We start from the raw sequence: 115,343 nt of genomic DNA on the forward strand, positions 1-115,343 counted from the left end.
ACGCAAGACTTAATCGATTCGTGGAAGGAGAGTGGGCAGCAATGACTTTGATGGCCGCAGTGGACGCTTCTGTAAAAGTAGCTGGACTCCAAGATTTGACCATTCATCGATCGGTCTCCTCGATTCCGTTCGCAGGGAGATACCGCCTGATCGATTTCGCTTTATCGAATTTGGTGAACGCAGATATCAACTCCGTCGGCATTTTCGCTTCGCAGCCCTTTGGATCGCTGATTGACCACATCGGAGTTGGGAAAAGCTGGGATTTGGATAGACGCAAAGAAGGCTTGTTCTTCCTGCCGACGACCCATCAAAATGGGGGCATCGCTACAGTCGGGTCATTCCGTGACTTCGAGGAGCATCTCCAGTTTTTTGAAAAAAGCCGCCAAACGCATGTGGTGGTCACGAGCAGCTTTGTCGCGGGACAATTGGATTATAAAGAAATGCTGGCCCATCACTTGGCATCCGGAAAAGACATCACCGAAGCGGTCGGGGCAAGCGGCTCTTTGAAATCATATATCCTGTCGCGCAGATTGATGCTCGAATTGATTCGTTCTTACCGGGAAAAGCGCATTCTCAGCATCGAAGATTTAGTGAATTTGAAAAAAGCGCCTTACTCATATGGCGTTTATGAATATAAAGGGTATTTCGCCATCATCGATTCGATCCAGCAATACTTTAAAGAGTCGTTCGGGCTATTGGACGAGAACAACCGCCGATTGCTGTTTTTGCCTCAAGCACCGATCTATACAAAAGTGAAAGACGAGCCGCCAACGCGTTACCTTGATGGATCAAACGTATCGAACTCAATGATGGCAAACGGCAGCACGATCTTGGGCAACGTCAAAAACAGCATCATCAGCCGTGCGGTCACGATCGGCATCAATGCGAGTTTGGATAGTTGCATCATCATGCAGAAATGTACAATTGAAGAAAATTGTGAACTCGCTTATATCATTGCGGACAAAGACGTCTATATCGAAAAAGGCGTGAAGTTGATCGGCACACCGGAACGGCCGATCGTCCTCAGGAAGGGCGAACGGGTCACGAAGGAGGATTCCCAATGAAGATTGTGATGGCTGCTGCGGAATGCGCCCCTTTTGCTAAAGCGGGGGGCCTCGCTGATGTAATCGGGGCATTGCCGCAGGAATTGGCCCGCCTCGGACATGAGGTGCAGGTCATCATCCCGAAATACAGTTTGATCCACGAACGCTACCAGCAGGAATTCCAGAAAACGGAAGAACATTCCTTTGAATTTAAAGGCGAAGAGAAAAACTATGCGATACATGAACTCAATATACATGGCGTCGAGTTCCTGTTTCTAGAAAATGATTCTTATTTTGAACGGGACAGCATTTACGGGCCGGATGATGCCGAGCGTTACGCCTTTTTCAGCCGGGCGGTCCTAGATTTCCTGACGCGTTCTGATACAGCTCCGGATGTTCTGCATGTTCATGATTGGCATACGGCTGTTCTGCCATTTTTATTGAAGGAAGATCCGCAATACGAGCAGTTGGCCGGTCGCGTGAAAACCGTACTGACGATCCACAATATCCAGTTCCAAGGCAATTTTTCGAAAGACGTGTTTTTGGAGCAGTACCGGATGGATGAAAAATTTTATGAAAATGGCCAAGTTGCATGGCTCGAAAACTTCAATTCTTTGAAAACCGGTATGCTGTATGCCGATAAATTGACGACGGTCAGCCCGAACTACCGCGATGAAATCTTGACGGAAGCTTACGGGGAACATTTGGAAAACCTGCTTATTGAACGGCAAGCGGATTTGCATGGCATATTGAATGGCATCGATACGGAAGCCTATAACCCGAAAACCGATGAACACATCGCGCAGACTTTTAGCGCAGAGGATTTGCAGGGAAAACAGACGAACAAGCGCGCCATCCAAAAACGCTGCGGCTTGCCAGAACAGCCGGATATTCCATTATTGACAATGGTATCGCGGCTTTCGGGGCAGAAAGGGATCGATATACTCGAACAAAGCTTGCCTGAATTTTTGGAAGGCGATGTCCAGTTTGTGCTGCTCGGTTCAGGAGAAACGCATTTCGAAGAGTTTTTCCAACGCCTTGAAGTGGATTATGCAGGGAAAGTTTCCGTCCATCTCGGCTTTGATGAAGCGTTTGCCCATCAATTATACGCAGGCGCAGATATTTTCCTGATGCCTTCGCATTTTGAACCGTGCGGCTTGAGCCAATTGATTTCCATGCGCTATGGCACGGTTCCGGTTGCGAACCGTACGGGCGGCTTGCGCGATACGGTAGATGAATACGATGAAGATGATAAGACAGGAACGGGCTTCTTAAGCGATTTCAAAGCCGGTATTCATTTCGATGAAGCCTTATCGCGCGCCCTCTCCTTCTATTACAAACCAGACCATTGGAATGCGTTGGTCTACAACGGCATGGCGAGAGATTCGTCATGGTCGCGTTCGGCGAAAGAATACGAGAAATTATATACGAGCTTAAACTGAAGGGTGTGTTGAGAATGTTTTACTCCAAGGAGCAATTCAAGGAAGAATTCAACCGACGATTAACAGTGGAAAATGGGGATAAAACAGAAGGCACAGCTTATAGCGTATTAGGAAAAATGGTTTGTGAACAAGTTTTGCAGGAATGGGACAAGCAGCAAGCAGCCAACCGGGACAGCGGTGAAAAGCAATTGTATTATCTGTCCATTGAATTCCTGCTAGGCCGCTTGCTCGGGCAAAACCTGCACAATTTGGGTGCTTACAATATGGTAGAAGAAGCACTTGGGGAACTCGGCTATAAACTATCAGAAATCGAAGAACTCGAACAGGAACCGGGGCTTGGAAACGGAGGGCTTGGACGCTTGGCGGCGTGTTTCCTGGATTCACTCGCTTCGCTCGGCTTGCCCGGCCATGGCTGTGGAATCCGCTACCGCGGCGGTTTGTTCACGCAACATTTCATCAAAGGCTTTCAAGTGGAGTTGCCGACCGATTGGATTAAAGAAGGGCAAGGCATCGAAGTCCGCAGGGAAGACCTTGCGCTCGACATCCCATTTTATGGGGAAACCAGCATGACTGTCGAAGAGCAAGGCGTCCGGACGGAGCTGGAAAATGCGGTGTGGGTCAAAGCAGTGCCATATGATATGCCGATTGTCGGGGCAGAGGGCGGTACGATCAACACGCTCAGGCTCTGGCAGGCGGAATCGTCTGATCGGCCGTTGCCTTATGGGCTCGGGTATTTGGTCAATGAACTTGAGACGGCTAAAATATCCGATCGTCTTTATCCGGATGATGCACTTGATAGCGGAAAGCTGCTGCGACTAAAACAGCAATACTTCTTGTGCAGCGCCTCTATCCGCACCATCCTTGCGACGCGCAATTTCGCTATCGAAGAATTGCCTGAAAAAGTGGCGATTCAAATCAACGATACTCACCCCGCCTTATCTGTACCGGAATTGATGCGGATATTGATGGATGACTATGAGCTGGATTGGGATACAGCGTGGTCGCTGACGACGCAGACCATTTCCTATACGAATCACACGATTTTGGAAGAAGCGATGGAAAAATGGGAGAGCCGGTTATTGCGTCAGTTATTGCCGCGCGTTTACCAAATTATCGAGGAAATCGACCGTCGCTTCAGGACCGAATGGGAATCGAAGGAATTGGATGAACAGGCCGTCCACAAGCTGTCGATCATCGACGGAGGCGTCGTGAAAATGGCCGTCTTGGCCGTCGTCGGCAGCTATAAAGTAAACGGGGTGGCAAAGCTCCATACCGAAATCCTTAAGAAACGCGAAATGAAGGAACTGAATGAATACTTCCCGCATAAATTCCACAACAAGACCAACGGCATCACCCATCGCCGCTGGCTGCTTGCGGCAAATCCGGAATTATCCTCACTCATTACCGAACACATCGGGCCGGAATGGATCCAACGTCCTGAGCAATTAAGTGAACTCGCGTATCTGGCGGATAGCCGGCCGTTCCTGGAGGCATTCCAAGCCATCAAAAAGCTGAAAAAAGAGCATTTGATCCACCACCTCGAACGAGAGCACAATACCATTGTTGACCCCGATTCGATTTTTGATATCCACATCAAACGAATCCACGGTTACAAGCGACAACTGATGAATATTCTGCATGTCCAGCAATTATACAAGCGCATTAAAAGCGATCCGAATTACCGGCCGTATCCACGGACCTTCTTGTTCGGCGGAAAATCTGCTCCGAGCTACCATTTCGCTAAACAAGTCATCAAACTGATCAATACGGTCGCCGAGCGTGTCAATAATGATCCGGTTGTAAGACGCCATCTGCATGTCGTGTTCGTTGAGGACTACAACGTCAGCCACGCGGAGTTCATGATTCCAGCAGCAGACATTAGCGAACAGATTTCCACTGCCTCGAAAGAAGCATCGGGCACCGGCAATATGAAATTCATGATGAACGGCGCATTGACCCTTGGAACGTATGATGGGGCAAACGTGGAAATCTTCGATGCAGTCGGCGAAGAAAATGCTTTCGTCTTCGGCATGAGTTCAGAAGAAGTCATGCGTTTTGAGCATGACAGAAGCTATAATCCGAAAGACATCATTGAACAAGACCCGTCTATCCGCGAGGCTATTGAAGAATTGGCACGCGGAGAATGGTCAGAGGGCCCGAATAATTCCGATTTTATCGTGCGCCAATTGACAGAGAACGGAGATCCGTTTTTCGTTCTGAAGGACTTGGCGGACTATGCAAAGACGCATGATCGGGTGCTTGATGCATATGGCCATCCCGTCGAATGGGCGAGCATGTGCGTAAGGAATATCGCGGCTTCCGGGATTTTCTCAAGCGACCGGACAATCCAGCAGTATTCCGAAGAAGTATGGGGATTGTCGAAAGTTCCGACTAACTGAAACCGGCAGGAGGATGAGCAATGGCACAAGCAAGTTTCGATAATACCGATCTGGCGGATTACAAAGCGAGCGGCGCGTTGGAAGGGAAAGTGGCGATTGTCACCGGTGCCAGCAGCGGCATCGGACAAGCGGTCGCAATCGCTTATGCAAAAGAAGGGGCGCGTGTGGTCATTGGCTATCTCGATGACGAAGAAGGCGCCGAAAAAACCTTGGGCATCATCCAATCTTACGGCGGCGAAGCGCGCGCTTTGGCTGGAGACCTTGGAAAATCTGAAAATTGCGATGCACTAGTAAACTTTGCGCTCGATGAATTTGGTGCTGTGGATATCGTCGTCAACAATGCCGGGTTCCAATACCCGCAAACTTCGCCGCTTGATATCAGCGATGAGCAAATATTGAAAACATTCGAGATCAAGGCATTTGCGATGTTTTATTTAGTACGCGCGGCTTTGCCTCATTTGAAAAAAGGGTCGCGCATCATCAATACTGCTTCCATCAATGCCTACCGTGGCCATTCGGATCTCATCGATTATTCGGGAGCAAACGGGGCGATGGTCGCGATGACTCGTTCCTTGGCAAGACGGCTCGTCCGTGAGGAAATTGCGGTCAACGGCATTGCGCCGGGCCCGATATGGACGCCGCTCATCACGAAAACCTTTGGGGATTTGAATCCGGACGTCGGCTCTGATTTCGGTGAAGACGTGCCGGCAGGGCGCCCGGGGCAGCCATATGAACTTGTAAAAGCCTATGTGTTCTTGGCGGATCCACAAAATTCCTATATGACCGGGCAATTTTTGCATATGAACGGCGGCGACTACATGTCGACATGAAAGCACAGGGGCTCCCGTGCTTTTTTATATGGAATTTCCACGTTTTTCGTAAGCTGTGGTAAAATTCGGCTAAGAGGTGGAAAACATGAAAAAGACACTGTGGTTCGCTGTTTTGTTGCTGGGTTTAGCGGGCTGCGTTCCGCTCGGTGAACCGGCTAACCCGAAACCGGCGGAACCGGAACAGGGCACAGCCCAAGAACAACCAGGCGGACTTGCTATTCATTACATCGATGTCGGGCAAGGGTCCGCTGCGTATCTGGAATGGGATGGCTATTCGATGCTGATCGATGCCGGCGATTGGAATGCCAGTGATGTGCTGATGTATTTGGACAAACTGGAAGTCGAAAAAATTGATATCGCGGTCGGGACCCATCCGGACGCCGACCACATCGGCCAATTGGCACGTGTCATCGAAACTTACGAAGTCGGCGAAGTGTGGATGTCAGGGAACCCGAGTTCCTCTAATACATTTATCCAGACGCTGGAAGCGGTCGATGAAGCCGGAATTCCATATGAAGAACCGCGGCGTGGGGACGAATACGAAATCGGGTTGCTGGAAATCGAAGTACTCCATCCCGAAGAATTGAGCGGCGATACAAATGGCGATTCGCTGTCGTTCCGCATCAGTTACGGGGAGACAGCATTCATCTTTACAGGCGATGCCGATATCCAGGCGGAGCAGGAAATGGCCGCGGGCAACTTGCCGCTGGGAGCGGATATTTTGTTGATGGGCCATCATGGCTCCAATACGTCCACGGGCTTGGAATTTTTACAGGCAGTTGAACCCGATGTGGCGATTTACAGTGCGGGCATTGATAATCCATATGGCCATCCTTACGCTGAAGTGCTGGCATCAGTGGAAAATGAAGGGGCGGAAGTGTATGGCACTGACGTCAATGGCACAATCGTCGTCGAGACGGATGGACAGGAATATAACGTCGAAACGGAACGGGAAGGCGTCGCCAAAGAAGGCAGCAACCGATGTGTGGACATCAACGGAGCCTCTACTGCGGAGCTGTCGGAGCTGACCGGAATCGGAGAAGCATTGGCGGAAGCAATCATCGACGAGCGCCCTTTTGAAACGCTCGATGACTTGACGCGTGTCAGCGGCATCGGCGAAGGAAAGCTTGCCGGATTGAAAGAACAGGGATTAGCTTGTGTAGGGGAGTGAGCGGATGAGAGGGGTATTGGATCGTTTTGAAGGCAGTGTGGCCGTCATCATCGCAGAACAAGCCGGTCGTGAATTCCATGTGCCGCTACGCTATTTGCCGGAAGGCAGCAGGCAGGGGATGTGGTTCACGCTGAGCATCGAATCGGGGCATGTCGTGGACATCGAAGCCGATCTCACGCAGACGAATGAACGCGCTGCAAAAGCCGAAGAATTGATGGCAAAGCTGCGCAACAAAAGTACAGGCAGCCGTTTTAAGCGGAAATAGAAAAGCGTATGGAGATTTTTCTCCATACGCTTTTCTTGCGTTTGTTTTCAATTTGATGCCAATTCGGTCAGTTCCAGATGATAATCCGCTACTTCATTGCCTTTATAAAGGTTGGTCGTATCGGTGAAATAATTGGAAATGGCAGCGTCGAATTCCTGGTCTTTAGCTGGCAAAGCGACGCGGAAATTCATCTCATATAATAGTACGGCAATGTCATGGTAGGCATCGCTTGTCACTTTGAAATCGCAAGAGATTTTTCTGCGGCCATCCGCTAGACTGTGAAGTTCAAGCTGGTTTGTTTCGATTCTGCGGCCGTTCAATTGAATGATTTCGCTCATCGTCTATTCCTCCGTTCCCTGTGCTGAAAAGCCTTATAGTAACGGTACCATGAAAAAAACACCAAAGCACAATCATGTGCTTTGGTGTCTGATTTTTTCTGCGCGTGTGACTTCTTTTTTTGATTTGCGAAGGTCGTTGTAAATTAATGCGCCGACCAAAAACAATCCGAGGTACCCGACGATCGGGTAAAACCAGTTGACGAGTTTCGTGAACCCGACAAAGCTCAAGATGTATGCAGCGACTCCGACGATGATGACGAATATGCGGAATTTCGCTGTCCCCATTTCGACAAAGCGTGCAGAGAACGAGAACAGCATGCTAACGCCGGTGTTGTAGATCATGCCGAACAAAATGACCGACATGAAGACGCCGAGTGCAGGCGATAAATCATCCGCAATTTGCAGCATTGGCATTTCTGCCGTGCCGACGACGTCGACTTTCGAGAAGATCGCCAAATGGCTCAAGATGATCAGGATGCCGAGCCCGAGCCCGCCGATCAATCCGCCGCGTGCCGCGATTTTTTCATCTTTTTCCGTCCCGCCCATGACGATGGACATCGAAGCGCCGACTGCGATATTGAAGGAGACGTAGTTGATGGCAGACAGCCACCAGTTGGCAACCGCCGATTCCTGTTCTTTGGCGATGGATTCAAGCCCTGAAAACGAACCATCCATCGTCATTAAACTGTAAGTGGCGAGTGCAATCACAGCAAGAATTAGAAACGGCGTGATGCTTCCGATGATGTTGATGACTTTTTGAACGTTCAGCATGATCGTCAAGATGATCAATGCGGCCATGACGGTGCTGCCGAGAACGGCCGACCAGCCGAACTGCTGGGAGAAAATCGAACCGGCTCCGGCAATCATGACGACCCCTACACCGAATAGCGTTAAAATGATGATGTAATCAACAATGGTGCCGATCAAACGGCCACTGATGCCGAAAATGGCTTCTTTATGGGAAGTGGTGCGCATGCGGCTGCCGAGGCGCGTCAAGCTCATCCCCAGATAAGCAAATAATGCAGTGGCGATTACGGCTGCCACAGTCCCCATAATTCCGAAACTGGTGAAATACTGCAGGATTTCCTGCCCGGAAGCGAAACCGGCACCAACGATAATTCCAATGAAGGCGCTCCCCATTTTAATACTTTTAAACATCTTGCTCCCCCTCGTTAAGCGTGCGAATTTACTTATTTGAAAATTAACCTTTTTCAAATATAGCAAAATTAAAACGTTTTCACAAACTCAATAGGGAAAACAAGAGTATTTTACTAGTTTTTCAAGGAAGTTTCAGTAGTATAATAATATTTGTGATATAACTTTTTTGGTAAGGAATAAACTTGAGTCATAATAAAACCCCTCACGGCAAGTTGCCGTGAGGGGTTTAGTTGATCATGAGTTGTCTTTGTTAGCTACGATGACCAATTTGCCTGTGTCTAGAACTTCTTCATACTCATCTGCTTCTTGCTTAGTAAGGCCAGCTGCTTCGAGTTTCGCGCGCAGTTCATCGCCGCGGGAAGAAGTCATGTTTTTCATGCTGTCGAGAAAGCCTTGTTCTTTCATGCCGACTGACTCTGTATCAAGTGCTTTGGTGATGTCTTTCGTGCGTTTCGGGTCATGCGCGAAAATATAGATGTCATCATGCGTGAATCCTTGTGACTCAAGCTTTTCAATTTCTGCTTTTGCTTGCACTGCGTTTTCGACTGATAGTTTAATTACCAAAATGAATCCCTCCAATATTTTCTTCTTACTCTCTATATACCACGTGCCAAAACTCTTAAACTACGTGGCATATGTTGAAATGATATACTGGGGAAAAACGGGAGGAGTGGTGACCATGAAGATTACGCCAATAGGGATTTGGGGCGGCTATCCAAATAAAAATGAAGCGACCTGCGCGTATTTGATTGAACAGAACGGCTACCGTTGCTTGCTCGACTGCGGCAGCGGGGTGGTAGCGGCAGTGCAGAATTATACGGAACTAAAAGACATCGATTCGGTGGTTATCAGCCATTACCACGCCGACCATGTGGCAGATATAGGCGTGTTGCAGCATGCTGCGATGGTCGGGATGCAATTGAAAGAATGGGATGTGCCTTTGCCGATCTATGCGCATGACAAAGACCAAGAAGGCTTCGCTGCATTGTCTTATAAAGGTGTGACGGAAGGCCGAGCAATCGAGGTGGGCGGCACGCTTGAACTCGGGCCGTTCCAAGTGACCTTCTGTGAGACGGACCATCCGGTCTACTGCCTGGCGATGCGCTTCACGAATGGCGAGCGGACAGCGGTCTTCACAGCCGACACGGCATGGAAAGACGAACTCGTGCCGTTTGCTGAATCAGCTGACCTGCTCGTCGCAGAATCGAATTTATACGAGGAATACCTTGGCATCATCCAAGGCCATATGAGCGGCAGCCAGGCGGGGAAACTCGCTTCAGAAGCTTCGGCCAAACAGCTGCTGCTGACCCATCTGCCGCAGTACGGGGAATTATCCGAAATCCTTGCGGAAGCAAAGAAAACCTATAGCGGCGATGTAGCGTTCGCTGAAATCGGCAAAAGCTATCAATTATAGGGGGAGCAGATAGTTTGAATTTGAAGGAATTTCCTCCTATCCTTATATCATCCGAATTGGATGAAAGGAAGTTGACATATGACACAACAAACAAAAGAGCTTGCGCTTTCCATTCTGGACTTGGTTCCAGTGCGCCAAGGCTATCCGATGCAGCAAGCATTCGAAGATATGACAAACCTCGCACGCCATGCCGAGCAGTTCGGCTATAAACGGTTCTGGCTGTCCGAGCATCACAATACACCGACACTCGCGAGCTCCGCGACGTCGATTCTCATTTCCAAAGTGCTCGAAGCGACCGAGACGATCGAAGTCGGCTCCGGCGGCATCATGCTGCCAAACCATACGCCGCTCGTCGTCGCTGAACAATTCGGCACGCTTGAGACGATGCACCCCGGACGCGTGAATCTCGGTCTCGGGCGCGCGCCGGGAACGGATATGCAAACCGCCCGCGCACTTCGCCGGACGACACAGGAAACCGCGTTCCAATTTCCTGAAGATGTCGAAGAATTGCAGCGCTATTTGGGGCCGCTTGAGGCGCAGGAATCGGTGAAAGCCTATCCGGGCGTAGAGACGGAAGTGCCGTTATTCATTCTCGGCTCGAGTACATCGAGTGCCGTGCTCGCGGCGAAGCTTGGCTTGCCGTATGCTTTTGCAGCACATTTCGCGCCTCAACAACTTGAGTCGGCAGTCGCCATCTACCGCAGCCGCTTCGAGCCTTCCGATACATTGGCAGAGCCATACGTCATCGCTTGCGTTAATGTGGTTGGAGCCGATAGCGCGCAAGAAGCGGAACAGCTTTCAACATCGAGCGACCAGTTTTACTTGAACGTCGTCCGCGGCACGAAGAATCCATTGATGCCGCCTGTCGATACAATGGAGGGCCGCTGGAGCTATGCTGAAGAAGCGATGGTCAAATCGATGGCTCGCTATACATTCAAAGGGAATGTAGAGCAATTGGGAGAACAAATTGGCCGTTTTGCAGCTTCGCTGCCTATCGATGAATTGATGGCTGTTTCTTATATTTATGACCAGGACAAGCGGGTGCGCTCTTACGAAATCCTGAAAGAAGCGGTATCGAATGCTGTTCGATTGCCATGAAATGTTCACCTGACCGGCGGCAACAGCCGCTCGACTTCATGTATAATACTAGGGAAACTTGAAGTTTAAAGGTGGTAGTAATTTATGGACTTTCTCTATTTTCCTGAAGATAAATCAGAATATATTCCGGGAATCATCTCGGTCGTCATTATTTTCATCCTATCGATCCTGATCGTGCGTCTTTTGACGAAAGCGTCGCGGAAGCAAGTCAAAAAATTGAACGAGCAAGGATACCCGGTTATTTACGACCGTGGTGAGACACGGGAAGATTCTGATGAGCAAGCACCAGCAGAACGGCAAGCAAATCCGAATACACCGGAAGAGCCGAAAGACACAAACGGCCCGCCGACCAAAAAGCCCTGACGTTTCAGGGCTTTTTCTAGTTAGTGGAACGTGTATACTGGAACAATACTTTAAATGAAAAGAGTTGCCTCATGACAAAAAATTTAGCGGGCGGCTTTCAATGGGCGATTTTCCTTATCGCTTCATCCATTGCAGCCCCCATCGCCATCGCAAACATCTTCGGCATGGACACTGCCGATACCGCGCTGTTCTTGCAGCGCACCATTTTCGTCCTCGGTATCGCTTGCCTGATCCAAGCCTTTATCGGCCACCGTTTACCGATCAATGAAGGGCCGGCTGGCTTATGGTGGGGCGTGTTTATCGTCTACGCCGGACTTGTCGGCGTTTTGTATTCAACTGCCGAGGAATCATTGCAAGTGCTGCAAAGCGGCTTGTTTTATAGCGGTATATTATTCATTGTTTTCGCAGTGACGGGAGTGGTCGATAAGCTGAAACGGTTCTTCACTCCGACGATCACCTTTGTCTATTTGCTGCTGCTCGTGCTGCAGATCAGCGAATCGATCATGAAAGGCCTGTTCGGCATTGCGTCAGAAGGGGATTTATTGGATGTATGGGTGCTGCTGGCAGCGGTCGCTGTCATTTTAATCACTTTCTATTTCATGTTCCACCGTTCAGCGTTCATCAGCCGCTATTCAGTACTTCTATCCATCGCTTTTGGCTGGCTGTTGTTTTGGGCTATCGGCAAAGCGCCAAGTATTCCAAAGACTGATGGGGCATGGGTAACATTCCCTGATATGCTGGTCTTTGGCCCGCTCGTCTTTGACGGGGGGATGCTGGTAACGACCTTGTTCCTGACCGTCTTGCTGATCGCCAACATGATGGCTTCGGTCCACGTGATGGAAAGCTTGCTGAAAAATGCCTTTTCTATCCAGTCAGAAGACCGCATGAAACAAGCTTCTTTTGCATCCGGCTTGAACCATCTGCTTGCAGGGCTGTTTTCTTCTGTCGGCCCTGTGCCGATTTCCGGTGCAGCTGGGTTCGTCAGCGCGACAAGGACTCCGGGACTGCGTCCGTTTATCGTCGGCGGGGTCATCGTCGCGGGAATCAGTTTGTTTCCGCAATTGATGGCCGTGCTCGCTGCCTTGCCGGCCCCGGTCGCCTATGCCGTCATCTTTGCGATTTTCTCCAAAATGGTGGAAATGGCTTTCAACGCGCTTGAAGCGGAAGAAAATAGCAAAAGAGCCTACAAAGTAGCGGCTTTCGGCCTCATGACAGGTGTTGGTTTGATGTTCATCCCGACGGAAAGCATGGCAGCATTGCCGTCAGCTGTCGCTGCTATTTTATCAAATGGCTTGATAACAGGGACCATCATTGCCATCATTATTGAACAAGTGATGATGCGATTCGTACGTGTAAAATAAAAACAGGCGGCATAAAGGATCTCCCTTTATGCCGCCTGTTTTGTATTAATTTTGCTGTTCGATTTCTTCGGTCAAGCGTTCGAGTTCGTCGATCAATTCGCCGATATAGGCAATCGTGTCACGAAGCGGCTGCTCGGTCGTAATGTCGACGCCGGCCATCTTGGACAATTCGACAGGGGTTTTCGTTCCGCCTGCGTTCAATACGTCGATCCATTCATCGACGGCTGGCTGGCCTTCCGACAAGATGCGCTTCGACACTTGCGTGGAGATGGTCAGCCCGGCGCTGTAAGTGTATGGGTAAAGGCCCATATAATAATGCGGCTGGCGCATCCACGTCAATTCCGCACCTTCTGTGACTTCGACATCGTCTCCCCAGAATTCTTCGAGTACGCCGCGTTTCAGTGCATTAAGTACACCCGCGTTGACGTTTTCTCCGGCATCTATCTTTTTATACACTTCGCGCTGGTAGGCCGCTTCGAGCAAATGGGTGACGAAGTTATGGTAATAGGTTCTGGCCACAATCGATGAAATGACCCAACGCTTGAATTTCGGGTCTTCGGAATTCTTCAGCAAATGATTCGCCATCAGCATTTCATTCATCGTCGATGGCGCTTCGATAAAGTACAGTGAAGGGCGCGCGTTGAATAGGTTTTGTTCGCGGTTCGCGTGATAGAAATGACCTGCGTGACCGAGTTCATGCGCTAGTACGAATACTTCGTTCATGCGGCCGGTCCAGGAGATCAGGATATACGGATGGTCGCCGTAAGGGCTCGCACAGAATGCGCCTGTCGACTTGCCTTTGTTCTGCGCAAAATCGATCCAGCGTTCATCGTACGACCGTTCCACCATATGCAAATAATCCGTTCCCATAATGCCGAGCGCATCATTGATATACTGTTTCGATTCCTCGACCGTAATTTCCGGGTCGTATTCCGGATCTAGGGAAATCTTCAAATCGGCAAAGGTCATTTTGTCCAACCCGTGCGCTTTTTGCAGCAGGCGTGCGTATTTGCGCATATGCGGCGCCAATTCCGTTTGGATCAAATCGATTTGTCTGTCATAAAGCGTGCGGTCGACTTCCTGGTTGAATAGCAGGTACTCGAAAATATCCTCATAACCGCGCAAATCGGCAGTCGTTTTTTCGGTCTGTAATTGCATATCATAAGTTTTGGCCGTCGTGTGCTGGTAATCGCGCAGCTTATCGGAAAACGCCTTGAATGCGGCGCGGCGCAGCTCGGTATCGGTTTCCGCTTCCCAGTCACCTTCGAACGACACATAGCTGAGCGGATGGGATTTGCCGCCTGCTTCAAAATCCGGGAAATCCATATCAACCATTTTCGTCGTATTGTACAGCTCATAAGGCGCTTGGAAAACGGAAGCGTAAGAAGCTAAAGCTTTCTCGGCGGCTGGATGCAATTGATGCATTTTTTTGCGCAGCAATTTCTTCAAATAGCCTTCAAACTCCTTGGATTCTGACATCGCCTGTTTTAGCGTGTCTTCCGACAATTCCAATAGCTCACTTGTTACAAAAGCGAGTCGGCTGCCAATCTTTGCGGAGAATGCGCTGTATTTCCCGGCGCGCATCTGGGCTTTCGTATCGGTTTGGTCTGTACTGTAGGACAGGCTCGCATAAGTGCCCGGGGCGACCAGTTTTTCGGCAATCGCGAGATAGTCTTTAAGTGCTTCTAAAGCCGATTCGGCATCGGTGATCTGGCCTTGGAACTTCTCGGCATAGGCTGCTGTCTCCTGGTCAATCTCCTCCAAAGCGGCATCGAATGCTTCGGGACTTGCCATCAAGCTCTCTAAATTCCATGTTTCTTCTATAGATATTTCTGAACGTGGCGGTAAACTTTTAACCAATGATTTTCTCTCCCTTGTATTCCGGATGTCGAACTAATTCTAAGTATAATGTCCAAATCACTAAAAGTAAAAAAGTTTTAAAATTAATAAGAAAATTACGAAAAATAGGTTTAAACCATAAATGACGCGGGTATTCAGTTAGTACAAGGCGGAATGACCGTCAGAAGACACGAGCGGTTTTTACCGGAATCGCCTTCTGATGAGAATATGCACAGCCTTGGCGGAAAATTTGCTTTACTGGCGATATAGCTCTTGTCGGGAACCAGATGAAAATGGTTCAGCCTAAGAAGTTTCAACAGTAACAGGTAGGTTTTTTGTGTAAGTGCAACTGAACGCCTGGCTGCAAAGTCTATTGATCACTGAGAGGTATATGTGAGAAATCCAAAGACGGCCAGCGCCATTAAACTGCATAGGCGGGAGTTTTTCATCGCCAACATGTACGTTTGTAGAAGAATTGAATAGAATTTTCCGCGTGCGAAAATCCTCCACGGACGAATCGGAGGATAAGGTAAGGAAGAGCATGATCCGAGTTTATCGGGTCATGCTTTTTCTATGCCTTCTGGCAGGCATCTTTCGGGATGATGTGGAATAGAGCATAGGATAACTTTTGCCAAAGGAGTGGACGAGATTGAGTGAAATGGTAGAACATGCAATCCAAGACGAGTATGGACAAGATTTTGCCTGGTGCTACGGATGCGGCCGCCTGAATGAAAACGGGCTTCAACTCCGGACAGGATGGGACGGCGAAGAAACCGTGACTTTCTATGAACCGCGGAAAGAACATACGGCGATACCGGGCTTTGTCTACGGGGGATTATTGGCATCGCTTGTGGATTGCCATGGAACGGGTTCGGCGTCGCTCGCCCTTCACCGCAAAAACGGCTATGAGCCTGGCAGCGGGGAAGAACCGCCGCGCTTTGTGACAGCGTCTTTGCACGTCGATTACCTGAAGCCGACGCCGCAAGGCAAGACTTTGAAAGCAGTAGGGACAGTTGAAGAGATCCACCCAAAAAAATTCAAAATAAACGTAGAAGTGTTTGCGGAAGGAGTAAAAGTCGCAAACGGAGAAGTGGTTGCTGTGTTAATGCCATCGACTTTCACTTCTTGAAACGAGCGCCGGAGGCATCCGGCGTTTTTTTGCGTTTTATTCTTTAAAGTCTATAAGACTTGTAGGGATTAAAAGGATGCTGTATGCTCAAGGTATTCAAAGCTCTATTTCTGAGGAGGAACCCGAATGACGGAGAAAGTATATGTAATTCATGAAAACGAGGAATGGACGGTCCATTTATTCCGGCGCTTGGATGAACTCGGGGTGCCCTATGAAGATTGGTTTACCGACGCAGGGTCGGTCGATTTAACGACTGACCCGCCGCAAGGGGTTTTCTATAACCGCATGAGCGCTTCTTCGCATACGAGAGGGCATCGCTTTGCGCCTGAAATGGCTGAAGCGAAAATTGCCTGGCTTGAGCGCCACAACCGCCGCGTCGTCAATGGCAGCCGTGCACTCAGGCTTGAAGTGAGCAAAGTGAACCAATACATGGCGCTTGACGCAGCCGGCATCCAGACGCCGAAAACGGTGGCGGTGAGCGGCAAGGAACAGCTTCTCGAAGCGGCATCTGCTTTTGAGGGAGAATCGTTTATCACTAAGCACAACCGTGCCGGAAAAGGGCTCGGCGTCCGGTTGTTCCATTCATTAGAAGCGCTGGAGGAATATGTGGGCGGTGATGAATTCGACGAATCCGTCGATGGCATCACCTTATTGCAGCAATACATCCAATCACCTGAGCCGTTTATCACGCGTTGTGAATTCGTCGGCGGCAAATTCCTCTACGCAGTGCGCGTGGATACATCGGAAGGCTTCGAATTATGCCCAGCCGATGCCTGCCGTCTTGAAGACATCTCTTGCCCAGCAGACGGCGCATTGGAAACACGCCCGAAATTCCAGGTCATCGAAGGCTTTGATGATCCAATTATCGCCAAGTACGAACGTTTCCTTAAAGAAAACGGCATTGAAGTGGCGGGCATCGAATTTATCCAGAATGCTGGGGGCGAGCTATTTACTTACGATGTCAACACCAACACAAATTACAATGCCGATGCAGAAGCCGAAAGCGGCACCTATGGCATGCTGGAACTGGCGAAGTATCTAGAGAGTCAGCGGCAAACCGTCCCGGCTTTCGCAAAGTAAAGAAAGAACATAAGAAAGAACGGCCCGAGCAGTGCAGACCGGGCCGTTCTTTTTTTCGTGCCGTTGGCTGGACGTTTACCTCTCGCCATTCAAGGGAACGGTTGAAAAAAGGGATTTGTTTGTGGAAGGGAGTGAAATCGCGATGGATAAGGAAACTAAGGAAGTGGAAGAACGGACGCCTTCGGAACCTGAAGATGTGGCCGATGTGGACAGCAAAGAATTGAAAACGGCGTCAAAATTCGATGGCATTTATAGCCGCGTCTCCTCGAACCGTATCGAAAATCTGCGCACGACCCATATCGAAAACAAGGCGAAGGAATTAGCGCGCAAAGGACGCCGCTAAGCTACTCTTCACGCGGTAATTTTTCCATGGCATTTGCGACTTCAAACGCCAAATCATCATTACCGAATGATTGGAGAACTTCGAGCAAGACATCGCCGCCGATGTCGTATTCGAAAGCTTCGGTTTCTTCCATTGCGGTTTTCAGCAGCTGGTTCTCAGCTTGTGCCGGATATGCCGCTGTATAAAGTGCAAGCGGGTCGACTTTATGGTTGACGCACCATTGCACAAATACACGGACCATCGTTTCTTCGTCTTGCTGGTATTTCTTGATGATAAAATCTTCACGGCTTTCGTATTCCATGCAGATCACTCCTTTTACAGAATCTTGGGATGTTTTCACAATAGCAGATAAATCATTCGGTTGCATGGACTTCCTGCATTGTTTGCTCTAAAATGGTCCATAGCACTGATAGTATCGGAGGGGAAAGAATGAAATTACTTCAAGTACGAAAAGGACAATTCGTTTATTACAAAAACGAATTGCACAAAGTCTATTCCGTCAAGCCGCTCGCTAAAAAATCGGTTTTGATGTTCCGTGTCAAAGACATGGAGCAAGTGGCGAGCCGCGCTGACGAAGTATCGCTCTATAAGCCGAAACATATGGATTCATTCATGTTCTTCGGCGAGCGCTACACATTGCGCGAAGACGTACCGGCAGAAGAAGGCGGCTACATTTTGATCGCCAAGCCGGACCCGGATTATATGGACCATTATTCCTTGAACGAGTTCGAGAAAATCGAATCGGTTGAAGGCAAGAATGTCATTACGACAAGACAAAACACGGTCAAGTCGAGAGAATTCTTCGTGATGGTTCCGGGAGAAGAGCAAGGCAGCAACGATATTGCGTACTTCGACAAAGCAAAAGTGTCGGCAGAACAGCAGCAGCATGATGCCCAGCTTGCAGACGATCTGCGCGACAGAAGCTCGATCCGCCCGTCAATCGGCGATGTCTATTTGAACCTTGATAACACAGGGACGGCTATGGTTGTCGCTATCATGGGCGAAGAAGTGACGCTTGGCACAGGCGATAAGCTGACGTTCCACGACTTGCACAAAGCGGACAACTGGAGCTACCTCTACAACGTAGCGGACGGCGATTTCCGTTAATTTCCTGTATTGAAAAAAAGGCAAGGCGGACTCATTCGAGTCGCCTTGCCTTTTGGCTACAATCTGAAAGGCAGCAAATAGCTGCCTTTTTTTGTTGTCGAGAAAAATTTAAAACCGGTGCTTTCCAAAGCTTCGCCTCGTTCATTCATTGACCGCTTTTGTTGATTCTTCGATTCACTACTTCACTAATTCTTTATTTCACCAGGACATCCTGGAATTCCTTAGTGTCGTCAATTACTTTTTTAGCGTATGGGCATTGCGGGTCTATTGACTTGCCTTCGTTTCTTGCGTGCTCGACCATCTTACCGACCAGTTCCTTGCCCATGCCTTGCCCGCTAAGCTGTGGTGCCACTTCGGTATGGTCAACTGTTAGCACATCGCCGTTTTCGACGTAGCTGACAAAGCCCACTTCCTCAGAACCGTCGAACATGGCGATGCGGTTGTCTTGATGTTGAAAATCCATTTAATTTTCCTCCTTTTTAAAAAAGCATTCTACTTAAATGGTATTCCCGTTCTTTTCAATAATATGCATAGCGGGTATGGAAGAAAAAAGGAGGGATGGCATGGAGGCCAACCAGAAAGAACACCAGGCAGTCGAACAGATCGAAGAAATCTTCGGTGAGCATAAAAGCTATCGGCGTGCGCATGCCAGAGGCGCAGGATACAAAGGGCTATTCCAAGGCAGCGGAGATGCCACCGACTTGACCGATGCTGCGCATTTTCAAAACGCAAAGGTGCCGGTACTTGTGCGCTTTTCCCATTTCTCGCCAGATCCCACTTGGGCGGATGCCATGTCGCCGGTCAAAGGCATGGCAGTCCAATTCAAGATCGGGCCGGAAGAGGTGACGAATATCGTATCAGTGACTTCACCGGTATTTTTTACCCGTTCGCCTGAACGTTTCGTGGAGATGCTTGAAGTATCACGGTCTTTTCAAAAGGGCCGCCCGAAATTGGGGGAGCTGGCAGAATTGCTGACGGATTTTCCTGAGGTGAGGGCGATGTTCTCGAGCATGAAAAAAATGACGGTGCCGGAAAGTTTCGCAACGGGCATCTATCATTCCATCCACGCTTTCTATTTTGAGAAGCAAGGCAAGAGACAGGCAGTCAAATACGTATTCGAGCCAGATGCTGGGGAAGACAAGCGTTCCTTAAAGGATATGAAAGATTTGCCTTTCGGCTATTACGAACGGGAATTGGCTGAGCGAACCGCACGCAGCCCCGTGTCTTTCAAGCTGTATGCCATCATCGGTGAAACAGGCGACCCGACGGACGATCCGACGCGCGATTGGCCGAAAGATCGTGAACGAATCTTTCTTGGAAACTTGGTAATCGAAGCGCCAGAAGAAGAAGCCGAACAAGCGCTGTACGATCCGACTGTAATGACCGCAGGCCTCAGTTGTTCGGATGATCCGATTCTCCAGTTCCGCCGGGGTGCATACCGGTATTCCTATGACAAACGCATAGCTGAAAATGAATGAGCGAAGCGCCAGCCATGCGAAAAGCTCCTGGAAATTCGCTTTCCTAAATGAAAAGACAGCCCGCTAAATTACAGTGGGCTGTCTTTTTCAATAGAGATTGCCTTGTTTATGCAATACAGTCGATAGGCGCTGCACGGCATGGATAAAGCAATTTTCACGAAGTGGATATGGGTCTCCAAAGTATTGGGGAAGGATGGTATCCATTGTTTCCTGCATTTTTTCCAGTAACAGGCGAAATACTTCCGATTCTTCGTGATATTGTGTTTCGCGGCCTTGCAGCCATTCAAGGTAAGAGACAATGACGCCGCCAGCATTGGCTAAGATATCCGGGATGATGATAACCCCTTGATTGTCCAAATACTCATCAGCAACGCGCGTCGTCGGTGCGTTTGCGCCTTCTACGATGATCTTGGCTTGGATGCTTTCCATATTATCTTGGTGGATTTGGTCTTCAAGTGCCGCCAAAAAGAGTACATCGACGGGCAGAGTCAATAATTCATCGCGTCCCCGGATTTCTGCTTTGATGCCGGATTTGCCAAGTTCTGCGGCATCTTTCGGCAAATCTCCCCGATTGCCGGAAGTGAAAGCGATCAAACTTGGGATATCGAGGCCGTCTTCATTATAAAGGGTGACATTGCGGTCGCTGACGGCGGTTATTTGGTTATTCAGGGCCCGGCATTGATAGGCTTCGAGTGCAGCGACAGATCCGACGTTCCCGAATCCTTGGACCGCCATCTTCAAAGGGCGTTCCGCATGCTCCAAAGCTGTCTGTGCGAAAATATTACCTGAATTTTCCAGGTGTTCTTTGTGTGCCAGCACGTAATCATGGATTAAATAGCGGAAAGTGAAATAAACGCCTTTTCCGGTCGCTTCCCGGCGCCCGAGAGAACCGCCGTTAACGACGCTTTTGCCAGTAAAACTCCCGAGATAAGGCTTGCCGTGGTGGATTTTTTTATACTCTGCCATCATCCAGTCCATTTCACGTTCGCCAGACCCCATATCGGGTGCTGGGATATCTTTGTCCGGCCCGATGACATCAGCGAAATAGCGCACATATTTGCGCGACACGATATTCAATTCCTTTTCGCTGTAATTTCGTGGATTGATGACAATGCCGCCTTTGCCGCCGCCAAATGGAACTTGGTGAAGGGCATTTTTCAAGGTCATCAAAAAGGCCAGATTGACGACTTCTTCTTCATTGACCCCCTCGTAAAAACGGATGCCTCCTTTATAGGGACCTAAGCTATCGTTATGCTGCACCCGGTAAGCGGGGATTCGTTCGATCGTACCGTCTTCCCGAGGAACGCGCAAAAATGATTTGTGGATATTATTCGGTGTGGAGATAATGGCGCTTAAAGAGTTGAACGCTTGTTTACGGACGCCGTCAGTTAAATCAGGAAGGAATTCCTTTTTTTCATATAAGGCATCGAGTGAATCCTGAATGATTTTCTTCGTTTCTTCTTCCACTGCAAGCACCTCCAAAAGTCATTACCTTCCTATACCCTTTCGCTGCGTCCATAAGCTATAGAAAACCCGCCGTTCGGTAACGGCGGGCGGGAAATTATTTCTTGCGCTGCATCAATTGAAGTTCTGCATTTAAGGCTTTAAACAACGCAATAACCATTAAAATCATGATGAATGAAAATGGCAAAGCCGCGATAATAATGGTGTTTTGCACAGCAGTCAATCCACCGACCGAAAGCAGGATTGCGGCGACGAGCGACTGGGCGATGCCCCAAAGAATCTTGATTTGGTTGCTCGGGAGCAAGGAGCCGTTTGTTGACTGCATGCCGAGCACGAAAGTCGCAGAATCTGCAGACGTGATGAAGAATGTGCTGACGAGCAAAATGGCAAGAATCGACATGATCATGCCAAGCGGTAAATGGCTGAATGCCGCAAACAAAGTTTGCTCTGTGGAAAAGGCCGTCAAATCAATGCCGCTTTTTTGCATATCGATAGCAGTCGTTCCGAAAGTCCCGAACCAAAATGACCCAAAGATTGTTGGTGCTAAAACAACACCGATCAAAAACTCACGGATCGTCCGGCCTTTTGAAACACGGGCGATGAACATGCTGACAAACGGCGCCCAAGCAATCCACCATGCCCAATAGAAGATGGTCCAGCTATCCAACCAGCTGCGATTTTCAGTATTAAGAGGAGCGGATTGGAAGCTTAATCCAATGAGATTTTGAATATAAGCCCCGAAAGTTTCGGTATAGATATTCAAAATTAAGATGGTCGGCCCGAGAACAAGAACGAGTGCAAGGAGCGTGATCGCCAGCACCATGTTCGTATTGGAAAGGTACTTGATGCCTTTATTAAGGCCGGACCAAGCCGACATGATAAACAGCAATGTCACTACGGCGATGATGACGATCTGCACCCATTCTTCTTGAGGGGCGCCGAAAAGATAGGCAATCCCGCCATTGATTTGAGCAGCGCCAAATCCGAGCGAAGTAGCTACGCCAAATACGGTAGCGAATACAGCCAAAACGTCGACCAATGTGCCGAGCGGGCCGTTCATTCGATCACCGAATAAAGGTTTTAGTGTAGATGAGATGAGGGCAGGTTCTCCTTTGCGGAATTGGAAGAAAGCCAAGGACAAGGCGACCATTCCATACATTGTCCAAATGTGGATGCCCCAATGATAATAAGTACGTTGCAGGGCTTCTTTAAACGCTTCGTCCGACCCTATTTCAGCAGTGGCCGGTTGAATTGCAAAATGCGATAGTGGCTCAGCTGCCCCATAGAAGACCAGGCCGATTCCCATGCCTGCTGAAAATAGCATAGAGACCCAAGTGAAAGTAGAAAACTCCGGACGGTCCGAATCGCGGCCGAGCCTGATTTTGCCGTAAGGGCTGAAAATAATCACAATGACGAGAATCAGGAGGATTGCCATGATTGTAAGGTAATACCAGCCGAAAGCAGTATTAATATAGTTGCGAATGGTTACAGTGCCTTGCTCAAATAATTCCGGAGCGATGACCCCGAAACCGACAGTCAAAATGACGAGTGCGAATGCGATATAAAAAACTTTAGTTGCTTTGTTCATGTTTCCTCCTATGATGTTTTTTTAACATAACTATTAAAGGTATAGGATTGTGGAGGAATAGTCAAATGCTTAGGTGATATTAAAAAAAGCCGTATCTTTATATAGCAATTGGGCAAATTTGGTTATTAGGCAGCCGATTTTTCGGCGTGTAAATTTCATTTCGTGTAAGTTTCATTTATAGAGAGAAATAAAAAAAGCCCCGCACATTCCACGCGGGGCATTGACTTACCAGCCATTCCATTCGTTTTGCTGTTCCTCTTCCGCGACGATGCGCAGATCGTCGGCGGTAATGATAAGGATGTCGTATTCATTCTTGTCGGCATAACGTTCGGCTTCTTGTTTGATGAACTTTGGTGAGCCTTCCGTTTCCTCGTCGTAAATCAGCAGGATGCCGTCGGAATTTCGGAGGAAGAACTTGTTTTTCTCGACAAACTGCCACGGCGCTTCGTAAGGCTTATTCGTCAAGCTGCGGTGAAAATCGGCTTGAGATAGAAGGAATTCATATTTTTCCTGTTTGGCTTCGTTCCAATTTTTCTCCTGGTCCTCGAAAGGCGTGAGAATGGCGAAATGCAGCTGCGGAAATTCCTCCTGCAACTCGATCACCACTTCAGCAGCCCAAGTTTCGACACCGAGCTGGCCGCTCAGGATCACCCATTCGAGCCCTTCGTCGATTAATGTGCGCAGGCGGTTTTCGAGCGCTTTCTTGATAAAGCGAACGCCTTCGTGCTTGTCGTCGAATATGCCGAGCTCATGTGGTTTATAGCCGGTGATGACTAAGCGTTTAAGCATATCGTCTCCTCCTTTATGCAATTCAGTGTTATCAGTTTAACGCATTTTCTTTCATTATGGAGAATGCACGGCTTGTTTGCATCAACAGTCTTTCGGTAACTGAATATTCACTCTTATGTTAAGCTAGACGAAAAAAGGAGTGAGGCCAGTGGTCAATATTGAAGACGTGGAGCAAGCAAGAAGCCGCATTCAAGACATCATCCATAAAACGCCGATTGTGCATTCGCAGTCGCTCCAGGAAAAATGGGGGCGCCGAGTGTTCTTCAAGGCGGAGCATTTGCAGAAGACGGGATCGTTCAAGATTCGTGGAGCTGCGAACGCTGTGACCAATGCTGTGTCGGATGGGGCGACACTCGTAACGGCCGCTTCTTCGGGAAATCACGGCCAAGCAGTCGCTTATGTGGCCAATGAGCTCGGCATCTCCTCTGTCATCGTCGTGCCGACGGATGCAAGCCCGGCAAAAGTCGCAGCAATCAAAGCGTATGGCGGGCAGGTGGAATATTGCGGCACGACTTCAGCGGAGCGGATTCCGCATGCCAAGTTGCTCGCGCACCAAATGAACGGCGTCTACATTCCTCCGTATGACCATCGCGACATTATCGCCGGACAAGGAACAACTGGCTTGGAGATGGTCGAGCAAATGCCGGATGCTGACGTCATCGTTGTGCCTGTCGGGGGCGGCGGATTGATTTCAGGGATCTTAACGGCTGTGAAAGCACGGCGTCCGGATGTATTGGTGATTGGCGCAGAGCCGGCGCTTGCGAATGACACGGCCTTATCTTTGGAGCGGGGGGAGATTACAGCGATCGGCCCGACCGAAACGATTGCCGACGGCTTGCGGACGTCGCAGCCGGGAGACCTGACGTTCCCGATTGTGAGCGAGCTGCTCGACGGGCTGGTGTTGGTAAAGGAACAGGAAATCATCGAAGCGATGCGCGATATCGCTGTACGCACCAAGCAATTGGTGGAGCCTTCAGGTGCAGTTGCGGCAGCTGCTGTCATGTCGGGCAAAGCAGGCACATCCGATCAAACCATCATCGCGGTGATTTCGGGAGGCAATGTCGACCTGCCGCGTTTCGCCGGCTTGCTGAACGCTGCTGAAACCGAATGAATCAAATTGCCTTGAGCCGAGTCCTGATCGTGATGGGGCTCGGCTTTTTGGCGTGGGAAGGCGATTGCATATTAGCGATGAAAACGGTAACATAAAGTTTAAGTATTCTGAACATACCGACTAGTCGGTATTTACAATGAAGGGGGAAACAATATGCCAGTAATGGATTTATTCGATCTAACAGGTAAGACAGCAATCGTGACGGGAGGCGGCCGAGGCCTTGGCGCACAAATTGCCGAAGGTTTCGCGGAAGCCGGCGCCAATGTGGTGCTATGTTCGCGCAAAGTGGAAGCATGCGAGGAGGTCGCCAAGCAACTCGAAGCGAAGGGTGTGAAAACTTTGGCGCTCGCTTGCGACGTCACCAATCCACAAGATGTCAAAAATGTCGTCGAGAAGACCGTCGAGGCGTTCGGAACGATTGATATTCTCGTAAACAATTCAGGGGCTTCCTGGGGAGCGCCGGTATCTGAGATGCCGCTTGAAGCATGGAATAAAGTGATGGCAGTCAATGTCACTGGGACGTTTCTCATGAGCCAGGCAGTTGGGGAAGTGATGATTCCGCAAAACAGCGGCAAAATTATCAACATCGCTTCAGTCGCCGGGCTCGGAGGGATTGACCCGCAGCTGATGGATGCGATCGGCTACAATACGAGCAAGGGCGCAGTGATCACGTTCACAAAAGACCTGGCCGCGAAATGGGGGCGCCATAATATCAAGGTCAACGCCATCGCGCCTGGTTTCTTCCCAACGAAAATGTCGAAAGACGTGATGAAGCATGGCGAGGAAGGCTTGTTGGCTAGAACACCGTTAAACCGTTTCGGGACAGATGAAGACTTGAAAGGCGCGGCTTTATTCCTGGCGGCGAAAGCATCGGATTATGTTACAGGCGATGTCGTGATGGTCGACGGTGGCATGCACGCCATGTAAGGAAACAAGCCGCTAAATGCAGTACATATTTGAACAAAAAAGGGGACGGAGAAGATGAAAGCTGAGGCAAATGTATACCGGGGCGCTGATTTCCTGATGAAAGCCGCGGGTCCGATCTTTACACCTGAACAGTTTACCGATGAACATAAAATGATTGCGAAAACAGCGAAGCAGTTTCTGGAGAAAGAAGTGCAGCCGCACAACGAGCGGCTGGAAGGGCAGGATTTCGAACTCGTCCAGGAGCTCTTTCACAAAGCGGGAGAACTAGGCCTTCTCGCGCACAGCATTCCGGAAGCTTACGGCGGGCTTGGCCTCGATAAAATCAGCAAAGGGCTGGTTGGCGAATCGCTCGGCCCGGCAGGCGGATATGGCGTGGCGCATTCCAACCATACGTGTATCGCGACGCTGCCGATCACGTATTTTGGAACGCCTGAACAGAAACAATATTATTTGCCGAAACTTGCAAGCGGCGAGTTTATCGGGGCGTATTGCCTGACAGAACCAGGAGCGGGTTCGGATGCCTTAGCTGCCCAAACGACCGCAGTGCTCAATGAACAAGGGTCGCATTATGTATTGAACGGCACCAAAATGTACATCACCAACGCCGCGTTTGCCGATACCTTCATTACCTATGCAAAAGTCGATGGCAAAGCGTTTACGGCATTTATCGTCGAAAAGAAACATCCTGGCTTATCGCTTGGGCCTGAAGAGAAGAAAATGGGCATCAAAGGGTCGTCGACGTGTCCAGTCATTTTTGAAGATTGTGAAGTGCCGGTGGAAAACGTGCTTGGCGAAGTCGGAAAAGGCCATCTTGTGGCATTGAACGTTCTGAATCTCGGGCGCTTTAATTTAGGATCGGCTTGTATGGGCGCTGCCAAATTCAGTTTATCGCTGGCGCTGGGCTACACGCAGGAGCGCAAGCAGTTTAATCGTGCCATTTCCGAGTTTTCGGCGACACAAGAAAAAGTGGCGGCGATGGCGATGCGCATATTCGCTTTGGAGTCGCTGCAATACCGGACCGCCGGCTATCTCGAAGAAGCGCTCGGCGAATTGTACGAATCGCAGGACCATGGATTGATCGCAAAGCGGATGATGGAATATGCCGCCGAATGCGCCATCTGCAAAGTATACGGCTCTGAGACCTTGGATTTTGTCGCGGATGAGAGCCTGCAGTTGTTCGGCGGCTACGGCTATATCCAGGAATACAAAATCGAGCAAGTGTACAGAGATTCACGCATCAACCGCATTTTCGAAGGCACGAATGAAGTGAACCGATTGCTCATTCCGGGCAATATGTTAAAAGCGGCCGCAAAAGGCGCATTTGACCTGGAAGCAGCAGCGACGCAAGCTGTTGAGGAAATGCAGACGCCGGAAGTTCCATATATCGGGACGCTTGCCCGTGAAACGGAAGCCGTACGGGCGATGCGGCGCGTCTTCCTCAGTATGCTCGGGCTTGCCGTAAAATCCTATGGGACTGGAATCGGCGAGCAGCAGGAGGTGCTGTTAAAACTTGCAGACATCGCAATTGCCTTGTATGCCGCTGAATCGGCGGTCGCGCGGGCGCAACAAGCGTTCGAGCAGGATGAGAAAAAAGCCCGGCATAAAGTGGAAATGACGCAAGTGTTCATCGATGATGCCTTGCTCGAAACCGAGATGACAGCGCGCCAAATAATCCAAGGCATGACAGAAGGAGAAGAGCTGGCGCGTTATACGGCGATGGCGACAGCAGAACTCAGTCGCCTGCAGCGCGGCGGGACGGTTATAGCTAAACGCCAATTGGCTCAAACGATTTATCAAGCAGGGCAGTATATCAGTTAAGGGGGAAAAGAGATGAAAGTGGTGAAATTCGAGGAATACGGCGGGCCGGAAGTGCTTCAGTATATTGATTCTGAGCAGCCGGAGCCGAAAGATCATGAAGTGCTCATTGAAGTGAAAGCAGCAGGCGTCAATTATGCCGATACGGCAAGACGTGAAGGGAAATATGTCGTGCCGACCGAATTGCCTTATATACCAGGCTCTGAAGTAGCGGGAGTGGTTGTCGAAACTGGAGCAGGTGTCACGCGCTTCAAATCGGGCGACCGCGTCGTCGCCTTGATCGAATCATCGGGCTACGCTGAATATGCGGCGATTCCGGAACAGGTCTTGACGCCGGTTCCGGAAGGCGTCAGTTTTGAAGAAGCAGTGGCATTGCCGCTTCAAGGCTTGAGCGCTTACCATATTTTGAAAACGATGGGCCGTTTGGAGCCTGGAGAAACGGTATTGATCCACGCTGCCGCAGGAGGCGTCGGGACGATTGCCGTGCAGCTTGCGAAACTTTTCGGTGCTGAAAAGATCATCGCTACGGCGAGCACGGAAGAAAAACTGTTCCATGCCGAGAAGATGGGCGCCACTCATTTGGTGAATTATAGCGAAGATGGCTGGGTAGGGCGTATCAAAGAAATCACTGAAGGAAAGGGCGTCGATTTGGCCCTTGAAATGGTTGGGGGCAGCGTCTTCAACGATACGCTGAAGACTTTGGCACCGTTCGGGCGATTGGTCATTTTCGGTGCGGCAAGCGGAGAGCAGGCGACATTTGCGCCGGGCCAATTGATGAAGCGCAATCAATCGGTCATCGGCTTTTTCCTGCCGCAGATTATGCGCAAGCCGGAATTATTCCAGAAAAGCTTTCAGGAACTGCTTGGATATATGGATAGCGGGCAATTGAAATTGACGATCGGCGGCACGTATCCGCTTGAACAAGCGGCTGATGTGCACGAATTGCTGCAAAGCCGCAAAACGATCGGCAAGCTGGTACTGAAACCATGAACGACGTCCGACAAGCCGAAACCCAAAAGCTCTTTAACGCACTTGGGTTGAAACTCGTGAAGCACCCCTTGCCGTTTAGGCTAAACCACGTCAATTGCTTCATGGCAAAAGGGGAGAAAGCCTGGACGATTATCGATACCGGATTGAACAATGACGTATCAAGAGAGTTGTGGAAGCAGGAAATCGGGAATGATAAGGTGGAGCAGATTCTGCTGACCCATTATCATCCGGATCATTTTGGCTATTCAGGCGGCTTGCAGCAAAAGACCGGCGCACGGCTGTCGATGAGCAAAATCGATGCGGATGCAGGTATGAAATCCTGGGATGATGCATTTTTGAATGCCTTGCCAGGCTATTACAAGGCAGCGGGCATCCCACAGGAAGCGGCTCAGGAAATGGCGGACAACACGAGAGCTTTCCAACCGCTTATTTCCCCGCTGCCGAAAGTAAATCATTATTTCGAAGAAAGAGAGAAAATCTGCATCGGCCGCTTTGAATACGAAGTGCTGTTCGTGCCAGGACATTCGGATGGCATGGTGTGTTTTTATCAACGCGAGCACAATGCGCTATTGGCGGCGGACCATATTTTGCCGCGTATCACGCCGAATATTTCCTATTGGTTTCACGGCGACCCGAATCCGCTTCTGACGTATATGCATTCTTTGGAGAAAATCCGTGAACTGGATGTGGAGTGGGTCATCCCATCCCATGGCGAAGCGTTCCAAGGGGCTAGCAAACGAATTGATGAATTGCTTGCCCATCACGAAGAACGCTTGGATGCGACTTGGCGGATGCTTGAACAGCCGCTAACGATTTTCGAAGTGCGCGAGCGTTTATTCGACCGGCCGTTGACGGTCCACGAAATGCGCTTTGCGGTCGGCGAAACTTTGGCCCATCTTGAGTATTTGCGCGCTGAGGGCGGATGCGAACGGGTGATGGAAGCGGAGCGCTGGATTTATAAACAAACTTAAAAAGGATGTGTCAGGATGAGAATGTTGATGGTAGGAGCAGGCGGCATCGGAGGTTATTTCGGTGCGCGTTTGTTGGAAAAAGGAGAAGACGTAACATTTCTGGTTAGGGAAGGACGCAAGAAAAAGATTGAAGAGGGTGGCTTGCGTGTCAACAGCCGGCACGGAGATCTGCATCTACAGCCGGCTCTTTTAACAAAAACGATGCAAGCCGAGCCGTTCGATATCATTCTTCTATCGACAAAAGCTTATCAGCTTGAACAAGCTATCGAAGACATCCGTCCGTTTGTTGGTGAAGAGACAATGATTTTGCCACTATTGAATGGCATCGCCCATGTTGAACAGCTCGTCTCTGCATTCGGGGAAGAGGCGGTGATCGGCGGCTTATGCTTTATCGAAACCACTATCGGTGAAGACGGATCGATTGTCCAGACGAGCCCGATCCATCAATTGGTTTACGGGGAACGGGGCGGTGAGCGGACAGCCCGCATCGACAAATTAAAATCGCATTTCGATGGAACAAAAGCGGAATTTGTTTTGAGTGATGACATCGATCAGGACATGTGGCATAAATATATGTTCATCACGGCGATGTCCGGCATTACCTCGCTTATGGAATCGCCCATCGGCCCGATTCGCAAGCTGCCGTCTGGCCAATCCGCCATTCAGTCGCTCCTCGAAGAACTTGAGGCGGTGATGATGGCAATCGACGCGCCGATCAAAAAAGGGATCGCCGCCATCCAGCTCGACAAAGTGAACAGCATGGACGACAGCATGAAATCATCGATGCAGCGTGATATGGAGAAAGGCCAAGGCATCGAAGTCGATCACCTGCAAGGGCATCTCATCGAAAAAGCACAGCAAGCCGATGTTCCGGTTCCGGTGCTTGAAACAGTTTATACGAAATTAAAATTATACGACGACAATAATAAACAGGAATAAAAAACAGAACATTTACAATATTTAATTAATACTCTATGATTGAAGGAGGTATGCAGAAATTTCAAAAAAATAAGAGGGAGTTGGGGAATGTGAATGCAATCGTTTTGGCTGCTGTGGGATTATTTATATTTGTTCTCGGATACCGTTTTTATTCCAAGTACATAGCAGAAAAGATTTTCAAGCTGGACCCGAATTACGTAACGCCGGCCCACCGTTATAAAGACGGGGTCGACTTTGTCCCGACCAATAAGTTCGTCTTATGGGGGCATCATTTTACATCTGTTGCAGGAGCTGCGCCGATTCTTGGACCAGCCATCGCTGTCTATTGGGGCTGGCTGCCAGCGGTCCTATGGGTCGTCTTCGGTACGGTATTCGCAGCCGGCGTCCATGACTTCGGAACACTGGCGCTTTCGGTGCGCAATAAAGGGCAATCTGTCGGGACGCTAGCCCACCGTTTGATCGGGCAGCGTGGAAAGATTTTGTTCTTGTTCATCATTTTGATCCTGGTTCTTATGGTCAACGCGGTATTCGCCTGGGTCATCGCGAACTTGTTCATCTCATATCCGGCTAGCGTCATTCCGGTATTTATCCAGATTCCACTCGCGGTTTGGATCGGTTATGCGGCTTATAAGAAAAACATGAAAATGCTCATCCCTTCTTTGATAGCGCTTGCAATCATGTACGGGACAGCTGTCATTTCCAGCCAAGTGGACTTTTTGCAAATCGACCTTGTCCGCTATATGGGCGGGGAAGAAGGTGCCGGCTTGTTCGGTCTTGGGGCCATTTCCAGTGCGTTCTTCATCTGGATTGTCGTGTTGATGATTTACGTCTACATTGCATCGACACTGCCGGTGTGGAAACTTCTCCAGCCGCGTGATTTCATCAACTCCCACCAATTGATCGTCGGCCTGGCAATTTTGTATCTGGGCCTATTGTTCACGAACCCTGAAATCACGGCTCCGGCAACCAATCCGGGAGCCGATGTTTCCTGGTTCCCATTGCTCTTCATCACCATTGCTTGTGGTGCGATTTCCGGTTTCCACGGACTCGTTTCTTCGGGTACTTCATCGAAGCAGCTGGATAAAGAAACCGATGCCCGCTTTGTCGGATACTTGGGAGCAGTCGGTGAAGGCGTGCTTGCCTTGATTTCGATTATCGCCGTCATCACGCTATTTCCAGACCGCGCGGCATTCAGTGCGTCTTATAGCAGCTTTGCAGATGCAAGCGGCGCCGGACTTGGAAACTTCATCGAAGGAGCGACAGTCCTTGCTTCCGGGTTGATGATTCCGGGATCGGTCGCTTCGACGATCGTATCGATCATCGTTGTTTCCTTCGCTGCCACAACGCTCGATACATCGGTGCGCCTCATGCGCTATATCATTTCTGAGCTCGGTGTTGAATACAAAGTGCCCCAGCTTGAGAAAAAGCATGTTGCGACGTCGATTGCGGTGCTTTCGAGTATGGCGTTGGTCATCTTGCCGGAAGGGCCGAACGGATTCGGTTCAGGCGGCTACTTGTTATGGCCATTGTTTGGGACATCCAACCAGCTATTGGCTGGAATCAGCTTGCTATTGATTTCGATTTGGCTGCGCAAGCTCGGCAGAAATTACATGATCACCATTATTCCGATGGTATTCTTGATGTTCATGACGCTATGGGCGATGTTCCAGCAAGTGTTCCTGCAATGGGCTTGGTACAACGAAGGATCGAATACATTGCTGTTCGTCTTCGGGGCCATCATTTTCGTCTTTACCTTATGGATTATCTTGACTGCTGCACAGGCGCTCATGAGTAAATCAAATCCTGGATTTTCAGACGAAGATTTGAAATAATGGCTTTACAGAAAGTTACAGTAAGCCTGCTGCCAATCAAACGTCCATTATTATAGTAGGAAATGCCAAGGGATCATATTCATGTGATCCCTTGTACTTTTTTCAGGAAGAGGTGCTGTGATGCCGATCGGCGATAAGCTGAAACAACTGATTAACTGGTATGAAGCTGTCCTGGAACACCCTCACCGAACGGAAATTGCCCGGGAACTCCGCAGCGAAGATGATTTATTCCTGTTGATGCTGTATTCGGAAATGCTCGGCATCCCGAATCCGGTCTATTACTACACGCTCGAGCTGTATCCGTACATGATCGAGGAATTTCACGACTGGCATTTGCGCATGGGCATGGAAAAATCCCCATTGTCTGGAATCCGCTGCTGCTGACTTTTAATGAAACGAGGGAACCCAATGGACGTGCTATCGAAGAGCATCATTTTTGTCGGAGGCAAAGGCGGTGTCGGTAAATCGACATCCGCTGCAGCCATCGCATGGCAATCCGCAAAAGCTGGACATAAGACTTTGCTGGTCTCCACAGACCCCGCACATAATGTCGGGGACATCTTCAACGAACAAATCGGCGGCCGTACAAAAGAAATCGCCGACAATTTATACGCGCTTGAAATAGATCCTGAAATCGAGACGGAAAATTACATCAAAGGCGTCAAAAACAATATTCGCGGAACGGTCCACACGAGCATGATGGAAGAAGTGAATCGCCAGCTCGATACGGCAAAAGCCTCTCCTGGTGCGGACGAAGCGGCGCTCTTTGATAAACTGATCCATATCATCCTCGAGGAGCGTCAGCATTTCGATAAGTTGGTATTTGATACGGCGCCGACAGGGCACACGATCCGGCTGCTATCGCTGCCGGAACTGATGGGCGTCTGGATTGAAGGCTTGCTCGACAAGCGCCGCAAGACCAACGAGAATTATACGGCGCTGTTGAATGATGGCGAGCCGAGAGAAGATCCGATCTATGACGTCTTGCGCGAGCGCCAGGAACGCTTTTCAAAAGCCCGGGATATCTTACTCGACGCCAAGCAAACCGGTTTTGTTTTCGTCTTGAACCCCGAGCGCCTGCCGATTTTGGAGACAAAAAAAGCATTGGAGCTCTTGGATAAATACCATCTACACGTGAAAACCCTAATCATCAATAAAGTGCTCCCGGAACAAGTGGAAGGCGCATTTTTCCAGGAACGTAAAAAGCACGAAACCAAGTATATGGATATGATCAAAGAAACATTTCCGAAACAGCAGCTATTGTATATTCCGCTGTTTTCGCAAGACATCATCAGCAAGCAACAGCTTGAACAATTCAGCCAACACTTTCAGGAGGGTGACGTAATTTGAAAGCATTCGTGATGGAAGCAGGACAATATAAACTAAAAGATATGCCGGAACCAACAGCGCAGCCAGGAGAAGTGGTCGTGAAAATCCGCGACGCAGGCGTTAACCGCCGAGATCTCGGCCTGTTGAAACGTTACGGGGATAACCCGGAAGCGTTGATCATCGGGTCAGACGGAGTGGGTATTGTCGAATCGCTCGGCGAAGGTGTGACGGCTGTTGAAGTGGGCGATGAAGTGGTCATCAATCCGGGTCTTCGCTGGGCACAAAACAGCGATGCGCCACCGGAAGGCTTCGATATTCTCGGTATGCCGGACCATGGGACATTCGCAGAGAAAATCGCCATTTCCGCAGAACAGCTGGAGAAAAAGCCAGCGCATTTGTCATGGGAAGAAGCAGGCGGGCTCGCCTTGCCTGCTTTGACTGGCTACCGCGCGTTGTTCACGAAAGGGCAATTGAAAAAAGGCGATACCTTGTTCATTCCAGGCGCTGGCAGCGGTGTCGCGACCTTTTTGATTCAATTTGCGAAAAACGCCGGTGCGACGGTAATCGTCACATCCAGAAGTGAAGACAAACTTGCCCAGGCGAAAGAAATCGGCGCGGATATCGCCATTCCGACCGATAGCGATTGGGTCAAGGAGCTCGAAGGCCAGACGATTGACCTTGTCATCGACAGCGTCGGCGGAGCTACCTTCAACCGTTCACTTGAGGTATTGAAAAAGGGCGGGCGCATCGTCATTTTCGGGGCGACCACCGCGGATAATGTCGATTTCAATTTGCGCAGCTTTTTCTATGGTCAATATCAATTATTCGGTTCAACGATGGGCAGCCGCGAAGAATTGCGCAACATGATCCAGCATATCGAAAAGCACGATACCCATCCTGTCGTCGACCGCGTCTTCGCATTAGAAAAAGCGCAAGAAGCATTTGATTATTTGGCGGAAGGCAAGCAGTTCGGTAAAGTAGTTTTGCGTGCTTCCGAATAAAAAATGAAACTTTTTTGATCATCAGCCGTATATAAGGATAAGAAAGCAAATTGACTGGAGGTCATTTTAATGGAGAAAACCGGGTTAAAAATACTCGTCCACGCCAGTGCGTTTTTCGCTCCGTTCCTTGTCCCGGTGATCGTCTTTTTCGTCGCTATGCTTGTGACGGACGACCAAGAACTGAAGAAATTATCGATTCAAGCCTTGCTGTTCCAATTGGTCATGGGAGCATTGCTCTTCGCCTCGACCTTGTTGACGGCCGTATTGATCGGATTCCCGCTCTTGCTATTGTTCGGCGCTATCGGAATCATCGTGCCGATTATGGCGATCATCAAAGCTTTGAAAAACGAGCCATACGATTACCCAATTGTCGGTGCATGGTACCAATAATGGAATAGAAGCAGCACCACAAAACCCGCCGAGAATTTTATCCGGCGGGTTTTTGTGTGGAATCAAGTATGTGAAGTGGTAGAGAGTATAATAAATTCCAATTGAGGCAGTTCTGGATGTCTAAATATTTTATTTGTAAGACTACGCTGCAGGGGCACGCTTGCCGGGGGGCGGGCGTCGAACCCTTGCGGCAAGCCGCATAGGTTTCGCCAGTCCCGCGCGGTCCCCCAGGCGTCGGCCCCTTCCGCTTCGTCTCTCGAATTAAAGTGGGAGAACGTTCTTCGCTCTATTTAACGTGAAGTGTGGAAATGCATCATATTCTGTGGCTTGCTTCAATCAGGTCAAAGAATGAAGTGTCGTGAGTTTCCATCTACTAAACAAAATAACAAGCTGTCTGATTGGAGCATTACATGACCAGACGCTGCGTCTCGGGAAGCGATTCCTCCACTAGTCGCTACCTAATATAGAAGCAGATACGATTAAACAATCTACAGACAATGAAATTTCTCAGCTGCCGGCGCCCGGGGTGAGCCGATGCAGTAAGAGAAAAGCTGCACCCAATAGTCGTATGAAACGGCTTGCTCAATTTACTTTCGCCAATTCATTACTGCCAAAGGCCAACCCAAAGCAAGGCAGCGAAAATTACCAAGAAGAAAAATAGAACAGGGGAACAACGCCGCTCGCAAACTCCAACTATCCTGCACACGCCCGATCCTGAAAGTGATTTCCCCACTAGCCGGCAACTGAATATAAAAGTAGATTCCTTTTAAACACCCTCATCTCAACGAAATCTCTAAGCCGCCGAGTGACACGGGTGAGCCGACGCAATGAGACAGGCGTTCTTCCTGGCTTATTGCGGGAGGCCAACCCAAAGCAAGGCGGCGAATACCAAAATGAAGTTCAATTCAATATTCAGCAATGTAGCTACAAGAAAACTTTCGCTATCAAGTCCAGCTGAGCGTGACCGCCAAGCATCTTTAACTTTCCATCATTCAAATTCACCAACAAAAAAAGTGCAACGGCCTGAGCCGCTGCACTTTTTGTTATTCGAAAATATAAGACAAAGCTTTGATCGCCTGGTCGCAGGTTTCGACGGTGGCGTTTGCTTTGAACTGACCCGGTAATTTGAGACATTAGAAAAAGCACTAGGCTGCCATTGTCCGATACTCAATCGGGGAATGGCAGTTTAATTTTTGGAACGGTCGGATGTAGTTGTAATAATACATGTAATCTTCTGTTTTTTGTTGTACAATGGCATTGGTTAGGTGCACCCTTTCTAGGGTGTAGAATTCTTCCGACTTTAGCGAGGAGTGGAAGGATTCGATGACGGCGTTATCAAAGCAGTTTCCTTTGCGGGACATGCTGGTGATAATGCCGTTTTCTTTTGTCGCCAGTTGGAATGCACGCGATGTGTACTGAGCCCCTTGGTCACTGTGCAGAATGATTCCGGCGGTGTTCCGTTTCCGGCAAGCAATCTCCAGGGTATCCAACACGAGCTGGGCATTCTGAGTGTCACTGACTTTGTAAGCAATCACTTCGTTGTTATACAAGTCCAGAATGGTCGACAAATAAAGCATGCTTTCCCCGAAGGGAAGATACGTAATATCCGTCACCCATTTTTGATTGGGGGCGTCCGCTTTGAAATTCTGTTCCAACAGGTTTGGCACCACCAAGTGCGTCTCACCGGTCATCTTCTTCGCTCGCTTGGGTTTCACCCGGCACTGGCTGTTGTATTTCTGCATGATGCGCTGCACCGTCTTCCGATTGACAAGGATGCCGGCATTTTTTAACAACCCTTTCACCGTCCGGTGACCTGCCCGAAATTTCAGCTGTTCACAGATTGCGATAATCTCTTTCTCCAATTCCGTTTTGCCGAATTTTTTCTGGCGCCACCGGTAATAAGTAGGGCGAGGGACGCCCATGCATTTACAGATCATCGTGATGGAATATTTCTCTTTGAACAATTCCACCAGTTTTAGGAAGAGGGGCGGTTCCACCCCCTTTCCAGTTCCCGGTACTTTCCCATCAGTTCTTCTTTGATTTCGTAATACAGCACCTTTTTCCTTAGCTCTTCCACCTCACTCAACTTCTTCTCATAAGCGTATTGTTTCCCCACACCTTGTGCGAGCCGATGGAGCTCGTCTTTCTGGTACCACTGCATCCACCTCTTAATTTGCGTCACACTTTTAATTTGGTGAATCTCCATGATCTCGGCGTTGGTGTAGTCCCCACTCAATTTCATCTCGATGACCTCTAGTTTGATTTCCTCCGGATAGAATCGCTTTTTTGAACCCATACAGAAAAACACCTCCAGTTTGTCGTTGTTACTACATACGACTTTGGGGGTGCTTTTTCCTTGTCTCATTTTATTGGGTCACTCTACTTTTTGGGACAGCTCTTTTAGCGGATGGTGCAGTTTTTCAGGGCGGATGACGATGAGCGGCTTGTGGTATGCCAAAGCGGCGCTTGCGTCCATCGCGGTGTTCCACTGCTTGTACTGCTCGCCAAACAAGGCGATGACGAGGTCCGATTTTTCCATCAACACGCTCGTACGCAAATTATTGAAACTGGACGCTGCGGCATCCTTGAAGATAGCGCTTGGCTGTTCTCCCAGAATCTCTTCGCCGATATTGTCGGAGCGGTCGTGGTTTTCCATCGGCCCGACGAAATCGACCGGCAGATTGAGCGCCAAGGATTTCTTTTTGATTTCTTCGCGCCAGGAACTGTGAATTTCACCTGCAAGATAAACGGTTAATCTCATGAGTCTCATCCTCCATTTTCCATTTCCTCTTAGTGTAGCATAAAGGAGCATGAGCCGGAAAAGGATTCAGACAATTTGACGTTCTCTCGTTTGGACGGGCATACATGAAAGCACATGGTCGATTTTAAAGTGGCGCTTCTCGCGGCGCAAAAAACAGTACGCCTGGAACGAATCACCGCTGACTTTCAAGATTTTGACGCGGCGTTTGCTGATGGTGCCGTCGTTTGCAATGTACATCATGTCGATCGATTGCTGGTATTTGAATGCTTTCAGAAGTTGCGCTTTCATGATAACCCTCCTCAGATAAGAACGTTTGTTCTCATTATATACCGGCCGGGGGAATGAAACAAGTGAAATGAATCGTGTATAATGGAACGAACGTATATTCTTTTATATAGAAGAAAGGGGATCTTTTTATGAAATTCATCCATACCGCTGACTGGCATCTCGGAAAATTGGTGCAGGGCGTACATATGACAGAAGACCAGCGATTTGTGTTGAATCAATTGATCAAAGCAATCGAACAGGAGCGCCCCGATGCACTCGTCATCGCAGGAGATCTATATGACCGTGCCGTGCCGCCGACAGAAGCGGTGCGTTTGCTGGATGATCTGCTCGCGAAAATCGTGCTGGATATGAAAGTGCCGGTTATTGCCGTGGCAGGGAACCACGATAGCCCAGGAAGGCTTGATTTCGGGAGCCGCGCATTGAAAAGCAACGGCCTTCATATCGCGGGCCCGATCCGGCCTGAATTCGACCCGGTTGTTTTGAATGATGAAGCGGGCGAAGTTCATTTTCATCTAGTGCCGTACACGGATCCATCGATGGTGCGTCATGTATTTGAAGATCCGGACATCAAAACCCATGACGATGCGATGAAAGCGATGACTGGACGCATTTCCGCTGAAATGAATCCGTCGGCGCGTCACGTGTTCGTCGGCCATGCGTTCGTGACGCCTCGCGGAGAACAGGAAGACAATACGAGCGATGCCGAACGGCCGCTTGCGATCGGCGGGGCGGAACACGTCAGCGCGCAGCATTTCCAGCCGTTCCATTACACAGCGCTCGGCCATTTGCATAAAGCGCATTATGTATTGAATGAGACGATCCGCTATTCAGGGTCGCCATTGAAATATTCGATATCGGAAGAGCACCATCAAAAAGGGTTCCATGTGGTTGAGTTAGCTGCAGATGGATCTGTCACAGTCGACAAGCGCTTATTCACAGCGAAGCGCGATATGCGTTCAGTGGAAGGGACAATCGCGGAAATTATGGAGCATGAAAGAAGCGACGATTATGTCTTCGTTACCTTGCTCGATGAGACGCCCGTTTTGTATCCGATGGAAAAAGTGCGTTCGGTGTATCCGAACGCGATGCATGTGCAGCGCAAAACGTTCGCGAAAGAAGCCGGCGATTCGACCATCGGCAACCGCCGGAAGATGGACCCGATGCAATTATTCAACGCATTTTACGAGGAAGTAAAAGGCGATGTGCCGACAGCGGAAACGGCTGAACTGTTCGGCGAAGTGTTGCAGGAATTCCTGCAGGCAGATTCTGAACGTGAAGAGGTGAAGTCATGAAACCGGTCAAATTAAAACTGACGGCATTCGGCCCATACCGTGACAGTGAAGAAATTAATTTTGAAGACTTGGAAGGCAATCGCCTATTTGTCATCTCAGGCAGCACCGGTTCCGGCAAGACCAGCATTTTCGACGGCATTTGTTTCGCGCTCTACGGCTCGGCAAGCGGCTCGGACCGCAGTGAACCGAAAAACCTGCGCAGCGATTTCGCCAAGGATTCGGTCCATACTTCGGCAGAATTGACCTTTGAAGTGCACGGCACCACTTACCGCATCCTGCGCCAGATGAGCCATGTGAAAAAAGGCAATAAAAGCGCGACCGGTGAACGCTATGAATTTTTCGAATTGACCGATGCGGGCGAAAAGCCATGTGTCGAGCGGCAAATCGTCTCGGAGCTCAATCGGCGCATCGAGGAGATTCTCGGGCTTACTTTCTCTCAGTTCAACCAGATCGTCATGCTGCCGCAAGGGGAATTCCGCAAGCTGTTGACGTCTGAAACAGATAATAAGGAAGCGATTTTGCGGAAGATTTTCCGCACCGAACCGTACCGCTTGGTTGCCGAGCGGCTCAAGCACAAAAAAGACGAAGCGCAAGAGCGGTTTAAAGCGCAGCAGATGCTTTACAAAGAGCAAGTGCAGGCGATTGCGGGTTCTTTGCCGCAGCGTGAATCAGCTCTTTTTGAAGTGTTCGCACAAGGTGATTTCCAGCGCAGCCAATTACTCGCAGGGCTTGAAGGGGAGATCCGCCATTACGAATCGGAAAGCATCAGCCTGCAGGAGCGCTATCAGCAATCCTATGATTTCCACAATAAAAAAATGGCCGAGTTCCACGAAGCGAAAGGCTGGAATGGGCGCTTCGACGAATTAGAAGCGAAAAAGCGCCATTTGCAGGAACTCGAAGAACAACTGCCGGCGGTCAAAGAATGGGAACAGCAAGTCACAGCAGCCGATCAAGCGGGCATGATCACTGGCTTGGAAGAGCAGGTGCTGGATCTTGTAGCCAATGAACGCCAAAAACGCGAAGAATTGCGTCGTGCCGAGACGGCTGAACAGAAAGCCCAGGAAATGAAGCGGCAGGCGCAGCAAGTGAAAGATGAAGAAGAAAACCGCCATGAACAGCGTCAAGCTGCACAACAAGCGCTGATCCGCCTGATCGATATGGAAGCAGGCGTAAAGGAGCTGGAACAACAGCGTGCAGCTGTCCAGCAATTGGAGAAAGCTGCCATTCACGCCAGAACGGCATTGCAAAGAACGGATGAACAAGCAGCAAGCGCCGAGCAACAACTGGCGCAAACGAAATCATTCATTCAACAACTGGAAGAAAGACTGGAGCAGTTCGACGAAAAGCGGGACCGCCAGAACCGATTGGCGGAACAACGGCGCGTCTTGGCGGAATATCTTCGCTTGGAGCAAAAGCTCGAAGGTTTGGCCGAGCAATCAGCGGGAGATCAGGCGAAGTTTGAACAAGCGCAAAAAGCCCATCAAACGATGGAACATGATTGGTTCGCCAACCAGGCGGCGCTGCTCGCATCGAAACTGCACGACGGGGAAGCGTGCCCTGTTTGCGGAAGCCTCGACCATCCGACAAAACAGCTAGGCAGTTCTGCAGCAGTAAACCAGCAAGCGATGGAACAGGCCAAGCAAGTGTTGGCACAAAGCGAGCAAAAATTCCGCAAAACGGAAGCGGAACAAGCCGCGGTCCGTGAACAGGCGACAGTGAAGCGTGAGGAACTGGACGGCATGTCGATTGCGGCTGAGCAAGCGTCAGCGCAATTGGAGACGATACGTTCTGAGCAGCATTCGTTAACTGGAGAGCTCGAGCAATTGCAATCCGATAAAGAGCAGTTGCGCAAGCGCAAGTTGGCATTCGCGGAGATGGAAGACCAGTTATCGAGCTTAAAGAAACAGCAGGCGGAAGCCCAGCACAGCACGCAAGAAAAACGCTCAGCGCATGAATCGGCACAGGCGGTATTGGAAAGCAAGCTGACCTCGATTCCGCAAGCGCTACGTGATCTTGGATCGCTTCGAACAGAAACCGCAAAAGCGCAGGAAACGAAAGACCGCTTAGAAGCGGCTTGGCAACAAGCACAGGATGCCCTGCAAAAAGCCGAGCGCCAAGTGTCGGAGGCGGCGGTGTCGCTTCGGCATAGCAAGGAGTCCGTGGAAGAACTGAAAGAAAAGCGCGGCCATGCCGAAAGCCGTTTCGAGGAAGCGCTTGTGAAATCCGCTTTCGCTACGAAGGAAGCTTATCAAGAGGCCAAATTGGAAACATCTCGCTACGAAGAATTGAAAACGCAAATTGAGCAGTACAAGCAAGACCGCCATACGACAGAGCGACAAACGGCGGAGCTCGAAAGTGCGCTCGACGGCCGTAGCCGTGTTGACGTGTCGAATGCGGAACAAGCACTTGCCGAATTGAAGGCCGATTACGAGCGGGCGCTTTCTGAATTGAATACGTCTAAAGAATATAAGAAAAAAGCCCAAACGTTCTTTGATGAAATCTCCGATGCGTCTGCAAAAGAGGCTGCGGCTGAAGCCGAATTCGCGCGCATCGTCGATCTCTACGATACGATCCGCGGGCAGAACGATATGAAGCTATCCTTTGAACGCTATTTGCAAATCGAGTATTTGGAACAGATTTTGGAAGCGGCCAATGAGCGGCTCAAGCATTTATCGAACGGGCAATTCCATTTGACGAGAAGCGACCGGCAGGAAGCGCGCGGGAAGCAAAGCGGCCTCGGCCTGGATGTGTATGACGCCTATACCGGCCAGACGCGCGACGTCAAGACGATGTCCGGCGGAGAGAAATTCAATGCTTCATTGTGCCTGGCGCTCGGAATGGCTGATGTCATTCAAAGCTTTGAAGGCAATGTATCGATTGAAACGATGTTTATCGATGAAGGCTTCGGCTCATTGGATGAAGAATCCTTGAATAAAGCAATTGAGACTTTGGTGGACTTGCAGAAATCAGGAAGGATGATCGGGGTCATTTCCCATGTGCAGGAATTAAAAGCAGCGATTCCGGCCATTTTGGAAGTCGAGAAAACGAAAGAAGGCATCAGCCGAACACGTTTCCAATTGAAATGACGAGCAACGTTTACAATGAGAGAAGAACGTGAATGATAAGAGCAAAGCTTGCTTTCGGAAACTGTCTGTTGTAAATGGGCAAGCGGAGCAGATCGGCAAAGGGGTTTTGACGATGAAGAATTTCAGTTTCAATGCCAGATTGATTTATTTCGGGGCGATTGCATTGTTCAGTCTTGGCTTCTTTTTTCTGCAGTTGTCATCAGTCATGGACGGCGGCACCGGCATCGGCTCAATCATCTTGCTTATTCTATGGGGTGTGATGGCCGCTTTCGGCATTGGCGGCATCATCGCGAGCTTCGCGGTGAAAAAGCGCAGCAATAAATAGCGAAAGAGCCACCGCAGAACCGATAATGGTTCTGCGGTGGCTCTTTTGACTGAAAAAGCAGAATAGCGGTGAAAGTTTGGCAACTCAATCAAGCGCAAATTCTATGATAAAGTGGAAACAATATGAGAAATCAGGAGTGAATGCAGATGTCCAAACAACTTAGCCCGAAGCAAGTGGTCGATTTGATCGAAGCGCAAGCGGATATCATCGTGCCGATCGCGAACGGGGAGCCGATCCGGCTGCTCGATATTCTGGAACAACACGCAGAGGAACTGGACGGGGTCAAGATTCACCAAATGCTCGCCTTGCGTGACCGTGCCTATATCCGCGGGGAACTCGAGCAGCTTCGCCATGTATCGTATTTCCTGAGCGGCGCGACCCGCAAAGTGTACCAGCAAGCGAAGATGGATCTGGTGCCGAATAATTTTCACGAGATGCCGCGCCTGTTGCAAAAAGCGACGAAGATGTCGATGATCATGACGGTCGCTTCGCCGATGGACGAACACGGTTATTTCACCTTCGGCACACAAGCCGATTACGTCGCTGAATTCGTCGGCAAAGTGCCGTTCATTTTGGAAGTGAATGAACAGATGCCGCGCACTTTCGGCCGTAACCAAATCCACATTAGCCAAATCGCAGGCTATGTGGAGCATCACGCGCCTCTTGCGGAAGAACAAGTCGGTGAAATCAGCGAGATGGACATCCAGATCGCCTCGTCGATCATTGGCGATATCGAAAACGGCGATACGCTTCAGATTGGCATCGGTTCTGTGCCGAACGCGGTCATCAGCATGTTGAAAGACCATCGCCATTTAGGCATCCACACAGAAATGCTGCCGGATGGCGTGGCAGACCTGGTCAACTCGGGAGCAATCGACGGCACGCGCAAATTTACAAACCCCGGAAAAATCGTCGCGACTTTCGCTTACGGATCAAAAAAATTGTATGATTTCCTTGATGGCAACCCTGCAGTGGAGATGCTTCCGGTAAGCATCGTCAACGATCCGCGGGAAATTGCTAAAGAGAAGAATATCGTGTCGATCAATGCAACAACAGAAGTCGATTTGTATGGCCAATGCGCTTCTGAAACGGTCGGCGGAAAATATTATTCATCCAGTGGAGGCCAAGTCGATTTCGCACGGGGCGTACGTTTCGCTGAGAACGGCAAAGGCTATATCTGCATGCCATCGACTGCCAAAAGCGAGAGCTTATCGCGCATCAAGCTGAACCTGGCGCCGCAATCGGTCGTCACGACAGGCAAAAATGACGTCGATAATATCGTCACGGAATACGGCATCGCGCGCCTCCACGGCGTATCTCTTGCGGAGCGGGCAAAGCGCCTCATCAGCATCGCCCATCCGAAATTCCGCGAAGAGCTGATGTTCGACGCGAAAAAGAATGGTTTCTTGCTGTAAGTACAAAATTTACTGGTTAAACGCATAAATCCCCAGCCGCAAAAGCAGCCGGGGATTTTTTTTAATGAACCGTCAGTTCGATAATACCGCTTCCTTTAAATTTTACTTTGCAGCACCCTTTCCTTAGTTTTGCCGTTTTTCTTCAATCCAGATGCCTGTATCAGAAGAAAGGAAATTTGCTTTTCGATTGGCTTATCTTATAAGATGATAAGGACAAGCTAGAAAAAGGAGCGGCATACATTATGGGAGAAATTAGCAGGGAGCTATATAATTTCATTCTGAAAAATAAAAACTCCATGGTCGAAGAGTGGCTTGAAACACGCGGCAGTCATGCAAATACCGTCTATTCAGCCAATGCATCCGACGACACAGTAGAGAAGTTGAGAAAGGAATCGATTGGTTTTATCGAGGCCGTCACTGCGATTTTTATCCACGATAAAGAAGAATCGCTTGCCTACGTTGAAGATTGGTCGTCGACGATCGCCAAAGAACGTGCCCAGCAATCCGTCCCGCTTTATGAAGTGATGGAGCATCTGGGGCAATTGCGTAGAATCTATTGGACTTGTGTCCGCCATTTCTTTGAGGAAGTGGATAGAGCGAATAGCCAGGATGCGTTGCGCTGGAGTGAAATGTTAAATGACATGTTCGACTTTATCATCGAAAGCTTTGCGCGCCATCATCACGAAGCTCACCAACGATTGCTGGCGAGCCAGCAGGAAGTGATCGACGAATTGAGCAGCCCGGTCATCCCAATTCGTAAAGGGGTCGGCATTTTGCCGTTGGTCGGCGGGATCGATACATACCGCGCCAAAGTGATTTTGGAGACGGCTCTTGAAGAAAGTGCCAAACAGCAATTGACGACGCTTTATATCGATTTGTCAGCGGTGCCGATCGTCGATACGATGGTTGCCCATCAATTGTTCCAGTTGATGGACTCGCTGAGAATCATCGGCGTGGAATCGGTCTTATCCGGCATCCGCCCTGAAATAGCCCAGACCGCCGTGACACTCGGCATCGATTTCAAAAACATCCAAGTCTACGCCAACCTGATGCAGGCGCTGGATGCACTCGACCATTAAGAAAGAGCCGTTCTCTTTGAGAGCGGCTCTTTTTGCGTTATAGCACGTATAAGTAGACGGCCAGGAAGTGGCATGTGCTTCCGAGCAAGATGAAAATATGGAAAATCTCATGGAATCCTAAATAACGTGAAGATAGGAAGTCGGGCTTAAGCCAATAGACGACACCGCCGATCGTGTATAGAAGACCGCCGGCAACGAGCAGCCATAACCCGGCAGCAGGCAGGCTGGAGGCGAGCGGGCCTACTGCGAAGATGATGATCCAGCCCATCAAGATATAAATGGCGGTCGACAGCCAGCGTGGTGAATGAAACCAGATCATCTTGAAGAGAATGCCGCTAATGCCAAGTATGGCGACTATAGCGAAAATCACCCAGCCAAGCGTGCCTTCCAGCGCAATCAAACAAAACGGCGCATAGGAACCGGCAATCAGCAAGAAAATCATGGAATGGTCCAATTTGCGGAAAAAGGCGATGACTCCCGGACGCGCTTTTACGGAATGGTAAACCGTTGAAGCCGTATACAGCAGAATCAAACTGATGCCGAAAATAACGACCGCTGTAACATGAGCTGCAGGAGCTTGCATGTAGGCAGCTTTGATGGCCATGGCAAGCAATGCAGTAAAGGACAAAAGGGCTCCGGCCAAATGGGACAGAGCATTAAAAGGCTCTCGGATAAATGCAGTCATGGATCTATACCTCCTGATACGTAGTTATCGAAACTACTTATAATAATATACGCATCGATTTCGTGGGTCAAGTTTGTCGCCTTTTCCATCATAGGGTAAAATGGAGAAACAGAAGTTGAGGTGAAGCGAATGGAAAGCATCGATCGGCTCATTGGCCAATTGGCTCTCGACAGCCAAATCCGCACAAGCGATATTCCGAAAATCGATTTATATGTAGATCAAGTCATTCAATTATTCGAGACAGCCTTCCACGACACGAAAAGGTATCCGGACGATAAAATATTGACGAAAACGATGATCAATAATTACGCCAAAGGAAAATTGTTCTATCCGGTGCAGCAAAAAAAATACACGCCTGACCACATTATGCTGATCAACTTGATTTACCAGATGAAAAGCACGCTATCGATTAATGACGTAAAAAAAGTGCTGGAGAAAGTGAATGACCAAGCACAGGCGCTGGAACTGGATCTATCCGAGTTCTACGAAACGTATTTGACGCTTCAAGAGGATAATCACGCTGCGTTTAAAGAAGAACTGGAGCGGCAAGCAGAAGCTGTCGCTAACACGCAAAGCGATGAAAATGGAGAACTTTCCAAAGTGCTGTTCATTGCATCGCTGGTCCATAAAAGCAATTTGTACAGAAGGGCCGCTGAAAAACTGGCCGATGAATTGGTAAGGGAGGAAGCCGATGGCAAAAATTCTTATTGACGCAGACGGCTGCCCCGTGGTCGATTTGACGATTGGGTTGGCCAAGCGCTTCGATTGGCCGGTACTGCTCATTTGCGACACTTCCCATGAAATGTACCGAGAAGGAGCGGAGACGCTGACGGTATCGAAGGGAGCGGATGCGGTCGATTTTGTGTTGGTGAACCGTGTGCAGCCTGGCGATATCGTTGTTACGCAAGATTATGGGCTCGCTGCGATGGTGCTCGCGAAACGCGGTGTGCCGATCGACCAGAACGGGCGAGTTTACAATGAAGGCAATATTGAACAATTGCTCCATGGCCGCCACGTTGCCAAAAAAATCCGCCAAAGCGGCGGGCGCATGAAAGGCCCGAAAAAGCGCCAGCAAGCCGATAACGATAAGTTCCGTGACAGCTTGATTGACCTATTGGAAAGTTGAAAGATCCGCACTCATGCGGGTCTTTTTTTATGGACAAGTGAATCTTGGCTTCTTTGCTGCGAGTAATTTTCAGGCGATAGGGAATAGAAAGGGATATGAATCGATGGGGAGGGATACGCCATGAAGAAAATAGCGGTTATCGTGACGAATCATAAAGACCTAGGAAATCGAGGTAAAAAAACCGGATTGTGGCTGAGGGAATTGACGGATTTCTACCATGAGGTGAAAGATGATTTTGAAGTTGACATCATCAGCCCGAAAGCAGAAAAAGTGCCAATCGACCCGAGAAGCCTTCCAGCCGCAGTGGTAAATGGCCGGACACGCCATTACTATTTGAACAAAAACATCCAGCGCCAATTGGACCGGCCGTTGACACCAGGTGAAGTGAAGGCCAACGAATATGCGGGCATTTACTTTACTGGAGGACATGGGACGATGTGGGATTTCCCAGATAATAAGGAATTGCAGCGGATGACGGCGAACATTTACGAAAAAGGCGGCATCGTTGCAGCTGTCTGCCATGGGCCGAGCGGTTTATTGAATGTCCGTTTGTCTGATGGCAGCCCGTTATTATCGGGCCATCTCGCTACCGGCTTTTCAGATCTAGAAGAAAAACTGCTAGGCCTCTATAAAGACATCCCGTTTTCCTTGCAGCATGAAATGAAAGAGCGGGGCGCACTTGTCCAAATCGCCCAGCTGCCGCTTGAAGCATGCGTTATTGAGTCAGGACGCCTAATTACGGGGCAAAACCCAGCTTCTGCGTCAGGGGTCGGGGAAAAATTGCGCGAACAATTGAAAGATATGGACCGCTACACGTAACAGGTGAGGATAAATCAGCCGGGAGAATTTTGAGTAAAAAGATTTCCTATTGGCTTAAAAATCGGCATTTAGGGTATACAAAATAGAAATGACAGAAACACGCATTATTTTGGAGGGATTCAGATGAAGAGATCAACGATGAATACAGTATTAGGCAGCGCGCTGGCAGCCACTGCAGGAATTTTCGTCTACAAAGCTTATCAAGAAAAAAATACAGTCCGTGTACAGGAAGACATCGACATGCACAACAGCAAAGAAATCGATGAGCGCGAAAGTGTCTACGCCATCGAAGATTCAAGCGAACAGGGTCTTTCACAATTGGATTCCGCTTACCGCGAAGAATGGCAAGCGAATGCTTTCCCGCAAACCCAGAAAGAATTGCGTGAATTGGAAGAAGACAAATAAATCATACGAGCGAGCGAAGGCAGAAAATCATCTGCTTTCGCTTTTTCTTCGTTTATGATTTGAGTATGCAACTAAATTTGAAAGGAGTGTCAGCAAGTGTGGATCCGGAAGCCGTTTTTTGAATACACAGTGGGAATATTATTACTCGCCCTTACATTATACGTACTCAGCAAGTTGGACTATATTTGGGAACCGATTCGCATCATCATCACGACGCTATTTGCGCCGATCCTCATCGCCGGAATTTTATACTATCTGCTCCGGCCATTGGTGCGGGTTCTCGCCCGGCACATGCCAAAGATTGCAGGCATTGGGATTGTGTTTGCGGTGATTGCTCTGGCCTTGGCAAGTCTTGTCTATTTTTTCGGGCCAACTTTGATGGAACAAGGGAAAAGCCTAGTCGACTTGGCGCCTGAAAAAGTGCAGGAAGTAAGTTCAGAGTCAACCAATTTATTGGAAGGGTTTGAATTCGGAGGAATTTCCGGTCAGGAAATCAGCGACCGTATTTACGGCTATGCCCAAAGCCTATCGAGCAATCTCTTTGAAAACGTGATCGATATTCTCAGCATGCTCGTCAATGCGGCGATTGTCTTGATCGTCGTACCGTTCATCTTATTTTTCCTGTTAAAAGATGATGATAAATTTATTCCGTATTCGGTGAAACGTCTTCCAGAAGACCATAAGCCCGAAGGGAAGAAACTGATGAAGGACTTGGATGAAACCTTGTCGACATTTGTGGTCGGCCAGGCGATTGTCGCGGGGGTGATCGGTGTATTGATGTATATCGGCTATTTGATCATCGGTCTTGAATACGCTTTGACACTTGCCGCGTTCGCGATGTTCTTGGTCGTCGTGCCGTTTCTCGGTCCGCTTATCGGGATCATCCCGGCGATTTTTGTTGCACTCCTCAACGATGGGTTGTTCATGGCAGTCAAAGTCGTTCTTGTCCTGCTAGTCGTCCAGCAGTTAGAAGGCAATCTCGTTACGCCGAACGTCATGGGCAACCGGCTTCATGTCCATCCCTTGACGATTATCTTGTTGTTGATGGTGGCAGGTTCCTTGTATGGATTTATTGGAATTTTAATTGCGATCCCGACCTACGCCGTACTGAAGACACTCGTCCATAATTTCCGTTTGTTTTACCGGCTTCATAAAAAACGCGCAACCAGCCATTAAGGCTAGTCATTTAGACGCAAGTATCCATCCTACTTCCTATTAAATTTCATTCGAAAGGTTCTGGATTTGTGAATATTGTGATATATTAGTCAATAGAATGACCAATCCAGAACAGAGGGGATGTTTATTAATGAAGAAATGGACCTTATTAGCATTATTGCTAGCAGTTCTTACAGTGCTTGCCGCGTGCGGCAGTTCGGAAGAAGAATCCGGCGGCGGTGAATCTGGCGGAGGCGAAGGGGAAGCATACCGTGTCGGCATCGATACCACTTATCCACCGTTTGAGTTTGAAGAAGACGGCGAATACACAGGAATCGATATCGATTTGATCAACGCGATTGCTGAAAACCAAGGGTTTGAAATCGAGTTCAACCCGATGGATTTCGGGGGCATCATCCCGGCCCTTCAGGCTGGACAATTGGATGTAGCGATTGCGGGCATGAGTATTACAGATGAGCGTAAAGAAGTTGTCGATTTCTCGGATCCGTATTTTGATGCTGGACTTTCATTGGTCGTAGCAGAAGATAATAGCGACATCACTTCACTCGAAGACTTGGAAGGCAAAACCGTCGCAGTGAAGAGCGGGACAACTGGTGCTCAATTCGCACGCGACAACCAAGATGAGTATGGCTATGAAATTTCCCAGTTCGAAGACAGCCCTTCGATGTTCCAGGAAGTATCAAACGGCAATGCCGATGTGCTTCTTGAAGATTATCCTGTCATCGCCTATGCCATCGCAGAAAGCGAATTGGCTTTGAAAACTGTCGGCGAACGCTTGACGGGCGACCAATACGGCATCGCTGTGTTGAAAGGCGAGAATGCAGAATTGCTTGAACAAATCAATGCAGGACTGCAAGAATTGCGCGACAGCGGCGAATATGACGAAATCTTAAACAAATACATCGCAGAATAAAATCATGTAGCGCGCATTCGCGCGCTGCATTTTTTTATGCAAGGGGGAACTAAGGGTGCAGACAATCATTAATGCTTTTCCGTATTTAATGGAAGGCTTGCAAGTTACGCTATACATCTTCAGTATTGCAATCGTTCTAGGCTTCTTGATCGGGCTGGTTGTCGCTTTGCTGCGATTGGCTCCGTTCAAAATCTTGAACTGGATCGCCAAAATCTTCGTCGATGCAATCCGGGGAACGCCATTCATTGTCCAGTTATTCTTCATTTACTTTGGCTTGAACTCACTTGGGTTCTTTTCACTTGATAACACGACAGCCGGAATCGTGACAGTCGCGATTAACGCCGGAGCTTATTTCTCGGAAATCATCCGGGCGGGGATTCAGTCGATCGATAAAGGGCAAACAGAAGCGGCGCGTTCGCTTGGGCTCAATTCGACGCAGACCATGCGCCACATCATTTTGCCTCAGGCATTCCGCCGCATGCTCCCGACCATTACCAACCAGGCGATCATTTCCTTAAAGGATACTTCGCTCCTATCGGTTATCGGTGTAGCGGATTTAACACAGGAAGGCCGCATCCAGGCAAGTGCCACGTTCGATGCGTTTAATGTGTACTTGATCCTCGGCATCATTTACTTTATCGTCATTTACCTGCTCTCGATGCTCGCGAGCTTTGTGGAAAGGAAGTTTGTATTGCGATGAGTATGATCAGAGTGGAAAACCTCAAAAAATCATTCGGAGATTTGGAAGTTATCAAGGATATGAGCACGGTTGTCGAAGAGAAGGAAGTCATTTGTGTCATCGGCCCGTCCGGTTCCGGCAAAAGCACCTTTCTTCGTTGTTTGAACCGGCTCGAAGAAATCAGCGGGGGCCATGTGTATATTGAAGGAACGGATATCACCGATCCGAAAGTCGACATCAACAAAGTGCGTCAAAATGTCGGAATGGTGTTCCAGCAATTCAACTTATTCCCGCATAAAACGGTGCTCCAAAATGTGACGCTGGCGCCGATCAAATTGAAAAAAGGCGACCAGAAAGCAGCCGAGAAGAAAGCTTATGAATTGCTGGATAAGGTCGGTTTGCGCGAAAAGGCTAAAGCCTACCCGGGCGAATTGTCCGGTGGGCAGAAGCAGCGTGTCGCGATTGCGCGTGCGCTCGCGATGGACCCGAAAATCATGCTGTTCGATGAGCCGACTTCAGCGCTCGACCCGGAAATGGTCGGGGACGTGCTCGATGTTATGAAGCAACTGGCAAGAGAAGGCATGACCATGGTCGTCGTGACCCACGAGATGGGCTTTGCGGCGGAAATGGGGGACCGTGTGCTATTTATCGACGGCGGCTATATCGTCGAAGAAAACGTGCCGAAGGAATTGTTCGGCAACCCGCAGCACGAACGGACGAAAGCGTTCTTGAGTAAAGTGTTGTAAAGATGAGTGGAAAAGCGTGCCTATTGGGCGCGCTTTTTTAATTTGGTTGGAATTAGATAACGAGGGCTTTTGAGCGGAACTATTCTTGAGGGTTGAGTTGAGCATCGTTTTGGCAATCGCCGCCGTGCTTTGGGTTGGTCTCTTGCAATAAGCCAGAAAGAGCATCTGTCTTATTGCGTCGGCTCACCCTTGGCGCTCGGCGGCTTAGAGATTTCATTGTTTGCTGCTTGGTGAAATCGATCTGCTTCTATATATAGTTGCCGGCTAGTGGGGAAATCGCTTCCCGGATCGAGTGTAGATCAAGAAAGCGAGGGTTTGCTTGCGGAAGTGTTTCTGCGTTCTAGCTGAGCTTCATCTTGGCAGTCGCCGGCCGGCTTTGGGTTGGCCTCTTGCAATAAGCCAGAAAGAGCATCTGTCTTATTGCGTCGGCTCACCCTTGGCGCTCGGCGGCTTAGAGATTTCATTGTTTACTGCTTGGTGAAATCGATCTGCTTCTATATATAGTTGCCGGCTAGTGGGGAAATCGCTTCCCGGATCGAGTGTAGATCAAGAAAGCGAGGGTTTGCTTGCGGAAGTGTTTCTGCGTTCTAGCTGAGCTTCATCTTGGCAGTCGCCGGCCGGCTTTGGGTTGGCCTCTTGCAATAAGCCAGAAAGAGCATCTGTCTTATTGCGTCGGCTCACCCTTGGCGCTCGGCGGCTTAGAGATTTCATTGTTTACTGCTTGGTGAAATCGATCTGCTTCTATATATAGTTGCCGGCTAGTGGGGAAATCGCTTTCCAGGTGATAGTTAAAATAAGATAGCGAGGGTTTGCTTGTGGAAACGTTTCGTTTTTCTGGTTGAGCATCATCTTGGCAGTCGCCGGCCGGCTTTGGGTTGGCCTCTTGCAATAAGCCAGAAAGAGCATCTGTCTTATTGCGTCGGCTCACCCTTGGCACTCGGCGGCTTAGAGATTTCATTGTTTGCTGCTTAGTGAAATCGATCTGCTTCTATATATAGTTGCCGGCTAGTGGGGAAATCGCTTCCCGGATCGAGTGTAGATCAAGAAAGCGAGGGTTTGCTTGCGGAAGTGTTTCTGCGTTCTAGTTGAGCTTCATATTGGCAATCGCCGCCGAGCTTTGGGTTGGCCTTTTGCAATAAGCCAAGAAGAACACTTGTCTTATTGCATCGGCTCACTCCTTTACGCCGGGCGGCTTGGAGATTTCGTTGTTTCCTGCTGGGTTAAATCGATCTGCTTCTATATAAAGTTGCCAGCTAGTGGGGGAATCGCTTCCTGAGAAGGGACATCAGACAGGTCGCTGGTGGAACAGGAAAGCTTTTTGTTTTGCAAATAGAGACTCGGAACACTTCAGTCTTTGGTCAGTTTGAAGCAAGCTATAGAACATGATGCGTTTTAATCTTTTATATCAAGAGGATTGAAGAAACGATTTTCTACTCTAAAACTAGGAGACGGAGTGGAAGGGGGCTGACGCCTGTGGGACCGCGCGGGCTGGCGAGACAAACGTGGCGCGTCCTTTGCGGCACGTTGGCTCAACACCCGCCCCACGGCAAGCAGCCCCCTGAAACGCAGTCTAAAAGCGGAAGCTTTTCAAATCTCTTAATCTTTTACAGCCAACTCCCTAAATTCCACCAAAACAAAAAAACGTGCCGCAGGGGCACGTTTTTTATAATGGATTATTCAGCGTCAAAGACGTGGACTTTCTCCATTTTGTCGCCGTTTTTCATGGCTTTTGCAGTTTCAAGGCCTTTTGTTACTTGGCCGAACACTGTGTGGACGCCGTCAAGATGTGGCTGTGAATCATGGACGATAAAGAACTGGCTAGATCCAGTGTCTTTGCCTGCATGTGCCATAGAAAGGCTGCCTGGTTGGTGTTTATGCGGGTTGCCTTCTGTTTCGCATTTGATCGTTTTGCCGCTGCCGCCCATACCAGTTCCTGTTGGGTCGCCGCCTTGAGAAACGAAACCTGGGATAACACGGTGGAAAACAACGCCGTTATAGAATCCAGAGTTTGCAAGCTCCTCGAAGTTTGCTACTGTGTTCGGTGCTTCGTTCGGGAAAAGGTCGAATTCGATTACTTCGCCGTTTTCCATGTGCATGTGGCCTTTTTTCGCCATATATAACATCTCCTTTTCATTTGGTTCATCCCATAGTATATCGGCTTTTGGCGCTACTGCCTACTGATAAGGGGCTTATAGCGCTTTCAGGAATCCGCCGTCTACAACGATTGACTGGCCCGTAACATACGAATTAGCTGCGGAAGCCAAAAAGACGACTGTACGGGCAAATTCTGCAGGTTCGCCTAAGCGGCCTCGAGGGATTTGAGCTTCCGTATGTTGCATCACTTCTTCAGTGGAGAGCCCCTGTCTGTCGGCGGCTGCTTGAGTCAATTCGGCGACACGGTCGGTTGAGATTTTGCCGGGGCCAACGGTGTTGACTAAAATATTGTCACCCGCTACTTCCCGTGCCAGTGTTTTCGCGAAGCCGACCATGCCGGCGCGCATCGTATTGGACAAAATCAGTCCGTCGATTACTTCTTTTGTCGAAGACGATGAAATATTAATGATGCGGCCGAATTGCTGTTCTTTCATATAAGGAAGCACTTCACGGCATGTACGGATATAGCTGAGTAAGTTTTGGTCAAACGCTGTATACCAGTCGTCATCGCTCATGTCTTCGAATCCGCCTGCTTTTGGCCCACCGGTGTTATTGACGAGCACATCGATGCGCCCGAATTGTTCGATGACTTTGTGGAATAATTGCTTGATGTCTTCAGCTTGTAACATATCGCAAGTAAATGGATGGACGCGCTCGTTTCCGCTTTTTGCACGCAGTTCTTCGGCGGCTGTGTCGATCGATTCCTGGCTGCGGCTCGAGATGATGACAATCGCTCCTTCTTTGGCAAACTCTAAGGCAGATGCTTTGCCGAGCCCTTTACTGGAAGCCATGACGACAACTACTTTTTCTTTTAATCCAAGATCCACATTTATCATCCTTTCCATTTGGTTCCTTGTTTCAGTTTACGATAGAATAGAGGGGATGGAAATGCTTGTTTCGGATTTCCGCCATAAGTCCAATGGCGGAGACCCTATATAGATGTGGTAGGATGGATATATTGATCAGATTAGGAGTGTTGGAAATGGAAGAACGTGAAATCTTCGATATTACAATCATCGGCGGCGGCCCAACCGGCTTGTTCGCTTCGTTTTACGGCGGCATGCGCAAAATGAAAGTGAAAGTGCTGGACAGCCTTCCGCAACTCGGCGGGCAATTGATGGAATTGTATCCGGATAAATTCATTTATGATATCGGCGGCTTCCCGAAAGTACTGGCTAAAGACTTGGTGGATAATTTGGTCGAGCAGGCCAAGTACGGCGATCCTGAAATCTGTCTTGAAGAGACAGTGGCATCTGTCGAACGTGAAGAGGAGCATTTTGTCATCACGACGGACAAAGGCGCGCATTATTCAAAAGCGATTTTGTTGACGGCTGGCGTCGGGGCTTTCCACCCGCGTAAATTGGCAGTCGATAGCGCTGAACAATTCGAAGGTAAGACTTTGCATTACGGCGTAAAAGATTTGACTTTGTTCAGCGATAAAAAAGTTGTAGTCCTCGGTGGAGGCGACTCTGCAGTTGACTGGGCCATGATGCTTGAGAATGTGGCTTCGCAAGTGACATTGAGCCATCGCCGCGAGAAAATGACGGCGCACGAAGCGAATATTGATACGATGATGCAGTCGACAGTGGAAGTGAAGAAGCCTTTCAACGTCAAGGAACTGGTCGGCGAGAATGGCGAAATCCGTGAGCTTGTGCTGGAAGACAAAGAAGGCAACGAAGAACGTCTGGAAGTCGATCATGTCGTCGTCAATTACGGCAATATCACTTCGCTCGGCCCAATCAAGGAATGGGGCCTGGAGATGGAGAAGAACTCGGTCATCGTCAATTCCAAAATGGAAACGAACGTACCGGGAATCTACGCGGCAGGCGACATCGCCACTTACGAAGGAAAAGTGAAATTGATCGCCGTCGGCTTCGGTGAAGCACCGACCGCCATCAATAATGCGAAATCTTACTTGGATCCGAAATCCAGAGTACAGCCTTTGCATAGCACGAGCGTGTTTAAATAAAGAACGAAAAATGCCCGGCAAGCTGAATCAGCTTGCCGGGCATTTTTACGTTCAATCGATTACAAAGATTGTTTTTTCTTTTTCACTGCGACGGGATCTTGGCTGGCTGCTTTCAAAAACGCGGCCCCCATCAGCAGGACGACGACCGAGAACGGCAAGGCCGCAATGATCAAGGAATTCTGCAAGCCTTGTGTTCCGCCGCTGTAGACGACGATAGCTGCAACAGCTGACTGGATCAAGCCCCAAGTGATTTTCACCAAGTTCGGGGGATTCAATAAGCCGCCTGTGGTCTGCATGCCAAGCACGAATGTCGCGGAGTCAGCAGAAGTGATGAAGAAGATAGCGACTACGAACAAAGTGAGGATCGACATGACAGTGCCGAGTGGATAATGCTGGAGTACGCCGAATGTGGCAGTTTCCAAACTGTATTCGGAAATCTTGTCGATGCCTTTTTGCTCCAAGTCCAAAGCAGAAACACCGAACACCGAGAAGAAAATAAAGCAGACGAGTGATGGGACGACGAGGACGCCAAGCATAAATTCTCGAACGGTGCGTCCCCGTGAAATACGGGCGATGAAAATCCCGACGAATGGCGCCCAAGATACCCACCATGCCCAGTAAAAGACTGTCCAGCCATCTACCCAGGCGCGTCGTTCCGTGTTCAGCGGCTCCAAATTAAAGCTCATCGACAGGAAATTGGAGAAATAGCCGCCAAGAGAATCTGCAAACATATTCATGATATAAAGCGTCGGGCCGACAATCAGCAGCATGCCGAGCAAAATGAAGGCCAATACCATATTGATATTACTTAAATATTTGATGCCCCGGCCGATGCCGGACCATGCGGAAATGATGAATAATAAGGTAGCAACGGCAAGGATCAATAATTGAAAAGCGAACGTATTCGGTGTCCCGAACAGGAACGACAGCCCTTCGTTGATTTGCGCAGAGCCAAATCCAAGTGTAGAGGCGACGCCGATGACCGTCGCGAACACGGCGAGCGTATCGATCAGTTTGCCGAGCCAACCGCTCATCCGTTTCTTGCCGAATAGCGGAATAAGTGTTGCGCTGATCAAGCCAGGCGACCCGTTATGGAATTTCGCGTAAGCGAGCGATAAAGCGACAAGCCCGTAAATCGCCCAGGCGTGGATTCCCCAGTGGAAAAATGAGAATTGCATCGCTTCTTTGACGGCTTCATTAGAGCCGACTTCAGAACGCGGTGCGCTGATAAATGCGTGGGAAATCGGTTCGGCTGTTGTCCAGAAAACGAGTCCCATACCCATTCCAGCGGAAAACAACATTGCGAACCACGACACTAAACCGAATTCCGGATCGTCGCCGGCTTTCCCGAGTTTGATATTGGAAAATCTGGAAAAAATCAAATAAATGCAAAAGATAAGGATAATGAAAACAGAAGCGAGGTAATACCAGCCGAATGTGGATGAAATCCACGAAGTGAGCGCACCGGTCTGCGCTTGGAAGTTTTCGGGCTCTAGAAATCCCCAGGCAACCATGGCCAGGCAGATGGCGATCGAAATCCAAAAAACGATCGTGACATTTTTCAAATGAGTTCCTCCTAAAGTGAAAGCTATACTGTTCCAGATGAATAAAGCTGTAATTAATTATTCCCCAACAAAGGGAGCCTAATCCATCCTATCGTTATTAATAGAAGAAAAAAAGGGAAGGTAAGCAAAAAAGCTATATTTTTGATCTAGAAGAAAGAATGTTCTGATTTATTACAGCCTGTCATATTTAAAAGAATGCCGTAATGTAATTGTTAAATATCATCTGTCGTCCTGTCATGTTCTTGCAATGCGCACATGTTAAGCTGTGTCTTGTGTTAGTGAAAAGGAGGAATTTCAATTATGAAAAAGCAAATCGTTACACTAACGGCAATCGCGGCATTAAGTGTAGGCGCAGCAACAACAGCAAGCGCTAATTCATCGTATACAGTTCAGTCAGGTGACACTCTGTGGGGAATCTCACAAGAAAAGAACGTTTCCGTTCAAAATCTTAAAAACTGGAACGACCTATCATCAGACTTGATTTTCCCGAACGAGACGCTCTCTGTTGAAGGAAAAGAACAGGCATCCAAGAAATCATCGAACTCATCATCTACCTATACAGTTAAAAGCGGCGATACTTTGTTCAAGATCGCTTCCGCTCACGGAATCTCATTGGATCAATTGATGAGCTGGAACAACATCTCCGGCCACATGATCTACCCTGGACAAGAATTCGCAGTTAAAGGCGCAGCAGCAAAAGCAGCAGCACCTGCACCGGCAGCACCAGCAGTAAAAGCACCAGCTAAAGAAGCACCAAAATCAACTCAAGCAGCACCAACACCTGCAAGTGCACCAGCAGCGGCTAAACCAGCAGCAGCTTCTACACAATCAGGTAAAGAAATGACAGTATCCGCAACAGCTTACACAGCTTACTGCGCAGGCTGCTCAGGCATCACGCGTACAGGCATCGACTTGCGTTCGAACCCGAACCAAAAAGTCATCGCAGTAGACCCATCCGTTATCCCGCTCGGTTCAAAAGTATGGGTTGAAGGATACGGAACAGCTATCGCTGGCGATACTGGCGGAGCTATCAAAGGAAATAAGATCGACGTCTTCATCCCAACTCAAGGCGAAGCTTTGAACTGGGGACGCAAAAACATCACAATCAAAATTCTAGACTAATATTTTTATAGCTACAAAGCCGAGGTGTCCATTCCCTCGGCCTTTTTTATGTCGACCCTTGCACCTATGCAAGGGTCTTTTTTATATTAAATTCGCATTTTTTTAGTGAATAATCGGAAAAGTATTGAAATCAAAGTTAAGAAGCATATAATGTGGGGTATAGTTATTGAGTATTTATAATTTTTATACCTATTAAAGGAGGCGCATGAGATGGCAGAGAAGAAAAATGTTTCCAGACGCGATTTCTTGAAAACGTCAGGGATCGCGGCAGGCGCTCTCGTCGGTGGAGGAATTATTGGTGGAGTGATTGGCGCAAATACACGTCAGGATACGGCAGCTCCAAGTGGCGGTGAAGCAGGCCAAAACGGAGGGGCAGAAACGACCGAATCGGTACGCGGCTTGCAATTCTTCAAGAACCAACAGGAGTTTGCGGTATTACAGCAAGCGACCGAACGTATTTTCCCGGAAGATGATTTAGGGCCAGGCGCTATTGGCCTTGGCGTTCCGTTCTTTATCGATCACCAGCTGGCAGGGAGCTACGGCGAGAATTCACGTGAGTACATGCAGCCCCCATTTCAATTAGGCGAAGCGACTCAAGGGTATCAAAGCCGCTTGAAGCGCAATGAACTATTCAGACAAGGCTTGCAAAAAATGCAGCAGGAAGCCCAAAGCCGCTTCGAAGCGAACTTTGTCGATCTTGAACCCGAGCAGATGGATGAAATCCTGACAGCTTTCCAAGATGATGAAGTGGATATGCAAGCGGCAAATGCCCAATTCTTTTTCCGCCTTCTGCGGCAGGCAACGTTGAACGGAGTCTATGCAGATCCGATTTATGCGGGCAACCAGAACATGGATGCTTGGCGCATGAAAGGATTCCCAGGACACCGTCCATCGTATATCAATGAAATAGAAAGCGAAGATTTTGTGGAATTGGATCCGCATTCAGTAGGAGACATGCTGAGCTAAATAAGAAGGGGGAGTACGTATGGCGACAACGCTAGATAAAGTAGATGTAGTAACGGTAGGAGTCGGCTGGACCGGCGGAATCATTGCTGCTGAATGTGCAAAAGAAGGATTGAAAGTTGTCGGCTTAGAGCGCGGGCAAGAGCGCTCGACAGAAGATTACTCCATGGTCCATGACGAATACCGCTATGCGATCCGTTATGAGTTGATGCAGGATTTGTCGAAAGAAACGATTACATTCCGTAACTCTAGAGACCAGACGGCATTGCCGATGCGTCAATTGGGTTCATTCCTGCTAGGGGAAGGCCTTGGAGGCGCTGGGACGCACTGGAACGGCCAAAACTGGAGATTTTTGCCATACGATTTTGAAATTAAATCTATGACTGATGCCAAATATGGCGAGAATAAATTGCCTGCAGAATATACATTGCAGGATTGGGGCATCACTTATGATGAACTGGAGCCTTATTTCGATAAATTCGAAAAAACGGCAGGGATTTCTGGCGAAGACAAGAACCCATTCTGGGGCAAACGGTCTTCAGAGTATCCAACCCCGCCGATGAAAAAAACACCATTGCTGTCGAAATTTGAAACGGCAACCAGCAACCTTGGCTATACGCCATTTATGATGCCTTCTGCTAACCTATCGGAAGCATATGAAAACCCGGATGGACAACAGATTGCTGCTTGCCAGTATTGCGGGTTCTGTGAACGCTTCGGCTGTGAGTACGGGGCAAAGACATCACCGGAAATCACTGTTGTTCCAGCGGCTCGTGCTACTGGCAACTACGATATCCGCTTTAATGCCAATGTAGTAGAGGTAATGAAAGAAGGCGAGCGCGTAACAGGCGTGCGTTTCATCGATACAGTAACGTTTGAAGAGTTCATTCAGCCGGCGGAAGTCGTCGTGTTGACGAGCTATGTAATGAACAACGCGAAACTATTGATGGTATCAGAAATTGGCCAAATGTATGACCCAGAAACCGGAGAAGGTTCACTTGGGAAAAACTATGCATACCAAATTCTTCCTGGCGCATCCGGCTTTTTCGATGACCAGATGAATGTCTTTATGGGAGCGGGCGCACTTGGTATGACGATTGATGATTTCAACGGCGATTCTTTTGACCATAATGATCTTGACTTTGTCCACGGGGGAAGCATTTCCATGACACAGACTGGATCGCGTCCGATCGCATCCAATCCACTGCCTCCGGATACACCGTCTTGGGGAGCTGATTTCAAGAAAGCTTCCATTGAAAATTATACGCGTACATTGTCAGTCGGTGCACAAGGCGCGTCCATGCCACACCGTGATAACTACTTATCGCTTGACGAGACGTATAAGGATATCTATGGTGTGCCACTTCTGCAACTGACTTATAACTTTACCGACCAGGATCGTGCGCTGCATAAATATCTTACGGAAAGAGCAGTTGAAATCATGCAGGAAATGGGTGCGAAAACGGTTGTCGGCAGAGCGCCGATTTCAGACTACGACATCGTCCCTTATCAAACCACACACAATACAGGCGGCACGATCATGGGCGGAGATCCTGCAACCAGCGTCGTGAACAACTATCTGCAACATTGGGATATGGAAAACCTGTTTGTTGTAGGTGCAGGAAACTTCGCGCACAACGGTGGATATAACCCAACCGGCACAGTGGGTGCACTTGCATATCGCTGTGCAGAAGGCATCATCAAATACAGCCAAGATGGCGGTTCTTTAGTTTAATTTGTGAGGAGGAAAAGATATGGGTGGATTGGCTTCAATTGGTGTACCAGGCTTAATCATCATTTTGGTTATCGTGTTAATTATTTTCGGACCGAAAAAACTTCCGGAAATCGGCGGAGCCGTCGGCAAGACTTTCTCGGAATTCAAACGTTCGACAAAAGGCTTGATGGACGACGATGATGAAGAAGATAAAGATAAAAAGGATAAAAAAGAAATAGCAGAAACGAATAAAACCGAAAGTTTATGAAGGTGGTTAAATGGATCCGTACGGAGAAAACAATCTGATCAGTCCCTTGCATAAGAAAAAGGCGAGCGAAGATCCGGCGGGACAGGAAAAGCAGAAGGCGGACTCCGGAACGGAACATGAAACCGGAGACGTGCCAAAAGAGCCGACTCCGGGAGGGGGCCAAAAACCCCCTGAAGAGCCGGAAGACAGAGTGGAGACACTAGTCGATCATCTAGGGGATCTGCGAAAACAATTGATCAAAAGCTCCATTGTTTTCCTTTTCTTCCTAGCACTCGTCTTTTCTACGCTGAATTTCTGGTTTCCTTATGTGGTAAAGGGCAATGATTTGGTGATTCTCGGCCCGCTTGAAGTCGTGAAATTCTATACATCGATTTCTGCCACTATGGCACTCGGCTTGTCACTGCCGTTTTTGATCCATTTCATCTGGCAGTTCGTCAAACCAGGGCTTGAAGAAACCGAGGCCAGATTTCTCGGCTTGTATTCGCCGGTCATGCTGCTCTTGTTTATATTTGGCGTCGCATTCGGCTATTTCATCGTCAACCCGTTAAGCTATCAATTCTTGATTGGCCTTGGGGCAGCGAATTTCGATGTAATGATTTCGGCGAACGAATATGTCCATTTCTTGATTATGACCACGATTCCGCTTGGTTTATTGTTCGAAATGCCTGTCTTGGCATTGTTCTTATCATCAATCGGCGTCTTGACGTCCGTTTCGATGAAAAAAGTCCGGAAATGGTCGTACCTAAGTTTAGCGATTGTTTCCGCTCTTATCACGCCGCCGGATTTTCTCAGCCAGCTATTGGTTTTGATTCCGATGGCGGGGCTTTATGAAGCCAGCATTTATGCGGTGAAGAAAATGGAAGCGCGAAACGAACGGATGGAAGATACGACTGTATAATAGAAAGCAAAAGGGCTGCCCAAAACATCATGTTATGATTTGGGTCAGCCCTTTTCCTGTACTGCTTACTCGAAAAGGAGGACGTGAAGATGCCGATGGAAATTAGAGAAATCGAAGACTTGCGCGAAGTGGATGCAATGGACCTTGTGGAAGAAAGTGAAGCTGAGGGATATCGTTTTCTGAGGCGGCTCATCGATCAATACGAAGACGGAAGCAATCGCTTCGACCAACAAGGAGAAGTGCTATACGGCGTGTTCGACCCTCAAGGCAAATTGATCGCGATCGGTGGATTGAACCGGGACCCTTATTCCACGAAAGAAGGAATCGGTAGGCTGCGGCGCATTTATATTGCGGATGCTGTAAGAAGAGAAGGAATCGGAACGAAATTACTGCAAACAATCATCGATTCTGCCAAAGGCCAATTTAGTGAACTTGTGGTGCGTACGGATTCCGCTTCAGCGGATGCCTTTTATCGCGGGAACGGCTTCTCTGGTGACGTCGGTTTACCGGATGTCACGCACCGGCTCGTTCTGGAGCAGCACGCCGCAAAACAATAAAGTAAATTTGAAACATTCTACATTAAACGATGGATTAAAATCCGTTTGCTGAATCACCTTTTCTTGTACAATGGAAGTCAGAGGACTGCCATTTCAGAAAAGGTGATTTTTTTATTTGCATCGGGGGTGGAAGGGCATGCGTAAAGTGATAGTCACAGCGTATGATGAGAGATGGCCCATTGAATTTGAACATGCTGCAGAAGCAATCCGTGGGATGCTCGGGTCCAAGTGTCTAAAAGTAGAGCATATCGGCAGTACTGCGGTGCCGGGACTTGCTGCCAAGCCGGTGATTGATTTGCTTGTGGTCGTTTCCGATATCGAAGCCATAGACCGCTATGAGGAAGATTTCCGAAAACTTGGCTATCAAGCAAAAGGTGAAAATGGGTTGCCGGGCAGGCGCTATTTCGAGCGTGGCGGCAATGAACGCACGCATCATGTCCATTGTTATGAACAAGGAAGCCTTGAGATTTCTCGCCATCTCGCGTTTCGGGATTTCTTGCAGGCGAATCCGCAAGTTGCCTCAGCCTACGGAGAGTTGAAAATGAAGTTAGCGAAGCAATATCCCCTGGACATCGAACACTACATAAATGGGAAACATGACATGGTCCAGGAAATTGAGAAAAAGGCGATGGGAGAGATTTGATGGAAATGGCGAATTGGAAAGGCGCTGCTGGCGTTTGTGTAAATGAGCGGAATGAAATTTTATTGGTGCTCATGAAAGCACCTGAAGAAGACAGCAAATGGTCGGTCCCCGCAAGCGGCCTGGAAGCGGGCGAGACGCTTGAACAATGCTGTGAGCGTGAGTTTGAGGAAGTGACGGGGCTAACGGTCAAGGCAGGGGAAATCTTGAAGACACGAGATGGCAATTATGAAGATGCTGCCGTATCATTTGATCTGCATTATTTTCGGGTTGAAGTAACAGGCGGCGAATTGATCATCCCGAAAGATGATTTCTTGATCGAAGACATCGCCTGGAAATCCATTGAAGAAATCGAAAAATTGGAGCTTGCCTATCCGGATGATTTGGAGCTTTTCAAGTCTCTTATTGCAGCTTGAGTGCAGCAGGATTTAAAAAAATGAGGCTGGGGTAAAGAAGAATAAACAAAGTTTTCGGGAGGGCGATCGCATGGACAAGGAACGGAAGGACAAAGAAGGCGAGAAACTGCTGCCGGATATAGAACCGGGCCGGCATCAGCCGCCGGACAAGGAAGTGGATCCGATGCCGGATAGAGAAATGGAATACGAAGAAAACTCCAATGAAAAATATCGGGATCAGACACCAGATGACAACAAGAATGACTAGATCAATCGGCCGCTTGTAATAGAGCGGCATTTTTCGTGTGCTTAGATAAGGAAGAGTTCGAAGTCCGTTCATCAGGAAGAAAAGGGGGAGGCTTATGCCGCGGCATCAATTTGCGAATGCAGTATGGCAAGAAGAGAACGCGATGGAGGCGGCGGATTTCCGCCAATTGCTCACAGATAATCCGAAGCTGCAGCAATGGATTGACCAATCGAAAAACTTAACCGTCAATATTCTTCATGCCGACACGTCCCAGCTCGGCAAGGAAGTTTTATGGGGCTCATTGATTTATAAGCAAAGCCGCCATGCCCGGGATGCCCAGGACGTCTTTCACTTTTATGTATCGCCTGAGCTATTGGTGACCAGTACGCTTGATTTCGAGGAAGACTTGGATATGCCAAGGCATTTGATGATCCAGCAGATGGAAACGGCAGAATCCCCGATTGAAGTGATGATGATTTTGCTCGGGGGAATGGTCGGTTCGGTTTTGCATAAAATCGACGGCTTCGAAGAGCGGCTTCACCAATTGCTATGGAACATCAAAGAACACAATAACCGCAAAACTTTGGAAAGCATCGAGGAAGTGCGGCATGAAATCTTGTTATGGAAACATTTAATCATGGGATTCCGTGAAATCAGCATGGCGGTTGAAGAGATCTTTGGTGAAGACGTTCATGACGGCAGAGAATACAAGCGGACAGCCAAACGGATCGATCGTTGTGTCATGCTCGTCGAATCCTATGAAGATGAAATTAACAATATGGTCGATATGGAAAACGTCGTCGCCAATTACCGCGGCAATGAAATCGTCAAAACCTTGACGGTGCTGACGACTTTGTTCACGCCGGTCATGGCATGGGGCGCTTTATGGGGAATGAACTTCGAAGTCATGCCCGAACTCGATTGGAGTTTGGGTTATGTGGCAGCCATATTGGTCATCGGCGTCTCCACATTCTTATTGTATTTGTATTTCAAGCAAAAAGGTTGGACTGGGGATATTCTCCGCTCAATCGACAACAAAGGCAAAGAAAAACAAAGGCAGGACTGAACCCAGTCCTGCCTTTGTTATTTCGGCTTATCTTTTTTCAGTTCTTCGAGCAGTTCGGTATAGCGATGCAAGTCGCGGTCATCGTATTTGCCGATATAATTGATGAGCATCTCTTCGACGTCCCGCCGTTGCCGCTCCGCTGCGATGAGTTTTTCTTTCATCGACTTCTGCTTCCAAAGGATCGTATCTTCCACGTCTTCCATTTTGTTGAGCATATCGATTTCTGCGAGCAGTACCAATGCGGCGTTCTTTTTCTCTTCGTACTTCTTCAATGCCTTGTCAATTTTCCGCGTGTCGTTCTCATAGGCCATATTGGAATACATCGACATACGCATACGCCTCCTCCGCCATTTATACTTTTACATTAACAGATATTAGAATATTCTGTCTATAAAAATAGGCGAAAAGATGGCGGAAACACTCTTTCGTCATGAAGTGCTTTCCGCCGTCTTCGCAGGCTCTATCCAATTTTGTGACCAACGTTCGATTTCCTTCATGACCGGCTGGAGTGAAGCGCCTTTTTCAGTCAACGAATATTCAATCCGCACGGGGGTCTCGGGATGGACCGTACGTTCGACCAACCCGTCCCCTTCAAGAGTTTTCAGCCGTTCAGACAGGAGGCGGCCGCTGATTCCAATTTCTTCCGTTAATTGGCCAAAGCGCTTTGGCTCGGCCATCAATTGATGGATGATCAGGCCTGTCCAGCGCTGTCCCAATAAGGAAATAGCTGCTTCAAAACGTGGACAAATTTCCTGGTTTTTCATGCTTACCGCTCCTTTTTCTTCATAATAGCATATCCATATAAGAATTAAAAAACAGATGACTTGACGTAACTAAGTTATTAAAATAAAATTAGTTACAAATAGTAAGTGGGTGGAGGGACTATAATGAATTTTCATCAAAAGCCAGTGCATTATGTTGAAAGCTTAATATTGAAAGTGTTGGATTTGAAGGGAATGAGCCGTTTCTACACGGAAATATTAGGTTTTGATATCATCGAAGAAAAGGAAAGCGAGACCGTTCTCGGTGTAGGCGGGGAAGTGATCCTCACACTAAAATCAGCACCCGAGTTCACGGCGAAAGCAGGCCGCTTTGCGGGATTGTATCATTTCGCGGTGCTATTGCCGGACCGGAAAGAACTCGGCAAAGTGTTGCTTCATCTTTATGAGCAGCGGATTCCGATCGGCTCTTCCGATCATCAAGTGAGCGAAGCCTTATATCTTTCGGATCCTGAAGGGAATGGCATTGAAATTTACCGCGACCGCGAACCCGGTGAATGGAAATGGCGCGGTGACCAAGTGCATATGACGGTCGATCCGCTCGATGTGCAGGAAGTCGCACAAGCGTCAAATGGCGAAAAATGGGACGGCATGCCGGCAGGAACGGTGCTTGGGCATATTCATCTCCATGTCTCGGATCTTCAGGCAGCCCACGATTTCTATACCGGCGCAATCGGCTTCGGCTTGGTCGCGAACCTCGGCAATCAAGCGCTATTCGTCTCCGACGGAAACTATCATCATCATATCGGATTGAATATCTGGAACGGCACAGGCATTCCGGCCTTGCCGGATCACACGGCAGGTCTCGCGCATTACGTGATCCGTGTCGCAGACAAACAAGCACAACAGGCCATTCACGACCGCTTGCAAGCACAAGGCGCTGAGGTTCGGATGGAAGGGGCGGCGCTCGAAACTGCGGACCCATCCGGCAACCGCATCCGTATTTTAACCGCATAAGAAAATCCCCGACACGCCAAAGCGTTTCGGGGAATTTTTTCATTAAGGTGCCGGGCACGAAGCGGATGCATCCGCATATAATAAGAGTTGTGTGGAACGCCCAGGCGCAACGGCTTGCTGGATGCTGCCCGTTTGGTCGGGCAGCAGGTTGTCTCTTGTTTCCGTATAAGCCTGAAGCCGCTCCTGGTTTTGCCAGTCTTCAAAAGGTTCATTGTAAAAGCCCAAAAGGATCAATCCGCAAAATGCGGCAATCAATGTGATGCCAAGTAACGAAAGGAAACCTTTCATGATTCAATCCCGCCTTCTCATAGATGCTGGTATTAAGAACGCAAACCGTTCGGAAAAGGTTCCCGGTTGAAGAAATCGCAAAGACTGGGATACTGATAAGTAAGCATATAAACGGGAGGGGAAACCATGATTTCATTGAACACAGATATTTGCCGCTTGCTCGGTATCGACTATCCGATTATTCAGGCAGGAATGGCAGGCGGCCCGACTACCGCCGAACTGGTGGCCGAAGTTTCGGAAGCCGGAGCCTTGGGAACACTCGGCGCTGCCTATTTGACACCTGAAAAGCTGCGGGAGGATATTGTGGAGATACGCAACCGGACGAACAAGCCATTTGCCGTCAATTTGTTCGCACCTGTGCCAAAAGATGATTTCTCACGCGTTGCTGAAGTAAAACAAGCGCTGCAGCCGATCTACGAGGAACTTGCGATTGAAGGGCAAAGCGCTGAATACCGCTCTCCAGATCACGGGGAAGAGCTGTTTCGCATTTGCCTGGAACTGAATGTGCCAATCATCAGTACAGCATTCGGTTCGTTGTCGCCTGAGCACATGGCTTCTGCCAAAGCACAAGGTGTTGCCATCATTACCATGGCGACGACTGTCGGAGAAGCGTTAGATGCGCAGGCGGCCGGAGCCGATGCCGTCGTGGCACAAGGCAGCGAAGCGGGAGGGCACCGCGGCAGCTTTTCATTTGACCGCCATCCAATGGGGGCGCAGGTCGGTTTGATGGCGCTGCTTCCACAAATTGCAGACGCTGTGGATGTGCCGGTCATCGCGGCTGGTGGAATCACAGATGGGCGAGGGCTAGTGGCATCGCTCACACTCGGCGCACAAGCTGTCCAGGTCGGGACGCGTTTTGTCGCAGCGAAGGAGTCCGGTGCGCATAAGGCCTACAAGCAAGCGATTTTTGACAGCGATGAAGAAAGCACCATCGTGACCAAAAGTTTTTCGGGGCGGCCGGCGCGCGGCATTAAAAATTATTTCATCGAACAATTCGAATCATCGGGAACCAAACCGCTGCCATTTCCGTCCCAAATACAGTAACAAAAGAAATACGCGGAGCGGCGGCGAAAGCCGGCAATCCGGAGTTCATGTCGTTATGGGCAGGGCAGGCAACAAGGGCAATGACGCAGGAAGAAGGCGCGGCGGAAATCGTCTCTTCCATGATGGATCAAGCACGTGCACTCTTGCGGTAATACGGCTCGAATTTCCTGTTTCTGCGTGCTATACTGTTGAAAGTGATTTTGAAATGAGGAGATTGAACGAATGGAATGGAAAAATATATACCGCGGTATTTTGATGGGCATCAGTGATTTGATTCCGGGAGTCAGCGGCGGAACGATTGCCTTTATCCTGGGAATTTATGATCGCCTGCTTGAATCGATCAGTGGCTTTTTCAGTCGCGAATGGAAAAAACAACTGGGATTTCTTGTCCCTCTCGGCATAGGGATTGTCATTACCTTATTATTGTTCAGCCGATTTATCGAATTTTTGCTGGAAAACCATTACGAAGCGACGCAATTTTTCTTCATGGGGCTAATCCTTGGAGTCTTGCCTTATATCATGAAGCAAGCGGAAGTGAAAAAGAATTTCACGGCGCGCCATTTGGTCATCTTGCTGGTCATCGGGGCAGCGCTGGCTTCCATGGCATTTATCCAGACCGATGAAAATGTCGCACCGATTACGGAATTGAGCTTGCCAACGTTCTTCCTGCTATTTTTCTCTGGCTGGATTGCCAGCATGGCGATGCTATTGCCTGGCATCAGCGGCTCGTTCATCCTATTGTTGATCGGTGTTTATTCGACGGCCATCAACGCCTTGTCGACATTGAACTTGCCGATCGTCCTGGCAATCGGTGCCGGCGTCATGGTCGGGTTTGTCGTTTCGAGTAAAGCGATCAGCTATTTGCTGGAGCATTTTACGTACGTGACCTATGCGGCCATCATCGGCTTGATCCTTGGCTCGCTGTTCGTTGTCTTCCCCGGTTTTGCGGCCGATCCGATGACCTTAGTGACCAGTTTGATTACATTCATGGCCGGCTTAGTGTTCACGCTTTGGTTCAGTTCGCCGAAGAAAACCGATATTACGAGCGAACACAATGTGGAAGCTTAATAAATGAAAATAGCAAAGCGGACAGTGAAAAGCACTCCTTTTCCTGTCCGCTTTTGGTATTTATTTAAGGAAAAAAGTAAAAAAGGCTTTTTGCTTTCCGGATTCCGCTTTTGCGATTAAACTAAAATGAAGAGAAAGGGGTGATGCGTGTGCGGAAATTGTTTGGCATCTTGTTGCTCATAGTCTTATTGTTTTTCACCCGCCCAGTATGGGAGGCGTCTGTCGAAGAATACGTCGACCTGAGCTTTTTGGATTCGGTAGATGAGGTGATCGGAAATGTAACAGCTGACACGGATGTTTCCAAAGCGCTTGATGAAGCCAAATATTTCACGACGCGCATGAGCCATCAACTGCAGGCAATGGTGACGGAAAGCTCAGCTGCATTGCCCGAGGCGGTCGCAAAACCAGAGCTCTCCGATACGGATTCCATGGTGGCGGTCCATAATATTACGCTTGGCATGAGCAAGGAACAAGCCCAGCAAAAAGTCGGCTTGCCGTTGCGTTTAATGGAAAATGAATACGGAACCGATTGGCATAGCTATCATCAGGATTACCAAAATTACGTATTGCTGTCCTACGATGAGAACGGAGAGGTCAACGGCATGTTCACCAATCAGGATCTCATCTCTTCGACGGAAGGCTTCTCGATGGATTCGACCAAAGCACAAGTACGCGAGTTGTTCGGGACACCGCTGACGAGCCTGCAAAAAGGGCGTGTGCAATATATTCTGGATTCTCGCGATGAGTATGATTTGTTTGAAACAGCGGATTCCTATACAACGGTTTTTTATGACGTTCACGAAGGGGATACAGTTACAGCGGTCCAGGTCATCGATAAGGATTTGGAAGAGCAGCGCAGTGAAATTTACGCGGAGCCATCCCCGGAATTGAAGTCAGGCTATGAATTTTTATTGTTCGAACTGACTAACTCAGCAAGAATCCAGCGCGAGCTGCCACTCTTGAAATGGGACGACAAAACGATGGAAACGGCGCGCGACCACAGCCAGGAGATGGCTGAAGAACGTTATTTCAGCCACACCAACCCGGCTGGACAATCGCCTTTTGACCGCATGAAAGAAGATGGCATTACGTTCTTTATCGCCGGTGAGAACTTGGCGTACGGGCAGTATAGCGCTGTATTCGCCCATGAAGGGCTCATGAACTCGATGGGCCACCGGGAAAATATCGTCAAACCCGACTTCGGCTATCTTGGCGTCGGCGTCGCGTTCAACTCAGACAAGCAGCCGTATTTCACGGCAAACTTCTTTAATCGCTAACCAAAAATCCCTCTATTGCACTTGCGCAATAGAGGGGTTTTTTTATTAGTTCAACAAGAACCAAGCGAGCACGACGAGCGGGCCGACGATAAAGCAGTAGATCGCAAAATACTTGAGCTGGCCTTTCGCCATAATGTTCATGAACCATTTCAGCGAGAAGTACGAAGCGACGAGCGAGCCGACAAACGCCATGATATATGGCACGGCCATTGTCGCTAGATTATCGTCATTGACGATGTCGGTGATGCTCAGCACAGCTCCGCCAAAACTGACCGGAATGAACAGCAGAAACGAAAAGCGCAATGCTGTCTCTTGGTTAATGCCGCGAGCCATAGCGGCCACAATCGTGGCGCCGCTGCGGCTGATGCCGGGGATCAAAGCGACGGCTTGGGCGCCGCCGATGATCCAGGCGTCTTTCATCGTCATATTGCCGTCTTTCCGTTGGCCGCGCATATTGCGGATCAGCCAAAGGGCGAGACCGGTGATAACCAAAGTGACGCCGACCGTGACGATCGTCGACAAGTAGGAATCAATCGTGTCTTGGAATAACACGCCGATGATGCCCGCCGGGATGGTCGCAACGACCAAGTAAACGACAAACATGAAATCGCGCCGCGTTTCCGGCGTTTTTTCTTTGAAGAATTTCAAGCCATTGATCACCAGCCGTTTGATGTCGTCACGGTAAATGATCAAGACAGCGATTAAAGATGCGCTATTGACGAGCAACGCAAATGTCGAATTGCTTCCTTCGATTTCAACATCGAGAAAATACTGCGCAATCAGCAAGTGGCCGCTTGAAGAGATCGGGATCGGTTCCGTGAGCCCTTGGAATAGCCCAAGTAGCAAAAATTTAATTGTAAGCCATAATTGTTCCATTTGTATGTATCCCCCAAATTCTATTCATTCTTGCAACTACAGTCATAAGACGTTCAGTGTTTGAAAAAGTTCACGTTACATAAAAACATATAATACCATATAATCATGATAAACTGGGTATACACATGAAAGAAAGGAAGTGTAATAGGTGACAAATAAATTATGGTTTCAAGCGGGCGTCGGAATCATCCTGACACTGGTCATCATTCGTTTATTCATCGAAGTCCAGGGGATTTTCGACCCGCTGTTCATCATTGCGGGAACGATTTTCGTACCGCTGCTTCTCGGGGGCGTGTTGTTTTATTTGACGCGTCCGCTGCTGTATTTTTTGGAGAAACGCAAATTTCCTAAATGGTCCGGCATCCTGATCATTGTACTTTTGATCGTTTTGGTCTTTTATCTATTGTATGCAATGGTCGGACCGATGGTGACGGAACAGGTCAACTCTCTTGTTGACAATGCACCTGAAATTATTGAGGATGTCGAAGACTATGCGCAGTATCTGCTCGCCCAGCGCGACCGTTTGCCCGATTCACTCGAAGAGCAAATCAATGATATGAGCGGCCAGATCGGCGACCGCATCGGCGATATCGGCGGCTGGATCGTGTCGTTCCTGACGAGCTTTATTTCGGGGCTGTTTACACTGATCCTCGTGCCGTTTTTCCTGATCTATCTATTGATCGATCATCGGAAATTCATCCCGTTCATTTCCGGCTTCTTCAGCGGACAGCGCAAGCTATGGGTCATCAAGACGCTCAAGGACATCGACCACACGTTGCAGGCCTATATCCAAGGCCAGTTGTTCGTCAGCTTTTTGGTTGGGATTATGCTATACATCGGCTATTTGATCATCGGCCTTGAATACTCGTTGTTATTGGCAATCATCGGCATGGCAACGAACGTCATCCCGTTTCTCGGGCCATATATCGCTGTTGTGCCGGCCATCATCATCGCGCTCGTACAAGAGCCGATCATGGCAGTTTATGTCGCCATCATCATGTTGATCGCACAACAGATTGAGAGTAATTTCATTACCCCGAACGTTATGGGGAATGCGCTCGATGTCCACCCGCTGACAGTCATCACATTGATTCTTGCAGCCGGTAACATCGCGGGCATTTGGGGGATAATCTTGGCGATCCCGTTTTATGCGGTCGTGAAAACGATCATCAAAAACATTTACGCAAGGCGCCAGGAAATCCGCTCGACCGCAACAAGAGAAGTATAAGGGAAAACCCGCAACGCTGGTTGCGGGTTTTTAATATGGGCAATTACTTGACGATAAATGGTTTACCCCCTAAACTATTGATAGTTGAGGGGGTAAACCATTTATGGATATGCGCATTAAAGAAGCGGTCGAATTGTTTCAAGAAGTATTATTTTACGGAACGGAACGGGTTATCCGTTCGGTGGACAATCCGTTGTGGGAACAGTTTTCCCCCGAGCAGATGCAGTCGCTGAAGCTAATCGGCAAAGAAGGTCGAATCACATCGGCGAGACTTGCAGTGCTGCAGGGTGTACATAAAAGCGCCGTCTCAAACCGCACGAAAAAGCTATTGCAAAAAGAATTGATTCAAGTCGTCCAGACGGCAGATCGGCGGGAAAAGCTGCTTGAATTGACCGATGCCGGAAAATCGGTCCTCGAAGAATCGGATAAAATATTGGCGGAGTATTTGGAAAAACTGATGTCGGAACAAGTCGACGACCAGGAAATCGATCAATTCTTGGTGATTTTCAGAAAGCTCAGCGCAATCATGAAAACGGATGGAGTGTAAGGGATGCAAACGATACTGAAATTAAAATGGCCGATCATGATCGGGCTCATCGTATTGACGGCGGCATTGTTTTTAGTGGCGCCAAACTTAACGGAACAAGCGGAAGAAGCAGGTTCGTTCCAATTGTCCGAACAAGCGGACTCGCAGCGTGCGGCTACCATTTTGGAATCGGCTGATGTGTCAGGGCAGACGATTTCATTGGTGATCGAACTGGATTCAGCGCTCGATGAAACAAGCGAGCAGCAGATTGCGGATATGAGAGCGGAAATCGAAGCGCTCGGCGATCCGGTGACGACAGTATTGGATCCATTTGAAAATGAAGAACTCGAAGCTCAATTGGTGGCAGAAGATCGACAGACGGTCTTGCTTCCGGTATCGATTGAAGGAACAGACGAAGAAGCGGCGGCACTCGCCGATGAAATCCGTGAAACGATTGTGCCAGAAGATTTAACGGTCTACTTGACAGGTGAGGCGATCATCAACCAAGACGTCAATACCAGTGCGCAGGAAGGGCTGAAGAAAACCGAAATCATCACGGTAGTTTTGATTTTCGGCTTGCTGCTGGCGGTATTCCGTTCGTTTATCACGCCAATCATCCCGCTTGTGGCGGTAGGGCTCAGCTATTTGCTCAGCCAATCGCTCGTGGCGTTTTTCATCGATTGGTTCGGCTTCCCGGTATCGAATTACACGCAGATTTTCCTGGTGGCGATTCTGTTCGGTCTCGGGACTGATTATTGTATCTTGTTGCTCAGCCGTTATAAAGAAGAGCTGACAGAAGGAAAAGATGTGCAAGAAGCGATTCTGAATACGTACCGGACGGCAGGGAAGACTTTGTTCATCAGCGGATTCTCGGGCTTTATCGCATTTGCAGCTATCGGTTTTGCGGAATTCCCGATTTTCAAATCGGCCGTTGCCGTCGCAGTCGGCATCGCCGTACTCCTTGTCGTGCTGTTTACCGTCATGCCGTTTTTCATGGCGGTGCTAAAAGACAAGCTGTTCTGGCCAAGCAAGGGCTCGGCTTCCCATAAGGACAGCAAATTGTGGATCTGGATCGGCAAATTGTCCGTCAACCGGCCGCTTTGGTCGATGCTGCTGGTGGCGGCCATTACGGTTCCTTTGTTGTTCTCCTATAATAATGACCTTTCATTTAATACAGTAGACGAAATCAGTTCGGATTATGAATCGGTGAAAGGCCTCGATGCCATTGAATCGGCATTCGGCGCAGGCAATACGATGCCGGTGCAAGTTGTCATCAAAGGCGAAGAAAACCTAACGGCAGAAGAAACAATTCCGTATCTGGATGCCTTGGCGCAGGACATGGAAAAAGTCGAAGGTGTCGACATGGTTCGTGCCATTACGCGCCCTACCGGTTCGGTCATCGATGAATTTTTCGTCGATCATCAGTTGGGCCTTATCGCAGAAGGACTTGAAGAAGCGAATGCCGGGATTGGCGAAGTCCAGTCCGGCCTCGGGGAAATCGAAACCAATCTGGAAACGATCAGCGGACAGGCTGGAGGCGCTGGTCTTCGCGAAGCAGCTGCAGGTTTGTCGCAAGTGAACGGGCAGCTCGAACAGATTTCAGGCGGCCTCCAGCAGACCGGCAATATTGAACAGACAGTCGGTGCGCTCGCGCAAGTGAATGCCGGGCTTTCAGAGATCGAACAAGGCTTGAACGGCGGCGCTGGCCAGTATGATGAATTGGCTGGCGGCATCGGGGAGCTTGCGCAAGGCGTCGGCGCTTCATCCGACGGCCTTGTGGAAATCAGTGAAGGCTTGACTGAAATCGCCGACACGCTGACAGGCATCAGCGACAGCGAAGCGGTGCGCGGCACAGGGATCTATCTTCCTGAAGGCATCTTGGAACAAGAAGAATTCGAACCGCTGCTTGATCAGTATGCATTTGGCGAAGGGGAAGGCATGCTGATGGAAGTGGTGCTCGAAGAAGATCCATATTCGCCGGAAGCGATCGACATCGTCACGAATTTGAAAGAAGCGGCCGAGAGAAGCATTAACGGCACGCCTCTTGAAGAAGTGGACATCGCATATGGCGGGGTTCCAAGCATCAATAGCGACTTGAAGGATATCTCAGAGAGCGACTTTACGCGAACGGTCAGCATTATGCTCATCAGTTTGTTCGTGGTTTTGGCAGTGCTTCTGCGTTCCTTCATCATGCCGCTGTTCATGATTGGCTCTCTTTTATTGACTTATTATAGTTCGATTGCGATCACCGAGTTGATCTTCGTCGGATGGCTTGGCTATGATGGCATCACGTGGGCCGTTCCGTTCTTTGGCTTCGTCATGCTCGTCTCGCTCGGCATTGATTATTCGATCTTCCTGCTCGACCGCTACCGGGAAGAAGCCTTGACGGCTGAAGACTTCTCGAAAGCGATGCACCGGTCGATGGCGAAAATGGGGACAGTCATCATCACGGCTGCCATTTTGCTCGCTGGAACCTTCGGCGCGATGCTGCCATCTGGAGTCTTAAGCCTGATGCAGATCGCAGCCATCGTCATCACAGGCTTGCTGCTTTACGGCTTGATCGTTTTGCCGCTGCTCGTGCCGGCGATTACCGTTTCATTTGCGGGCGGCGCTTGGTGGCCATTCGGATTGAAAAAGAAAAAATAAGTTTTAAGGGCTGTCCCAAAAGGTCACGAAAAGAGACTTTTAGGGGCAGTCCCTTTTCGTCTCTTAAAGAAAGTGCCGATGTCCGTTTCGACGGACGCTTTCCGCGGGCACGGCCTTAGCCGCTTCCCTCGCTTCGCTCAGTCCAGGGTCTTCGGCTCGCGTCGCTCCTTCGCTTAGCTCAGTCACTGCTCCCGCTGGAGTCGCCGTCTCCATTCCTACCAGCCGGCTACTTTCAGGGGCATCACCGATAAATGAAAAACAGACGGAGAAAAAGAATTTCTTTTTCTCCGTCTGTTTTATTTTAGGGACTTATGGGCAGTCCTTTTTCTATTATTTCGCAAACGGCGAAGCGTACCCTATGCGTGTTATAATAAAGTCAGAAATCCAAAGAAGAAATGGGGATGTCCAGTGCTGACATTTGAACAAAAACTAGAAGTGATCGAAGCGTTTCCGGAACTGACACGAAAAGAAGTGTCAATGAAACGAGTCAACTTCCAATTTGAAGAAAGCCTCTACGATAAGAAAAACGTGGTCTACCATCTGCACCCGAACGGCAACGGCTTTGTCTTCGTCGGCGATTTGCCGCATTACGAAGCGGACAGCCGCGGCTTGGTCAATATTCGCGATTTTTCAGCGAGCCAGTTGCGCAGCATCATTGCCGACTCGATTGATTATTTGGGCCAAGAACCTGAACCGCCTTATGATAAGCGGTGGACCAATAGAGAAGGCGAAAAACTCGACCTTGTCTACGAAGAGCCTTTCTGGAATATCTACACAGGCAAAAACCTCGAAGAAAGCTTTGGCACATTTGATGATGCTGAAGATTATCTGCTCGACCAAGGATTCAGCGAGCGGAAATAATGAACATCCGAAGATTGGGAATGCACGAGGAATTGCCGCTCGGCCTGTTGCTGGAAGCGGATCCTTCTGAGCAATTGGTTCGCGACTATTGTTCTGGCGGCCATTGCTTTATCGCCGAACAACAGGAAACCGTCATGGGCGTGTTCGTCTTGGTTGCGCTGGATTCGAATACCGCTGAAATTAAAAACATTGCACTCGCTGAGTCTGAGCGCGGCAAAGGGCTTGGCAAGCGTTTGGTGTTTTCAGCGCTCGAAGAAGCGAAAAAGCTCGGCTTTTCAACTGTTGAGATCGGCACCGGAAATTCGAGTTTGGCGCAATTGGCGCTCTACCAAAAATGCGGGTTCCGCATGAAATCGATCGACCGGGATTTTTTCACCCGCCATTACGAAGAACCGATTTTTGAAAATGGCCTCCAATGCCGGGATATGGTGCGGCTCGATTATCGGTTATAACAAGCGAATGCAGCAGATGCATTCGCTTTTTTCTTTTATTATCAACAAGACAGCTGCGCATGCGGCGAAAAAGAGGAAAATTCTGACCATTTTCGGTATGCTGAGAGAAGAGGTGAGGACATGTTCAAGAAAGTGATACTGTACACAAACCGTTTGGATGAAATGAAAGGCTTCTATGAGTACCAGTTGGGCTTCCGGATTGTCGAGGAAGACGAAGCAAGCTTTGCGCTTTCGATCGGCACGTCCGTTTTGGAATTTCGCCAGTCGGACCGAGCGTCTTTTTACCATTATGCGATCAATATTCCAGGCAACCAATTCAGTTTGGCTAAATTCTGGGCGCGTGCACGCGTCGAACTGAACCGCCAGGAAGGCATGGATGAAATCTATTATTCGAATTTTAATTCCGATGCATTTTACTTCCAGGACCCTGCCGGCAATATCGTTGAGTTTATCGGACGCCGCCACGTCGACATCATGGATGACTTCACAATCGATTCACTGCTCGATATCAGTGAAGTCGGCATCGTTTCGCCACATGTAAAGGAAGTGGGCGAGTCATTGGAACAGATGGAGATTCCCGTTCGCGGCAATAAAGGGATCGATGCGACAACGCTGAATTTCCTCGGCAAAGACCCCCATTTTCTGGTGCTGGTACCGCCGAAACGAACGTGGTTCTTCTCCAAGCTGAAAAGCGAAACCCATCCGCTTGCAATCGAACTTGCAGACGGGCGGATGATCGAAATTGACGTGGAAGGGCATATGGTTCAAAAGCAAGCGGATAATCCGGTTTCCGACTTGATGGAATCCGCTGCCTTTTCAGGGACTGCCCATATGGCGGGCAATGAAAATTGGTCGCTTGCCAAAGGATTCGCGAACCGTGCGGACGAACGGCCGATTGCCGTCGACAGCCGCTTCGGCATCGCGTCCGGCAGCAAAATCTTTACAGCCGTGGCCGTGTTGCAATTGGTGGAACAAGGCAAGCTTGAGCTATCCGCCAAGCTGTCAGAGCTATTGCCGAAGACCTTCCCGAATTTCAACGCCACGGTTCATCAATTGTTGTGCCATACATCGGGTCTTCCTGATTACTTCGATGAAGAAGTTATGGATGATTTTGAACAATTATGGCAAGAGATTCCGATGTACCGGATGGAGACGCCGGCTGATTTTGTACCATTATTCCGCGACTTGCCGCCTGTCGAAGAACCGGGAGCGCGTTTTCGCTCTAACAACGCCGGCTATATTGCGCTTGGGCTGATTATCGAGCAAGTGACTGGCGAAGAGTTTGCCGATTATGTCGAGCGGGAAGTTTTGGAGAAAGCAGATATGTCGGACTCGGGTTATTTCCGCCTGGACCGGTTGCCGAAAAATACGGCGTATGGATATATTGAGGAAGACGGCTCTTGGCGCACGAACCAATACGCGATTCCAGTTCGCGGTGGAGCGGACGGAGGCGCCTTCGTCACGGCAGGGGACATGGCGAAATTCTGGAACCGGTTGATGGACGGGACTTTATTGTCTGAAGAGATGAAAAACCGCCTGCTGACGGTCCAGACACAAGAAGGCGAACAGGCTTACGGCTACGGTGTGTGGATCGATAAGCAAGAAGCGGAGATGGTGAAGTATCATGTAATGGGGTACGACCCAGGCGTGAATTTCCGCTCGGGCTATTATCCACAGCAAAAATCCATCGTTACTGTATTGTCAAATGCAGGGGAAGGCGCGTATGATATAGTGAAAGCCATTGAACGCGAGAAAAAACTGAGAGGGTGAGTCGATGGACGGAAAAAAACTGGCCATGAGCGTAGTGGTCGGAACGCTCCTGTTGGTCGCGATCATTTTCCTGGTCTTCCAATTGTATTTCATCATGAATTAAAAAAAGCTGCCATTGGGCAGCTTTTTTCTTTGTGAAATACGGGAGGGAAGTGAGTGGAGAAAGTTTGTACTATTCGACTGCGTTGCAGGGGGCTGCTTGGTGCTCGCAGGATGCGAGTCATGCAGTTGATGCGACAGGACGTCGCGTTTTCAACTGCCCGGGAGCGGGTGTTGAGCCAACGTGCCGAATTTCTCTGTGTTCGAGCATCGCTTGATACGCGTTGCTCCCACATCTGCTACGCAGATGCGTCGCAAATGAATGGACTCGGCTTCCCCTCGCCATCCATTCACCCCTTCCACTCCGTCTCTAGTTTTAGAAGGAAGAGAATTTCTTTTATCCGCTCGACTGAAAATGTGGAAATGCTTCATGCTTTGTAGCTCATATCATTTGGAACAAGAGAAGGCGATAGTGAGTACTAGTTTCACCACAAGCTTCTTGACTCAAATGCTATAGGACTAGATGCTTCATCGCAGGAAGCGATTTCCCCGCTAGCCGGCAACTAGTTAAAGAAGCAGAACTGACTAAACGCACCCGGATTAATGGAATTTCTCAGCCGCCGAGCGTAAGGGGGTGAGCCGACGCAATAAGACAGGTGCTCTTACTGGCTTGTTGCCAAAGGCCAACCCAAAGCAGGGCGGCGAATACTAAAGCGACGCTTATATCAATATGCTGGAACATTTCCGCACACAAACATTGGCTATCTTCACCTAGAGAACTCGCTCCATTGCATGCATATATTTTTAGACAATAAAAAATGGACTCTTCCGAAGAAGAGTCCATTGAAAGTTTAAGGGTTAATTAAGCTTTTGATACGTTAGTAGCTTGAAGACCGCGTTGGCCTTGCTCGATGTCAAAAGTAACTTCTTGACCTTCGTCAAGAGTTTTGAATCCTTCGCTTTGGATAGCTGAGAAGTGTACGAATACGTCGTCTCCGCCTTCGCGCTCGATGAAGCCGAATCCTTTTTCTGAGTTAAACCATTTTACTTTACCTTGTTCCATGTGTGTTTCCTCCTCGTATGCTAATGCATACATTGTATTACTATCCTTGCTCAAATCCTTCAGATAAAATCTGATACTTAATGAAAAGCCATCGAACAAAAATAATTCTTCCTTAGAATAGCACGGCACTCTGTGGAATGCAAGGGTTAAGTTCGGTTGGTTCTTTTTCCCGCCATTCGTTATAGTTAAATGAAGAGGGATAGGAGGGGAATCGATGCAGCGGATTATGGTGATCGGTGTATCAGCGGGAGCCGGCAAATCAACGTTTGCGAGACGTTTGGGGGAAGTAATGGAGTTGCCGGTGCATCATTTGGACGCGTATTATTGGAAGCCGGGATGGGTCGAAGCAGAAGAAAAAGAATTTCGGCACAAGCAACAGGAACTGGCGAATGAGTCACGCTGGATCATCGAAGGGAACTATAACAGCACGGTCGATATCCGCTTGTCGGCTTGCGATGCACTTATCCAATTGCAGCTGCCGCTGTGGCGCTGTTTATGGCGTGTATTGAAAAGGCGCGTCCAATACCGCAAACAGGCGAGGCCGGATATGGCGCCAGGATGTCCTGAAAAGCTGGATTACGAATTCTTGAAGTTCATCGTGACAACTTATCGCAGCCGGCAAAAATCGCAGCATCATTTAATAGAAGAATTTATTAGGGAGTATCCTGAAAAACAGGCGTATATTCTCCGTACTCAGGCGGAAATCGACGCTTTTTTATTGCAAGCCGGTAAATAGTTTCAATTTTACAGTCAATTGAAAAAACTTGAAGACGATGGATAGCGAACATGGTATTCTGATAGTACGAAAGAAATGAGGGGGAATGGGCTTTGAATGACCGTCTATATGAAGGTACACTGACCAATGTGCGTTTGCACAAACAGGTGCCAATGTATATGAAGCGCCTGTACCTGGAGGATTTGGCTGAAATCGAACGGGTTCAGCAAACGGTTATCGACTCGCTGCCAGAGAAAAATACGTTGCAGCCTTTATCAACCGAGGAATTTTTATTTATTTTGAATCACAATGGCTTGATCGTTGGGGCATATGTAGAAGGAGAACTCGTGGCTTTTCGGGCATTGCTCGTTCCGGAAATTGATGCGGAACATCTCGGACGGGATATCGGGCTTTCAGAAGAAGAACTTGGCGACATGATCTACCAGGAAATTTCGGCGGTCGCTCCTGATTATCGGGGAAACCGCCTTCAGCAGAAATTGGCAGAAGTGGTAATGAAGGAACTGAAGAAGCTGGAAAAGAAATTCCGATACGTTGCTTGTACAGTGGCCCCAATGAATATCCCGAGCTTGAAAGATAAATTCACGCAGCAGATGCACATCGCTGCGTTGAAAAAGAAGTACGACGGCCTGGAACGTTATATTCTGGTAAAGGATCTCGATCAGCCTAATGCAGATTACGGCAATCAAATCACGGCACCGATTGACGACCTGAAAAAACATCAAGAATTACTAAATGAAGGATATGTTGGAATCGGCTTCCAGATGGTCAAAGGCTTTCATGCGCTACAATTTGCCAAACCTCTTAGTTGATCGGTAATTTTTTTAAAAAAGCGTCTCGAATTGTGGAACACTACTGCGCTTTCCTGTAAAATTATCAGAAATTCACATAAATTTATCTTCAAGAGGAGTTACGATATGAAGTTGCAATTTGCACAAATCCCCGGGGTACGTATAGTAAAATCATTCGGGCCAGAGTCAGCGGACATCCAGGCGATTGTCTATAACTCTTCGGCGGCACGGAATGGTTCTGCATTTTTTTGCGTCATCGGAGAGAACACGGACGGACATTTATACATAGAGCCTGCCATCGAAAATGGTGCACAGGCAATCATCGGCTCCAACGAGGAAATTCTGTCCCAACAAGCGAAGCGCCATCCGGCTGTCAGCTTTGTGCTGGTGGCGGATGTACGCTATGCACTTGCGCACACTGCAGATTTCTTTTTCAGCTCACCACAGCATGATTTGTTTAAAATCGGCGTGACAGGCACGAACGGCAAGACCACAACGGCTACCTATGTCCGTAATTTATTCAATTTGCTGGGAACACCTTGTGGATTTATTGGCACGACAGGCATCGAAACGGCTGAAGGCAAAGTGCCGTTCAAAAAAAGCACGCCGACTACGCCAATCGCTTCGGATATCCACCAGATTTTCTCCATGCTGGTTGATGCTGACACACAGGCAGTTGCCATGGAAGTGTCGTCTACTGCACTGGATCAGCAGCGCGTGGAAGGCATCGTTTTCGATGTCGCGATCCATACGAATTTATCCGAGGAACATCTCGAATACCATAAAACTTTTGAACATTACCGGGAGTCTAAACTGAAATTGTTCGAGCGCGCGAAAGCGGCAGTCGTCAATCTCGATGACCCTGGTTTGAGCGGCGGCATTCTAGCGGTGGCGGATTATCCGGTACTGAGCTATAGCCAAAATCCGTCGAGCGGCGCCGATCTCATTTGGGGAGATTACAGCGCATCTGCACAAGGCATGCGTTTTGAATTGAATTATAGAGGCGACGTCCGGATGATCGAAGCCCCGCTATTCGGCGATTACAATGCCGCGAATTTGACGGCGGCGATTGCGACTGCCTTGCACGCAGGACATTCACTCGACCAAATCATTGCGGTCTTGCCGGATATGCCTCAAGTGGAAGGGCGTTTTCAAGTGATCAGGGGACCTGAAGAGCGGACCATCATTTTGGATTACGCCCATACCCCAGTCGCGATCGATGCGGTCTTAAAAGAAGCCCGTAAATTGCCGCATCGCCGTTTAATCGCGCTTATTGCCGGAATCGGCATCCGTGATTTCGCCAAGATGCCGAAAATGGCGAAAGCGTCTGAAGGAAAAGCAGATGTTTTAGTCGTTACAGTCGACCATCCGGGTTATAACGACCCGGATGAGGTTGTATCGGAAGTGATCAAAGGCTTCAGTGTGCCGTACATGCAAAAAGTGCTGAAGGCGCCAACACGCAAACAGGCAGTGGAAAAAGCGCTTGAGGAAAGCGGCCCAGAAGACATCATCTTGTTGTCGAGCGGCTGTATCAACGGCGCGCAAATCATCAAAGGGGAACATATCCCGCATTCAGATGAAGCGATAATCGAAGCGTTTTTCTCGAGCAAAACCGGGGAATTTTAGCGGCGAGGGTCGCTTTTTTCGGGTGGAATGTGTTTAATAGAAGAGAAGCTAGTTAAAGACTAAGAATTGGAGTGAATGGAATGCAGTATCGTACAGAAAAAGACACGATCGGTGAAATTCAAGTTGAAGCTGACAAAATGTGGGGCGCGCAAACTCAGCGCAGCGTCCAAAACTTTGCCATCGGAACAGAACGTATGCCCCATGAAGTGGTCATGGCATTTGCTCAATTGAAAAAAGCGACAGCTAAAGCGAACCACAAGCTCGGCAAGATGTCCGACGTTAAAATGCGCGCAATCGAAGCGGCTGCCAACGAAGTAATCGAAGGCAAATGGAACGACCATTTCCCGCTCGTCGTTTGGCAGACAGGAAGCGGCACGCAGTCCAATATGAACATGAACGAAGTATTGGCGCGCCGCGGAAACGAAATTTTGGCAGAACAGGGGTCGGATGAAAAACTTCACCCGAACGATGACGTCAATATGTCCCAAAGCTCGAACGATACATATCCGACAGCAATGCACGTTGCCGGCGTTCTAGCGGTAACGGAGCAATTGATTCCAGCGGTCCAGAAGTTGAAAGCGACTTTGGATGAAAAAGCGAAGAAATTCGACGACGTCATCAAAATCGGCCGCACGCACTTGCAGGATGCCACACCGCTTACATTAGGCCAGGAAATCAGCGGCTGGCGCCACATGTTGGAGAAAAGCGAGCGCATGATCAAAGAAAGCGTCGAGCATATGCGTGAACTTGCGATCGGCGGAACAGCAGTTGGAACAGGCATTAACGCAGACCCGAAATTCGGCGGCTATGTTGCGGAATTCATCGCAGAAGCAGTCGGCACGGAATTCACTTCAGCGGAAAACAAATTCCATGCACTGACAAGCCACGATGAAATGGTCTATGTGCACGGTGCAGTGAAAGCTCTTGCGGCAGATGCGATGAAGATTGCCAACGATGTACGCTGGCTCGCAAGCGGCCCACGCAGCGGCATCGGCGAAATCACGATTCCGGCAAATGAGCCGGGCAGCTCGATCATGCCAGGGAAAGTTAACCCGACGCAAAGCGAAGCCTTGACGATGGTATCAGCCCAGGTCATGGGCAACGACGCAGCGATCGGATTTGCGGCGAGCCAAGGAAACTTTGAACTCAATGTCTTCAAACCGGTCATTGCATACAACTTCCTGCAATCGGTCCGCTTGTTGACGGATTCGCTCGTTTCCTTTAACGATAACTGTGCGATCGGTATCGAAGCGAACTTGGACGTCATCGAAAACCACGTGAAAAATTCCTTGATGCTCGTCACTTCGCTCAACCCGCATATCGGTTACGAAAAAGCGGCAGCAATTGCCAAGCAAGCACATAACGAAGGTACGACGTTGAAAGAATCAGCAGTCAAGAGTGGCCACTTAACGGCGGAGCAATTCGACGAATGGGTGCGCCCGGAGAATATGGTAGGAAAATAATGCAAACAGCCGGGAGTTCCCCGGCTGTTTTTTTGTGGAACAAGGAGTTTTAGGGCAGGAAATAGAAGTAGAGGTAATAAGGAACCGAAAAAGTAAAACATCAGAAACTACAAAAGAGGTGCAGTATGCAAAAAACATTTATTACATCATGGAGCGGGGGCAAAGACTCCGCTTTGGCATTCTTTAGGGCAGTCCAGCAAGGACATGTGCCAATCGCGTTGTTCACCATGTTCGAAGAAGACGGGGAACGCTCAAGATCCCACGGTTTGAAAAAGCAGATCTTGGAAGCGCAAGCGGAACGGATGGGCTTGCCTTTAGTGATCGGCCAAGCAGACTGGTCAGGATATGAAAAGGAATTTATCCACCATCTGCAGCATTTCAAAGAACAAGGCATCGAAATGGGTGTGTACGGCGATATTGACCTGCAGGACCATCTTGATTGGGTTGAAAAAGTCAGCGAAAAGGCAGAACTCGATGTCTTGCACCCATTATGGCAAGAAGCCCGCCGGTCGCTATTGGAAGAGCTGATCGAAGAGGAGTTCAAAGCTGTCATTACAGTGGTGGACACTGCACGAGTCGGGGAGGAGTTTCTCGGGCGCGTTTTTACCCGCGAGCTGATCGAGGAGCTAGAAGCACTCGGCATCGATGCCTGCGGAGAGGAAGGGGAATTCCATACCACATTGGTGGACGGCCCGATTTTTGTTGAACCGCTGCCAGTGGAGTTCGGGGACATTGTGCATGATGGCCAGTACGCAATGCTCGAAGTGAAACTTCAAACAGGGGAGTGATGGAATGTGATCCAGATCATCAGCGTTGAAGAAAAGCATATCCGCCAAATGTCTGCATTGCTTTCAAAACGCCAGGCTCGGGAGCGGAAGATTTTCCCGTATCTGCCGGATAAGTTCGAGGAAATTGATGAGGCGGAGATTGTCATCCGCAAATTGCTCGAGCGCCCTTATGTGAGTGGGGTAGTCGCTGTCCGGGGCATTGATGTAATCGGATACCTGATTTATGAATTCAAGGAAGAAGCCCATCGTGGCCGCTATGTATGGATGGATTATGAATCGATCGCCATCAGCGAGCACGAACATCCGCGCTTGTTGCGCTTATTATATGCGGATGCTGGAGCGGAATGGGTCAAGCATGGTTATTTCCATCATGTGCTGATGGCGCCGCTTGGAGATGAAATGGTGTTCGAGCAATGGTTCGATCAAGGATTCGCCTTCGAGCAGAAATACGCCATCCTGTCGCTTGATGATTATGAACCAAAAAACGGCGCGTTACCGGACCTCGAATTCCGCCGTGGCACGAAAGCAGACGCGCCGCTCCTGAAAAAAATGGCGGTGTGGAACAGCATCCATCAGGCAGCCGCCCCATCCTGGCATCCAATTACAAGGGAAACGATGGAAAATGTTCAGAAAAGCTATGTGGCGCTTACGGAAGATGAAGAAGCTTATCTATGGCTCGTTACCCAAGGCGAACAAGCTGCCGGCTTCCATGTGTATTTCCGTATGGAAGACCCTTTCAGTTTAGTGGCGCCCGAAAATTGCGTAGAACTGCCGGCTGCTTCGACTAACCCGGATATGCGTGGGCGCGGAATCGGCCGTGCACTGGCGAACCATTGCTTTAGTGAATTGAAGAAAGAGGGCTATGATTATATTTTTGCTGATTGGCATACGCCGAACCAAATGGCTTCCTACTTCTGGCCGCGAATGGGTTTCCAACCCGTCATGGTCCGGATGTCACGGCAAATCGATCCGCGCATCTCATGGGCGCACGGCCACGATTGAAAAGAGAGCATCGCTTTGCTTGCTCATGGAAACTAGCTTCGTTATACTCGTAGGCGTGTTGGAAATGACGATATTTCCCAGGCCTTTTCCTGAAAAAACTACATTTCTTTGTAGTTTTTTCTTTTTTTATGATTACAGCGTAAAACTGTCGGGAAGGCAAGAAGGGGATTAAATAATTGAGGGGGATTCGATGAAAAAGAAAGGCTTGATTGATTACCGGATTTTTCTTCCGGCTTTGATCATTATCATCGCAATCAGCGTTCCACTCGCGCTTTATGAAAGCCGTTCACTGGAATTGCTGAATGGGATTTTTACGACAATTGTTGAAGTATTTAGCTGGGGGTATCTCTGGTACGGCATTATATTAGTTGGGGCTGCGTTGTATTTTTCGTATTCCAAATACGGCGATATCGTTCTCGGCGATCCGGCAGAAAAGCCGCGCTTGACTTTATTTGAGTATGCATCTATTTTGATCGCCATGGGGCTCGGTTCGACGATCATGCGCACAGGCATGCTGCAATGGACATCCGTGGCAAACAACCCGCCCGCTGGAATGGACGCCGGTTCACCGGAATCGATTTTAATGGGCAATGCCTACAGCATGTTCTTATGGGGCTTCCAAGTATTCGCGATTTTCGTCATGATCGCCCCGGCGATGGCTTATACGCTGCACGTCAAGAAAAAGCCGATGATGCGCATGTCCGAAGCGGCTCGACCGGTTTTCGGCGATAAGTTGACGGATGGCTGGGCAGGGCGCTTGCTCGATATCCTGTTTTTGCTCAGCATCATGACAGGGGCTGCCGTAACGCTTGGCTTGGGCGCACCGATCATCACATATAATATTTCTGCTTTGATGAACATTGACGTGACGTTCGGATTGACGCTCGTCGTCACTATTGTCTGGGTGGCACTGTTTTCCGTCAGCGCTTATCTTGGCGTGGAGAAAGGCATCAAACGGCTCAGTACGTTCAATATCTATTTAGCTGGTGCCTTTACAGTGTTTATTCTGTTGGCAGGGCCTGGTGTCTTTATCCTGAATTATTTCTCAGACAGCGTTGCATCGCTGTTCACGAATTACTTGAGTTTTTCACTCAACACAGACTCGGTCTACCAAGGTGCGGCGTCGCACGTGCAAAGCAATACAGTATTCTGGTTTGCTTATAGTGCTACATGGGCGATGCTGCATTCGGTGTTTGCGGCCCGTATTTCAAGAGGGCGCACCATCCGCGAGATGATCATGACCTATCTATTGGCGCCGACTCTGTTGTCTTGGATCGCGACAGGCGTTCTCGGCGGGCTTGGTGTTCACCGTTACTTAACGGGAGAATTGCCGATTTTGGATATGGTGAAGGAAAACCGGATGGCTGTCATTCCTGAAATTCTTTCAACCTTGCCGTTTGGCGGGCTCGCAATCGTCGTCTTCATTATCGTCGCGCTCATCTTCCTAACGACGACGCTCGACTCGACGACTTACACGATTGCTGCCTATACGAGCACGCTTGATATGAGCAAAAATGAACCGCCGAAAATTTTGCGCATCCTGGTTGCCGGCATCATTACCATCATTTCACTGGTGCTCATGAGAATCGGCGGCTTGGCACCGCTTGAAGTGGTTTCCGGCTTGATGGGCTTGCCGATCATTTTCATCACCTTCCTGATGATTTATTCGGCGAAGAAAATGATGGACCAAGACCGTGCGTGGCTCACGAATGTACGCGACAAGGAAACGCCTTTGAAACGCTCGAAACAGAAAACGAAAAGTGAATAATTGTGAGGATCCTGCATACCTAAGCGTGTGCAGGTTTTTTTAATTCAGAATCAATTTACTGCATAAAAAAACTGATTTCGACTTGCGAAATCAGTTTTTTATATGCTTCTATTCAATGCTTGTCGTAAAAACGGCAAACAGACTTATGCTGTGGGTTCGTATCGTCATTCGGGTTCGAGTAACTTGCCTGTTTCTTCATTATAGAAACGCAGCAGGTCGCCGTTGATTAAAGCGTCTGAATAGCCGATCTCTTCGAAGGCTTCTTCAACATACGGTTCACAGAAACCTTGATCGATCACCTCGCCGGTGCCGTTTTCATAGCAAGTGTTTCCAGCATAGACATAGTCTTCGGTCACTAGCCGTCCGTCCCTGAAGATGACAAACTCTTCGTGGTCTTCCGCAAACAGGTCGCTGCCGAATTGGACATCAGTCGCTGAATCGACGCCCAGCATATTCAAGAGGGTGGGGCGCATATCAATTTGTCCGCCAATTTCTTCATCGGTGTATCCTTCGCCGTATCCCGGGATGTGGACAAAGAACGGCACGCGTTGGAGCTGCGCCGATTCGTAAGGGGTTATGTCACGCCCTAGATACTGCGCCATTGCGGCATTATGATTTTCAGAGATGCCGTAATGGTCGCCGTAAAGAACGATAATCGAGTCTTCGTACAAGCCATTGTCTTTCAGTTCCTGGAACAATTCCTTCACCGCTTCATCGAGATAGCGCGTCGTCTGGAAATAGCGGTTGAGGGTTCCGGAATTGGAATCGAATTCTTCAATCAGTTTATCTTCAGGGTCCAAGGTGAACGGATGGTGGTTGGTCAAGGTGATCATCCGGCTATAGAAAGGCTGTGGCATGTCTGTCATGTGCTGGACGGATTGCTTGAAGAAAGGGATATCCTTCATGCCCCAATTGACCGCTTGCCCTTCACCGACTTCGTAGCTCTGGATATCAAGGAACTCATCGATTCCCAAGGATTCGTACATCATATCGCGATTCCAGAAGCTTTTGTTATTGGCATGCTGGACATTCGTCGAGTAGCCGTTATCTCCGAGTTTTTCGGCCATCGAATGGTAAGTGTTTCCGGCATGCGTGAAAAAGGCTGCGCTGCCGCCAAGCGGGTACAAGGAATTTTCCAACAGGAACTCCGAGTCAGCGGTCTTGCCGAGCCCGGTTTGGTGATAGAAGTTTGGGAAGTAAATCGTATCTTCATCTTCCGTCAAGCTATTCAAAAATGGTGTGATCGTTTCGCCATTCATCTGTTCATTGATGGTGAAACTCTGCAACGATTCCAAGGTCACGACGATCAAGTTTTTTCCTTCGGCGATGCCGTTCATGTCTTCCGAAGGTTCAACTTGTTGGGTACGGACATGGCTGTTCACTTCAGTGAGTTCCGAGCTGTCGGCAAAAGCGCGCTGGGCTTGGGATTTCGATTGAATATAGACATCGTAGAGATGGTAATTATAGACGCCGAGGTTTTTCACGAGCATTTCACGGTCAAAACTTCTTGTCAATAGCTGTGGCCTTTCCGCTTCAGCAAGCCCCAAATTCAAGAACAGGACAGCTGCTGACAACACGAAATACGATTTTCGCCGGGCAGGAACTTTTGCTTGAACTGCCTTAACCGGAAGAAACTGAATGGCCAAGAAGATGACGATGACATCAGCGAAATAAAGGATGTCGCTGAAGTAGATGCTCGCCGCTGCGCTGGATCCGAGATCGCCAAAATTATTCGTTTGGAAAAGGACCGGCAAGGTGATGAAATCTGTGAAAAATCGGTAAAATGCGACGTTCGCATAGAGCACAATGGAACTGATAGCGGCAAAAGCGAGCAAATATGCATGGCGCAGCTTCGTTTTTTTGATGAATAAAGAAGCGCCGTAGACAAACAGCAGGAAACTCAGCGGGCTTAGGAATAAGATGAATTCCTGCATCGCATTATCGATCGTGATGGAAAAGCCAATTTGATAGACGGCATACGTTTTCAGCCATGTGGCGACAATCGCAATGGCAAGCAGGTAGTATGGATTATGGTTTTTAGTCAATATAGATGGACTCCTTACAGCATATCAATCATTCATTTGCTGGCATGCGGATTTTTATTTCCCCCAGCTGATTCCCAACCTGGAAGATTTCTTTCATGATAACATAAAAAAATGTTTTTTCCCATAAAGGTTACATTATGGGACAGCAGGTGTTAAACTGGGTCTCGTTATGAAAGTGATGGGAATCACTCAAATTCACGTGTTCGGAAATAAAATATAAAGGAGTAAGCTATGCTGGAAAAAATTAAAAAAGACTGGTTTTCAAATGTAAAAGGAGATGTGCTCGCGGGCTTGGTTGTGGCTTTAGCGCTCATTCCTGAAGCTATTGCGTTTTCGATCATTGCGGGAGTTGACCCGATGGTCGGGTTATACGCTTCCTTTCTGATTGCGGTGATCATCGCTTTTGTCGGCGGCCGCCCCGCTATGATTTCGGGTGCGACTGGCGCGATGGCGCTGCTTATGGTGCCGCTTGTGCGGGATTATGGAGTTGAGTATCTATTCGCAGCAACGGTTTTAACGGGGGTCATCCAAATTCTCTTTGGCGTCTTCAAAGTAGCCAAAGTGATGAAATTCATTCCGCGGGCTGTGATGATCGGCTTCGTCAATGCCTTGGCGATCCTGATCTTTATGGCGCAAGTTCCTCATTTTCTCGGAATCAATACCATGACCTATATTTTCGTGGCGGTGACCTTGGCGATTGTTTACATCGTCCCGCGTTTTTTCAAAGCAGTGCCTGCACCGTTGATTGCTTTGGTGCTGTTGACGGCAGCTGCGATATACGGCGGCTTTGAATTGCGGACAGTTGGAGACCTTGGGACGATTACCCAATCTCTCCCTGCTTTCCTTATTCCAAGCGTGCCGTTCAGTTTCGAAACATTCCTGATCGTCTTGCCGTTCTCACTGGCGCTGGCGATTGTCGGTTTGCTCGAATCGCTTTTGACGGCAAATATTGTCGATGACATGACCGGTACATCGAGTGACAAAAACAAAGAGTCGCGCGGACAAGGCATCGCCAATTTCGTCACAGGATTTTTCGGCGGCATGGCGGGCTGCGCGATGATCGGGCAAGCAATCATCAATGTGAAATCAGGTGGGCGGACAAGACTGTCTTCGTTACTCGCTGGGGTTTTTCTGATGTTTTTGATCATCGTGCTCGGTGAGATGGTCGTCCAGATTCCGATGCCGGTACTGGTGGGCATCATGATCATGGTATCTATCGGCACGTTTGATTGGAGTTCCTTCACTTATTTGAAAAAAGCGCCGATCACCGATTCCATCGTCATGGTGGCGACAGTGTCGATTGTGGTATACACACACGATTTATCGCAAGGTGTTATTGCAGGAGTAATCTTGAGCGCGATTTTCTTTGTCGCTAAAATTTCTAAAATCAAAGTGCAAAAGAAACTGCTCGAAGCGACGCATTATCAAGTGCAGGGGCAATTATTCTTCGCATCTGTCGATGATTTTCTGGACAAATTCGATTTTAGCGTGGAAGATAAAGATATAGTCATTGATTTCACAGAAGCCCATATCTGGGATGATTCCGGGGTAGGGACCGTAGACCGTGTCGTCTTGAAGTTTCGTGAAAATGCCAACCAAGTGACTGTTATCGGCTTGGATGCCGGGAGTGAGAAACTGGTCGACCAGTTGGCCATCTTCAAGAGCGAGCACGCCACATGACCAATTCATTAAAGGGGAGTGTTGAGAAGTGTACAAGAAAATCCTACTCGCTGTGGATGGTTCCGACCATTCACTACGTGCAGCTAAAGAAGCCGTAAAAATAGCAAAAGGATCTGATGAATCACAGATCACGATTGTTTTTGTGGCGGATCACGATAACGCGAAAAACGAAGTACTTCACAGCGGCAGTTCCGCGGAGCTGGATTTCCAGCGCCGCAAGAAATTGCAGCCTGTTGAAGAAGCGATCGCGTCGGAGCACATCAAATACCGCGTGGAGATCCTTCATGGTACGCCGGGGCCTACGATTGTCGATTTTGCCAATAAAGAAGCGTTCGACATGCTCGTGATCGGCAGCCGCGGATTGAATTCCTTGCAGGAAATGGTGCTTGGCAGCGTCAGCCATAAAGTGGTCAAGCGTGCGAATTGCCCGGTACTGATCGTAAAATAAAAAAGGGCTCCCCAGTGGAGCCCTTTTTGCTGTAACAAGCAAGAGAGGAGAACACAGTGAAACATACCGCGCCAATACATACGCCATTTTATTATGGGTGGGTCATCGTCGCGATTTCGGCGTTGTCGTATTTCTTTTCGGGACCCGGCCAGACCTTTTCCAATGCCATTTTTATCGATTACTACATAGAGGAGTTCGGATGGAGCCGCTCGACGGTGTCAGGAATCTATTCTGCGGCCACTTTGCTCGCTGGTTTCCTGATCTTTATGGTCGGCAGGCTGTTCGATAGCCAGGGAGCGCGCAAGATGGCGGTCATCATCTCGAGCTTGCTGGGGCTCGCCTGTTTGTTTAATGGATTGATCGCCAACACTTTCATGCTGTTCGTCGGCTTCTTTTTGATTCGCCTACTCGGGCAAGGCTCGATGTCACTCACGCCGAAGTCGCTCGTGCCCCAATGGTTTATTGCCAAAAGAGGGCGCGCGCTCAGCCTCGCAGCACTCGGGGCGATGGTCGGCTCTGCCGTCTTTCCATTGCTCAACGTATGGCTGATCGAAACCTTCGATTGGCGCATTGCGTGGATGCTGCTCGGCGCGTCTGTGCTGGTCATTTTCACGCCGCTCGCCTTTTTGCTGATTCGCAACAAGCCGGAAGATATCGGCTTGCGTCCTGATGGGGAAGTGATTCCTGAAGGGGAGACCGCAGAGAAGAGTTTGTCGGCAGATATTAGCTGGACCGTGAAAGAAGCGCAGAAAACCCGCGCCTTTTGGCTGCTGCTGTTTTGTGTCGCCACGCCAGCCTTGGTGAACACGGGAATCACGTTCCATTTAGTATCGATTTTTTCACAGCAATCGCTGACGCCTGAAGCCGCGGCGACGGTACTCAGCTTGATGGCGGTCGTCGGATTTCCGGTAACGTTTTTAGCCGGCTATTTGCTGGATAAAATCGAAGTGCGCTGGATGCTGGTGGCTTTGTTTGCTGGGGAGATTGTTTTCATTTTGCTGCTCCAGCAAGCGACCGTTCTGTCATTAGCGATCCTGTTTGGCGTCGTATGGGGAGTCGTGTCAGGAATTGAGCGGGTCACGTTGAGCATTGTCTGGCCCAATTATTACGGCCGCCAGTATATCGGCAGCATCAGCGGCATCGCCATGGCGATCATGGTCATCGGCTCTGCCTTAGGGCCCTTGCCGTTCGGCTTGTTCTACGATTTCCTTGGCGGCTACGATGAAGCATTAAGCTTCCTGCTCATCATCCCGGCCTTAGCGATCGTCGCTTCCATCCTGGCAAAACCGCCCGTGAAAGAAGAATTGAAAACCGGAAAATAGAAAGCATTTATATTCACCTTGGCAGAGCGTTGAATAAATAATTTTTCTACGCTAGTGAAGCGGAAGACGAAGACCCTGCAGGAGCGCAGCGACGAAGCGGCTGAGGCCGTGCCCGCGGAAAGCGTCCGGCTGGAGCGAAACGCAAAAAAAGCTGCTGAGGTTTCTCGACAGCCTATAAAAAAGAGCGCCTCGGCGCTCTTTTTTTAATTCTCCAAATAACGATACAAAGTGGATTTGCTGATGCCGGTCTGTTCTTTGATCTCGGCCAAGCTATAGGATTTGCTTTTATACATCTCAATCGCTTTTTTAACATTGGCATCCGGCTTGCGCGGGCGCCCCGCGTGCATGCCTTTTTGCTTGGCTTCCGATAGGCCCGCTTTGGTTTTTGCGCTGATGGCATCGCTCTGGAATTCGGCGATCGATTTTGCGATTTCCAAAAATGAAAACGACGTGCCTTTTGCGGTATCGATATTTTCTTTAACGGCATGAAGGAACGCGCTTTTTTCTTCGAGCGCTTCAACCAGGTCCACCAATTGGCGGGTTGAATCCGCCAGGACATGGAGTTTCATCACGATGATGCGGTCTCCCAGGGCTACAGCGTCCAACATGCGATCCAGCTCGGTCCGCTGTTTCGGGGAACTATGGGATTCTATATGGATCACATCGCAGCCGAATTCTTTAAACAGGGCACGCTGCTTTTGACAATCTAAATCTTCTTCAATGGCTCTTGCGTAACCGATTCGCACGTAAAAAACTCCTCGCTGTACAAAGTGAATATATTATAACATATTAATTTTTTTGTAAAAATGGGCCCAAAAAGGTTCCATTAATGGAGCGTCGGTGCTAAACTATTTTCATTGTGAAAAAATAAGGTTTCCAGTATATGAAGAAACTTTTAAATAAAGAATAGAGGAGCACGAACACGTGAAACAAAGTCTTAAAACCCAATGGTTCGGGAATATCCGCGGTGATATATTGTCAGGGATTCTCGTCGCCATTGCGCTCATCCCAGAAGCCATTGCCTTCTCCATCATTGCAGGGGTCGATCCGATGGTCGGCTTGTATGCTTCCTTCAGTATAGCGGTCATCATCGCTTTCGTCGGCGGCCGTCCCGGCATGATTTCGGCCGCGACCGGCGCGATGGCGCTATTGATGGTGCCGCTTGTCCGTGACCACGGGCTGGAATACTTACTTGCTGCCACGATTTTGACAGGCGTTATCCAGCTCCTGTTCGGCGTCTTCAAAGTCGCGAAAGTGATGAAATTCATCCCGCGCGCCGTCATGATTGGCTTCGTCAACGCGCTAGCCATCTTGATCTTCATGGCACAAGTGCCGCATTTCATCGGCATCAACACGATGACTTATGTATTTGTGGCAATTACACTGGCCATCATCTATATCGTCCCCCGCTTTTTCAAAGCCATTCCGGCCCCGCTCATTGCGCTGGTCGTTTTGACGGTCGTGGCCATCTATTCTGGATTTGAACTGCGCACTGTGGGTGACCTGGGTACAATCAGCCAGACGCTTCCAAGCTTCCTATTGCCGGATGTTCCGTTCAATTTGGAAACTTTGTCGATCATTTTCCCATATTCGCTTGCGTTAGCGATTGTCGGCTTGCTTGAATCGCTGCTGACAGCCAATATCGTCGATGATATGACCGATACAACAAGCGACAAGAACAAAGAAGCCAGAGGGCAAGGAATCGCCAACTTCGTCACGGGTTTCTTCGGCGGAATGGCTGGCTGTGCGATGATCGGGCAATCGGTCATCAATGTCAAATCGGGCGGCCGTGGCCGCTTGTCGGCGCTTGTTGCTGGTACGTTCCTAATGTTTTTGATCATCGTTCTCGGCAATGTCGTTGTGCAGATCCCGATGCCGGTGCTTGTCGGCATCATGATCATGGTATCAATCGGGACATTCGATTGGGCTTCGTTCACTTACTTGAAAAAAGCACCGAAGACCGATTCGATTGTTATGGTTGCGACGGTCGCCATCGTCGTCTATACGCACGATTTATCGATCGGTGTATTGGCAGGCGTCTTACTGAGTGCCATTTTCTTCGTCTCGAAGATTTCCAAGATCAAAGTGGAAAAACGTTTGCTCGATGCAACACAATACCGCGTTGAAGGCCAATTGTTCTTCGCTTCGGTTGAGGATTTCCTGGAGAAATTCGATTTCGATATCGAACGCGAGAAAGTAGTCATCGATTTCACGGATGCCCATATTTGGGACGATTCCGGCGTCGGCGCCGTCGACAGAGTCGTGCTGAAGTTCCGCGAAAACGCCAACGAAGTGGAAGTAACGGGCTTAGATGCCGGAAGCCAGAAACTGGTCGATCAATTGGCAATCTTCAAAAGCTCGAACGCAAAACTGCCCACCCATTGATGGAATTTTATAGAAGCCCGTCCTTACAAAAAGGACGGGCTTTTTTTTTGCGTCCGGACACATCAGCGCAATCAAATAATAGAAAAAAGATGTAAAGCGTTCACTTTTTAGAAATATTTTCTATTTAAACAAAATTTTTATACTATATAATAACCGTAAATAGGTTTTATTGGAAAAGAGGTATTCATTATGAAAAAAACAATCATTGGTGCAGCGATCGTGTTGCTGCTATTGCTATCGCCATTTCTTATCTGGCTGTTTCAAGGAAGCGAGCCTTTGAACGTGGCGATTGTCGACAAAACCGTCCCAACGGAAAATTACCGCGAACATAAGGGACTGACTTGGGTCTTGAACCATAACCGTTATGTCAAAGAGGATGAGTCGGACTACCTCGCGGACGCGGATTATTTCGGTTTTATGCCGGATGAAGCCGGAAAGGATTATGAAATTCGTGGTGTTGAGGAACTTGGATCAGGCTACGACCTGATTTATTTGGCTGATGCATACGGGGTATACGAAGACGATCTCCCGTGGCAAGAGGCCAAAGGAGAACGCTCCGAGCTCATCTATGGCGGCTTGGAGATGGCTGAATGGCAGACGATTAAGCAGCAAGTGGTGGATGGGGGCAGCGATTTAGTCGTTGAATTTAATACATTTGCTTCCCCGACAGATGCTGACGTCAGCGCAGATATGGAAGAGTTTCTTGGCATTAAGTGGAGTGGCTGGAGCGGCCGCTATTTCCCTGACTTAGCAGCAGGGGCCGAGGTGCCGGATTGGATCATCCAGAACTATGAACAAGACGCCGAAGACTGGCAGTTCACGGGCGGAGGATTTGTGCTCGTCGAAGACGCTAGTGGCGAGATTGTCGTCCTGTCTGAAGAGCGTGGAGATATCGAAAGTGCTGGGCTGCACGTAAAATTCACGGAGCCTGGGCAAGCGGCTTTTGACCTTCAGGAAAGTCCGACGTTCGATTATTGGTTTGATATCAATGAAGTGCAAGGACAGACCGAAGTGCTTGCCGAATACGAATGGTCTCTCGGCGAACAAGGCCAAGCGGCGCTTTCCGAACGGGGGATTCCTGAGAATTTCCCGGCCGTCATGCACACGACTGTAAATGATGCGGGGGTCTATTATTTTGCTGGTGACTTTGTCGATGTTGAGGACGTGCCGGCTTTCTATCAATACGGCGGACTCGCAAAAATGAGGGATTGGATGTCATTTGGCGGCAATGATAGTTTTTATTGGAAAACGTATGTGCCGATGATGGAATCGATTCTTGCGGGCAATTCGGCAAAAGAGCAAGAAACGCCGTCGCAGGTATCGTCGTCTGCTGAAAAAGACGGGATTTCCTATCCATCACGCGTGAACGGCGAACAGTTTGAAGTGTTCGAAGATGGCGAGTGGAAGGAATTCACCGTTAAAGGCGTCAATATGGGCATGGCAAAACCCGGAACTTTCCCTGGCGAAGCAGCGATCACCCGCGAGGAATATGACCGCTGGTTCGAGGCGATTGGCGACATGAACGCCAACGCTATCCGTGTTTATACGCTTCACCCGCCTGCTTTTTATGAAGCGTTGGCCAAGTACAATGAAACAGCCGAAACGCCGCTCTATGTCTACCACGGTGTATGGATTGATGAAGGGCCGCTAGAGGAAACCTTGGATGCGTTCACGCCTGAAATTACGGAACGCTTCCAGCAAGAGATGAAAAAAGTTGCGGATGCCGTTCACGGCGATGCCAAAGTTGATGAAGAGCCGGGGCATGCTTCCGGAACTTACACGGCAGACATTTCCGATTACGTCATCGGCTGGATGATTGGTATTGAATGGTACCCGTTTACAGTCGACGAGATGAACCGTAAATATCCGGATCTTGGCGAGTTTTCGGGCACATATATCGAAACCGAAGATGCCAATCCGATGGAGTACTGGATTGCAGAGCAGCTGGACGTTTTAGCTGCCTATGAATACAAAACTTATGACAGCATGCGACCGCTCAGCTTCACCAATTGGGTAACGACCGATAATATCGACCAACCGGCAGAGCCGAGTGAACAAGAAGACTTGGCAACAGTCGATCCAAACCATATCCGTACGACCGGTGAATTGGCCGAAGTAGGCATGTTTGCTTCCTATCATGTCTATCCATACTATCCGGATTTCCTGAACTTAGAAGAGAAATACACGGAATTTATCGATCACCGCGGCGAACGCAATAATTATGCGGGGTATTTGCGTGATTTGAATGAATCGCATGATATGCCATTGCTGATCGCGGAATTCGGTGTGCCGGCTTCGAGGGGCATGACCCACAAAAATCCATTCGGTTGGAACCAGGGCTTTATTTCCGAAAGTGAGCAAGGGGAAATCGTCAGCCATTTGTATGAAGACATCCTAGAAGAAGGAATGCTTGGCGGTTTGGTGTTCACCTGGCAGGATGAATGGTTCAAGCGCACGTGGAATACGATGGACTATGACAATCCCGATGAGCGCCCGTTCTGGTCCAATGCCCAAACGAACGAGCAGCAATTTGGCTTGCTGAGCTTTGACCGCCATAAAGTGAAAGTCGACGGCGAAGACGATTGGCAGGACGGGTCGCTGCTGTATGAAAAAGAGCAAGGAGCCTTGCGCTCACTGTCGATGGATTCCGATGAGCGCTATGTGTACATCAAAGCGGAGTTCGACCCACAAGAGGAGTGGTGGAATGAAGACCGCTTGCGCCTGTACTTCAGTGTGCGGGATGATCAAGGAATTCAAGTAGCAGAGAACTTCCTTGCTGATTTCGAGCTTTCCATCGATGGGGGAAAAGCGGCGCTTAAAGTGGCCGGCGATTACGACACTTTCTATTACGATTACCACGAGCGGCTGGAGATGATTCCAAAAGAGCCGGACATCGAAAACAATTTCCATCCGATGCGCCTGGCGTTGAACAAGGAATTCACGCGCCCGGATACAGGGGAAGTCTATCCTTTCGAGTATTATGAGACAGGGAAGCTGCGCTTTGGCATAGCAGACCCTGAAGACGATCAATACGATTCATTGAATGATTATTATTATTCAGAAGAAGACGGGATTTTGGAAATTCGGATTCCGTGGATGCTGTTGAATGCGAAAGACCCGGCGAAAAAAGAATTCACCGGCGATTTGCAAAAAGGCGGCATAGCGGCGAGCATGACAGTGGAAGGCATAAAAGCTGCAGCGGTTCTTGAGAATCCGGAAGGAAAAGAACTTGAATCGATGGGACTGGACAGCAGCAAGCTTTATTCATGGGAGCCATGGGGGTTGCCGCAAACACAGGAACGCCTGAAAGAATCCTATTACATTCTGCAAGAGACATTCAAAAATACTGAGTGAGAAAAAGACCCATTATGGGCTGCACTGGAACCGTTAGGAACAACTAGCGGCCTAGAGGCAGTCCGTACCGGGTCTTTTTTTACGTTGGTGAACCATACAAAGGAAGTGCGCTTTGATTTTTTCACTTACTAAAATAATAAATGAAAATAATTCTCATTTATTTCTTGAAAGTGGTTTTTATTCTGCTATACTAATAAATGTGTTAAGTGATAATGATTATCAGTATCATCTGGTCAATGAAAGGAGCGGTTTCTCAAGAGTCATCGAAGAAAGATTACATAATGCAGTGCGGATGTCCATCATCCCATAATCTCAATAGAAGAGGAGACAGAAAAATGAAGAAATGGATAACGGCAATTTTGGTATTAATGATGTTTGCAGTTCTCGCAGCTTGCGGGGCAGAGGAAGAAGCGACAGACAGCCAAACGGCAGAAGCACAAACTACGGAAGCGGAAACAATGACAGTGAAACACGAACTAGGCGAGACGGAAGTTCCGAAAAACCCTGAGAAAGTCGTCGTGTTCGATTTCGGGATTCTCGATACACTCGATCAATTGGGCGTGGAGTCTGTGGCAGGCGTTGCACAAGGGAATATTCCTACATATTTGGAGCAATACGAGGACACTGAGAAATACGAAAATATCGGCACCTTGAAAGAAGCGGATTTTGAAGCGATCCACGCCATGGACCCGGACTTGATCATCATTTCCGGCCGCCAAGCGGAAATGTATAACGAGTTCAGCGACATCGCACCGACTATTCACTTGGGCGTAGACACAACGGATTATATGAACTCGTTCACAACGAATATGGAAACGGTCGGGGAAATTTTCGGCAAAGAAGCGGAAGTTGAAGAAGAGCTTGCAGCCATTAACGAACAAATCGAAGGCATCAAAGCGAAAACAGCGACTTCTGATGAAAAAGGCTTGATCGTCCTGGCCAATGAAGGGAAAGTCAGTGCATACGGTGCAGCTTCACGTTTCGGCATCATCCATGACGTGTTCGGCGTCAAACAAGCGGACGAAGGCATCGAAGCTTCCACGCACGGCCAAAGCATTACGTATGAATACATCCTCGATACGAACCCTGACATGATGTTCGTCGTCGACCGCAATGCAGCAGTCGGCAATGACGCAAGCGCGAAAGATTCATTGGAAAATGAATTGGTCCAGAAAACGAACGCTTATCAAAACGATAAGATCATTTACTTGGATCCGGATTATTGGTACCTATCCGGCGGCGGGCTGCAGTCTGTCAGCGAAATGGTCAACGCTATCGAATCTGCATTCTAAGTATCAAAGCTCCGGCATCCCCGGGGCTTTTTCTCAACTATAGGGAGGTCAGAACATGGAAAAAATCAATTCGTATATCAATAAAGTGTTTGTCGAGCAAGATGAAGTGCTGGAAGGCGTGCTTGCCGCCATCAACGCAAACGGAATGCGACCAATTTCCGTATCGCCGGCGTCCGGAAAACTGCTTACGATGCTTGTAGCGATGACGGCATCGGAACGGGTATTGGAAATTGGCGCGCTCGGCGGCTATAGCGGCATTTGCCTAGCGCGGGGCTTTGGCTCCAAAGGTCATTTGACTTCGCTGGAATTGGAGCAGGACTATGCAGAATTGGCAAACACCCAGTTGATAAAGGCGGGGTTCGATGGGCAAGTCAACTATCTGACTGGACCTGCCTTGGAGAGCTTAGCGCAACTGAAAGGCCAGGGGCGGACATTCGATTTCTTTTTCATCGATGCAGATAAGGAGAATTACGAAAACTATTTAGCCGCTTGCTTGGAACTTGCAGAAAATGAGGCACTGATCGTCGCCGATAATGTCCTGGCAGGAGGAAGTGTGGCACATGCGGGTGAAGAGCGTCAGCACACCGAGTTCATGAAGAAGTTCAACGAAACGGCTGCAAGGCATCCGCAATTGGAGTCGATGCTGCTGCCGGTCGGCGATGGATTGCTCGTGTCAAAAGTGAAAAAATAACAAAAGGACGGAAGGCGCGAGAGCCTTTCGTCCTTTGCTATATAAATAAAGCAGAGTTTATTCGTATTTGCGGAAAAAGGCGAGCGTACCGTCGATGATCCGTTGCTGGTCGTGATCAAGCGTCGCCACATGGTAGCTATCCGGCATTTCGATAAGGTCTTTTTCCTCAGATGAAATATGATCAAAAATGAATGTTGAATTAGCCGGCGGAACGACATGGTCTTCCGGTGAGACGAACAGCAGCGTCGGGCAATGGATGGCCGACAGGTTTTTTCGCACCAAATCCATGAAGGACAGAATCTCCTTGACCGAAGCGACCGGTGTTTTGTCGTAGGCAAGCTCAGTGATTCCCGTTTTTTTGATATCGGAACCAATGGCGTCCAAAAAGCGCACATCCTGCAACTCCTTGACGCCTTCCATGTCCGGGACTTCAACGGCGGCGTTGATCAAGGAAATGGCGCGGATCTCCGGATGGTTTTCCGCCATATAAAGCGCGAGCGTACCGCCCATCGACAAGCCTGCCACGAAAATCTGATCGCAGCGCTCCGACAGCCAAGCGTATGCCTCTTCGACAGAAGCGATCCAATCTTGATACGTGCTTGTTTCCATATCTTCATAATGCGTGCCATGCCCTTTAAGGCGTGGGGCATAGACGCTATATCCTTCGTTCGCGAAAGCCTCGGCAAGCGGGCGCATGCTTTGAGTCGTGCCGGTAAAGCCGTGTGAGACGAGGATTCCCGTTTTCCCGCCTTCGGAAATGAACGGCTCTGCGCCGGGAAGTACATCGAAATTGTGTGTCATCCAAAAACCTCCTTTTAGGTAGTCCTTAAGTATTCGTTGCTTTTTGTGAAAATCCTGCCCATTCAATTGCCTCAAAAAGGAATGCTATACTAATGGAAGAATAATCAACTGGGGGAGATCGCGTGCAAAACGTACAGGAATATACGCAATTGATCGAGCAGTTCGAGAACGGCCCTTATTTCCAGTTGCTCGGTTTTGAAATCGACCGAGTGGAGTATGGCAAGGCGTCCATGCGCTTGGAGAAAAAACCCGAAAATGACAATATGCAAAATATGCTGCACGGTGGCGCAATCATGTCGGGAATCGATATCGTGATGGGCCTTGCCTCACGGTCGCTCGGAAGCGACGCGGTTTCGACGATTCAAATGGAAGTTCGCTTCATCAAAAGCTTGGCAGAAGGAACGGCCATTTTCCACGCTGAATTGCTGCATCAGACGAACAGTACAGCGATATTGACGGGGCGTGTGGTCAGCGAGCAAGATGAATTACTGGCGTATAGCACCGGCACTTTTAAATTATAAATTTCAAAAGCTCCTTTTCGCATCTAGCGAAAGGGAGCTTTTTGATTGGCTGCAATTGGAAGCGGTTCTCTTGACCCATAAGCGGCTGCTTGTTATAATTACTTTTAATTAAAGATATTTTAATTCGAAATAAAGAGGTGAAATAAATGGAGTTCTCCAACCAGAACCTGAAAGCTGTGACGGTTTTGATTCGCGCCGCGGATGCGGTCCATGACGCCATTAAACGCGACGTTGCGGGATATGGCTTGAACGCGACCGAATTCTCGGTGCTCGAACTGCTCTACCATCAAGGCCGGCAACCGATACAGGCAATTGGCAAGAGAGTGTTGATTGCAAGCAGCAGCATCACCTACGTGGTCGATAAACTTGAGCACAAAGGCTATGTCGAACGGGAAGCGTGCAAAGAAGACCGGCGCGTGACTTATGCCCTTTTGACGGACAATGGCCAGGAATTGATGAAGCGGATTTTCCCTGAACATGAACAGCAAATGGATAAAGTGTTTGCCGGGCTTGGGCAAGAGGAAGTAGCAGAGTTGATCGAGAAGCTGAAAAAAGTCGGCTACGAAGCACAAGACAGTATGGAACCGAAAGATAGAATATTAAAAGACAAGGAGCGGTATGCATGAACGAATTGAAAGGGATCCACCATGTAACGGCGATTACGAGCAGCGCCGAGAAGAACTATGAATTTTTTACGTATGTATTGGGCATGAGATTGGTCAAGAAAACGGTGAACCAAGATGATATCCAAACCTATCACTTGTTTTTCGCCGACGATAAAGGCTCTGCCGGGACGGATATGACTTTCTTTGATTTTCCGGGAATCCCGAAAGGCACTCACGGCACGAACGAAATTTACAAGACGGCTTTCCGTGTGCCGACGGACGAAGCGCTTAGCTATTGGGAAAAACGTTTCGACAAATACGAAGTGCAGCATACGGCCATAACCGAGCAATTCGGCGTCAAAACTTTGTCGTTCGCCGACTTCGATGACCAGCAATATATGCTCGTATCGGACGAGAACAACGAAGGCGTACAAGCCGGCACGCCGTGGCAGCAGGGGCCGGTCCCGCTTGAATTTGCCATCACCGGCCTTGGCCCGATCCATATCCGCATCGGCCAATTCGATTACTTAAAGGAAGTATTGGAAAAAGCAATGCATATGCGCGAGATTGCCAACGAGGGGCAACTTCATTTATTCGAGATGGGCGAAGGCGGCAACGGTGCGCAAGTAATCGTCGAACATAATGCAGAATTGCCATCGGGCCAGCAAGGCTTCGGCACGGTGCATCACGCCGCCTTCCGTGTGGCGGATCGCGAAGCGTTGAATGAATGGATCGGCCATATGCAGGAGATAGGATTCTCGACTTCCGGCTATGTGGACCGCTTCTTCTTTGAATCATTGTACGCACGGGTCGCACCCGGGTTGTTGTTCGAATGGGCAACGGATGGCCCAGGCTTCATGGGCGACGAGCCATATGAAACACTCGGGGAGAAACTCTCTTTGCCGCCGTTCTTGGAACCGAAGCGCGAACAGATTGAAAGCATGGTGCGCCCGATCGATACCGAGCGCAGCACGAAGAAGATCGATAAAGAATACCTATAAGGAAAATTTAGCACTGCTCATAATGGGCAGTGCTTTTTCATGGTGTGGCAAAGAAGAAAGAATGTACAAAAACCTAAAGTAATGGGGCGATTTTGGGAACTTATCCTACTTATGTACGTAAGTATAGATAGTACAAGGAAGGGGAGAAGGGCGATGCCGAAATGCCAAAATTGCGGAACGACGTGGACGTGGGGGCAGACTGTCTGTCGGCTTTTCACACTGGGGGATAGCTTGACCTGCCCAGCTTGCCGGCAAGCGCAATACGTTTCCATGGAATCGCGGAAAAAGACCAGCTTGTTTGTCTTTGCCGCTCCGCTCATCATGTTCATTTCGGTTGCTTTCGGCATTGACCCGTTTGTTTCCCTTGCCTTATTCCTGGCTTCCTTTTTAGTAATCATGGGCATTTACCCATTCTTTATCGAATTGACAGACGAGCGCGGGCCGATGTGGTGACTGGTCGAAAACCGAGTCTGTTTGTAGGGATTGAGTTGGCTGCACGCAAAAAATGAAGATTCTTTTCTGGACAGCCCCTGAAGCTTGCGCTAAACTTACAGATAATCATCTATAGCGTTCTTCGGGGTCGGGTGAAATTCCCAATCGACGGTAACGGAGCAATCCGAAGCCCGTGAGCCTTTCGGGGCAGGATTTGGTGCAAGTCCAAAGCCGACAGTTAAAGTCTGGATGGGAGAAGAACAGTCAAGCAGCCTACTAGCAATCGCTTAGGTTTCTTTGATATGCACTTTCAAGGCCCCTTTCTTTTATGGAAGGGGCCTTTTTTGCATACTGTGGATGATCAACTGAATAGTATTCCTTCGGGGTCGGGTGAAATTCCCAATCGACGGTAACGAAGCAATTCGAAGCCCGTGAGCCTTTCGGGGCAGGATTTGGTGCAAGTCCAAAGCCGACAGTTAAAGTCTGGATGGGAGAAGGAAGAACACGGAAATTATAGAGTTATCTATAGTTCTATTTCCTATTGTCTTCGAACCCATTGGCTAAACAATGGGTTTTTATTTTGTTCTGAAAGGTGTGATCAAGTGGACGACCAGCAAATCATGAAGCAAACACTGGAGCTGGCGCGATCAGCTGCTGGGCAGACGTCCCCCAACCCGCTCGTGGGGTCGGTGATCGTCAAAGATGGCCGCATCATCGGTATGGGCGCGCATCTAAAAGCGGGACAGGCGCATGCAGAAATCCATGCGCTGAATATGGCAGGCAGTGAAGCGCGAGGCGCGGATTTGTATGTGACGCTGGAGCCTTGCAGCCATCATGGCCGGACAGGCCCTTGCGCAGACGCGATCATCCAAGCTGGCATTCGCCGTGTCGTCGTCGCTGTACTGGACCCGAACCCGCTCGTTTCAGGCCAAGGTATCAAAAAGCTTGAAAACGCCGGGGTTATTGTAGAGACCGGCGTCTGCGAGCAGGAAGCTGCAGAGCTGAACCGGATGTTCTTCACCTTTATCCGCAAAAAGCGGCCGTTCGTCACATTGAAGCACGCGATTACGCTGGACGGCAAAATCGCTGTAGACGGCGGCCGTTCGGAGAAAATCACGGGGCCTGAAGTGCAGCGCGATGTCCACCAACTGCGTTTGCTGCACGACGCCATCCTCGTTGGCGCACAGACGGTTGCACTTGATAACCCCCGCTTGACCAATCGGTTTGCCGACTCCCAGAGGCAGCCGATCCGCGTCATCTTGGATCGCCATTTGCGCCTCCCGAAAGAGAGCCACATTATTCAAGTACCTGATGCCCCTACTTGGATTATCGTCGGATCACAAGCCGATATTGACAGCCGCGGCGCATTTCCGGACCATGTACGCATTTTGCAACTGGATACGCCGGATGTGGAAATCGCCGCTGCACTGGAATTGCTTGCCGAGCATAAGGTGTTATCAGTCCTTGTGGAAGGCGGCCAAAAAATCAATACCGCTTTCTTGAAAAGCGGGCAAGTAGACGAAATTGCTACGTATATCGCACCGATTATTCTCGGCGGCGAAGGAACCGTTTCCGTATTCGGTGATCTGCAAACCAGTTCCGTGTCAAACGGCATTCGCTTGGAGACGCAGAAGGTGGAACGCCTCGGAACGGATCTGAAGATCATCTCCACATTAAAGGAGTGACACAAATGTTTACAGGCATTATTGAAGAAACCGGACAACTCGCCGGTATCAAGCGCGGCGCTTCGAGCATGGAAATGACGATCCGAGCAAATGCTGTCCTGGAAGAAACGAAAATCGGCGACAGCATCTCAGTGGAGGGTGTCTGCCTGACGGTGACTTCATTGTCAAGCGGACGTTTCACGGTGGATGTCATGCCGGAAACATTCCACGGCACGACCCTTTCTTCATTGGGCACATCCAGTGCCGTCAATTTGGAACGTGCCATGGCGGCGAATGGTCGTTTCGGCGGGCATCTTGTCGCGGGCCACATCGACGGGGTCGGCAAGATCTTGCGCAAGCGCCCACAGGAAAATGCCATGTATATCGATATAGCGGCGCCTCCTGAATTGCTTGCGCAGTCAATCGTCAAAGGGTCCGTCGCGATTGACGGCATCAGCTTAACTATCTTTGAACTCAGCGAAAATCATTTGACCGTTTCGCTCATCCCACATACAGCGGGAGAAACGACTTTGGGCAGCAAAAAAGTGGGCGATTCGGTCAATCTCGAAACCGATATGTTCGGGAAGTACGTGCAGCGTTTTATGGAGCATGCGCCAAAACAACCGATGAACGCCGATTATTTGCGGCGCCACGGATTTTAAAGGAGCAAAACCGATGCTAAATACAATTGAAGAAGCAGTAAAGGATTTGCAGGCAGGAAAAGTCATTATTCTGGTAGATGACGAATCGAGGGAGAACGAAGGCGATTTTGTCTGTCTTGCAGAACATGCGACGCCTGAGAATATCAATTTCATGGCAACGCACGGCAGGGGGCTCATCTGCACGCCGGTCTCGCCGGATATCGCCTTGCGCCTGAAACTCGACCAAATGGTCAGCCATAATACCGATCACCACGAAACGGCATTTACCGTCAGCATCGACCATAAAGATGCCAAGACGGGCATCAGTGCCTTTGAACGGTCGGACACGATCTTGCAGATGCTCGATACGAAAGCCGTGCCGCAGGATTTCAAACGGCCGGGGCACGTCTTCCCGCTTGTCGCAAAATCGGGCGGCGTTTTCCAGCGCCAAGGCCACACGGAAGCGTCAGTCGATTTGGCACGTCTTAGCGGCAGCGAACCGGCAGCGGTCATTTGTGAAATCATGAATCTTGACGGTACGATGTCGCGCATGCCCGACTTGGAAAAGTTGGCGGAGCAGTTCGATATCAAAATCATCACGATCGAGGATCTCTATGCCTATCGTGCAGAGAAAGACCCGCTCCTCAAGCGGGAATCGAGTGTCCACATGCCGACGGACTTCGGTGAATTCCGCATGGTGGGCTATTCCAACCGCCTGGATACAGAAGAGCATGTCGCCATCGTTAAAGGCAATCCGGAATCGGTGGAAGCGCCGATCGTACGCATCCATTCAGAATGCTTGACCGGCGATATTTTTCACTCGCGCCGCTGCGATTGCGGCGCCCAGCTTACGAAATCGCTCGAGCTGATCGAACAAGCGGGAGCTGGAATCGTCCTCTATATGCGCCAGGAAGGGCGGGGCATTGGCTTGTTGAACAAGCTGAAAGCGTATGAACTGCAAGAACAGGGCTTGGATACCGTCGAAGCCAATGAACAGCTGGGCTTCCCGGCGGAAATGCGCGATTATACATTATGCGCTTTGATGTTGAAAGATCTGGGCGTGTCGCGCGTCAGGCTGCTGACGAACAATCCAGCCAAGACAGATGCGCTTATCGAATACGGCATCGAAGTGGAAGAACGGCTTGCGCTCGTCATCCCGCCGACTGAAGACAACACGCAATACATGAAAACGAAAAAACAACGAATGCATCATCTAATCGACTAAGGAGTGTTCATAATGGAAACAGTTTACGAAGCAAATTTGATCGGATCGGATTTAAAAATAGCAATCGTTACAGGCAGGTTCAATGATTTCATCACCTCGCGCTTGTTGGATGGCGCCGTCGACGGCTTGGTGCGTCATGGCGTCAACAAAGAAAACATCGACACTGCCTGGGTGCCGGGGGCATTTGAATTGCCGCTAGTCGCGAAGAAAATGGCGGAAACAAAAAAATACGATGCGGTTATCGCACTCGGCACCGTGATCCGCGGTTCGACGACGCATTACGATTATGTCTGCAGCGAAGCGGCGAAAGGCATTGCACAAGCCGGCATGTCGACGGGTGTTCCGGTCATTTTCGGCGTATTGACGACAGAAACGATTGAACAGGCGATTGAACGCGCTGGCACGAAAGCCGGAAACAAAGGCTACGAAGCGGCGGTCTCTGCAGTTGAAATGGGCAATTTGATGAAAGCATTCGACTGATCGAACGGAGCTGAAACAGGTTTTTGATTGAAGGAATGAAGCCAGGTATTTTCTTGGCATCAATCATTTCAGACAAATGAATAAATAAAATAAGCCTGCATTCTTTCATGAATGCAGGCTTATTTTTTTTATGGTATTTCTTTTGATGCAACAATACATCATTGAGATTCCAGCCCATATTGCTTTGAGTTCAAAAGATATTTTATTTATAGCTTATTATAATAATGCATTGACAATTAACATAATTTTTAGAATAATGAAAAATAAATCATCTATTATCCTTAAAATGGAAAGGTAGGGGGAAAGGCGAATCATCATTTATGATAGGCCGTCCATAGACGTATTTGTTAGCGTTTTCAAAGAAGGAGTGAGTCGATGATCTGGGTTCTTACATTGAGCCTCATTACCATCGTGTCTGTAGTAGCAGGGTTAAGAAAGCGGAAGGTGGTCTATTTCTTCCTTCCATTTGTATCGATTTTTGCATTCATGCTCGTCAAAGTCATTATGGTACCACTCCCATTCCTGGATACGGTCCGTTTCATTTTCCAGTTGAGGGGGTGAACTTCGCAATAGAGGAATTCGGCTTCTAAATCGGTAAAGGGGTGGGTAATTTGAGGAAGATCGATAAAAAACAAGCAGATGCGTATTTCCGGACTCGTACCACGTTGGTCACCATCTATTTATTGATCGGGTTTTCGGCATCTTTCGGGGTCGTCATGTTCGCGGAGGAATTATCGGGCTTCAGCGTCAATGGAATGCCTTTCCATTATTTCATGGGAGCGCAAGGGGCGGTGTTGACCTTCATCATTCTGCTGTTTGTTAATGCCATCGTCAACGACCGGATCGACAAGAAATTTGGTTTGGACCAAGACTTGGAAGACAAGAAATAGCATAGCGCTTCCAACTAAATAAGAGCGATGGATAAAATTGCATAATTGACAAGGGGGAGAAGCAGTGGATTCACAATTTCTCGTATCACTTGTATTGATCCTGGCAACATTCGGCTTGTACATCGGCATCGCCGTCTACAATATGGCCAGGCAAACATCCGACTTTTACGTAGCGGGACGCAATGTTCCTGCCGTGTTCAACGGGATGGCGATCGGCGCCGACTGGATGAGCGCCGCGTCGTTCATCGGGATGGCCGGGACGGTCATGTTGCTTGGATATGACGGCCTTGCCTATATCATGGGCTGGACAGGCGGGTATTTGCTTTTGACTTTCCTATTGGCGCCGCAGCTCCGGAAATCGGGGCGCTACACGGTACCGGAGTTTATCGGCGACCGTTATAGCAGCAGCACCGCGCGCTTGATCGCGGCCGTTGCGACCATCATTATCAGTTTTACATATTCGATCGGGCAGCTCTCGGGATCCGGCGTCGTCATCGGCCGGCTTTTGGAAGTGCCGACAGCTGTCGGGACGATCATTGGCGTTGTCTTGATCGCTTTCTACTCGGCGCTTGGCGGAATGAAAGGGATTACGTGGACGCAGGTGGCGCAATACCTGGTCTTGATCATCGCCTATTTAATCCCTGTTATTTTCATGTCGCTGCAATTGACGAGCAACCCGATTCCATGGCTGTCTTACGGGCAAATTATCGGAGAACTCCAGCAACTCGATCAGCAGCTTGGCGTCTCTGAATACGTCGTGCCGTTTACGGAAGCGACCAAATGGCAATTTCTTGCACTCATGTTTACATTGATGGCCGGGACAGCGGGGTTGCCTCATGTTATCGTGCGGTTCTACACGGTTTCTACAATGAAAGCAGCCCGTTGGAGCGGCGCGTGGGCGTTATTATTCATCGGTTTACTGTACTTGTCTGCACCGGCTTACGCGGCATTTTCACGTTTCATCCTGATGACTCAAGTAGCCGGCTCTTCAATAGCTGACCTTCCCGCTTGGACAACATCTTGGGTCAATACCGGCTCATTGTCGGTAGCTGATACAAACGGCGATGGCATCCTGCAATGGGAAGAAATCGTCATCAGCAACGACATCGTGGTCATGGCAACGCCTGAAATCGCCAATCTCGGTGTCTTCGTTATTGGTTTGATGGCTGCAGGCGCGATGGCTGCGGCACTTTCAACAGCGGGTGGGCTGATGATTGCGATTTCAGCTGCTTTGTCCCAGGACATCTATTATCGTTCGATAAATCCAAAAGCGACGGAGAGCCAACGTCTGCTCGTTGGCCGCGCATCGATTATCATCGCGACTGTCGCAGCCGGCATCGTGGCACTGAATCCACCTGGCGCAATCACGCAGATCGTGGCATGGGCATTTGCGCTTGCATCCGGAACGTTCTTCCCGGCGCTGATTCTCGGGGTATGGTGGAGACGGGCAAACGGGCCAGGGGTCATCGCCGGCATGCTGGTCGGTTTGACGGTCACCTTGACGTATATTTTTGCGGCTAAATTCGGCGGCTTTACGATTCTCGGCATTATCGATACAGGCGCAGGGGTCTTCGGGGCCACGGCGGCGATCCTGACGATCATCATCGTTTCACTAGCGACGAAGCCGCCATCGAAAGAAACGCAGGAAGAAGTTCTGGACTTGCGCTATCCAGAAGGCATGACATATAAAGACGGTGAAGTATGGCGCACCGACCCGGTCGAAACTAAACGTCCGGAGCATTGAAAAAAGAGCGGAAGCCCGGGCTTCCGCTCTTTTTCTATGTTCGCCAAATGGGTGTGGCGGTCTTTATTCTTTTCGGAAAACCCAAGCGCGCTGGGCCACGAAACCGAAGATGAACAGCACCGTATCGACCATCACTTTCAAGATTACTTCTCCGCGGCCGAGCCATTCTGCATACAGGAATTGCACAGAAGCGGCAGAAGCGCCCATGATGAAAGCAGCCAATATATAATAGCGCAGCAAAGATCGCCTGGAGCCCTGCTTAAAGACTTTATTGCGGTTGATATAGTAATTGAACAAGGAAGACAGGATGCGCGCCGCTACCGTGGCGATGATGATGAACGTTTCCGGCGACTCGTCGCGCAACAGCTGGACGAACAGCCAGAACAAGGCGATATCGAGTCCAAATGAAGCCAATCCTGAGATTCCGTAGAATATAAAGATCTTGTAAATATGGTAAGAGTCTCGGAGCGGGTGGAAATGGGACGACTTATTCTCGTCCAAATAAACGGTTTCAATGGTCACTTCCGACACCGGGATGTAATTCTTTTTTAACGCCGCGAGCATATTCATTTCATATTCAAAGCGTTCGCCGAGCACATCGAGAAGCCTTGGCAAAAATTTTACGGGAATACCGCGCAGGCCGGTCTGTGTATCGCTTAAGTCTGCGCCGGTCGATACGCGAAACAACAAACGCGTGAACCGGTTGCCGAAGCGGCTGCGGAACGGGATATTGGGTTGAGAAAAATCCCGAGCCCCTAGCACGACATGGTTCGGCGATTCTTCAAGTTCATCTGCGATTCTGACCATATCCGCTACCAGATGCTGACCATCTGCGTCGGCAGTAATGATGGCTTCGATCGGCAATTGTTCATTAAGGATGTAATGGAAGACGGTTTTCAGCGCGCGCCCTTTTCCTTGATTGACTGCATGGGTCAATAAAGTGACTTGTGGCAGTTTTTCCAACTCGTCAAAAAAGCCTTCATAGTCGGCGCCACTGCCGTCATTTACAACAATGACCCGTGAAAAGCCGGCTGATATCGCTTCTTCGATTATAAGTTTGCATGGCTCTTCCGGTTTATAAGCCGGAATGACGATGGCGAATTGTTTCACAGGCAACCTCTTTCCATTTCTGGCCTTCAGAAATAAGATACTGGCATATGTTTCTATCTCTATATAATGATACTACCCCAATTCCGGTTCTTTAGTCGTGACCTTTAAGAATTCCTTAGTGCTTTTTGATAGCAATCGATTCACAGGCCTGCATAGTGCTTAATCGGAGATGACATCTTCGGGGCGGTAGCCATCCTGCAACTGGCGTATCGATAAGCCGAAATCCATTTGAAGATGGGGATAATCTTTGAAGCCCATCCAATCGCCGCCCCATTCGAAGCCGAGCTCTTTGGCGATATCCGCTACTTCAAACCAATCAGGACGGCCGTTTTCATTGCCGTCTCGCTGGATGTCCCAAACGACGGAGCCATCAGGCAGGCGCAGCGCGAAATCGATGGCCAGTCCGTAATTATGATAGGACTCGCCACCTTCTGCATAAGTGACGACGTTCCCGCTCCGCGAGCGGCCTTGGGCATGGATCTCGTTTTGCTCTTCGACGGAACGGAAACCGTCGGTGATGAGGATGTCGATGCCGATTTCATCAGCCTGCGCGATCAGCTGGTCGCGTTTAGATTCGACAATAGGGTGCAGGCCGGTCGGGAGCGGCCGTTCAGCGCGTTCGTTGCGCTCTTCGATTTCCCGTTCGATCCAAATGAACAAAAATGCACCGAGGATAAGCAAGAACAGCAATGAAAAGACGGTGCGGAATGTTTTCAAGTGATTTCACCTCGTAACTTGATTGTAGCAAAAATCCTTAAGCAAGTATCCGGCAGGAGTTTTTGGTACGATAAGAGAAACAGATTTTTTGGAGGGATACATAATGGTCATTGAATTAATGAAATCACACGCATCGGTCCGCGACTATAAAGACCAGCCATTGACGCGCGCGCAAGTCCATGAATTGGTCGAAGCGGCTCAATATGCGGCAACGTCCCACTTCGTGCAAGCTTATTCCATCGTTTGGGTGACAGATGAAGACAAGCGCAAACGCCTCGGCGAGCTGTCCAAAAACCCGAAACAGATGGAGGGGGCAGGAGCCGTATTCTTAATGTGCGCCGACTACAACCGGTTGGGGCACGCTGCGAAACTGCAAGGAGAAGAAATTGTGTTCGACCAGGCGGAGAATTTGCTGGTCGCGGTCACGGATGTCGGTTTGCTCGCGCAGAACTTGGCACTTGCCGCTGAATCCAAAGGCTATGGCATCTGCTATATCGGCGGAGTGCGCAATAATATGGAAGAAATCAGCAAGCTTGTTGGTTTGCCCGAAGGCGTTTTCCCGGTCTATGGCTTAACGGTTGGCGTGCCGAACGAAGCCAATGAAGTGAAGCCGCGGCTTCCTGTAGAAGCCGTGCTTCATGAAAATGAATACGACGAAGCGAAATACGCAGAAATTTTGCCGGCATATGACGAAACGATCATGGCCTATTATGCCGCACGCTCGAACAACCAAAAAACCGCCAAATGGAGCGAACAGATGGCGACGTTCTTGAACAAGCCCCATCGCCCTGATTTGAAGGATGTATTGGCCAAACGCGGGTATCTATTCAAATAAGAAGTGCATTCATCAATAACCTGGAATAATTGAGGAGGCTGAGAAGCAATGAAAATCGCGTTATTTGGAGCAACCGGAAGAGTCGGCAGATACGTCTTGAACATGGCGCTTCGCGATGGCCATGAAGTGAAGGCACTAGTCCGGAGAGCGGACCTTGAACCCCATGCAAATCTGGACTTGATTGTTGGCAATGTCCGCAATGAAGAGGACATTCGCCAGACGCTGGAAGGGGCGGATGCCGTCATTAGCGCAATCGGCACCGACCGCACGACCACCTTATCGGATGCGACACCGCTAATCGTGAAAGCGATGGAAGCGGAAGGCATACGGCGCATCATTACCATCGGGACCGCCGGTATTTTGAACAGCCGCTTGAGCCCGGGGCTGCTCCGCTATCAGGGCGGCGATTCGAAGCGCCAATTGACCTTTGCGGCGGAAGAACATGAAAAAGCCTATAAATCATTGGAACAAAGTGATTTGGACTGGACGATTGTATGCCCAACGTATTTGCCGGATGGCGAACCGAAAGGCTATTTCCGTTTTGAAGAAAATTACTTGCCGGAAGACGGCAAAGAAATCACAGCCGGCGATACCGCATTGTTCGCTTACGAGCAATTGGATTCAGATGATTTCCTGAAAAGCCGCGTCGGCATTGCATATTGAACGAAAAAACCCCTTGAACCGTAAAGCGTTCAAGGGGTTTTTGCGTGTATCAGGCAGTAACGTCGCGTTTTGAGAATGTCCAATAACTGATCACCATAAAGACCAGGAAATAGACCGTCAAAACGATGAGCGACATGGCCATCGTGATATCTGGGATGGGCATGAAGCCTGTATAGAATTGAGTTAAATCGGTATGCGTGAACAAATAATATTTGACGATTTCAAAGCGCTGCAACAAGAAGACGAGTTGCACGCCGACAAACATAAGGAAAATTGATACGCCGATCGCAAGCGAACTGGAGCGGAAAACCGTCCCGAGCATAAATGCGAACGTCCCGATCATCCATGTACTCGCCAAGCTGAGCACGGATAGTTTCAATGCTTCAGCCCAGTAA

At 49.1% G+C, this 115,343-nt stretch carries 116 protein-coding genes, 1 pseudogene and 2 riboswitches (3 of these 119 running past the window's edge); of the genes and pseudogenes, 89 read left to right on the top strand and 28 right to left on the bottom strand.

Annotated features, from left to right (window positions below):
* The 7 genes from G3255_RS01770 to G3255_RS01800 all read left to right on the top strand — a co-directional run.
* Positions 1-45: the 3' end of a glucose-1-phosphate adenylyltransferase gene (locus G3255_RS01770; protein ID WP_211653018.1), read on the top strand. It extends 1,104 nt beyond the left edge of the window; the window shows 45 of its 1,149 coding nt (coding positions 1,105-1,149); its start codon lies off the left edge, out of view; the stop codon is at positions 43-45.
* Positions 42-1,064: a GlgC family sugar phosphate nucleotidyltransferase gene (locus G3255_RS01775; RefSeq protein ID WP_211653019.1), complete on the top strand. Its 1,023-nt coding sequence runs from the start codon at positions 42-44 to the stop codon at positions 1,062-1,064. The genes G3255_RS01770 and G3255_RS01775 overlap by 4 nt, the downstream gene beginning before the upstream one ends.
* Complete coding sequence (gene glgA, locus G3255_RS01780) at positions 1,061-2,485, top strand: glycogen synthase GlgA (RefSeq protein ID WP_211653020.1); 1,425 nt, start codon at positions 1,061-1,063, stop codon at positions 2,483-2,485. The genes G3255_RS01775 and glgA overlap by 4 nt, the downstream gene beginning before the upstream one ends.
* A gap of 14 nt (positions 2,486-2,499) precedes the next feature.
* Entirely contained in the window at positions 2,500-4,884 is a 2,385-nt protein-coding gene (locus tag G3255_RS01785; RefSeq protein ID WP_211653021.1) for a glycogen/starch/alpha-glucan phosphorylase, read from the top strand.
* A 20-nt stretch (positions 4,885-4,904) separates the two neighbouring features.
* The gene (locus G3255_RS01790) at positions 4,905-5,714 is read left to right on the top strand and encodes an SDR family oxidoreductase (protein ID WP_211653022.1); all 810 of its coding nucleotides are present in this window, start codon (positions 4,905-4,907) and stop codon (positions 5,712-5,714) included.
* Between the two features lie 85 nt (positions 5,715-5,799).
* On the top strand, positions 5,800-6,885 hold the full coding sequence (locus G3255_RS01795; RefSeq protein ID WP_211653023.1) for an MBL fold metallo-hydrolase: 1,086 nt from the start codon (positions 5,800-5,802) through the stop codon (positions 6,883-6,885).
* Positions 6,886-6,889: 4 nt separating this feature from the next.
* Positions 6,890-7,150, top strand: coding sequence for a DUF3006 domain-containing protein (locus G3255_RS01800; RefSeq protein WP_211653024.1), 261 nt, complete (start codon positions 6,890-6,892; stop codon positions 7,148-7,150).
* A 47-nt stretch (positions 7,151-7,197) separates the two neighbouring features.
* Here G3255_RS01800 and G3255_RS01805 read toward each other — a convergent pair whose 3' ends face one another.
* The 3 genes from G3255_RS01805 to G3255_RS01815 form a co-directional block, all read right to left on the bottom strand.
* Complete coding sequence (locus G3255_RS01805) at positions 7,198-7,488, bottom strand: DUF3219 family protein (RefSeq protein ID WP_211653025.1); 291 nt, start codon at positions 7,486-7,488, stop codon at positions 7,198-7,200.
* A gap of 72 nt (positions 7,489-7,560) precedes the next feature.
* Positions 7,561-8,646 (bottom strand): YkvI family membrane protein, encoded by a 1,086-nt coding sequence (locus G3255_RS01810; RefSeq protein ID WP_211653026.1) that lies wholly within the window; start codon positions 8,644-8,646, stop codon positions 7,561-7,563.
* A 234-nt stretch (positions 8,647-8,880) separates the two neighbouring features.
* Positions 8,881-9,210 carry a YflT domain-containing protein gene (locus tag G3255_RS01815; RefSeq protein WP_211653027.1) on the bottom strand — a complete coding sequence of 110 codons (330 nt, stop codon included), beginning with the start codon at positions 9,208-9,210 and terminating at the stop codon, positions 8,881-8,883.
* Between the two features lie 115 nt (positions 9,211-9,325).
* Here G3255_RS01815 and G3255_RS01820 point away from each other — a divergent pair, with 115 nt between their 5' ends.
* The 4 genes from G3255_RS01820 (at position 9,326) to G3255_RS01835 (ending at position 12,882) form a co-directional block, all read left to right on the top strand.
* Positions 9,326-10,060, top strand: coding sequence for an MBL fold metallo-hydrolase (locus G3255_RS01820; RefSeq protein ID WP_211653028.1), 735 nt, complete (start codon positions 9,326-9,328; stop codon positions 10,058-10,060).
* Between the two features lie 78 nt (positions 10,061-10,138).
* Positions 10,139-11,158 carry an LLM class flavin-dependent oxidoreductase gene (locus G3255_RS01825; protein ID WP_211653029.1) on the top strand — a complete coding sequence of 340 codons (1,020 nt, stop codon included), beginning with the start codon at positions 10,139-10,141 and terminating at the stop codon, positions 11,156-11,158.
* Positions 11,159-11,242: 84 nt separating this feature from the next.
* Positions 11,243-11,521, top strand: coding sequence for a hypothetical protein (locus tag G3255_RS01830; protein WP_211656035.1), 279 nt, complete (start codon positions 11,243-11,245; stop codon positions 11,519-11,521).
* Positions 11,522-11,592: 71 nt separating this feature from the next.
* Positions 11,593-12,882, top strand: coding sequence for a purine/pyrimidine permease (locus G3255_RS01835; protein WP_211653030.1), 1,290 nt, complete (start codon positions 11,593-11,595; stop codon positions 12,880-12,882).
* A gap of 45 nt (positions 12,883-12,927) precedes the next feature.
* Here the strand turns inward: G3255_RS01835 and pepF are convergent, their stop codons facing one another.
* Positions 12,928-14,742 (bottom strand): oligoendopeptidase F, encoded by a 1,815-nt coding sequence (gene pepF, locus G3255_RS01840; protein WP_211653031.1) that lies wholly within the window; start codon positions 14,740-14,742, stop codon positions 12,928-12,930.
* A 637-nt stretch (positions 14,743-15,379) separates the two neighbouring features.
* Here pepF and G3255_RS01845 point away from each other — a divergent pair.
* From G3255_RS01845 to G3255_RS01855, 3 genes are all read left to right on the top strand, one after another.
* Positions 15,380-15,850, top strand: a complete 471-nt coding sequence (locus G3255_RS01845) for a PaaI family thioesterase (protein WP_211655727.1) — start codon at positions 15,380-15,382, stop codon at positions 15,848-15,850.
* Positions 15,851-15,976: 126 nt separating this feature from the next.
* Positions 15,977-16,930: an ATP-grasp domain-containing protein gene (locus G3255_RS01850; RefSeq protein ID WP_211653032.1), complete on the top strand. Its 954-nt coding sequence runs from the start codon at positions 15,977-15,979 to the stop codon at positions 16,928-16,930.
* 142 nt (positions 16,931-17,072) lie between these two features.
* On the top strand, positions 17,073-17,273 hold the full coding sequence (locus tag G3255_RS01855) for a hypothetical protein (protein ID WP_211653033.1): 201 nt from the start codon (positions 17,073-17,075) through the stop codon (positions 17,271-17,273).
* Between the two features lies 1 nt (position 17,274).
* Here the strand turns inward: G3255_RS01855 and yxiS are convergent, their stop codons facing one another.
* Positions 17,275-17,574, bottom strand: coding sequence for a protein YxiS (gene yxiS / locus G3255_RS01860; RefSeq protein ID WP_211653034.1), 300 nt, complete (start codon positions 17,572-17,574; stop codon positions 17,275-17,277).
* 128 nt (positions 17,575-17,702) lie between these two features.
* Here yxiS and G3255_RS01865 point away from each other — a divergent pair, with 128 nt between their 5' ends.
* Complete coding sequence (locus G3255_RS01865) at positions 17,703-18,380, top strand: hypothetical protein (protein ID WP_211653035.1); 678 nt, start codon at positions 17,703-17,705, stop codon at positions 18,378-18,380.
* Positions 18,381-18,573: 193 nt separating this feature from the next.
* Here G3255_RS01865 and G3255_RS01870 read toward each other — a convergent pair whose 3' ends face one another.
* Positions 18,574-18,843, bottom strand: coding sequence for a GNAT family N-acetyltransferase (locus G3255_RS01870; protein WP_211653036.1), 270 nt, complete (start codon positions 18,841-18,843; stop codon positions 18,574-18,576).
* 100 nt (positions 18,844-18,943) lie between these two features.
* On the opposite strand from G3255_RS01870, the gene G3255_RS01875 reads away from it, so the two are divergent.
* Positions 18,944-19,858 carry a catalase gene (locus G3255_RS01875; RefSeq protein ID WP_211653037.1) on the top strand — a complete coding sequence of 305 codons (915 nt, stop codon included), beginning with the start codon at positions 18,944-18,946 and terminating at the stop codon, positions 19,856-19,858.
* 87 nt (positions 19,859-19,945) lie between these two features.
* Here the strand turns inward: G3255_RS01875 and G3255_RS01880 are convergent, their stop codons facing one another.
* The 3 genes from G3255_RS01880 to G3255_RS01890 all read right to left on the bottom strand — a co-directional run bounded on the left by G3255_RS01880 (position 19,946) and on the right by G3255_RS01890 (position 23,699).
* A complete protein-coding gene (locus G3255_RS01880; RefSeq protein ID WP_211653038.1) occupies positions 19,946-21,325 on the bottom strand; it encodes a Glu/Leu/Phe/Val family dehydrogenase in 1,380 nt (459 codons plus the stop codon).
* Positions 21,326-21,419: 94 nt separating this feature from the next.
* Complete coding sequence (locus tag G3255_RS01885; RefSeq protein WP_211653039.1) at positions 21,420-22,910, bottom strand: glycine betaine uptake BCCT transporter; 1,491 nt, start codon at positions 22,908-22,910, stop codon at positions 21,420-21,422.
* Positions 22,911-23,135: 225 nt separating this feature from the next.
* A complete protein-coding gene (locus G3255_RS01890; RefSeq protein WP_211653040.1) occupies positions 23,136-23,699 on the bottom strand; it encodes an SLOG family protein in 564 nt (187 codons plus the stop codon).
* A gap of 148 nt (positions 23,700-23,847) precedes the next feature.
* Here G3255_RS01890 and G3255_RS01895 point away from each other — a divergent pair, with 148 nt between their 5' ends.
* The 12 genes from G3255_RS01895 to G3255_RS01950 all read left to right on the top strand — a co-directional run bounded on the left by G3255_RS01895 (position 23,848) and on the right by G3255_RS01950 (position 36,128).
* Positions 23,848-24,810 (top strand): threonine ammonia-lyase, encoded by a 963-nt coding sequence (locus G3255_RS01895; RefSeq protein WP_211653041.1) that lies wholly within the window; start codon positions 23,848-23,850, stop codon positions 24,808-24,810.
* Between the two features lie 153 nt (positions 24,811-24,963).
* Positions 24,964-25,737, top strand: coding sequence for an SDR family oxidoreductase (locus G3255_RS01900; protein WP_058381957.1), 774 nt, complete (start codon positions 24,964-24,966; stop codon positions 25,735-25,737).
* Between the two features lie 54 nt (positions 25,738-25,791).
* Complete coding sequence (locus G3255_RS01905; protein ID WP_211653042.1) at positions 25,792-27,555, top strand: acyl-CoA dehydrogenase FadE; 1,764 nt, start codon at positions 25,792-25,794, stop codon at positions 27,553-27,555.
* 12 nt (positions 27,556-27,567) lie between these two features.
* Entirely contained in the window at positions 27,568-28,542 is a 975-nt protein-coding gene (locus tag G3255_RS01910) for a quinone oxidoreductase family protein (protein ID WP_211653043.1), read from the top strand.
* Entirely contained in the window at positions 28,539-29,513 is a 975-nt protein-coding gene (locus G3255_RS01915; protein WP_211653044.1) for an MBL fold metallo-hydrolase, read from the top strand. Before G3255_RS01910 ends, G3255_RS01915 begins: the two co-directional genes overlap by 4 nt.
* Before the next feature lie 15 nt (positions 29,514-29,528).
* A complete protein-coding gene (locus G3255_RS01920) occupies positions 29,529-30,452 on the top strand; it encodes a ketopantoate reductase family protein (RefSeq protein ID WP_211653045.1) in 924 nt (307 codons plus the stop codon).
* Between the two features lie 89 nt (positions 30,453-30,541).
* Positions 30,542-32,284 carry a carbon starvation CstA family protein gene (locus tag G3255_RS01925; protein ID WP_211653046.1) on the top strand — a complete coding sequence of 581 codons (1,743 nt, stop codon included), beginning with the start codon at positions 30,542-30,544 and terminating at the stop codon, positions 32,282-32,284.
* A gap of 120 nt (positions 32,285-32,404) precedes the next feature.
* Complete coding sequence (locus G3255_RS01930; RefSeq protein ID WP_211653047.1) at positions 32,405-32,668, top strand: cory-CC-star protein; 264 nt, start codon at positions 32,405-32,407, stop codon at positions 32,666-32,668.
* Positions 32,669-32,692: 24 nt separating this feature from the next.
* Positions 32,693-33,634, top strand: a complete 942-nt coding sequence (locus G3255_RS01935; protein WP_211653048.1) for an ArsA family ATPase — start codon at positions 32,693-32,695, stop codon at positions 33,632-33,634.
* Positions 33,631-34,614 (top strand): zinc-binding dehydrogenase, encoded by a 984-nt coding sequence (locus G3255_RS01940; RefSeq protein ID WP_211653049.1) that lies wholly within the window; start codon positions 33,631-33,633, stop codon positions 34,612-34,614. Before G3255_RS01935 ends, G3255_RS01940 begins: the two co-directional genes overlap by 4 nt.
* Before the next feature lie 69 nt (positions 34,615-34,683).
* The gene (locus tag G3255_RS01945; protein ID WP_211653050.1) at positions 34,684-35,004 is read left to right on the top strand and encodes a DUF4870 domain-containing protein; all 321 of its coding nucleotides are present in this window, start codon (positions 34,684-34,686) and stop codon (positions 35,002-35,004) included.
* A gap of 827 nt (positions 35,005-35,831) precedes the next feature.
* A complete protein-coding gene (locus G3255_RS01950; RefSeq protein ID WP_211653051.1) occupies positions 35,832-36,128 on the top strand; it encodes a hypothetical protein in 297 nt (98 codons plus the stop codon).
* 21 nt (positions 36,129-36,149) lie between these two features.
* Here G3255_RS01950 and G3255_RS01955 read toward each other — a convergent pair.
* From G3255_RS01955 to G3255_RS01965, 3 genes are all read right to left on the bottom strand, one after another.
* Positions 36,150-37,300, bottom strand: a protein-coding gene (locus G3255_RS01955; protein ID WP_211653052.1) for an IS3 family transposase whose coding sequence is annotated in 2 segments (ribosomal slippage) — positions 36,150-37,027 and positions 37,027-37,300 — 1,152 coding nt in all. Because the reading frame shifts where the segments join, the coding sequence is not laid out codon by codon here.
* A gap of 78 nt (positions 37,301-37,378) precedes the next feature.
* Complete coding sequence (locus G3255_RS01960) at positions 37,379-37,765, bottom strand: YtoQ family protein (RefSeq protein ID WP_211653053.1); 387 nt, start codon at positions 37,763-37,765, stop codon at positions 37,379-37,381.
* Between the two features lie 66 nt (positions 37,766-37,831).
* A complete protein-coding gene (locus G3255_RS01965) occupies positions 37,832-38,053 on the bottom strand; it encodes a transcriptional regulator (protein WP_211653054.1) in 222 nt (73 codons plus the stop codon).
* Positions 38,054-38,181: 128 nt separating this feature from the next.
* Here G3255_RS01965 and G3255_RS01970 point away from each other — a divergent pair, with 128 nt between their 5' ends.
* The 5 genes from G3255_RS01970 to G3255_RS01990 all read left to right on the top strand — a co-directional run bounded on the left by G3255_RS01970 (position 38,182) and on the right by G3255_RS01990 (position 45,250).
* Positions 38,182-39,345: an exonuclease SbcCD subunit D gene (locus G3255_RS01970; RefSeq protein ID WP_211653055.1), complete on the top strand. Its 1,164-nt coding sequence runs from the start codon at positions 38,182-38,184 to the stop codon at positions 39,343-39,345.
* Positions 39,342-42,431, top strand: a complete 3,090-nt coding sequence (locus tag G3255_RS01975; RefSeq protein ID WP_211653056.1) for an AAA family ATPase — start codon at positions 39,342-39,344, stop codon at positions 42,429-42,431. The genes G3255_RS01970 and G3255_RS01975 overlap by 4 nt, the downstream gene beginning before the upstream one ends.
* A gap of 112 nt (positions 42,432-42,543) precedes the next feature.
* Positions 42,544-42,756, top strand: coding sequence for a hypothetical protein (locus G3255_RS01980; RefSeq protein ID WP_211653057.1), 213 nt, complete (start codon positions 42,544-42,546; stop codon positions 42,754-42,756).
* Between the two features lie 146 nt (positions 42,757-42,902).
* Positions 42,903-44,171 carry an acetyl-CoA hydrolase/transferase family protein gene (locus G3255_RS01985; RefSeq protein ID WP_211653058.1) on the top strand — a complete coding sequence of 423 codons (1,269 nt, stop codon included), beginning with the start codon at positions 42,903-42,905 and terminating at the stop codon, positions 44,169-44,171.
* A gap of 242 nt (positions 44,172-44,413) precedes the next feature.
* Entirely contained in the window at positions 44,414-45,250 is an 837-nt protein-coding gene (locus G3255_RS01990) for an STAS domain-containing protein (RefSeq protein ID WP_211653059.1), read from the top strand.
* Positions 45,251-45,287: 37 nt separating this feature from the next.
* On the opposite strand, the gene trhA is transcribed toward G3255_RS01990, so the two are convergent.
* A complete protein-coding gene (gene trhA / locus G3255_RS01995; RefSeq protein ID WP_211653060.1) occupies positions 45,288-45,935 on the bottom strand; it encodes a PAQR family membrane homeostasis protein TrhA in 648 nt (215 codons plus the stop codon).
* Positions 45,936-46,064: 129 nt separating this feature from the next.
* Here trhA and G3255_RS02000 point away from each other — a divergent pair, with 129 nt between their 5' ends.
* From G3255_RS02000 to G3255_RS02035, 8 genes are all read left to right on the top strand, one after another.
* Positions 46,065-46,646, top strand: a complete 582-nt coding sequence (locus G3255_RS02000; RefSeq protein WP_211653061.1) for a DUF1836 domain-containing protein — start codon at positions 46,065-46,067, stop codon at positions 46,644-46,646.
* Positions 46,627-47,061: a YaiI/YqxD family protein gene (locus G3255_RS02005; RefSeq protein WP_211653062.1), complete on the top strand. Its 435-nt coding sequence runs from the start codon at positions 46,627-46,629 to the stop codon at positions 47,059-47,061. The genes G3255_RS02000 and G3255_RS02005 overlap by 20 nt, the downstream gene beginning before the upstream one ends.
* Before the next feature lie 120 nt (positions 47,062-47,181).
* On the top strand, positions 47,182-47,880 hold the full coding sequence (locus G3255_RS02010; RefSeq protein WP_211653063.1) for a type 1 glutamine amidotransferase domain-containing protein: 699 nt from the start codon (positions 47,182-47,184) through the stop codon (positions 47,878-47,880).
* 138 nt (positions 47,881-48,018) lie between these two features.
* Positions 48,019-48,285, top strand: a complete 267-nt coding sequence (locus G3255_RS02015) for a hypothetical protein (RefSeq protein ID WP_249222043.1) — start codon at positions 48,019-48,021, stop codon at positions 48,283-48,285.
* Between the two features lie 96 nt (positions 48,286-48,381).
* On the top strand, positions 48,382-49,461 hold the full coding sequence (locus G3255_RS02020; protein WP_211653065.1) for an AI-2E family transporter: 1,080 nt from the start codon (positions 48,382-48,384) through the stop codon (positions 49,459-49,461).
* A gap of 130 nt (positions 49,462-49,591) precedes the next feature.
* The gene (locus G3255_RS02025; protein WP_211653066.1) at positions 49,592-50,374 is read left to right on the top strand and encodes a transporter substrate-binding domain-containing protein; all 783 of its coding nucleotides are present in this window, start codon (positions 49,592-49,594) and stop codon (positions 50,372-50,374) included.
* Between the two features lie 55 nt (positions 50,375-50,429).
* Positions 50,430-51,074 carry an amino acid ABC transporter permease gene (locus G3255_RS02030; RefSeq protein WP_211653067.1) on the top strand — a complete coding sequence of 215 codons (645 nt, stop codon included), beginning with the start codon at positions 50,430-50,432 and terminating at the stop codon, positions 51,072-51,074.
* The gene (locus G3255_RS02035; RefSeq protein ID WP_274625368.1) at positions 51,071-51,799 is read left to right on the top strand and encodes an amino acid ABC transporter ATP-binding protein; all 729 of its coding nucleotides are present in this window, start codon (positions 51,071-51,073) and stop codon (positions 51,797-51,799) included. The genes G3255_RS02030 and G3255_RS02035 overlap by 4 nt, the downstream gene beginning before the upstream one ends.
* 1,673 nt (positions 51,800-53,472) lie before the next feature.
* Here the strand turns inward: G3255_RS02035 and G3255_RS02040 are convergent.
* Both G3255_RS02040 and G3255_RS02045 read right to left on the bottom strand, forming a co-directional pair.
* Complete coding sequence (locus tag G3255_RS02040; protein ID WP_058381931.1) at positions 53,473-53,913, bottom strand: peptidylprolyl isomerase; 441 nt, start codon at positions 53,911-53,913, stop codon at positions 53,473-53,475.
* A gap of 75 nt (positions 53,914-53,988) precedes the next feature.
* Positions 53,989-54,780, bottom strand: a complete 792-nt coding sequence (locus G3255_RS02045; protein ID WP_211653068.1) for an SDR family oxidoreductase — start codon at positions 54,778-54,780, stop codon at positions 53,989-53,991.
* Between the two features lie 155 nt (positions 54,781-54,935).
* Here G3255_RS02045 and G3255_RS02050 point away from each other — a divergent pair, with 155 nt between their 5' ends.
* On the top strand, positions 54,936-55,922 hold the full coding sequence (locus G3255_RS02050; RefSeq protein WP_211653069.1) for an NAD(P)/FAD-dependent oxidoreductase: 987 nt from the start codon (positions 54,936-54,938) through the stop codon (positions 55,920-55,922).
* Between the two features lie 59 nt (positions 55,923-55,981).
* On the opposite strand, the gene G3255_RS02055 is transcribed toward G3255_RS02050, so the two are convergent.
* On the bottom strand, positions 55,982-57,487 hold the full coding sequence (locus G3255_RS02055) for a BCCT family transporter (RefSeq protein WP_211653070.1): 1,506 nt from the start codon (positions 57,485-57,487) through the stop codon (positions 55,982-55,984).
* A 300-nt stretch (positions 57,488-57,787) separates the two neighbouring features.
* Between G3255_RS02055 and G3255_RS02060 the strand changes: the two genes are divergently transcribed.
* From G3255_RS02060 to G3255_RS02105, 10 genes are all read left to right on the top strand, one after another.
* Positions 57,788-58,609 (top strand): LysM peptidoglycan-binding domain-containing protein, encoded by an 822-nt coding sequence (locus tag G3255_RS02060; protein WP_211653071.1) that lies wholly within the window; start codon positions 57,788-57,790, stop codon positions 58,607-58,609.
* A gap of 210 nt (positions 58,610-58,819) precedes the next feature.
* Positions 58,820-59,575 (top strand): gluconate 2-dehydrogenase subunit 3 family protein, encoded by a 756-nt coding sequence (locus G3255_RS02065; protein WP_211653072.1) that lies wholly within the window; start codon positions 58,820-58,822, stop codon positions 59,573-59,575.
* 19 nt (positions 59,576-59,594) lie between these two features.
* Positions 59,595-61,307, top strand: coding sequence for a GMC family oxidoreductase (locus G3255_RS02070; protein WP_211653073.1), 1,713 nt, complete (start codon positions 59,595-59,597; stop codon positions 61,305-61,307).
* A 19-nt stretch (positions 61,308-61,326) separates the two neighbouring features.
* The gene (gene tatA / locus G3255_RS02075) at positions 61,327-61,554 is read left to right on the top strand and encodes a twin-arginine translocase TatA/TatE family subunit (protein WP_211653074.1); all 228 of its coding nucleotides are present in this window, start codon (positions 61,327-61,329) and stop codon (positions 61,552-61,554) included.
* A 10-nt stretch (positions 61,555-61,564) separates the two neighbouring features.
* The gene (tatC, locus tag G3255_RS02080; protein WP_211653075.1) at positions 61,565-62,452 is read left to right on the top strand and encodes a twin-arginine translocase subunit TatC; all 888 of its coding nucleotides are present in this window, start codon (positions 61,565-61,567) and stop codon (positions 62,450-62,452) included.
* A gap of 89 nt (positions 62,453-62,541) precedes the next feature.
* Positions 62,542-63,009 (top strand): GNAT family N-acetyltransferase, encoded by a 468-nt coding sequence (locus G3255_RS02085; RefSeq protein ID WP_211653076.1) that lies wholly within the window; start codon positions 62,542-62,544, stop codon positions 63,007-63,009.
* 136 nt (positions 63,010-63,145) lie between these two features.
* Positions 63,146-63,652: a GrpB family protein gene (locus G3255_RS02090; protein WP_211653077.1), complete on the top strand. Its 507-nt coding sequence runs from the start codon at positions 63,146-63,148 to the stop codon at positions 63,650-63,652.
* Positions 63,652-64,065 carry an NUDIX hydrolase gene (locus tag G3255_RS02095; RefSeq protein ID WP_349291402.1) on the top strand — a complete coding sequence of 138 codons (414 nt, stop codon included), beginning with the start codon at positions 63,652-63,654 and terminating at the stop codon, positions 64,063-64,065. Before G3255_RS02090 ends, G3255_RS02095 begins: the two co-directional genes overlap by 1 nt.
* Before the next feature lie 70 nt (positions 64,066-64,135).
* Entirely contained in the window at positions 64,136-64,312 is a 177-nt protein-coding gene (locus tag G3255_RS02100; protein WP_211653078.1) for a hypothetical protein, read from the top strand.
* 94 nt (positions 64,313-64,406) lie between these two features.
* Positions 64,407-65,357, top strand: coding sequence for a magnesium transporter CorA family protein (locus G3255_RS02105; RefSeq protein ID WP_211653079.1), 951 nt, complete (start codon positions 64,407-64,409; stop codon positions 65,355-65,357).
* Between the two features lie 17 nt (positions 65,358-65,374).
* On the opposite strand, the gene G3255_RS02110 is transcribed toward G3255_RS02105, so the two are convergent.
* Together G3255_RS02110 and G3255_RS02115 are read right to left on the bottom strand one after the other, a co-directional pair.
* Positions 65,375-65,686, bottom strand: coding sequence for a hypothetical protein (locus G3255_RS02110; protein ID WP_211653080.1), 312 nt, complete (start codon positions 65,684-65,686; stop codon positions 65,375-65,377).
* Between the two features lie 99 nt (positions 65,687-65,785).
* Positions 65,786-66,121 (bottom strand): winged helix-turn-helix transcriptional regulator, encoded by a 336-nt coding sequence (locus G3255_RS02115; protein WP_211653081.1) that lies wholly within the window; start codon positions 66,119-66,121, stop codon positions 65,786-65,788.
* 123 nt (positions 66,122-66,244) lie between these two features.
* On the opposite strand from G3255_RS02115, the gene G3255_RS02120 reads away from it, so the two are divergent.
* Positions 66,245-67,093 carry a VOC family protein gene (locus G3255_RS02120; protein ID WP_211653082.1) on the top strand — a complete coding sequence of 283 codons (849 nt, stop codon included), beginning with the start codon at positions 66,245-66,247 and terminating at the stop codon, positions 67,091-67,093.
* A 42-nt stretch (positions 67,094-67,135) separates the two neighbouring features.
* Here G3255_RS02120 and G3255_RS02125 read toward each other — a convergent pair whose 3' ends face one another.
* Positions 67,136-67,381, bottom strand: coding sequence for a hypothetical protein (locus G3255_RS02125; protein ID WP_211653083.1), 246 nt, complete (start codon positions 67,379-67,381; stop codon positions 67,136-67,138).
* A gap of 192 nt (positions 67,382-67,573) precedes the next feature.
* Between G3255_RS02125 and G3255_RS02130 the strand changes: the two are divergent.
* From G3255_RS02130 to G3255_RS02140, 3 genes and pseudogenes are all read left to right on the top strand, one after another.
* Positions 67,574-68,577: pseudogene (locus tag G3255_RS02130) on the top strand (NAD(P)H-dependent flavin oxidoreductase).
* Positions 68,578-68,647: 70 nt separating this feature from the next.
* Positions 68,648-69,493: a DUF368 domain-containing protein gene (locus G3255_RS02135; RefSeq protein ID WP_211653084.1), complete on the top strand. Its 846-nt coding sequence runs from the start codon at positions 68,648-68,650 to the stop codon at positions 69,491-69,493.
* A 143-nt stretch (positions 69,494-69,636) separates the two neighbouring features.
* Positions 69,637-70,770: a CAP domain-containing protein gene (locus G3255_RS02140; protein WP_249222044.1), complete on the top strand. Its 1,134-nt coding sequence runs from the start codon at positions 69,637-69,639 to the stop codon at positions 70,768-70,770.
* Positions 70,771-70,815: 45 nt separating this feature from the next.
* Here the strand turns inward: G3255_RS02140 and G3255_RS02145 are convergent, their stop codons facing one another.
* Complete coding sequence (locus G3255_RS02145; protein WP_211653086.1) at positions 70,816-71,646, bottom strand: undecaprenyl-diphosphate phosphatase; 831 nt, start codon at positions 71,644-71,646, stop codon at positions 70,816-70,818.
* Positions 71,647-71,794: 148 nt separating this feature from the next.
* Here G3255_RS02145 and G3255_RS02150 point away from each other — a divergent pair, with 148 nt between their 5' ends.
* From G3255_RS02150 to G3255_RS02175, 6 genes are all read left to right on the top strand, one after another.
* Complete coding sequence (locus G3255_RS02150; protein ID WP_211653087.1) at positions 71,795-72,874, top strand: AI-2E family transporter; 1,080 nt, start codon at positions 71,795-71,797, stop codon at positions 72,872-72,874.
* A gap of 103 nt (positions 72,875-72,977) precedes the next feature.
* Positions 72,978-73,421 carry a MarR family winged helix-turn-helix transcriptional regulator gene (locus tag G3255_RS02155; RefSeq protein WP_211653088.1) on the top strand — a complete coding sequence of 148 codons (444 nt, stop codon included), beginning with the start codon at positions 72,978-72,980 and terminating at the stop codon, positions 73,419-73,421.
* Between the two features lie 3 nt (positions 73,422-73,424).
* Positions 73,425-76,046, top strand: a complete 2,622-nt coding sequence (locus G3255_RS02160; protein ID WP_211653089.1) for an MMPL family transporter — start codon at positions 73,425-73,427, stop codon at positions 76,044-76,046.
* A gap of 408 nt (positions 76,047-76,454) precedes the next feature.
* Positions 76,455-76,907 (top strand): hypothetical protein, encoded by a 453-nt coding sequence (locus tag G3255_RS02165; RefSeq protein ID WP_211653090.1) that lies wholly within the window; start codon positions 76,455-76,457, stop codon positions 76,905-76,907.
* The gene (locus G3255_RS02170; protein ID WP_211653091.1) at positions 76,907-77,359 is read left to right on the top strand and encodes a GNAT family N-acetyltransferase; all 453 of its coding nucleotides are present in this window, start codon (positions 76,907-76,909) and stop codon (positions 77,357-77,359) included. Before G3255_RS02165 ends, G3255_RS02170 begins: the two co-directional genes overlap by 1 nt.
* Before the next feature lie 120 nt (positions 77,360-77,479).
* On the top strand, positions 77,480-79,129 hold the full coding sequence (locus G3255_RS02175) for a serine hydrolase (RefSeq protein ID WP_211653092.1): 1,650 nt from the start codon (positions 77,480-77,482) through the stop codon (positions 79,127-79,129).
* Positions 79,130-80,030: 901 nt separating this feature from the next.
* Here the strand turns inward: G3255_RS02175 and G3255_RS02180 are convergent.
* On the bottom strand, positions 80,031-80,231 hold the full coding sequence (locus G3255_RS02180; protein ID WP_058381906.1) for a cold-shock protein: 201 nt from the start codon (positions 80,229-80,231) through the stop codon (positions 80,031-80,033).
* Between the two features lie 214 nt (positions 80,232-80,445).
* Here G3255_RS02180 and G3255_RS02185 point away from each other — a divergent pair, with 214 nt between their 5' ends.
* The 7 genes from G3255_RS02185 (at position 80,446) to G3255_RS02215 (ending at position 88,402) form a co-directional block, all read left to right on the top strand.
* The gene (locus G3255_RS02185; RefSeq protein WP_211653093.1) at positions 80,446-80,967 is read left to right on the top strand and encodes a P-loop NTPase family protein; all 522 of its coding nucleotides are present in this window, start codon (positions 80,446-80,448) and stop codon (positions 80,965-80,967) included.
* Positions 80,968-81,119: 152 nt separating this feature from the next.
* Positions 81,120-81,776 carry a hypothetical protein gene (locus G3255_RS02190; protein ID WP_211655730.1) on the top strand — a complete coding sequence of 219 codons (657 nt, stop codon included), beginning with the start codon at positions 81,120-81,122 and terminating at the stop codon, positions 81,774-81,776.
* Between the two features lie 105 nt (positions 81,777-81,881).
* Positions 81,882-83,381 carry a UDP-N-acetylmuramoyl-L-alanyl-D-glutamate--2,6-diaminopimelate ligase gene (locus G3255_RS02195; protein ID WP_211653094.1) on the top strand — a complete coding sequence of 500 codons (1,500 nt, stop codon included), beginning with the start codon at positions 81,882-81,884 and terminating at the stop codon, positions 83,379-83,381.
* Between the two features lie 80 nt (positions 83,382-83,461).
* The gene (gene fumC / locus G3255_RS02200; protein WP_211653095.1) at positions 83,462-84,844 is read left to right on the top strand and encodes a class II fumarate hydratase; all 1,383 of its coding nucleotides are present in this window, start codon (positions 83,462-83,464) and stop codon (positions 84,842-84,844) included.
* A 125-nt stretch (positions 84,845-84,969) separates the two neighbouring features.
* Positions 84,970-85,632 carry a Dph6-related ATP pyrophosphatase gene (locus G3255_RS02205; protein ID WP_211653096.1) on the top strand — a complete coding sequence of 221 codons (663 nt, stop codon included), beginning with the start codon at positions 84,970-84,972 and terminating at the stop codon, positions 85,630-85,632.
* Positions 85,633-85,638: 6 nt separating this feature from the next.
* Entirely contained in the window at positions 85,639-86,634 is a 996-nt protein-coding gene (locus tag G3255_RS02210; RefSeq protein ID WP_211653097.1) for a GNAT family N-acetyltransferase, read from the top strand.
* A 190-nt stretch (positions 86,635-86,824) separates the two neighbouring features.
* Positions 86,825-88,402, top strand: coding sequence for a BCCT family transporter (locus G3255_RS02215; RefSeq protein WP_211653098.1), 1,578 nt, complete (start codon positions 86,825-86,827; stop codon positions 88,400-88,402).
* A gap of 164 nt (positions 88,403-88,566) precedes the next feature.
* Here the strand turns inward: G3255_RS02215 and G3255_RS02220 are convergent, their stop codons facing one another.
* On the bottom strand, positions 88,567-90,450 hold the full coding sequence (locus tag G3255_RS02220; protein WP_349291460.1) for an LTA synthase family protein: 1,884 nt from the start codon (positions 90,448-90,450) through the stop codon (positions 88,567-88,569).
* 228 nt (positions 90,451-90,678) lie between these two features.
* Here G3255_RS02220 and G3255_RS02225 point away from each other — a divergent pair, with 228 nt between their 5' ends.
* Genes G3255_RS02225 through G3255_RS02235 form a run of 3 tightly spaced genes read left to right on the top strand, consistent with a single transcriptional unit; the run spans position 90,679 to position 93,897 of the window.
* Entirely contained in the window at positions 90,679-92,127 is a 1,449-nt protein-coding gene (locus tag G3255_RS02225; protein ID WP_211653099.1) for a SulP family inorganic anion transporter, read from the top strand.
* A 28-nt stretch (positions 92,128-92,155) separates the two neighbouring features.
* The gene (locus G3255_RS02230) at positions 92,156-92,575 is read left to right on the top strand and encodes a universal stress protein (protein ID WP_211653100.1); all 420 of its coding nucleotides are present in this window, start codon (positions 92,156-92,158) and stop codon (positions 92,573-92,575) included.
* 56 nt (positions 92,576-92,631) lie between these two features.
* Positions 92,632-93,897 (top strand): MFS transporter, encoded by a 1,266-nt coding sequence (locus G3255_RS02235; RefSeq protein ID WP_211653101.1) that lies wholly within the window; start codon positions 92,632-92,634, stop codon positions 93,895-93,897.
* A gap of 203 nt (positions 93,898-94,100) precedes the next feature.
* Here G3255_RS02235 and G3255_RS02240 read toward each other — a convergent pair whose 3' ends face one another.
* Positions 94,101-94,643, bottom strand: coding sequence for a recombinase family protein (locus G3255_RS02240; RefSeq protein WP_211653102.1), 543 nt, complete (start codon positions 94,641-94,643; stop codon positions 94,101-94,103).
* 178 nt (positions 94,644-94,821) lie between these two features.
* Between G3255_RS02240 and G3255_RS02245 the strand changes: the two genes are divergently transcribed.
* From G3255_RS02245 to G3255_RS02260, 4 genes are all read left to right on the top strand, one after another.
* Positions 94,822-96,282 carry a SulP family inorganic anion transporter gene (locus tag G3255_RS02245; protein ID WP_211653103.1) on the top strand — a complete coding sequence of 487 codons (1,461 nt, stop codon included), beginning with the start codon at positions 94,822-94,824 and terminating at the stop codon, positions 96,280-96,282.
* A gap of 189 nt (positions 96,283-96,471) precedes the next feature.
* A complete protein-coding gene (locus G3255_RS02250) occupies positions 96,472-99,636 on the top strand; it encodes a hypothetical protein (RefSeq protein ID WP_211653104.1) in 3,165 nt (1,054 codons plus the stop codon).
* Between the two features lie 335 nt (positions 99,637-99,971).
* On the top strand, positions 99,972-100,928 hold the full coding sequence (locus G3255_RS02255; RefSeq protein ID WP_211653105.1) for a siderophore ABC transporter substrate-binding protein: 957 nt from the start codon (positions 99,972-99,974) through the stop codon (positions 100,926-100,928).
* A gap of 55 nt (positions 100,929-100,983) precedes the next feature.
* Positions 100,984-101,619, top strand: a complete 636-nt coding sequence (locus G3255_RS02260; protein WP_211653106.1) for an O-methyltransferase — start codon at positions 100,984-100,986, stop codon at positions 101,617-101,619.
* Positions 101,620-101,676: 57 nt separating this feature from the next.
* On the opposite strand, the gene G3255_RS02265 is transcribed toward G3255_RS02260, so the two are convergent.
* A complete protein-coding gene (locus G3255_RS02265; RefSeq protein WP_211653107.1) occupies positions 101,677-102,420 on the bottom strand; it encodes an alpha/beta hydrolase in 744 nt (247 codons plus the stop codon).
* 122 nt (positions 102,421-102,542) lie between these two features.
* On the opposite strand from G3255_RS02265, the gene G3255_RS02270 reads away from it, so the two are divergent.
* The 11 genes from G3255_RS02270 to G3255_RS02320 all read left to right on the top strand — a co-directional run bounded on the left by G3255_RS02270 (position 102,543) and on the right by G3255_RS02320 (position 111,623).
* On the top strand, positions 102,543-102,941 hold the full coding sequence (locus G3255_RS02270; protein WP_211653108.1) for a PaaI family thioesterase: 399 nt from the start codon (positions 102,543-102,545) through the stop codon (positions 102,939-102,941).
* Between the two features lie 146 nt (positions 102,942-103,087).
* A complete protein-coding gene (locus G3255_RS02275; RefSeq protein WP_211653109.1) occupies positions 103,088-103,567 on the top strand; it encodes a MarR family winged helix-turn-helix transcriptional regulator in 480 nt (159 codons plus the stop codon).
* Entirely contained in the window at positions 103,564-104,547 is a 984-nt protein-coding gene (locus tag G3255_RS02280; RefSeq protein WP_211653110.1) for a ring-cleaving dioxygenase, read from the top strand. The genes G3255_RS02275 and G3255_RS02280 overlap by 4 nt, the downstream gene beginning before the upstream one ends.
* Before the next feature lie 153 nt (positions 104,548-104,700).
* Entirely contained in the window at positions 104,701-105,000 is a 300-nt protein-coding gene (locus G3255_RS02285; RefSeq protein WP_211653111.1) for a TIGR04104 family putative zinc finger protein, read from the top strand.
* A gap of 113 nt (positions 105,001-105,113) precedes the next feature.
* Positions 105,114-105,244, top strand: a riboswitch (FMN riboswitch).
* A 107-nt stretch (positions 105,245-105,351) separates the two neighbouring features.
* Positions 105,352-105,482: riboswitch (FMN riboswitch) on the top strand.
* Positions 105,483-105,581: 99 nt separating this feature from the next.
* Positions 105,582-106,664, top strand: coding sequence for a bifunctional diaminohydroxyphosphoribosylaminopyrimidine deaminase/5-amino-6-(5-phosphoribosylamino)uracil reductase RibD (gene ribD, locus G3255_RS02290; RefSeq protein ID WP_211653112.1), 1,083 nt, complete (start codon positions 105,582-105,584; stop codon positions 106,662-106,664).
* A 5-nt stretch (positions 106,665-106,669) separates the two neighbouring features.
* Complete coding sequence (gene ribE / locus G3255_RS02295; RefSeq protein ID WP_211653113.1) at positions 106,670-107,305, top strand: riboflavin synthase; 636 nt, start codon at positions 106,670-106,672, stop codon at positions 107,303-107,305.
* Positions 107,306-107,318: 13 nt separating this feature from the next.
* A complete protein-coding gene (locus tag G3255_RS02300) occupies positions 107,319-108,509 on the top strand; it encodes a bifunctional 3,4-dihydroxy-2-butanone-4-phosphate synthase/GTP cyclohydrolase II (protein ID WP_211653114.1) in 1,191 nt (396 codons plus the stop codon).
* Positions 108,510-108,521: 12 nt separating this feature from the next.
* On the top strand, positions 108,522-108,989 hold the full coding sequence (gene ribH, locus G3255_RS02305) for a 6,7-dimethyl-8-ribityllumazine synthase (RefSeq protein ID WP_058381884.1): 468 nt from the start codon (positions 108,522-108,524) through the stop codon (positions 108,987-108,989).
* Positions 108,990-109,364: 375 nt separating this feature from the next.
* Positions 109,365-109,550: a hypothetical protein gene (locus G3255_RS02310; protein ID WP_211653115.1), complete on the top strand. Its 186-nt coding sequence runs from the start codon at positions 109,365-109,367 to the stop codon at positions 109,548-109,550.
* Between the two features lie 50 nt (positions 109,551-109,600).
* Positions 109,601-109,879, top strand: coding sequence for a DUF4212 domain-containing protein (locus tag G3255_RS02315; RefSeq protein WP_058381882.1), 279 nt, complete (start codon positions 109,601-109,603; stop codon positions 109,877-109,879).
* A gap of 64 nt (positions 109,880-109,943) precedes the next feature.
* Positions 109,944-111,623, top strand: coding sequence for a sodium:solute symporter family protein (locus G3255_RS02320; RefSeq protein ID WP_211653116.1), 1,680 nt, complete (start codon positions 109,944-109,946; stop codon positions 111,621-111,623).
* 63 nt (positions 111,624-111,686) lie between these two features.
* On the opposite strand, the gene G3255_RS02325 is transcribed toward G3255_RS02320, so the two are convergent.
* Positions 111,687-112,733: a GtrA family protein gene (locus G3255_RS02325; protein WP_211653117.1), complete on the bottom strand. Its 1,047-nt coding sequence runs from the start codon at positions 112,731-112,733 to the stop codon at positions 111,687-111,689.
* Positions 112,734-112,892: 159 nt separating this feature from the next.
* Positions 112,893-113,450, bottom strand: coding sequence for a M15 family metallopeptidase (locus G3255_RS02330; protein WP_211653118.1), 558 nt, complete (start codon positions 113,448-113,450; stop codon positions 112,893-112,895).
* A gap of 103 nt (positions 113,451-113,553) precedes the next feature.
* Between G3255_RS02330 and nfsA the strand changes: the two genes are divergently transcribed.
* A complete protein-coding gene (nfsA, locus tag G3255_RS02335; RefSeq protein ID WP_211653119.1) occupies positions 113,554-114,285 on the top strand; it encodes an oxygen-insensitive NADPH nitroreductase in 732 nt (243 codons plus the stop codon).
* Positions 114,286-114,333: 48 nt separating this feature from the next.
* Positions 114,334-114,948, top strand: coding sequence for an NAD(P)-dependent oxidoreductase (locus G3255_RS02340; protein ID WP_211653120.1), 615 nt, complete (start codon positions 114,334-114,336; stop codon positions 114,946-114,948).
* A gap of 49 nt (positions 114,949-114,997) precedes the next feature.
* Here the strand turns inward: G3255_RS02340 and G3255_RS20030 are convergent, their stop codons facing one another.
* On the bottom strand, positions 114,998-115,343 hold the 3' portion of the coding sequence (locus G3255_RS20030) for a DUF2705 family protein (protein ID WP_503423057.1). The gene runs 83 nt beyond the window's last position; the window shows 346 of its 429 coding nt (coding positions 84-429); its start codon lies off the right edge, out of view; the stop codon is at positions 114,998-115,000.
* Positions 115,324-115,343 carry the final stretch of an ABC transporter permease gene (locus tag G3255_RS02345; RefSeq protein WP_249222048.1) on the bottom strand. 595 nt of this gene lie beyond the right edge of the window, so only the last 20 of its 615 coding nucleotides appear in the window; the start codon falls outside the window, past its right edge — the gene reads right to left on this strand; it ends in the stop codon at positions 115,324-115,326. Before G3255_RS02345 ends, G3255_RS20030 begins: the two co-directional genes overlap by 103 nt.

Origin of the sequence: Planococcus sp. MSAK28401, assembly GCF_018283455.1 — a bacterium.
GTDB lineage: Bacteria > Bacillota > Bacilli > Bacillales_A > Planococcaceae > Planococcus > Planococcus alpniumensis.

What these genes read in the sequence shown, in the direction of transcription:
- G3255_RS02310 (WP_211653115.1), top strand. Translation starts at nt 109,365, where the DNA reads ATGATCTGGGTTCTTACATTGAGCCTCATTACCATCGTGTCTGTAGTA.
- G3255_RS02015 (WP_249222043.1), top strand. Translation starts at nt 48,019, where the DNA reads ATGAATACAGTATTAGGCAGCGCGCTGGCAGCCACTGCAGGAATTTTC.
- yxiS (WP_211653034.1), bottom strand. Translation starts at nt 17,574, where the DNA reads ATGGAATACGAAAGCCGTGAAGATTTTATCATCAAGAAATACCAGCAA.
- G3255_RS01965 (WP_211653054.1), bottom strand. Translation starts at nt 38,053, where the DNA reads ATGAAAGCGCAACTTCTGAAAGCATTCAAATACCAGCAATCGATCGAC.
- G3255_RS02125 (WP_211653083.1), bottom strand. Translation starts at nt 67,381, where the DNA reads ATGAAAGGTTTCCTTTCGTTACTTGGCATCACATTGATTGCCGCATTT.
- G3255_RS01975 (WP_211653056.1), top strand. Translation starts at nt 39,342, where the DNA reads ATGAAACCGGTCAAATTAAAACTGACGGCATTCGGCCCATACCGTGAC.
- G3255_RS02100 (WP_211653078.1), top strand. Translation starts at nt 64,136, where the DNA reads ATGGACAAGGAACGGAAGGACAAAGAAGGCGAGAAACTGCTGCCGGAT.
- G3255_RS02095 (WP_349291402.1), top strand. Translation starts at nt 63,652, where the DNA reads ATGGAAATGGCGAATTGGAAAGGCGCTGCTGGCGTTTGTGTAAATGAG.
- G3255_RS01785 (WP_211653021.1), top strand. Translation starts at nt 2,500, where the DNA reads ATGTTTTACTCCAAGGAGCAATTCAAGGAAGAATTCAACCGACGATTA.
- G3255_RS02205 (WP_211653096.1), top strand. Translation starts at nt 84,970, where the DNA reads ATGCAAAAAACATTTATTACATCATGGAGCGGGGGCAAAGACTCCGCT.
- G3255_RS02215 (WP_211653098.1), top strand. Translation starts at nt 86,825, where the DNA reads ATGAAAAAGAAAGGCTTGATTGATTACCGGATTTTTCTTCCGGCTTTG.
- G3255_RS01790 (WP_211653022.1), top strand. Translation starts at nt 4,905, where the DNA reads ATGGCACAAGCAAGTTTCGATAATACCGATCTGGCGGATTACAAAGCG.
- G3255_RS01830 (WP_211656035.1), top strand. Translation starts at nt 11,243, where the DNA reads ATGGACTTTCTCTATTTTCCTGAAGATAAATCAGAATATATTCCGGGA.
- G3255_RS02060 (WP_211653071.1), top strand. Translation starts at nt 57,788, where the DNA reads ATGAAAAAGCAAATCGTTACACTAACGGCAATCGCGGCATTAAGTGTA.
- ribH (WP_058381884.1), top strand. Translation starts at nt 108,522, where the DNA reads ATGGAAACAGTTTACGAAGCAAATTTGATCGGATCGGATTTAAAAATA.
- G3255_RS01885 (WP_211653039.1), bottom strand. Translation starts at nt 22,910, where the DNA reads ATGAACAAAGCAACTAAAGTTTTTTATATCGCATTCGCACTCGTCATT.
- G3255_RS01935 (WP_211653048.1), top strand. Translation starts at nt 32,693, where the DNA reads ATGGACGTGCTATCGAAGAGCATCATTTTTGTCGGAGGCAAAGGCGGT.
- G3255_RS02040 (WP_058381931.1), bottom strand. Translation starts at nt 53,913, where the DNA reads ATGGCGAAAAAAGGCCACATGCACATGGAAAACGGCGAAGTAATCGAA.
- G3255_RS02175 (WP_211653092.1), top strand. Translation starts at nt 77,480, where the DNA reads ATGTTCAAGAAAGTGATACTGTACACAAACCGTTTGGATGAAATGAAA.
- G3255_RS02145 (WP_211653086.1), bottom strand. Translation starts at nt 71,646, where the DNA reads ATGGAACAATTATGGCTTACAATTAAATTTTTGCTACTTGGGCTATTC.
- G3255_RS02050 (WP_211653069.1), top strand. Translation starts at nt 54,936, where the DNA reads ATGGAAGAACGTGAAATCTTCGATATTACAATCATCGGCGGCGGCCCA.
- G3255_RS02255 (WP_211653105.1), top strand. Translation starts at nt 99,972, where the DNA reads ATGAAGAAATGGATAACGGCAATTTTGGTATTAATGATGTTTGCAGTT.
- G3255_RS02340 (WP_211653120.1), top strand. Translation starts at nt 114,334, where the DNA reads ATGAAAATCGCGTTATTTGGAGCAACCGGAAGAGTCGGCAGATACGTC.
- G3255_RS01970 (WP_211653055.1), top strand. Translation starts at nt 38,182, where the DNA reads ATGAAATTCATCCATACCGCTGACTGGCATCTCGGAAAATTGGTGCAG.
- G3255_RS02115 (WP_211653081.1), bottom strand. Translation starts at nt 66,121, where the DNA reads ATGAAAAACCAGGAAATTTGTCCACGTTTTGAAGCAGCTATTTCCTTA.
- G3255_RS02010 (WP_211653063.1), top strand. Translation starts at nt 47,182, where the DNA reads ATGAAGAAAATAGCGGTTATCGTGACGAATCATAAAGACCTAGGAAAT.
- G3255_RS01855 (WP_211653033.1), top strand. Translation starts at nt 17,073, where the DNA reads ATGGATAAGGAAACTAAGGAAGTGGAAGAACGGACGCCTTCGGAACCT.
- G3255_RS02265 (WP_211653107.1), bottom strand. Translation starts at nt 102,420, where the DNA reads ATGACACACAATTTCGATGTACTTCCCGGCGCAGAGCCGTTCATTTCC.
- glgA (WP_211653020.1), top strand. Translation starts at nt 1,061, where the DNA reads ATGAAGATTGTGATGGCTGCTGCGGAATGCGCCCCTTTTGCTAAAGCG.
- G3255_RS01795 (WP_211653023.1), top strand. Translation starts at nt 5,800, where the DNA reads ATGAAAAAGACACTGTGGTTCGCTGTTTTGTTGCTGGGTTTAGCGGGC.
- G3255_RS01870 (WP_211653036.1), bottom strand. Translation starts at nt 18,843, where the DNA reads ATGGATTTTCAACATCAAGACAACCGCATCGCCATGTTCGACGGTTCT.
- G3255_RS02300 (WP_211653114.1), top strand. Translation starts at nt 107,319, where the DNA reads ATGCTAAATACAATTGAAGAAGCAGTAAAGGATTTGCAGGCAGGAAAA.
- tatA (WP_211653074.1), top strand. Translation starts at nt 61,327, where the DNA reads ATGGGTGGATTGGCTTCAATTGGTGTACCAGGCTTAATCATCATTTTG.
- G3255_RS02250 (WP_211653104.1), top strand. Translation starts at nt 96,472, where the DNA reads ATGAAAAAAACAATCATTGGTGCAGCGATCGTGTTGCTGCTATTGCTA.
- G3255_RS02190 (WP_211655730.1), top strand. Translation starts at nt 81,120, where the DNA reads ATGTATATGAAGCGCCTGTACCTGGAGGATTTGGCTGAAATCGAACGG.
- G3255_RS01835 (WP_211653030.1), top strand. Translation starts at nt 11,593, where the DNA reads ATGACAAAAAATTTAGCGGGCGGCTTTCAATGGGCGATTTTCCTTATC.
- G3255_RS01990 (WP_211653059.1), top strand. Translation starts at nt 44,414, where the DNA reads ATGGGAGAAATTAGCAGGGAGCTATATAATTTCATTCTGAAAAATAAA.
- G3255_RS02090 (WP_211653077.1), top strand. Translation starts at nt 63,146, where the DNA reads ATGCGTAAAGTGATAGTCACAGCGTATGATGAGAGATGGCCCATTGAA.
- G3255_RS02275 (WP_211653109.1), top strand. Translation starts at nt 103,088, where the DNA reads ATGGAGTTCTCCAACCAGAACCTGAAAGCTGTGACGGTTTTGATTCGC.
- G3255_RS02135 (WP_211653084.1), top strand. Translation starts at nt 68,648, where the DNA reads ATGGAATGGAAAAATATATACCGCGGTATTTTGATGGGCATCAGTGAT.
- G3255_RS02000 (WP_211653061.1), top strand. Translation starts at nt 46,065, where the DNA reads ATGGAAAGCATCGATCGGCTCATTGGCCAATTGGCTCTCGACAGCCAA.
- G3255_RS02085 (WP_211653076.1), top strand. Translation starts at nt 62,542, where the DNA reads ATGCCGATGGAAATTAGAGAAATCGAAGACTTGCGCGAAGTGGATGCA.
- G3255_RS02070 (WP_211653073.1), top strand. Translation starts at nt 59,595, where the DNA reads ATGGCGACAACGCTAGATAAAGTAGATGTAGTAACGGTAGGAGTCGGC.
- G3255_RS01850 (WP_211653032.1), top strand. Translation starts at nt 15,977, where the DNA reads ATGACGGAGAAAGTATATGTAATTCATGAAAACGAGGAATGGACGGTC.
- G3255_RS01845 (WP_211655727.1), top strand. Translation starts at nt 15,380, where the DNA reads ATGGTAGAACATGCAATCCAAGACGAGTATGGACAAGATTTTGCCTGG.
- G3255_RS02180 (WP_058381906.1), bottom strand. Translation starts at nt 80,231, where the DNA reads ATGGAACAAGGTAAAGTAAAATGGTTTAACTCAGAAAAAGGATTCGGC.
- ribE (WP_211653113.1), top strand. Translation starts at nt 106,670, where the DNA reads ATGTTTACAGGCATTATTGAAGAAACCGGACAACTCGCCGGTATCAAG.
- G3255_RS01985 (WP_211653058.1), top strand. Translation starts at nt 42,903, where the DNA reads ATGTCCAAACAACTTAGCCCGAAGCAAGTGGTCGATTTGATCGAAGCG.
- G3255_RS01905 (WP_211653042.1), top strand. Translation starts at nt 25,792, where the DNA reads ATGAAAGCTGAGGCAAATGTATACCGGGGCGCTGATTTCCTGATGAAA.
- G3255_RS02185 (WP_211653093.1), top strand. Translation starts at nt 80,446, where the DNA reads ATGCAGCGGATTATGGTGATCGGTGTATCAGCGGGAGCCGGCAAATCA.
- G3255_RS01960 (WP_211653053.1), bottom strand. Translation starts at nt 37,765, where the DNA reads ATGAGATTAACCGTTTATCTTGCAGGTGAAATTCACAGTTCCTGGCGC.
- G3255_RS02260 (WP_211653106.1), top strand. Translation starts at nt 100,984, where the DNA reads ATGGAAAAAATCAATTCGTATATCAATAAAGTGTTTGTCGAGCAAGAT.
- G3255_RS01865 (WP_211653035.1), top strand. Translation starts at nt 17,703, where the DNA reads ATGAAATTACTTCAAGTACGAAAAGGACAATTCGTTTATTACAAAAAC.
- G3255_RS01825 (WP_211653029.1), top strand. Translation starts at nt 10,139, where the DNA reads ATGACACAACAAACAAAAGAGCTTGCGCTTTCCATTCTGGACTTGGTT.
- G3255_RS01920 (WP_211653045.1), top strand. Translation starts at nt 29,529, where the DNA reads ATGAGAATGTTGATGGTAGGAGCAGGCGGCATCGGAGGTTATTTCGGT.
- G3255_RS01930 (WP_211653047.1), top strand. Translation starts at nt 32,405, where the DNA reads ATGCCGATCGGCGATAAGCTGAAACAACTGATTAACTGGTATGAAGCT.
- G3255_RS02025 (WP_211653066.1), top strand. Translation starts at nt 49,592, where the DNA reads ATGAAGAAATGGACCTTATTAGCATTATTGCTAGCAGTTCTTACAGTG.
- G3255_RS02285 (WP_211653111.1), top strand. Translation starts at nt 104,701, where the DNA reads ATGCCGAAATGCCAAAATTGCGGAACGACGTGGACGTGGGGGCAGACT.
- G3255_RS02005 (WP_211653062.1), top strand. Translation starts at nt 46,627, where the DNA reads ATGGCAAAAATTCTTATTGACGCAGACGGCTGCCCCGTGGTCGATTTG.
- trhA (WP_211653060.1), bottom strand. Translation starts at nt 45,935, where the DNA reads ATGACTGCATTTATCCGAGAGCCTTTTAATGCTCTGTCCCATTTGGCC.
- G3255_RS01875 (WP_211653037.1), top strand. Translation starts at nt 18,944, where the DNA reads ATGGAGGCCAACCAGAAAGAACACCAGGCAGTCGAACAGATCGAAGAA.
- G3255_RS01890 (WP_211653040.1), bottom strand. Translation starts at nt 23,699, where the DNA reads ATGCTTAAACGCTTAGTCATCACCGGCTATAAACCACATGAGCTCGGC.
- G3255_RS01820 (WP_211653028.1), top strand. Translation starts at nt 9,326, where the DNA reads ATGAAGATTACGCCAATAGGGATTTGGGGCGGCTATCCAAATAAAAAT.
- G3255_RS02225 (WP_211653099.1), top strand. Translation starts at nt 90,679, where the DNA reads ATGCTGGAAAAAATTAAAAAAGACTGGTTTTCAAATGTAAAAGGAGAT.
- G3255_RS01775 (WP_211653019.1), top strand. Translation starts at nt 42, where the DNA reads ATGACTTTGATGGCCGCAGTGGACGCTTCTGTAAAAGTAGCTGGACTC.
- G3255_RS02120 (WP_211653082.1), top strand. Translation starts at nt 66,245, where the DNA reads ATGAATTTTCATCAAAAGCCAGTGCATTATGTTGAAAGCTTAATATTG.
- G3255_RS02105 (WP_211653079.1), top strand. Translation starts at nt 64,407, where the DNA reads ATGCCGCGGCATCAATTTGCGAATGCAGTATGGCAAGAAGAGAACGCG.
- G3255_RS02170 (WP_211653091.1), top strand. Translation starts at nt 76,907, where the DNA reads ATGAACATCCGAAGATTGGGAATGCACGAGGAATTGCCGCTCGGCCTG.
- G3255_RS01900 (WP_058381957.1), top strand. Translation starts at nt 24,964, where the DNA reads ATGCCAGTAATGGATTTATTCGATCTAACAGGTAAGACAGCAATCGTG.
- G3255_RS02195 (WP_211653094.1), top strand. Translation starts at nt 81,882, where the DNA reads ATGAAGTTGCAATTTGCACAAATCCCCGGGGTACGTATAGTAAAATCA.
- G3255_RS01915 (WP_211653044.1), top strand. Translation starts at nt 28,539, where the DNA reads ATGAACGACGTCCGACAAGCCGAAACCCAAAAGCTCTTTAACGCACTT.
- G3255_RS01810 (WP_211653026.1), bottom strand. Translation starts at nt 8,646, where the DNA reads ATGTTTAAAAGTATTAAAATGGGGAGCGCCTTCATTGGAATTATCGTT.
- G3255_RS01800 (WP_211653024.1), top strand. Translation starts at nt 6,890, where the DNA reads ATGAGAGGGGTATTGGATCGTTTTGAAGGCAGTGTGGCCGTCATCATC.
- G3255_RS02065 (WP_211653072.1), top strand. Translation starts at nt 58,820, where the DNA reads ATGGCAGAGAAGAAAAATGTTTCCAGACGCGATTTCTTGAAAACGTCA.
- G3255_RS02280 (WP_211653110.1), top strand. Translation starts at nt 103,564, where the DNA reads ATGAACGAATTGAAAGGGATCCACCATGTAACGGCGATTACGAGCAGC.
- G3255_RS01945 (WP_211653050.1), top strand. Translation starts at nt 34,684, where the DNA reads ATGGAGAAAACCGGGTTAAAAATACTCGTCCACGCCAGTGCGTTTTTC.
- tatC (WP_211653075.1), top strand. Translation starts at nt 61,565, where the DNA reads ATGGATCCGTACGGAGAAAACAATCTGATCAGTCCCTTGCATAAGAAA.
- G3255_RS01950 (WP_211653051.1), top strand. Translation starts at nt 35,832, where the DNA reads ATGAGACAGGCGTTCTTCCTGGCTTATTGCGGGAGGCCAACCCAAAGC.
- G3255_RS01805 (WP_211653025.1), bottom strand. Translation starts at nt 7,488, where the DNA reads ATGAGCGAAATCATTCAATTGAACGGCCGCAGAATCGAAACAAACCAG.
- G3255_RS01910 (WP_211653043.1), top strand. Translation starts at nt 27,568, where the DNA reads ATGAAAGTGGTGAAATTCGAGGAATACGGCGGGCCGGAAGTGCTTCAG.
- G3255_RS02110 (WP_211653080.1), bottom strand. Translation starts at nt 65,686, where the DNA reads ATGTCGATGTATTCCAATATGGCCTATGAGAACGACACGCGGAAAATT.
- G3255_RS02140 (WP_249222044.1), top strand. Translation starts at nt 69,637, where the DNA reads ATGCGTGTGCGGAAATTGTTTGGCATCTTGTTGCTCATAGTCTTATTG.
- G3255_RS01980 (WP_211653057.1), top strand. Translation starts at nt 42,544, where the DNA reads ATGAAGAATTTCAGTTTCAATGCCAGATTGATTTATTTCGGGGCGATT.
- fumC (WP_211653095.1), top strand. Translation starts at nt 83,462, where the DNA reads ATGCAGTATCGTACAGAAAAAGACACGATCGGTGAAATTCAAGTTGAA.
- nfsA (WP_211653119.1), top strand. Translation starts at nt 113,554, where the DNA reads ATGGTCATTGAATTAATGAAATCACACGCATCGGTCCGCGACTATAAA.
- G3255_RS02155 (WP_211653088.1), top strand. Translation starts at nt 72,978, where the DNA reads ATGGATATGCGCATTAAAGAAGCGGTCGAATTGTTTCAAGAAGTATTA.
- G3255_RS02160 (WP_211653089.1), top strand. Translation starts at nt 73,425, where the DNA reads ATGCAAACGATACTGAAATTAAAATGGCCGATCATGATCGGGCTCATC.
- G3255_RS02035 (WP_274625368.1), top strand. Translation starts at nt 51,071, where the DNA reads ATGAGTATGATCAGAGTGGAAAACCTCAAAAAATCATTCGGAGATTTG.